85 protein-coding genes, 4 tRNA genes and 2 riboswitches are annotated in these 108,611 nt (G+C 48.6%); of the genes, 52 read left to right on the forward strand and 37 right to left on the reverse strand.

Annotated features, from left to right (window positions below; translation table 11 throughout):
• Positions 1-224: 224 nt before the first annotated feature.
• From HMPREF1640_RS04440 to HMPREF1640_RS04475, 8 genes are all read right to left on the reverse strand, one after another.
• The gene (locus HMPREF1640_RS04440) at positions 225-1,229 is read right to left on the reverse strand and encodes a hypothetical protein (RefSeq protein ID WP_156098714.1); all 1,005 of its coding nucleotides are present in this window, start codon (positions 1,227-1,229) and stop codon (positions 225-227) included.
• A 565-nt stretch (positions 1,230-1,794) separates the two neighbouring features.
• Positions 1,795-3,165: a histidine--tRNA ligase gene (gene hisS / locus HMPREF1640_RS04445; protein ID WP_036892785.1), complete on the reverse strand. Its 1,371-nt coding sequence runs from the start codon at positions 3,163-3,165 to the stop codon at positions 1,795-1,797.
• 8 nt (positions 3,166-3,173) lie between these two features.
• Entirely contained in the window at positions 3,174-4,451 is a 1,278-nt protein-coding gene (locus HMPREF1640_RS04450) for an adenylosuccinate synthase (RefSeq protein ID WP_036892786.1), read from the reverse strand.
• 15 nt (positions 4,452-4,466) lie between these two features.
• A complete protein-coding gene (locus HMPREF1640_RS04455) occupies positions 4,467-4,958 on the reverse strand; it encodes a Fur family transcriptional regulator (protein ID WP_036892787.1) in 492 nt (163 codons plus the stop codon).
• Positions 4,959-4,962: 4 nt separating this feature from the next.
• Positions 4,963-5,637, reverse strand: coding sequence for a YggS family pyridoxal phosphate-dependent enzyme (locus tag HMPREF1640_RS04460; RefSeq protein WP_036892788.1), 675 nt, complete (start codon positions 5,635-5,637; stop codon positions 4,963-4,965).
• Positions 5,637-6,155 (reverse strand): DUF4494 domain-containing protein, encoded by a 519-nt coding sequence (locus HMPREF1640_RS04465; protein WP_036892789.1) that lies wholly within the window; start codon positions 6,153-6,155, stop codon positions 5,637-5,639. Before HMPREF1640_RS04465 ends, HMPREF1640_RS04460 begins: the two co-directional genes overlap by 1 nt.
• Positions 6,156-6,198: 43 nt before the next feature.
• Positions 6,199-7,341 carry a replication initiation protein gene (locus tag HMPREF1640_RS04470; RefSeq protein ID WP_036892790.1) on the reverse strand — a complete coding sequence of 381 codons (1,143 nt, stop codon included), beginning with the start codon at positions 7,339-7,341 and terminating at the stop codon, positions 6,199-6,201.
• Between the two features lie 525 nt (positions 7,342-7,866).
• Entirely contained in the window at positions 7,867-8,457 is a 591-nt protein-coding gene (locus tag HMPREF1640_RS04475) for a 30S ribosomal protein S16 (protein WP_036892884.1), read from the reverse strand.
• A 272-nt stretch (positions 8,458-8,729) separates the two neighbouring features.
• Between HMPREF1640_RS04475 and HMPREF1640_RS04480 the strand changes: the two genes are divergently transcribed.
• Entirely contained in the window at positions 8,730-9,281 is a 552-nt protein-coding gene (locus tag HMPREF1640_RS04480) for a DUF3332 domain-containing protein (protein WP_036892791.1), read from the forward strand.
• A gap of 269 nt (positions 9,282-9,550) precedes the next feature.
• Positions 9,551-11,308: a calcineurin-like phosphoesterase family protein gene (locus HMPREF1640_RS04490; RefSeq protein ID WP_197051484.1), complete on the forward strand. Its 1,758-nt coding sequence runs from the start codon at positions 9,551-9,553 to the stop codon at positions 11,306-11,308.
• A gap of 967 nt (positions 11,309-12,275) precedes the next feature.
• Here HMPREF1640_RS04490 and HMPREF1640_RS04495 read toward each other — a convergent pair.
• Complete coding sequence (locus HMPREF1640_RS04495; RefSeq protein ID WP_036892795.1) at positions 12,276-13,325, reverse strand: DNA/RNA non-specific endonuclease; 1,050 nt, start codon at positions 13,323-13,325, stop codon at positions 12,276-12,278.
• A gap of 35 nt (positions 13,326-13,360) precedes the next feature.
• Positions 13,361-14,626, reverse strand: a complete 1,266-nt coding sequence (locus HMPREF1640_RS12540; RefSeq protein WP_156098715.1) for a hypothetical protein — start codon at positions 14,624-14,626, stop codon at positions 13,361-13,363.
• A 959-nt stretch (positions 14,627-15,585) separates the two neighbouring features.
• Here HMPREF1640_RS12540 and HMPREF1640_RS04505 point away from each other — a divergent pair.
• The 6 genes from HMPREF1640_RS04505 to HMPREF1640_RS04530 all read left to right on the forward strand — a co-directional run bounded on the left by HMPREF1640_RS04505 (position 15,586) and on the right by HMPREF1640_RS04530 (position 20,502).
• Entirely contained in the window at positions 15,586-16,089 is a 504-nt protein-coding gene (locus HMPREF1640_RS04505; RefSeq protein WP_036892797.1) for a helix-turn-helix domain-containing protein, read from the forward strand.
• A 127-nt stretch (positions 16,090-16,216) separates the two neighbouring features.
• Positions 16,217-16,303: transfer RNA gene (locus HMPREF1640_RS04510), tRNA-Ser, on the forward strand.
• A 20-nt stretch (positions 16,304-16,323) separates the two neighbouring features.
• A tRNA-Glu gene (locus HMPREF1640_RS04515) sits at positions 16,324-16,395 on the forward strand.
• 279 nt (positions 16,396-16,674) lie between these two features.
• A complete protein-coding gene (locus HMPREF1640_RS04520; protein ID WP_052051703.1) occupies positions 16,675-17,991 on the forward strand; it encodes a LysM peptidoglycan-binding domain-containing protein in 1,317 nt (438 codons plus the stop codon).
• Positions 17,992-17,994: 3 nt separating this feature from the next.
• Positions 17,995-18,762, forward strand: coding sequence for a porin family protein (locus HMPREF1640_RS04525; RefSeq protein ID WP_036892799.1), 768 nt, complete (start codon positions 17,995-17,997; stop codon positions 18,760-18,762).
• Positions 18,763-18,810: 48 nt separating this feature from the next.
• Positions 18,811-20,502 carry a peptide MFS transporter gene (locus HMPREF1640_RS04530; RefSeq protein ID WP_036892801.1) on the forward strand — a complete coding sequence of 564 codons (1,692 nt, stop codon included), beginning with the start codon at positions 18,811-18,813 and terminating at the stop codon, positions 20,500-20,502.
• Positions 20,503-21,039: 537 nt separating this feature from the next.
• Here HMPREF1640_RS04530 and HMPREF1640_RS04535 read toward each other — a convergent pair.
• Genes HMPREF1640_RS04535 through HMPREF1640_RS04545 form a run of 3 tightly spaced genes read right to left on the reverse strand, consistent with a single transcriptional unit; the run spans position 21,040 to position 24,299 of the window.
• Positions 21,040-22,077 (reverse strand): type I phosphomannose isomerase catalytic subunit, encoded by a 1,038-nt coding sequence (locus tag HMPREF1640_RS04535; protein WP_036892803.1) that lies wholly within the window; start codon positions 22,075-22,077, stop codon positions 21,040-21,042.
• Between the two features lie 7 nt (positions 22,078-22,084).
• Positions 22,085-23,137 carry a mannose-1-phosphate guanylyltransferase gene (locus HMPREF1640_RS04540; RefSeq protein ID WP_036892805.1) on the reverse strand — a complete coding sequence of 351 codons (1,053 nt, stop codon included), beginning with the start codon at positions 23,135-23,137 and terminating at the stop codon, positions 22,085-22,087.
• Positions 23,138-23,159: 22 nt separating this feature from the next.
• A complete protein-coding gene (locus HMPREF1640_RS04545) occupies positions 23,160-24,299 on the reverse strand; it encodes a dTDP-glucose 4,6-dehydratase (protein WP_036892807.1) in 1,140 nt (379 codons plus the stop codon).
• Positions 24,300-24,500: 201 nt separating this feature from the next.
• Between HMPREF1640_RS04545 and bcp the strand changes: the two genes are divergently transcribed.
• From bcp to HMPREF1640_RS04605, 12 genes are all read left to right on the forward strand, one after another.
• On the forward strand, positions 24,501-24,953 hold the full coding sequence (gene bcp, locus HMPREF1640_RS04550) for a thioredoxin-dependent thiol peroxidase (RefSeq protein ID WP_036892808.1): 453 nt from the start codon (positions 24,501-24,503) through the stop codon (positions 24,951-24,953).
• 506 nt (positions 24,954-25,459) lie between these two features.
• Entirely contained in the window at positions 25,460-27,895 is a 2,436-nt protein-coding gene (gene thrA / locus HMPREF1640_RS04555; RefSeq protein WP_036892809.1) for a bifunctional aspartate kinase/homoserine dehydrogenase I, read from the forward strand.
• A gap of 548 nt (positions 27,896-28,443) precedes the next feature.
• Complete coding sequence (gene gcvT / locus HMPREF1640_RS04560; protein WP_036892810.1) at positions 28,444-29,529, forward strand: glycine cleavage system aminomethyltransferase GcvT; 1,086 nt, start codon at positions 28,444-28,446, stop codon at positions 29,527-29,529.
• A gap of 22 nt (positions 29,530-29,551) precedes the next feature.
• Positions 29,552-29,911: a glycine cleavage system protein GcvH gene (gene gcvH / locus HMPREF1640_RS04565; RefSeq protein ID WP_036892811.1), complete on the forward strand. Its 360-nt coding sequence runs from the start codon at positions 29,552-29,554 to the stop codon at positions 29,909-29,911.
• Between the two features lie 18 nt (positions 29,912-29,929).
• Positions 29,930-31,246: an aminomethyl-transferring glycine dehydrogenase subunit GcvPA gene (gcvPA, locus tag HMPREF1640_RS04570; RefSeq protein ID WP_036892812.1), complete on the forward strand. Its 1,317-nt coding sequence runs from the start codon at positions 29,930-29,932 to the stop codon at positions 31,244-31,246.
• Between the two features lie 15 nt (positions 31,247-31,261).
• A complete protein-coding gene (gene gcvPB / locus HMPREF1640_RS04575; protein WP_036892814.1) occupies positions 31,262-32,653 on the forward strand; it encodes an aminomethyl-transferring glycine dehydrogenase subunit GcvPB in 1,392 nt (463 codons plus the stop codon).
• Positions 32,650-33,975: a dihydrolipoyl dehydrogenase gene (gene lpdA / locus HMPREF1640_RS04580; protein ID WP_036892816.1), complete on the forward strand. Its 1,326-nt coding sequence runs from the start codon at positions 32,650-32,652 to the stop codon at positions 33,973-33,975. The genes gcvPB and lpdA overlap by 4 nt, the downstream gene beginning before the upstream one ends.
• Before the next feature lie 722 nt (positions 33,976-34,697).
• A riboswitch (TPP riboswitch) is annotated at positions 34,698-34,796 on the forward strand.
• A gap of 74 nt (positions 34,797-34,870) precedes the next feature.
• Positions 34,871-35,686 (forward strand): bifunctional hydroxymethylpyrimidine kinase/phosphomethylpyrimidine kinase, encoded by an 816-nt coding sequence (gene thiD, locus HMPREF1640_RS04585; RefSeq protein ID WP_036892818.1) that lies wholly within the window; start codon positions 34,871-34,873, stop codon positions 35,684-35,686.
• Complete coding sequence (locus tag HMPREF1640_RS04590) at positions 35,683-36,342, forward strand: thiamine phosphate synthase (protein ID WP_036892820.1); 660 nt, start codon at positions 35,683-35,685, stop codon at positions 36,340-36,342. Before thiD ends, HMPREF1640_RS04590 begins: the two co-directional genes overlap by 4 nt.
• 12 nt (positions 36,343-36,354) lie before the next feature.
• Positions 36,355-37,929, forward strand: a complete 1,575-nt coding sequence (gene thiC, locus HMPREF1640_RS04595) for a phosphomethylpyrimidine synthase ThiC (protein ID WP_036892822.1) — start codon at positions 36,355-36,357, stop codon at positions 37,927-37,929.
• Positions 37,930-37,956: 27 nt separating this feature from the next.
• The gene (locus HMPREF1640_RS04600; protein ID WP_036892824.1) at positions 37,957-38,733 is read left to right on the forward strand and encodes a sulfide-dependent adenosine diphosphate thiazole synthase; all 777 of its coding nucleotides are present in this window, start codon (positions 37,957-37,959) and stop codon (positions 38,731-38,733) included.
• Between the two features lie 4 nt (positions 38,734-38,737).
• Positions 38,738-39,343: a thiamine phosphate synthase gene (locus HMPREF1640_RS04605; protein ID WP_036892825.1), complete on the forward strand. Its 606-nt coding sequence runs from the start codon at positions 38,738-38,740 to the stop codon at positions 39,341-39,343.
• Positions 39,344-39,456: 113 nt separating this feature from the next.
• On the opposite strand, the gene HMPREF1640_RS04610 is transcribed toward HMPREF1640_RS04605, so the two are convergent.
• Positions 39,457-40,971, reverse strand: a complete 1,515-nt coding sequence (locus tag HMPREF1640_RS04610; protein WP_036892826.1) for an oligosaccharide flippase family protein — start codon at positions 40,969-40,971, stop codon at positions 39,457-39,459.
• A 43-nt stretch (positions 40,972-41,014) separates the two neighbouring features.
• On the opposite strand from HMPREF1640_RS04610, the gene HMPREF1640_RS04615 reads away from it, so the two are divergent.
• From HMPREF1640_RS04615 to HMPREF1640_RS04635, 5 genes are all read left to right on the forward strand, one after another.
• Positions 41,015-41,941 carry a glycosyltransferase family 2 protein gene (locus HMPREF1640_RS04615; protein ID WP_036892890.1) on the forward strand — a complete coding sequence of 309 codons (927 nt, stop codon included), beginning with the start codon at positions 41,015-41,017 and terminating at the stop codon, positions 41,939-41,941.
• A complete protein-coding gene (locus HMPREF1640_RS04620) occupies positions 41,905-42,879 on the forward strand; it encodes a glycosyltransferase (protein WP_036892827.1) in 975 nt (324 codons plus the stop codon). Before HMPREF1640_RS04615 ends, HMPREF1640_RS04620 begins: the two co-directional genes overlap by 37 nt.
• 56 nt (positions 42,880-42,935) lie before the next feature.
• Positions 42,936-44,036, forward strand: coding sequence for a glycosyl transferase (locus HMPREF1640_RS04625; RefSeq protein ID WP_036892828.1), 1,101 nt, complete (start codon positions 42,936-42,938; stop codon positions 44,034-44,036).
• Between the two features lie 14 nt (positions 44,037-44,050).
• Positions 44,051-44,344 carry a hypothetical protein gene (locus HMPREF1640_RS04630; protein WP_036892829.1) on the forward strand — a complete coding sequence of 98 codons (294 nt, stop codon included), beginning with the start codon at positions 44,051-44,053 and terminating at the stop codon, positions 44,342-44,344.
• Positions 44,345-44,485: 141 nt separating this feature from the next.
• Positions 44,486-45,271 (forward strand): hypothetical protein, encoded by a 786-nt coding sequence (locus HMPREF1640_RS04635; RefSeq protein ID WP_036892830.1) that lies wholly within the window; start codon positions 44,486-44,488, stop codon positions 45,269-45,271.
• A gap of 711 nt (positions 45,272-45,982) precedes the next feature.
• Here the strand turns inward: HMPREF1640_RS04635 and HMPREF1640_RS04645 are convergent.
• The 5 genes from HMPREF1640_RS04645 to HMPREF1640_RS04665 all read right to left on the reverse strand — a co-directional run bounded on the left by HMPREF1640_RS04645 (position 45,983) and on the right by HMPREF1640_RS04665 (position 52,712).
• Positions 45,983-46,642, reverse strand: coding sequence for an AbgT family transporter (locus HMPREF1640_RS04645; protein ID WP_052051708.1), 660 nt, complete (start codon positions 46,640-46,642; stop codon positions 45,983-45,985).
• A gap of 59 nt (positions 46,643-46,701) precedes the next feature.
• Positions 46,702-47,427 carry a DUF5932 domain-containing protein gene (locus HMPREF1640_RS04650; protein ID WP_036892832.1) on the reverse strand — a complete coding sequence of 242 codons (726 nt, stop codon included), beginning with the start codon at positions 47,425-47,427 and terminating at the stop codon, positions 46,702-46,704.
• 16 nt (positions 47,428-47,443) lie between these two features.
• Positions 47,444-50,893 carry a DUF5112 domain-containing protein gene (locus HMPREF1640_RS04655; RefSeq protein ID WP_081935277.1) on the reverse strand — a complete coding sequence of 1,150 codons (3,450 nt, stop codon included), beginning with the start codon at positions 50,891-50,893 and terminating at the stop codon, positions 47,444-47,446.
• A gap of 90 nt (positions 50,894-50,983) precedes the next feature.
• Positions 50,984-51,655: a bifunctional 4-hydroxy-2-oxoglutarate aldolase/2-dehydro-3-deoxy-phosphogluconate aldolase gene (locus tag HMPREF1640_RS04660; RefSeq protein ID WP_036892833.1), complete on the reverse strand. Its 672-nt coding sequence runs from the start codon at positions 51,653-51,655 to the stop codon at positions 50,984-50,986.
• 34 nt (positions 51,656-51,689) lie between these two features.
• Positions 51,690-52,712, reverse strand: a complete 1,023-nt coding sequence (locus HMPREF1640_RS04665) for a sugar kinase (RefSeq protein ID WP_036892835.1) — start codon at positions 52,710-52,712, stop codon at positions 51,690-51,692.
• A 196-nt stretch (positions 52,713-52,908) separates the two neighbouring features.
• Here HMPREF1640_RS04665 and HMPREF1640_RS04670 point away from each other — a divergent pair, with 196 nt between their 5' ends.
• From HMPREF1640_RS04670 to HMPREF1640_RS04680, 3 genes are all read left to right on the forward strand, one after another.
• Complete coding sequence (locus HMPREF1640_RS04670; protein WP_036892837.1) at positions 52,909-53,973, forward strand: substrate-binding domain-containing protein; 1,065 nt, start codon at positions 52,909-52,911, stop codon at positions 53,971-53,973.
• A gap of 195 nt (positions 53,974-54,168) precedes the next feature.
• Positions 54,169-54,960: a hypothetical protein gene (locus HMPREF1640_RS04675; RefSeq protein WP_036892838.1), complete on the forward strand. Its 792-nt coding sequence runs from the start codon at positions 54,169-54,171 to the stop codon at positions 54,958-54,960.
• A 595-nt stretch (positions 54,961-55,555) separates the two neighbouring features.
• Positions 55,556-57,637 carry an OmpA family protein gene (locus HMPREF1640_RS04680; protein WP_369699821.1) on the forward strand — a complete coding sequence of 694 codons (2,082 nt, stop codon included), beginning with the start codon at positions 55,556-55,558 and terminating at the stop codon, positions 57,635-57,637.
• Here the strand turns inward: HMPREF1640_RS04680 and HMPREF1640_RS04685 are convergent.
• Genes HMPREF1640_RS04685 through HMPREF1640_RS04695 form a run of 3 tightly spaced genes read right to left on the reverse strand, consistent with a single transcriptional unit; the run spans position 57,624 to position 59,186 of the window.
• Positions 57,624-57,980, reverse strand: a complete 357-nt coding sequence (locus HMPREF1640_RS04685; protein ID WP_036892839.1) for a DUF5056 domain-containing protein — start codon at positions 57,978-57,980, stop codon at positions 57,624-57,626. The genes HMPREF1640_RS04680 and HMPREF1640_RS04685 overlap by 14 nt on opposite strands.
• 51 nt (positions 57,981-58,031) lie before the next feature.
• Complete coding sequence (locus HMPREF1640_RS04690; RefSeq protein WP_036892841.1) at positions 58,032-58,568, reverse strand: RNA polymerase sigma factor; 537 nt, start codon at positions 58,566-58,568, stop codon at positions 58,032-58,034.
• Positions 58,569-59,186, reverse strand: a complete 618-nt coding sequence (locus HMPREF1640_RS04695; protein WP_036892842.1) for a DUF6249 domain-containing protein — start codon at positions 59,184-59,186, stop codon at positions 58,569-58,571.
• 107 nt (positions 59,187-59,293) lie between these two features.
• On the opposite strand from HMPREF1640_RS04695, the gene HMPREF1640_RS04700 reads away from it, so the two are divergent.
• Together HMPREF1640_RS04700 and HMPREF1640_RS04705 are read left to right on the forward strand one after the other, a co-directional pair.
• A complete protein-coding gene (locus HMPREF1640_RS04700; RefSeq protein WP_036892843.1) occupies positions 59,294-60,769 on the forward strand; it encodes a hypothetical protein in 1,476 nt (491 codons plus the stop codon).
• A complete protein-coding gene (locus HMPREF1640_RS04705; RefSeq protein ID WP_036892844.1) occupies positions 60,759-61,226 on the forward strand; it encodes a dihydrofolate reductase in 468 nt (155 codons plus the stop codon). Before HMPREF1640_RS04700 ends, HMPREF1640_RS04705 begins: the two co-directional genes overlap by 11 nt.
• 11 nt (positions 61,227-61,237) lie before the next feature.
• On the opposite strand, the gene HMPREF1640_RS04710 is transcribed toward HMPREF1640_RS04705, so the two are convergent.
• The 9 genes from HMPREF1640_RS04710 to HMPREF1640_RS04750 form a co-directional block, all read right to left on the reverse strand.
• A complete protein-coding gene (locus tag HMPREF1640_RS04710) occupies positions 61,238-61,738 on the reverse strand; it encodes an Lrp/AsnC family transcriptional regulator (protein WP_036892845.1) in 501 nt (166 codons plus the stop codon).
• A gap of 149 nt (positions 61,739-61,887) precedes the next feature.
• Complete coding sequence (locus HMPREF1640_RS04715) at positions 61,888-62,352, reverse strand: biopolymer transporter ExbD (protein ID WP_036892847.1); 465 nt, start codon at positions 62,350-62,352, stop codon at positions 61,888-61,890.
• Positions 62,349-62,900: a biopolymer transporter ExbD gene (locus HMPREF1640_RS04720; protein WP_052051705.1), complete on the reverse strand. Its 552-nt coding sequence runs from the start codon at positions 62,898-62,900 to the stop codon at positions 62,349-62,351. Before HMPREF1640_RS04720 ends, HMPREF1640_RS04715 begins: the two co-directional genes overlap by 4 nt.
• Entirely contained in the window at positions 62,897-63,406 is a 510-nt protein-coding gene (locus tag HMPREF1640_RS04725; RefSeq protein WP_052051706.1) for a hypothetical protein, read from the reverse strand. The genes HMPREF1640_RS04720 and HMPREF1640_RS04725 overlap by 4 nt, the downstream gene beginning before the upstream one ends.
• Positions 63,403-64,182, reverse strand: coding sequence for a MotA/TolQ/ExbB proton channel family protein (locus HMPREF1640_RS04730; RefSeq protein WP_369699822.1), 780 nt, complete (start codon positions 64,180-64,182; stop codon positions 63,403-63,405). The genes HMPREF1640_RS04725 and HMPREF1640_RS04730 overlap by 4 nt, the downstream gene beginning before the upstream one ends.
• Positions 64,183-64,328: 146 nt before the next feature.
• Positions 64,329-64,416 (reverse strand) — tRNA-Ser (locus HMPREF1640_RS04735).
• A gap of 95 nt (positions 64,417-64,511) precedes the next feature.
• Positions 64,512-65,330 (reverse strand): TatD family hydrolase, encoded by an 819-nt coding sequence (locus tag HMPREF1640_RS04740; protein WP_036892849.1) that lies wholly within the window; start codon positions 65,328-65,330, stop codon positions 64,512-64,514.
• 1 nt (position 65,331) lies between these two features.
• Positions 65,332-66,309, reverse strand: coding sequence for a polyprenyl synthetase family protein (locus HMPREF1640_RS04745; protein ID WP_036892851.1), 978 nt, complete (start codon positions 66,307-66,309; stop codon positions 65,332-65,334).
• 38 nt (positions 66,310-66,347) lie between these two features.
• The gene (locus HMPREF1640_RS04750; protein ID WP_036892853.1) at positions 66,348-67,052 is read right to left on the reverse strand and encodes an energy transducer TonB; all 705 of its coding nucleotides are present in this window, start codon (positions 67,050-67,052) and stop codon (positions 66,348-66,350) included.
• A 106-nt stretch (positions 67,053-67,158) separates the two neighbouring features.
• Between HMPREF1640_RS04750 and porQ the strand changes: the two genes are divergently transcribed.
• Together porQ and cmk are read left to right on the forward strand one after the other, a co-directional pair.
• Positions 67,159-68,109, forward strand: coding sequence for a type IX secretion system protein PorQ (gene porQ, locus HMPREF1640_RS04755; RefSeq protein ID WP_036892855.1), 951 nt, complete (start codon positions 67,159-67,161; stop codon positions 68,107-68,109).
• A 66-nt stretch (positions 68,110-68,175) separates the two neighbouring features.
• Positions 68,176-68,898, forward strand: coding sequence for a (d)CMP kinase (gene cmk / locus HMPREF1640_RS04760; protein WP_036892856.1), 723 nt, complete (start codon positions 68,176-68,178; stop codon positions 68,896-68,898).
• Between the two features lie 153 nt (positions 68,899-69,051).
• Here cmk and HMPREF1640_RS04765 read toward each other — a convergent pair whose 3' ends face one another.
• Entirely contained in the window at positions 69,052-69,498 is a 447-nt protein-coding gene (locus HMPREF1640_RS04765) for a lytic transglycosylase domain-containing protein (protein ID WP_036892858.1), read from the reverse strand.
• Positions 69,499-70,568: 1,070 nt separating this feature from the next.
• Between HMPREF1640_RS04765 and HMPREF1640_RS04775 the strand changes: the two genes are divergently transcribed.
• The 7 genes from HMPREF1640_RS04775 to HMPREF1640_RS04805 all read left to right on the forward strand — a co-directional run bounded on the left by HMPREF1640_RS04775 (position 70,569) and on the right by HMPREF1640_RS04805 (position 84,916).
• Positions 70,569-76,133, forward strand: coding sequence for an alpha-2-macroglobulin (locus tag HMPREF1640_RS04775; RefSeq protein WP_036892862.1), 5,565 nt, complete (start codon positions 70,569-70,571; stop codon positions 76,131-76,133).
• 42 nt (positions 76,134-76,175) lie between these two features.
• The gene (locus tag HMPREF1640_RS04780) at positions 76,176-77,243 is read left to right on the forward strand and encodes a DUF1573 domain-containing protein (RefSeq protein WP_036892899.1); all 1,068 of its coding nucleotides are present in this window, start codon (positions 76,176-76,178) and stop codon (positions 77,241-77,243) included.
• 145 nt (positions 77,244-77,388) lie between these two features.
• The gene (locus tag HMPREF1640_RS04785) at positions 77,389-78,249 is read left to right on the forward strand and encodes a 4-hydroxy-3-methylbut-2-enyl diphosphate reductase (protein ID WP_036892864.1); all 861 of its coding nucleotides are present in this window, start codon (positions 77,389-77,391) and stop codon (positions 78,247-78,249) included.
• A gap of 218 nt (positions 78,250-78,467) precedes the next feature.
• Positions 78,468-81,056, forward strand: a complete 2,589-nt coding sequence (clpB, locus tag HMPREF1640_RS04790) for an ATP-dependent chaperone ClpB (protein WP_036892901.1) — start codon at positions 78,468-78,470, stop codon at positions 81,054-81,056.
• 104 nt (positions 81,057-81,160) lie between these two features.
• Positions 81,161-81,496, forward strand: coding sequence for a hypothetical protein (locus HMPREF1640_RS04795; RefSeq protein ID WP_052051707.1), 336 nt, complete (start codon positions 81,161-81,163; stop codon positions 81,494-81,496).
• A gap of 853 nt (positions 81,497-82,349) precedes the next feature.
• Complete coding sequence (locus HMPREF1640_RS04800) at positions 82,350-82,553, forward strand: hypothetical protein (protein ID WP_036892866.1); 204 nt, start codon at positions 82,350-82,352, stop codon at positions 82,551-82,553.
• Between the two features lie 116 nt (positions 82,554-82,669).
• Positions 82,670-84,916, forward strand: coding sequence for a hypothetical protein (locus HMPREF1640_RS04805; RefSeq protein WP_036892867.1), 2,247 nt, complete (start codon positions 82,670-82,672; stop codon positions 84,914-84,916).
• A 233-nt stretch (positions 84,917-85,149) separates the two neighbouring features.
• Here HMPREF1640_RS04805 and HMPREF1640_RS04810 read toward each other — a convergent pair whose 3' ends face one another.
• From HMPREF1640_RS04810 to HMPREF1640_RS04820, 3 genes are all read right to left on the reverse strand, one after another.
• The gene (locus HMPREF1640_RS04810; RefSeq protein WP_036892869.1) at positions 85,150-85,353 is read right to left on the reverse strand and encodes a hypothetical protein; all 204 of its coding nucleotides are present in this window, start codon (positions 85,351-85,353) and stop codon (positions 85,150-85,152) included.
• A gap of 133 nt (positions 85,354-85,486) precedes the next feature.
• Positions 85,487-85,957: a 23S rRNA (pseudouridine(1915)-N(3))-methyltransferase RlmH gene (gene rlmH, locus HMPREF1640_RS04815; protein WP_036892871.1), complete on the reverse strand. Its 471-nt coding sequence runs from the start codon at positions 85,955-85,957 to the stop codon at positions 85,487-85,489.
• A complete protein-coding gene (locus tag HMPREF1640_RS04820) occupies positions 85,917-86,309 on the reverse strand; it encodes a DUF4491 family protein (RefSeq protein WP_081935278.1) in 393 nt (130 codons plus the stop codon). The genes rlmH and HMPREF1640_RS04820 overlap by 41 nt, the downstream gene beginning before the upstream one ends.
• A gap of 149 nt (positions 86,310-86,458) precedes the next feature.
• Here HMPREF1640_RS04820 and HMPREF1640_RS04825 point away from each other — a divergent pair, with 149 nt between their 5' ends.
• The 5 genes from HMPREF1640_RS04825 to HMPREF1640_RS12755 all read left to right on the forward strand — a co-directional run bounded on the left by HMPREF1640_RS04825 (position 86,459) and on the right by HMPREF1640_RS12755 (position 90,137).
• A complete protein-coding gene (locus tag HMPREF1640_RS04825) occupies positions 86,459-88,204 on the forward strand; it encodes a phospho-sugar mutase (protein ID WP_036892873.1) in 1,746 nt (581 codons plus the stop codon).
• A gap of 592 nt (positions 88,205-88,796) precedes the next feature.
• Positions 88,797-88,871, forward strand: a tRNA-Arg gene (locus tag HMPREF1640_RS04830).
• A gap of 156 nt (positions 88,872-89,027) precedes the next feature.
• Positions 89,028-89,564 carry a phage integrase SAM-like domain-containing protein gene (locus HMPREF1640_RS04835; RefSeq protein WP_231565836.1) on the forward strand — a complete coding sequence of 179 codons (537 nt, stop codon included), beginning with the start codon at positions 89,028-89,030 and terminating at the stop codon, positions 89,562-89,564.
• A 145-nt stretch (positions 89,565-89,709) separates the two neighbouring features.
• Positions 89,710-89,841 (forward strand): hypothetical protein, encoded by a 132-nt coding sequence (locus HMPREF1640_RS13875; protein WP_255327710.1) that lies wholly within the window; start codon positions 89,710-89,712, stop codon positions 89,839-89,841.
• Positions 89,842-89,891: 50 nt separating this feature from the next.
• Positions 89,892-90,137: a DUF5053 domain-containing protein gene (locus HMPREF1640_RS12755; protein WP_081935279.1), complete on the forward strand. Its 246-nt coding sequence runs from the start codon at positions 89,892-89,894 to the stop codon at positions 90,135-90,137.
• 325 nt (positions 90,138-90,462) lie between these two features.
• On the opposite strand, the gene HMPREF1640_RS04845 is transcribed toward HMPREF1640_RS12755, so the two are convergent.
• On the reverse strand, positions 90,463-93,186 hold the full coding sequence (locus HMPREF1640_RS04845) for a 3'-5' exonuclease (RefSeq protein ID WP_036892875.1): 2,724 nt from the start codon (positions 93,184-93,186) through the stop codon (positions 90,463-90,465).
• Positions 93,187-93,276: 90 nt separating this feature from the next.
• Between HMPREF1640_RS04845 and HMPREF1640_RS04850 the strand changes: the two genes are divergently transcribed.
• The gene (locus tag HMPREF1640_RS04850) at positions 93,277-93,603 is read left to right on the forward strand and encodes a hypothetical protein (protein ID WP_036892876.1); all 327 of its coding nucleotides are present in this window, start codon (positions 93,277-93,279) and stop codon (positions 93,601-93,603) included.
• Between the two features lie 132 nt (positions 93,604-93,735).
• Here HMPREF1640_RS04850 and nagB read toward each other — a convergent pair whose 3' ends face one another.
• Complete coding sequence (nagB, locus tag HMPREF1640_RS04855; RefSeq protein WP_036892877.1) at positions 93,736-94,527, reverse strand: glucosamine-6-phosphate deaminase; 792 nt, start codon at positions 94,525-94,527, stop codon at positions 93,736-93,738.
• A 1,008-nt stretch (positions 94,528-95,535) separates the two neighbouring features.
• Here nagB and hflX point away from each other — a divergent pair.
• From hflX to HMPREF1640_RS04890, 7 genes are all read left to right on the forward strand, one after another.
• Entirely contained in the window at positions 95,536-96,783 is a 1,248-nt protein-coding gene (gene hflX, locus HMPREF1640_RS04860) for a GTPase HflX (RefSeq protein ID WP_036892878.1), read from the forward strand.
• 143 nt (positions 96,784-96,926) lie between these two features.
• Positions 96,927-98,780 (forward strand): DUF4954 family protein, encoded by a 1,854-nt coding sequence (locus HMPREF1640_RS04865; protein ID WP_036892879.1) that lies wholly within the window; start codon positions 96,927-96,929, stop codon positions 98,778-98,780.
• Positions 98,781-98,826: 46 nt separating this feature from the next.
• Complete coding sequence (locus HMPREF1640_RS04870; RefSeq protein ID WP_036892880.1) at positions 98,827-101,736, forward strand: pitrilysin family protein; 2,910 nt, start codon at positions 98,827-98,829, stop codon at positions 101,734-101,736.
• A gap of 123 nt (positions 101,737-101,859) precedes the next feature.
• The gene (locus HMPREF1640_RS04875) at positions 101,860-103,515 is read left to right on the forward strand and encodes a fumarate hydratase (RefSeq protein WP_036892881.1); all 1,656 of its coding nucleotides are present in this window, start codon (positions 101,860-101,862) and stop codon (positions 103,513-103,515) included.
• A 208-nt stretch (positions 103,516-103,723) separates the two neighbouring features.
• Positions 103,724-103,821, forward strand: a riboswitch (TPP riboswitch).
• A gap of 26 nt (positions 103,822-103,847) precedes the next feature.
• Positions 103,848-106,235 carry a TonB-dependent receptor gene (locus HMPREF1640_RS04880; RefSeq protein ID WP_036892882.1) on the forward strand — a complete coding sequence of 796 codons (2,388 nt, stop codon included), beginning with the start codon at positions 103,848-103,850 and terminating at the stop codon, positions 106,233-106,235.
• Between the two features lie 165 nt (positions 106,236-106,400).
• Positions 106,401-106,982 (forward strand): nicotinamide riboside transporter PnuC, encoded by a 582-nt coding sequence (gene pnuC, locus HMPREF1640_RS04885; RefSeq protein WP_036892904.1) that lies wholly within the window; start codon positions 106,401-106,403, stop codon positions 106,980-106,982.
• A gap of 191 nt (positions 106,983-107,173) precedes the next feature.
• Complete coding sequence (locus tag HMPREF1640_RS04890; protein ID WP_036892883.1) at positions 107,174-108,226, forward strand: hypothetical protein; 1,053 nt, start codon at positions 107,174-107,176, stop codon at positions 108,224-108,226.
• Positions 108,227-108,611 lie beyond the last annotated feature (385 nt).

Genomic DNA, 108,611 nt, shown 5'->3' on the forward strand with positions numbered 1-108,611 from the left:
AATAAGCGCAAAAAGGGCATGTCGCGTAACGCAAGACGGTGTCTGCCGTTCCAAAACGAGACTACCGCAAGCATCGTTTTTCGTGACTAATATCTTACAATACAAATGCTTGAGCACATTCCAAGGTGCTCAATATAACGAGACCAAAATATACCGAAAGCACGTCAAGCTGCGTCTCTCGCCATCGATGTGGGTAAAAATGGCCGCCCCAAGACAACCTGCGTCTACCGAGCGCCATATTGAGCGAGCTGCGCTTTAGCCTTGGAAACCAGAAGTTTGTTCTGCCCATCATCTTTCAGCCGGACAGCCTTTGAGAGAAAAAGTTGTAGGTATAGCTTGGCTTTCAAATCGTTTTTTGAGGCTATGTACATCTGTGCCGCATTGTAGTAGTTGACGGGTGTGTCTTCATCATCGTACAAAAGACTTAGTTCGAAAGCTCGCCCAGCGGCCTCGTATTGGCCGTGCTGAAAATGTAAATCAGCCATCTTCTTGTATATGTCGCACATCCTTGCCCTCGGCGTGGCGGTCTCGATGGCACGATTGAAATGCTCCAGCGCCAAGGAGTCCATGTAAAGCTCTTTCTCGACCAATGCCAAACGGTAGAAACACGTGGCGTTATTATCTTTGAACTTGGAGGCTCGGGTTAGATGGTAGTGTGCTTTGGGATAGTTGGCATACTGGGAAAAATGCTCATAACAAAGACCAAGTACGAAGTTGGAAATAAAATTGTCATAGCCTTGAGCTATCAACTTATTGTACACAGGAATAGCCTCATCGTACCTGAACTGCAAATATAACGAATAGGCGTAGGCTTTGTTCACGTACAGATTGGAGGAGTCGCATTGGGTGATATAGCTTTTTGCCACAGCCTCCGCCTTGCCGGGCATGTTGTTGTCATTGTAATAAGTGGCAAGCGAGCCAACAATCTCGCTGTCGTATGGGTATGTAGCCACGATGCGGTCGCCCCAATAAGCCGTTTTGTCCTTGTCGCCCATATCTAACATGCAGTAATAGTACATACGCATATCCTTGTGGTTCACACTATCCCGCGGTATGTTGTCGAGGCATGACACGCAAGCCATATTGTCGGCGGATTGGCGATAACACGAAGCCAACTGTCTGCGCACATCCATATTCGAAGGATTGAGCGCAATGCTTTGTTGGTAATATCGCGTGGCATGGAACACGTCATACGCGCGCATGCAACTATCGCCCTTATGTTTGAACATAGCCCAATCATTATCAGCATGCGCGAAAAAAGGAGCCATGAGGCTGAAAACTGTGATTAATAAAAAGTATTTCATTGGCGATTTGAATTAACAGTTTCTATTGCGAAGGAAATAAAAACTTGATACTGACAAAGACAAAGTTAACGAGAAAAAATGATAAAGAACAATTTTTAGAAAAAAAAACATGTTTACAAAACAACTTTATTGGTTAAAAATAGCAATGGACAGGATAGCTTGAGGACTGTCGCGAAACGTGCCCAAAAAGCGCAAATAGACGACCGACCATTCTCAACGTGATTGTCCATCAATATAGTTTCATCAAAAAAAACATGCAATACCAAGCTACACCCTCGTTCCGGATTGATGTCTGAACAAAATTTTTCGGCTGCCGCAAATTCGATTATTATAAATATTGTGGGGTTTATGGCACTGGAAGTCAAACATAAAAGGAGAGAAAAAACAAACGCATAAGTGTTGATTTGCCTTATAAAAATAACAGATTAAAAATAAGGTTGCCGTTAAATTTTATTTAACGGCAACCTTATCCATACACGATACCTAACGCTTATTGTTTGTTGACGGTCTCGATAAGCTCGTCCACAGTCAACAACAACTGTTCTCCCGTGGCCATATTCTTTAGCGTAACCTTGCCCTCCGCCATCTCGTTATCACCGGCCAAAGCCACATACGCTATATTTTTGGTATTGGCATAAGTCATCTGCTTTTTCATTTTGGCCTTGTCGGGATAAATTTCCGTGCGTATTCCGGCAGCTCTCGCCTTGGCCACCAAAGGCATGCAATAAGCCGTTTCCTTGTCGCCAAAATTGATAAAAAGCAATCGCGTGGTTGCCACGGCATCCTTGGGATAAAGGTCAAGCGCGTTGAGCACGTCATAAATGCGGTCGGCGCCAAACGATATGCCTACACCGGAAAGGCCCGGCATGCCAAATATACCGGTGAGATTGTCGTATCGGCCACCGCCAGTGATAGAGCCCATAGGCGTGTCAAGGGCCTTAACCTCAAAGATAGCGCCCGTGTAATAATTCAACCCGCGAGCCAAGGTGAGGTCCAACTGTATTTCGTTGTGAAGGCCAACTGCCTGTAATGTGCTCAGGATAAAACGCGATTCTTCCACCCCTTTCAGTCCTGTTTCCGATGTTTTAAGAACTTCCGCGATGGTATCCAATTTCTCATTGTTGCTTCCTTGGAACGCAATGATAGGCTGAAGGCGCACGATGGCATCCTCGGCTATGCCGGCATTACGCAATTCCTCGTTGACATTGTCAATACCAATCTTGTCCAATTTATCTATAGCAACAGTGATATCGATGATTTTCTCGGACTCGCCAATAACCTCTGCAATGCCGGTAAGTATCTTTCTGTTGTTGATTTTGATTTGTACGTTGACACCAAATTTTTGGAAAACAGTATCGACAATCTGCATCAACTCCACTTCGTTGAGCAGAGAGTCGGAGCCAACGATATCCGCGTCACATTGGTAAAATTCGCGATACCGTCCTTTTTGTGGTCGGTCAGCGCGCCAAACTGGTTGGATTTGATAACGCTTGAATGGCATTTGGAGTTCTTCACGATGCATCACCACGTATCTGGCGAAAGGAACCGTGAGGTCGTATCGCAAGCCCTTCTCGCACAATTTGGTCTGAAGATACAGCGTGTTGCGCCCTTGAAGCTCCTCGTCCGTGATACCTTTAAAATAGTCACCAGAGTTCAACACCTTGAAAAGTAGCCTGTCACCTTCCTCTCCATATTTGCCCATGAGGGTGCGAAGCGTCTCCAAAGCCGGTGTCTCTATTTGTTGAAAACCGTATAAAGCGTAGACTTCTTTGATGGTGTCGAAAATATAATTGCGTTTGGCCATCTCGTCAGGGCCAAAATCTCGGGTGCCCTTAGGGATGGATGGTTTGTTGTTTGCCATACTCTTTGTTATTTCCTTATGATGGTTTGACTTCTATCCGGACCTATAGAGACGATGGTTATAGGTGTCTCCAATTGTTCCTCGATAAACTTGATATAATTGCTGAACGCTTTGGGGAACTCTTCTTCGCTCGTGAACCTGGTCATGTCAGTCTTCCAACCCTCCAACTCTTCGTAGACAGGTTTAACGTTGTTAATGTCGTATGGGAAATCAGGGGTGGTGCTACCATCGGGCAATTCGTAAGCCACGCATGCCTTGATGGTGTCAAAATCATCAAGCACATCACTCTTCATCATAATCAACTGGGTTACGCCATTCACCATGACGCTATATCTTAGTTGCACGAGGTCTACCCATCCACAACGGCGTTCGCGCCCCGTCACCGCTCCATACTCATGGCCAAGGTCACGGATGCGCTTTCCGGTATCGTCGAAAAGCTCTGTCGGGAACGGTCCTGAACCTACGCGTGTACAGTAAGCTTTCATAATACCAAGAACGTTTCCGACCTTGTTCGGACCAATTCCCAAACCCGTACAGGCACCGGCGCAAATGGTGTTACTTGAGGTTACGAATGGATAGCTACCAAAATCAACATCGAGCATGGTGCCTTGCGCTCCCTCGCAAAGAATGGATTTGCCATCTTTGAGAGTCCTGTTCACCTCATGCTCACTATCGACTATCTTGAAACGGCGGAGAAACTCGACACCCTCCATCCATGTTTTCTCCGTCTCCTCAAATCCGTCAAAATCAGTCCAACCCATCGATGAGAGCATTTTCATGTGACGTTCTTTATGTGCCGCATACTTCTCTTCGAAACCTTCTAAAATGTCTCCTACGCGCAACCCGTTGCGACTGACCTTGTCTGTGTAGGTCGGACCTATGCCTTTGCCGGTCGTGCCCACCTTGGCCTTGCCTTTCGCGACTTCCAACGCACGATCCAATATGCGATGGGTAGGCATGATGAGATGCGCCTTGGACGAAATGTGCAGACGGGATTGCAACTCATGGCCACTCTTTTCCAAGTCTTTGGCCTCATTCATAAACAAGTCTGGAGCCAGCACCACGCCATTGCCAATGATATTGATCTTGCCTCCTTGAAACACGCCAGAGGGGATGCTGCGCAAAACATACTTCTGCCCTTCGAACTCCAAGGTGTGCCCAGCGTTGGGTCCTCCCTGAAAACGAGCTACCACATCATACTTCGGAGTAAGCACGTCCACAACCTTACCCTTACCCTCGTCACCCCACTGCAAACCCAGCAGGACATCCACTTTCCCGGTATTCATAAGCTATCTATATAATTATTTGTTGTCCGATTTAGTTTTGTTTCTGATGGTTCTACGTCGAGTCAACCGTGATTGACAACTGCTGCAAATACCATAAATATAGAGCGTGAAGCCCTCTTTTCTGAAACGCCGCAAGCGAGCGTTTCTAATGCTATCCTCCACGTCAGGCAATGTCACCTCGTTCACTTTGCCACATATGGTGCAAATCTGATGACTGTGCGAGTCGTTCCTTAACGCAGCTTCATATTTTGTTTTGTCTATGAGCTTGTGACGCACCACAAGGTGTATCATTTGAAACAGTTTTAAGGTGTTGTAAAGCGTGGCTCTACTCACCACGAACTTTTCATTAGAGAGTCGGTCGTTTAGCTCTTCAACCGTGAAATGCCCGTCAATATCATAGATGGCTTCCAAGATGGCATATCGCTCCGGCGTTTTTCTTCCAGCCGTGACATCTAAAAAATCGTCCAATATCTTTCGGGCGTTACTGAACATCTTGTTTTTTACCATCGTCTCAATAGACCCTTGGCCCAAATATATAGGTTCCAACTCTCACCATCGTAGACCTGCATCTCACGGCTATCCTATAATCGTGGCTCATGCCCCACGACCGTTCGCGAAAATAATCAGCGTCAGCGAAATAATCACGCTTTACCTCATCAAAAAAGTCCGCAGATTGGTTCATCTCCGCCGCGATTTGGTTTTCGTCGTCCACATTGCTGGCCATCATCATCAAGCCGCATATCCGAACGTTAACCAACTGTTTCCATTCGCCCGCTTTCAACATGTTTCGACAGTCGTCTATGGAGAAACCATATTTTGTCGCCTCCTCCGCGACATGCAACTCAAGCAGCACGTCTATGACGCGTCCGCACTTGGCAGCCTGTTTGTTGATCTCCTTCAGAAGTTTAAGGGTATCCACGGCCTCAATCATTGAAATGTAAGGAGCGACATATTTCACCTTGTTGGTTTGCAAATGTCCAATGAAATGCCACAATATATCCTTCGGGAGCTCTTCCGCTTTAACTCGCAACTCCTGCTCATGGCTCTCGCCAAACATGCGCTGTCCAGCTTGATAGGCAGCCTCTATATACTCTTTCGGATGAAATTTGCTCACGGCGACAAGGCTAACGCCTTCCGGAAGATGCCCAAGAACTTTACATAAGTTTTTAGCAACATCAACCTTCATCACTCCGTTCCTTTCCCTTTTTGTGACTGCGCTTCGTATTCCGGAACGTCGTTCGCTTTCTCTTTTGTCATATTGTCGGCATGCAAGAACACATCCATGAACGATGTCTCGGCAATCGAGGCTATCACATAGTCGATCATCGTTCCACCCATAACCTCTTCTATGCTTTTCACCGCTCCCGGCAAAGAAGCGGCCTGAACCAAATAGTTCACCGTGGAACGCTTTTCCTTTTCCGTTTTTTCATCAATGGTGATAAAAGACAACTTGGCTCTATACCACTTGTCCGCCGAGGCGCTGTCACTGAAAAATATCTCATGGTAAGGCGCGGGCTTTATTCCGGCAATCTTAAAATCGCCACTGATATAAGCCGACATTTCTTCAATGAGCGTGCTCTCCGCCTCCGTGAAACTAAGGGCGTCTACAACATACTGCTCCACTACGGATTTTTGTGACCCATCCTCCTGTGTCTTGTCATATTTTATTTTGGTCTCAAACCAATCTGATGTCCTGGATTTCATGTTGTATTCTATAAACAAAATAATATTATATAATAAAATTAACCTACACTCCTCTAAACAAGTTGTCCAACACACGATATGTGTAAGCAGCCCTATCGTGGATGGTCAAGTCGCTACGCAACCTGTTTCTCAAATCCACCAACTTCGAGACGGCGCCTTGATAGTTTTCCGGCGTAACACGCTCGCTCATCTTTTTAGCCACCGCCACCTCAAATCCAAAATATCGCATCAACATGTCCGCGAACTGATTGCGCTGCATTTCAGTGATGTCTTTAAGTTGGTGGTTAAGCTTGTTTTTAGCCCTGAAAATAGTAAACACCAACTCGTCAGGCTCTCCACCGCGTTGCCCATGATTGTAACGTTTCTCGTAATCGAAGTAACAATCACAAAAACCATTCTCCGCAAGAGACTGCAACTCTTCCTTGGCAGGATTCAACACGCGCCTCGTGAAGTCGCTGAATTTATTGTAATTGTTTTCCAATCGCAGCATTTTCCTGAAATCCAACGTTTTTATTCTTGTTCCACCTTTGTCAAGCCAACTTTCTATAAACATGTATATTCGCTGCGTGTACCGATTACGACACGCAAACACAATCTGCTTTCCCAGCCTATGGTACCCCAAATCGAGCGACACCAAACGCTGGGCCACGGTGCGATCTATTTTCAACAGCGCATACTTTTCATACAGCCCTGTGTCTTTAGGAATATACACGTCGCACAAGTTGGTCACTTTAAGGTAACTGCGCCCATCCGTGGTTTTATAAGGTATCTCCACCGGAATGGCTGCGAGCATTTTCAAACTTTGACGCAATTGAGGGTAATGGTTTGGGTCAACGCCCAATGTTTTAAACAGCGTCTTGATTTCAAGCCGGCCATCATTGTCAAGCTCCACATCCGAAAAAATGCCCGGTTCCATCTTCTCTTTATTAAGAATCTTATGAAGCTTGTTCTGCATGAACTCAACGATCGTGACGAGTATCCTGATCTGTATCAGCGAATAGTCGTGCCTCATCATGGTTACCGCTATGGGTTGAAGCAGCCATGTCTCTTCCTCCACGGGTATAAGCTCCGTGGGGATATTGCGTTTCACCTCGCGCTTTTTCCCCTTACCGACACCGGCCACAGCCTTTGTCGTCTTGGTTGCCCTCTTAGTTGCCGGTATTGCTGTCGATATTTCTTCTGCCATCAAATAGATATTTTTTAGCGGCTTTCCCTTTTGTGATGCTTACAAAGTTAAGATTATTTTTCGGTTCTGCCAAAAGTTGCGATAAATAAAAAAACGAAAACACGACCAAGCGTTTCCGACACTTTTCTCCATTAACTATCGCGCGCCAAGTCTCCCACCGCGCACCCGACCTCTCACCGATCGCACGCCGTCCTTATCACAGCCGACATCGCGCGCCAACCGAAAACGCAACATGGCAACAGGCCTCGTCGCGTTTGTTAATTTCAAGGATAGTTTTAACAATCAGCCATGCAAAATTGTGAGTTTGTTTCCAAGCTAAAGAGATTCCGTTGGACCGCAAGCGTAGCAAGCCACGTGACAAACCGAACTTGCGTTTTGAACTTAAGGAAACGCAAAGACAACAAGACTTAATTGAATTTTCTCACATTATTACATAAGTTTGTAATTTTCCGGGCCGTCCTTAAACGACATTCCCAAACACTTGGCTGTGTTTGGGAATGCAAGATAGTATCACGTCGTACGGCTTTATTCTGCCGCCGCGCCCTCAGCTTCAGTTTTGGCGCCCTCAGCTTCCGCCTTAGCGGCGGCCTCCTCGGCAGCCTTAGCCTCTGCTTCCGCTTTAGCGGCGGCCTCTGCCTCTGCCTTCGCGGCAGCCTCGGCAGCTTTCTTGTCCGCTATTTTCTTGGCGATGGCCTCGTTCACACTCTTCTCTTGTTCCAACGCCTTCGCAGCCAAGTCTCTACGGCTCTTGGCATTCGCGTCGCGCGCCTCTGTCAGTTTTTGTTCTTTGCTCGCTTTCCATGCGTCAAACTTTTTCTGACATGCGGCCTCGTCAAAAGCGCCTTTTTTTACACCGCCCTTAAGGTGTTTCATCATGTACACACCCTCTTGTCTAAGAATGTTACGTACGGTGTCGGTAGGCTGCGCGCCTGTTTCTACCCAATAAAGAGCGCGCTCGAAATTCAAATCTACGGTTGAAGGATTGGTGTTGGGATTGTAAGTGCCAATCTTCTCTGTAATTTTACCATCGCGTGGAGCTCTTACATCCGCGATAACGATTCTGTAGAACGCATAGTTCTTACGACCGCCTCGCTGCAATCTGATTTTTGTTGCCATTTTGTTTTTAAATCTTTTATATAAGGTTTGAATTATGCCTCCATCTCGTGGAAGCGACCGCAAAGTTACCACTTTTAGTTCATTGCCAACCTCACATCGCCTATTTTTCTCCGCCAAATTAAGGAATATTAAGAAAACGCTTTTGCCCTCATCACGCCACGCCGACCTACGCCTGTCGTAGAAAATTATGTTAAATCTATCCAAAAGACATATTTTACAAAATTATATATCTAAATTTACGCGATTTTTCAGTACAAACATCATTGTCAAATATGAAAACAAGACATTTAACATTGGCCACATGCCTCATGGCTGGCATCTTCTTTACGACCTCTTGCGTGGGCACATTTTCCATGTTCAACAAGTTGGCGTCATGGAACAAAAACGCCACAGACAACAAATTTCTTAACGAAATTATCTTTGTCGTCATTTCTCCAGCCTATGCAATAGCCGGAATGGCGGACATGTTCATTCTCAACGCCATCGAGTTTTGGACCGGGGACAACCCCATGGCCATGAAAGTGGGTACTGTCAAGCAGGTGATGGGCCAAGATGGAAAATACTATGCGGTAACCTACAAAGCCGACGGCTACGACATCAAGCTCCCCACCGGAGAAACGGTCTCTTTCGTTTACGACAAGAAAACAGACGCTTGGTCGCAAATTCAAAAAGGCAAGAAAACCGAGATATTTCGTTTCAACAGTGATGGCACCATCCAAGCCAACCTCCCTGACGGAACAAAGCTGAACGTCACACCCGACGAGGCCGGGCTGTACCAAGTGCGCATGGCCATGAACGACGGGAGGTTCTTCGCCGCAAGATAAATCCAAGAGGGCGGCATACACCATTCCGCGGCATAACCCGCAAGGCTACAAACGGCCCTCATGTCGCCCAAACAAAACCTTTACGTCAAAAAAAACATCCCAAAGCGCTTTGGTTCGCATGGGATGTTTTTTACCTTTGTCCCCACTTTTTACACGGCGCTCGCCACGCGCCAAGGCGTACTCGCGCCGCCACGCATCCGCGTTGAGAAGAAAAACACACCAACAAACATAACAAAGCACCCCCGAAACAGTTTATGAGCGAGAACAAGATGAGAAAAAAAATCAGCCTCGGGTTCGTGGCCGTATTGGTCTTTACAGGTATCATGGTTAGCTCCATGATCAGGCATTCCGCCCAAATCAGGGAGCGCGACCGTATCATCGCCATGCGCCATCAAGCCGAGCACGACTCAATTATGGCACAAGCGCTCAGAGAGGCCGAAGCCGAACGAGCTTCGAAAGACAGCCTTCGAGGCACCATTACCGACACCACCGGCAACGCGATGCCCGGCGTCGTGGTAAGCGACAGCTACAGTTGCACCGTGACCGACTCCGCAGGGCACTATGCCTTGCGCCGAAACCCCAAGGCCCGGTTCGTCTATTACACCGTGCCCGACTATTGCGAGGTGCCCACGCACGCCCCCAACGACCATACGGCATGTTTCTACAAGGCCATCAACGCCAACGACTCCATCTATGATTTCACGCTCACAAGGCTCAAGAACGGCAAGGAGGTTGACCATCGCATGATAATTATCGGCGACCCGCAAGCCACCAATGTCATCAATCCCTACTACACAGGACCTAACGACAACTTGGTGGAGAAATCGGACGTGGCGCGCTTCACCGACGAGACGATAGCCGACATCAGGCACACCATCGACTCGCTGCCGGCCGAGACGCCCATTTATGGCATATCCATGGGCGACGACGTGCAGTATTACGGCGGGTACAACGACTCGCTCGAGCTACAGATGCGCCAAGCCCTCGGCTCCACCAAGATGACCGTTTTTTCCGTTATCGGAAACCACGACCAAGATGGCAAGCGTATCTATGCCGAGAAATGGGAACAAAACTGGGGTCCCACCGATTATTCTTTCGACCGAGGAGACGTGCATTATGTGTGTTTCAATGATTGCAACTTCTATCATGGCGCGCTCTATTACTCACCGGGCGAGCCCACCGACGAGCAGATGGAATGGATAGCCCAAGACCTTGCCTTAGCCGACACCAACAAGAAAGTGGTGCTCTGCTACCACATTCCGCTAACGTTTGGAAACAGCCCCAGCGGCGCTGCCGTGCCTTTGCGAGCGCCCACCGAGCGAGGACATTTTTACTCCTCACGCCTCAAAACGCTGCTTGCGTTGCTTGAGCGGTTCAAGGGTGGGTACGAGTTATTCTGCGGTCATACGCATTTCGCGCTCAATCACGAGATCGACATCGATGGGCATCACGTGCTTGAGCACTGCCACGCCGCCGCTTGCGGAGCCATCTGGCAATCCAACATCAATATCTGTGGCACGCCAAATGGCTATTATATCTACCAATTCAAATCGAGCAACCTTACAAATTGCAGGTACAAAGCCACGCTATTGTCGCCGGCATTACAAATGACACTTTTCAGGGCAGACGCTAATTATAACAAGGAGAGCTATGCCAAAGACTGGAAACTGCCCACAGACAGCGGCGTGGTGGTGGCCAACGTGTTCAACGCCGACTCGCGATGGAAGATTGTAGCCATCGAGAATGGCGTAGAACATCCCATGACCCGTATCAACAGCAAGGGGCAAGACGCTTTCGCCACAGGCTACCATCACCAGTACAGCCAGTCTGTCAGTTATTGGTTTGTAAGCAAGCACAATGGCTATCTCATCATGAACCACCTCTACTATTACAAGCCCAAGTCACGACGCGACGGCATTGTCATCAAGGCCACCGACCCATATGGCAATGTGTACACCGCAAGAAGCGTCGACATCATACAAGAGCCGTTCTACAATTTTGCGCACTATTACAAGAAAAGAAAGTGAAACCCATCCGCCCATACACACTCACGCCGCAACCGCGCCAACAAATTTGGCGCGGCCCTCTCGCCCCAACCATGTATTCCCAACATATCCTTGCACTTGCCATAGGAAAGCTGTGACATGTTGGCATATCGCGATCTTGCAAAACATTATAGAGGTTAGCGCTAAAAATAAACTTTTTCAGCTTTTGAGTTGACATAACAAAAAACAGCCACGACGTAAAAAACAGGGTCGCAATTTGTCACGTTTCGCCATTACAACATATTATTAAACAATGTCATGAATGTCGTCGTTAAATTGTGAATCGCAACGAAGAGGAACACGCGCGGCCGAGGGAGCGTAACATGATGATCAAGCCCAAACCATGCGATGTACTGTGCACACGTACATATAGCGACGGTGAGACAACAAATTAAAAATATGATGAAATAACTCAACAACACCTATTGTCACACCTCATTAACGCCAAAAGCCAAAAAGTTCTTCTGAAAAACCCCAAAAAAGACATCTAATATAACGCCCTGCAATACAGAATATTACAACGAACTTAAAATACACAGGAAGCCATAGTCGCTTCTTTCGCTTGCCATTAACGCTTAATCGCCGCACAATTAAGCATTAGTGAGCGCATGATCAGCATGCATCGGCGGATTCATTGACGCCCAATTGTCACACGATTAATCACCAATTGTCATGCCACGCGCTCAGCAACACATGTTCAGCGAGCGCATGGCAACCAAAAATCAAATGTTCCCGAATATTTCCACTCGATTTGAAAAAATAATATTTGACAAATATTTTAACAAGTCATGGAGTTCTTGGCAATTCATTAACAGCGTTTCTCGTTTTTGCCATTGACACTCATGACTTGTTGTTGGAAATATATGCCTTGTCCACCTGACTTGACCACCAGGCATATATGAAAGGTGGGCATTCTCGTATTTTTTATAATTTGTTGGCCAAGGCGTTTTTAAATACCCCATTTATCGTTATCTATCTTGCCCTCCACCTCGTTTTCTATATTGTCTGGCAGGTTGCAGAAGAAGTCAATGCCCGTCCTTCGTTCCAACTCATCTATGGTGATGTATTCTGGCACGCTTTTCTCCTCGTGCGGAGACCATACGCCCAAGGCCGAATAACTGTTAGAAGACTTGCTGTAATAAAGCAGCGCCATATAGAAATATTTGGGTACGATAAGTTCCGACTTGGTATATCCTTTGATGTTTCCCGGGTCGATTGTGGCCGCTTTCACAACGTACAAAGTGTCTTTGGAATCTTTTCCCTGTGGCGCCCACGTGCCTCTTACCTTGCCTTCCAGTTTGCTCCATACGCCTGCGTTATGGTTCTGTATCTGTGGTTGCATGTTGGACATGTAGAACGTCTGTGAGTTTTGTTCTTTTGAGCAAAGTCGATCTCCTGATGGACACAGGTGCCCGCGGCTGTAGCCAGAGCCACTATATTTATTAGGAGAAACATTATAGGCAGATGGAATCTTGGGGTCTTCCATAAAAATGTTCTTCCTTTCCACGTTTTTTTGCAAGTTATTGGCATACATTTGATAGCACGACCATCTGTTAGCGCGCAGTTTGCCATCCCACTCTATCGAATAAGTGATACCATAATCGGGCGTGGAGTGAGTCACTTCAAAAGTAATGTCAGAACCTTGGTACAATTTTGGGAATTCCAATCGCCAAGCCTCCGGGTTTTTCCGCAAGTCTATTTCGTTATTTTTGTTGACATTAGCGGCGTCGGGAACAATTGAAGGTTGGTTGCTCCAAAAAACGACATGGTGTATCTGGGAGTAAAGAAAATCTACCGAGCCATCTCTCTTGGTGTATATTTTGATAGCCAAAGAGTCGCCACTTGGCGTGAAAATCACTCGCGCGCTGTCTTGCGCGTCCTTGTCATAGTTGAAAGCGACACCAGTTTTCAATGTCACGCTCTTAACCATTTTGCCAGATTGAGCAGTGGCGTTGAAAGCTATAAATATGGCGAATATAAAAAGCAATTGTCTTTTCATGTGTTCTATATAATAATAGGTGGTATAAACAAAAACTATTTTATGTATTTTTTCCCGTTAAAGATGTAAATGCCCTTCGACATTTTTTCGGGCGAAACGCGTCGTCCAGTAATGTCGTATATGATGGCATGGCTCTGCTTATTGTAAACAAGCGCGCCGATCCCTGTCGTGACTTTGCTTATGGGCAAGAACTTCGCGGCAACATCCGCCGATGGGTTTCCTTGTCTCGCCAAAGCCTCATTGTACACCAAACTTAGTTCGTCGACGCCATTCGTCGTGGCGTTTGCGATGCCCGAAAGGTTGTATGCGCAGCTGGCCTCCAAGGCGTCAATACGGGTTATATTAAAGGTATTTGCGACATTAACATTCCCTGTACCGTCGTTTCCCATGTTTGCGTCCTGCATTTTCACATCTTTGATAGTAACCCAATCGGCGTAATGCTTAGACCACTCCGCGGCCTTGATGACTGTTGGCTCGACGTTTAACTCGGTAACAGGTTTGGCGATGGCAAGTAGATTGGTGTTGGTTTTGTCTGTTGCTACCATGACCGGCATATTGCCCACCATCATTTTTTTACCAGTTATGTAGCCCGCCACATGATCGTTGTATGCCATTGTGGGCGTCTTGTCAAACTGATAGAAGCATATGGCACCCGTCTTGTCACGCAAATAGGCCGTGGAGCCATGTACGTATGTCACACGAGCGTTCATGTCATTGCTTAAATAGAGCGTTCCTTCCTTGCCATTAGGCAAAGCCACGAATTCCGCGACGCTATTAACCTTGGCCATTTCCTCTTCGCGAGGATTTATCGTGCCACCGCCTTCGCCATATACTATTTGAATAGACTTGATATAGATGGCTTTTGAGGATTGTTGCTGAAAGGAAAGCGTAATCTTTCCAGAAGCGTTGTCGGTGAACGATGCCGACGATGGAGAATCCGTGAGTTTGTATGCCGTGCCAAACGTCGAGTTTCCCACTGTCACGGAGAGTGTGGCGTCGATACCTTTCGCGCCGCTTGTGTTTACTATTATCTTCGATACTGGGCCTTTGATGTCTGATGTGGAAAGCGTAATGGTCTTCGCCGGCTTATTGGCGCTACCTATTTGTTGGCCTTTGGTTACATGGTATCCCCAATAGCCTGCGCCTGTAGCGGTGACTTCCCAGTTCACGTCGCTTAACTCAAACACGCCATCGCCTTTAAGTGTCGTGGCATCGAACACATGTCTGTATTCGTTTGCCGACGCAGCCGTCGAAATTAATGCCAGCAGCGATAAGATTGTTAGTCGTAAGTTTTTAATCATGTTTGTTTGTGTCGTTAAATTATTAGTGATATTACATCAAAACGAAAATCAAGTGTGCAAATATACGCATTAAATATGATTTATATGTAGAAAAACATGACATTTTCGTGTATATATCATGGTTACAATATTCTTTTGCCGTTTTCCTATCGTTAAGTGAGATAGGTTAATACGAAAGGAGGGTATGTTCCATAGCCCCCTGATGAGTTTCAAAGTTATGCAGATTTTACAACCAACATGTTTTCTGGGATTTTCACTTCGAATGTCATTTACAGGCATTTCATGCCGTTAAGTTTGTTCATCAAGATAATTTGTCCGCGTTTTTCAGGCGGATTTTCAATGCTTTCCAGAGAGGCTGGCCGCCTTGTGAATTTGTCATGGGCTTCGCAGTCTGAAATGGCGCCGCCAAAGCCTTGTGGCAGATTGCGGACAATATTTATATTTTTACACTGCAGGCAGCCAAAACGAACATTGTTATCCGTGACGCAAACACAACCCTTTGATGTCCGCGGAGTGGTTTGATATAAAAAGACAAAACTATCCTGAACGCCATTTCCTGCCCGCCCGACGCCGTTGCCAAGGTGGCGCGTGGTACAAAGGCACAGCGGATGATAATATTTTTTGATAAGAGAACTATATTTACGCTATTTGATCGCGTGTGCAAAATTTAAGAGTTTTTTGAAAAACATTCGATGAGGCGTGTGCAAAAACTCCACATGACCCATGTTTTCCAACCAAGGCCATCTTGTCATCTTGGGGAAATATACAACAGCATGGTGGCTTGGCGCATAGGATATGGAAAGATGAGCACAACGCAATAAAGGTATAACAAAATCATCGTGATATTCATAAAAACATTAAACAAATCTTAGAAAAAAAATATCGAAAATGTTGGAAAATAAATTTAACTTTATTATCTTTGCGATATGTTCTTACTAACGATTCAAGATCCTTAAGTCATGGCAAAGTATAACATTACGGAAATAAAAGAAAAAGAGGCCTCGTATAGGACTTTGGTAAGTCCACAGATGATGGATGAGCTCGAAGCGCGCATCAACGATGTTATCATTATCCAAAAAAAATATCGTGACAAGAACTATTCCGCCAAACGTCTTGCTGAGGATTTGGGCACCAACACTCGGTATATCTCGGCCGTCGTGAACGTAAGGTTCCACATGAATTACACTTCTTTGGTCAATTATTATCGTATCAGGGAGGCTATGACGCTGTTGGTAGATAAACGCTACAGGGATTTGACCATGGAGGAAATTTCCGACACGGTGGGCTTTTCCAATAGGCAATCATTTTATGCCTCATTCTTCAAGAACACCGGAATGACACCACGCGAATACAAAATGAAGCAAATGGAGTGCCACCCCGTGCTCCAAGACAAACCCAAAAAACGCGGCCGAAAGCCAGGTTCCAAGAATAAAACAAACAGAGTTTGGGATAACCGTAAATAGCGACGCAAGCATGTTTAATGTTTTTTGTTTGAAAAAACATCACGAAACGTTTGGCGATACAAAAAAAATCCGTTACCTTTGCAACCGCATTTCAAAAATGCAACGAAGTTGACAAACCCTTCGGAATGGAAGTTTGGGTGAGTGGCTGAAACCAGCAGTTTGCTAAACTGCCGTGCGCGTTAGCGTACCGGGGGTTCGAATCCCCCAGCTTCCGCGGATGTCACAACTTCAAATGGTCGATTCATCTAATGGTTAGGATACAAGATTCTCAATCTTGGCATAGGGGTTCGATTCCCCTATCGACTACAAAATAAAATCAAATAAACCTTGGATAGTCTGTTCCAAGGTTTTTTTTGTGCACCGCAGTCTCCTTTGTTTCGTTACCTTGTAAACTCCATCATTGGGCGAATGGACAATCTCAAAAATCTTAAACTTTTAATTTTCAAAATAGATTTTTTGCCGAAATTTTGTTCAAATTCGGCTTTTGCGCGCAATTTTGTCAGTGTATTTCTTATGTTTTTATTCGATTTTTACATCTAACTTTTGTATTTTTGCACAACTATATGAAATTTAGTATGTGAACAAATGAGAAGAATTTCCATATATTTGTTGATGGTTGTCACCATGTGTTTCGCTATGGAGGCAATGGCACAGTCTGGCCAATGGCGTGATATGTATAAAGCGAAAAAGAAGGATACCATCTTCGGCATTGCCAAAAAGTATGGAATATCCATGCCAGAGCTGATAAATGCCAATCCTGATATGAAAAGCGAGGGCTATGAGCTGAAAAAAGGTGACATGGTGTTCATTCCATATAGCAGGCCCGCGGTTCAATCCACCCCAAAAACGAATGCCTTGAAAGTGGGCGTAATGCTGCCCCTGCACAATGTTGATGGAGACGGAAGGCGCATGGTGGAATATTATCGTGGCTTTCTCATGGCATGCGACGACTTGCGCGCAGCTGGTTTGTCCGTTGATGTTCATGCGTGGAATGCAAACATTGACACGGACATTTCCCATTTAACCAAGGAGGCCGAGGCTGCCCAATGCGATATTATTTTCGGGCCGCTCTATAGTCATCAAGTGCATGGATTGGCCGAATTTTGCAAGGCGCGCAATATCAAGATGGTGATACCATTTTCCATCAATGGCGACGACGTGGCAAGGTATCCACAGATTTTCCAAGTTTGGGAGTCGGCGGACAAGCTCAATAATGGTGCGATCGATGCCTTTATGCGTCATTTTCCTAATGCCAACGTAGTTTTTATAGACTGCAACGATGTCGCTTCTCAAAAAGGAATTTTTACGTTTGCCCTACGCAACAGGTTGGAAAACGAAAACATACACTACAAAATAACAAACTTGAACAATAGCGAGACCATGTTTGCCAAAGCGTTTAGCGTGACTAAGCCCAATGTTGTCATTCTCAACACAGGGCGCTCGCCCGAGTTGAATGTGGCAATAGCCAAGTTAGAATCTCTAAAAAATGCCAATCCGAGGTTAAAGATTTCACTTTTCGGTTATACGGAATGGCTGATGTATACGGAAAACAACACAGAGCGTTTCCATCGTTTTGACACCTATATTCCCACACATTTTTACTACAATCCGTTGGATGGCAGAACACGTCGTTTAGAGCAAAACTATCGTCGATGGTTCAGGCAGGACATGCAGGCAGCTTTGCCACGGTTTGCTATCATGGGCTATGACCAAGCGCAGTTCTTCTTGCGTGGCATGAAAAAATATGGCAGGAGCTTCGTAGGGAGCAAGGAGCAAAATTCTTATACAGCCTTGCAAAATCCGTTAATTTTTAAGCAAGTAGGATCTGCCGGCATGCAAAATGATTTTTTCCAGCTCATACATTTTATCCCCGGAGGCGGTATAGAATCTATCGTTTATTAACCCATGACCAAGCATCTCATCATCACACTGCTATTTTTTACGCCACTCGCTGTTTTCGCACAGGTGGGCGAGCGCCGCAATACCTTTTCGGTGGGCGTGAATGGAGGCTATAACCTTTCCACCATTCGGTTCACGCCAAAGGTTGTACAGAAGATGAAAGGAGGTTTGTCCGGTGGCTTTTCAATGCGCTACACGGTCGAAAAGTATTTTGCCACCATCGCTTCCGTAGCAGTAGAGGTCAATTATGGGCAGATGGGTTGGAGCGAGGACATCCGCGACAAGAATGACCAGCCTGTTATCAACGGGGCGACAGGCCAGCCCGAGGAGTACAGTCGCGCCATTAATTACGTGCAAGTTCCTTTCTTGGCACATTTGGCATGGGGCAGAGAAGAGCGTGGCTTCAATTTCTTTTTAAACGCCGGACCACAATTCGGATGGTATCTAAACGAGAGCGCCAAGAGCAATTTTGAATTGGCGACCCGTAACATGGCCGATCGGGCCAATACCATCGTGGCGCAAGAAACCATGGCTGTGGAGAATAAATTTGACTATGGCATTACCGCTGGTTTGGGTTTGGAATACAGCCATCCGCACATGGGACACACCTTGCTTGAAGCGCGTTATTACTATGGATTGGCAAATATTTATGGTGATTCCAAGCGAGACTATTTCGGGTCGAGCAATTTTGGAACCATCACGCTCAAGCTATCCTATCTTTTCGACATTACTCGATACAGGGGAACTCACAGCAACCAGTCGCGCCGGCACTAACCATTGAATGACATATTAAAATTATAAACCTTTAAAATTAAATCAAGTATGTTTGAAAATCAACCCAAGGGCCTCTTTGCCTTGGCCCTCGCCAACACTGGCGAACGATTTGGTTATTACACCATGATCGCCATTTTTACGCTTTTCTTACAGGCGAAGTTTGGTTTCGACGAGGGGCAAGCCTCCGGCATCTATTCCGCATTCCTCGCCGGCATCTATTTTCTTCCACTTATCGGTGGTATCTTGGCAGACAAGTTTGGCTATGGCAAGATGGTCGTCACGGGCTTAGCCGTTATGTTTATAGGCTACTTGCTGTTGGCCATACCTGCCAATGACAATGTGGCTTATTGGAGCATGATAGGTGCATTGGCACTTATTTCGTTGGGCACTGGCTTGTTCAAAGGCAACTTGCAAGTGATGGTGGGTAACCTGTATGATGACAAGCGTTACGCGAGCAAGCGCGATACAGCTTTCTCATTATTCTATATGGCTATCAATATCGGCGCCATGTTTGCCCCGACCGCTGCCACGGCCATGACCAATTGGATGATGGGGCGCGACGGCTTTATCTACGATGGCCGCATTCCGTCCATCGCACACCAAATCATTGACGGCACAGTTTCGCAGGCCAACACGGATTTGGTACAAGGACTCATCAAAAGTGGGGCCATCGCCACCAACTATACAGGCGATTTGGTGACTTTCGCACACCAGTACATAGAAAGTTTGTCAAGGTCATACAACTATGGATTTGGCATCGCATGCTTGTCGCTCATACTTTCTGCCGTAATCTATTTCTCATGTCGCCGCCTTTTCAAGCACGTTGAGGGCAACTCCAAGCAGATGGTAGAAGATGCCAAGGTTGCTAACAATGCCAACGTGATAGAGGAAGAGTTGACTCCGCAAGAGACTCGTCAGCGCATAACGGCCCTTATATTGGTATTTGTTGTGGTTATCTTCTTCTGGATGGCATTCCACCAAAATGGCTTGACACTCACCTATTTTGCGCGCGATTATACCGCAAGCACCGTGACAGGCGCCACCCGAATGGGCTTCAATGTATGGATATTGGCATTGTTTGCCATTCTTATATACTCACTGTTCTCGTTCCTCCAGTCAAAGACACGCAAGGGCAAGACTATCGCTGGCGTTGTAGCTGCGTTGAGTTTGGTGGGGGCTGCCAGCATCTATTTCGAATTGCCTGACAGTTTCACCATCCTGCCTCAACAATTCCAGCAGTTCAATCCATTCTTTGTGGTAGCGCTTACACCTTTCTCCCTGCTGTTGTTCTCAGCCTTGGGTCGTAGTGGCAAAGAGCCAACAGCCCCTCGCAAGATCGCATACGGCATGCTGATAGCCGCTTTGGCTTACTGTTTGCTCTCCTTTGGCAGCATAGGCATGCCAACGCCCGCCGCCCTGAGCGCTGACGCCAACTCGCTCACCAACCCTGCATCACCCAACCTGCTCATAGGTACATACCTTGTGCTCACGTTTGCCGAACTCTTGCTCAGCCCCATGGGCATCTCGTTCGTCAGCAAGGTCGCTCCTCCAAAACTTAAGGGAGCTATGATGGGCGGATGGTTTGCGGCCACAGCCATTGGCAATTATGCGGTACAAATCACAGGCCGTCTCTGGGGTGACCTGCCGCTTACGGCCATTTGGGGCATTCTCATTGGCCTTTGCTTGCTTGCCGCAGTTTTCATGTTCTCCATGATGAGGAGACTCGAGAAAGTTTGCTAAGAACATGCCACGAGCTTTTTCATGGATGCAAACTGTTTTTTTCATCCCATGTCCAATCACCTGTTTGGGCATGGGAATGATGAGGTAAATATTAAAAACATTGCTCTCCGGTAAAACTCAAAAGGACATAATGATCTTGCTCGAAGTTCCACAAACTCGGACTTCGAGCTTTCTTTTTCAACAAGGAAACACCCCCTAATCAAACAAGGACAGGTGTCGCGCCGCTTTTGTTGCCCTTGGGCAAGGATGTCTTTAGATGTCTTGTCTGGATTTTTCCATAAATGTGACAAAATAAATGTAGTTCACCAATCTAAGACACACCATAGTCACAACATGGGAAAATGCACAGTTTCTTTTCCGACTCTACCCTGAAGGAGGGGCGTTCAGAAGAGGGCGGAGGTATATAAGTGCACAAAAAATGTTATACTGACAAACCATCAGCTATGGCTTTATAGGGTATCCATAGCTAACGCCGTTTTCATCACTGAACACAAAACGCCCATTGGTTAATCAATGGCAAGGCCACCGCCAATTCTTCTAACCCACATAGGCATCAAGTACTTTTGTGAAGCCATCCTTGTTGTCAGGAATGATTTTGTAATTTGCCACAGCGGCAGGTATAAATGCGCTATAGCCTTCTTTTAATTGTACCGCCTCCGTTGCACCATGAACCACAATGCGGCAATCGCCCTTGAGACACATCACGATGACAAAGCTGTCTTCTTCCAACAAGTTGAAATGACAGGGCGAAGTCGTTTCCGTTATTCTCACCGTAAAAGAAGCGTTATCCACCAGAACATTGGGACGCTCAGGCTCGTAGTTGTACTGTGTACGAAAGCCCTCTTCGACACTAAAATCCAGAGCTTCGGCAGCCAGCTCCGTATGCAACTCTCGAGGTTTGCCGTCCATGTCCAGTCGGTTGTAATCATAGATACGATAAGTAACGTCGCTACTTTGTTGTATCTCTGCCAGCAATATGCCACCACATATGGCATGCACTCGGCCCGCGGGCAGATAAAACACGTCGCCAGCTTTCACCTCGTGCTTGGCCAACATATCAACAATAGTACCATCGGCAACCCTCCTGCGATACGCGTTGATAACCGTTTCACGATTAGCGCCCACATCTCCATTGCCATTTGATATCAATGATTTGGCAAATCCAGCATAGAGAAAAGAGCCCGGGGCCGCATCCAAGACATACCACATCTCACTCTTGCCTCTTTTATGGTGTAATCTTTGCGCCATTTCGTCATTAGGATGCACTTGAATAGACAGGTCACGGCGAGCGTCGATAAATTTCACCAACAAAGGCAATTGGTTGTGATACTGCCGTGCCACATGAGAACCGAGAATTTCTTCAGGATTTGAGTCTATAAAAGCAACTAAATTCTTTCCCCGATATTCGCCATTTGAAATAATGTTAACACTTGATGGAACAGCGCTAACCTCCCATGACTCACCTATGAGTTTTTCGTTCGCTGGAAGGCCTTTCCACTTAGTAATCGTGTCACCACCCCATATCACAGTATGGAGATTTGGCTCAAAAAGCAATGGATAATATTTTGAAAACATTTTAAACCTATTCCTTTGAATATTCTTTTATCAATTGCTCGTTATGCAACGAGCAAACCAACAGCCTGCCATTACGCAGAGCCACGATGTAATCGGTCAAACCTTGCACCACAACTTGTTGAGCGTCTTGTGCATGAACCACACAGTTTTTGCTATCATACAACCGCACTTTGTCACCAACATGCGCATTGCCCTCGCCATCCTTATCAAGCAAAGTGCGCAAAGAGCCCCAACTGCCAAGGTCGCTCCATCCAAAATTGGCGGGCAGGGTATAGATGCTGTCCGATTTCTCCATCACGGCATAATCTATACTTATCTTTTCGCATGTAGGAAAAACGCGAGCCAATGTGGCTTGTTCTCGTTCTGTATAGAAATCTTTTGCCATATCCTTCATTTTCTCGGCCAAACTTGGGCAAAACTTATTGATAGCCGCTGTAATGGTTTTAACATTCCACACGAAGATGCCAGCGTTCCAAAAATAGTTTCCATCAGCCAAATATTTTTTTGCCGTTTCAAGATCAGGCTTCTCCTTAAACGCCTCTACCTTGTATATTTCGCTATCCTCCAATTGGTGGGCAGCGGCAATATATCCATACCCTGTTTCAGGGCGAGTAGGCTGTATGCCAACAGTCATAATGTTGTCACTGTCAGCCGTAAACCGCAAAGCCTGCTTGATAACACGAAGGTATTCCGCTATGTCTATAACCAATGCGTCCGATGGCGTAACCACAATATTGGCGTCAGGAAACTTGGTTTTTATTTTCCAACAAGCGTATGCGATACATGGCGCAGTGTTGCGAGCGACAGGTTCGGCCAATATATTTTGATCAGGAATGTCAGGAAGCTGGTCTTTGACAATATTGACATAATCGTGTCCAGTCACTATCCAAAAATTATTCATAGGCGCAAGAGGGGCTAATCGCTCAACAGTGAGTTGGATTAACGATTTGCCTACGCCCATCACATCAATAAATTGCTTGGGGTATTGTGGCGTACTCATAGGCCAAAAACGGCTTCCTATGCCTCCCGCCATGATTACCACATGATTGTTGTTTGTCATAATAGAATATTGTTACGCTATATTAGCGATTTTTATACATGTCGTCATAATACTTGAGATAGTCGCCAGATGTCACATTATCCAACCACGCTTGATTGTCAAGATACCATTTCACGGTACGCTCTATACCCTCCTCGAATTGCAAACTCGGCTCCCATCCTAATTCGCGCTGCAATTTACGACTATCTATGGCATAGCGAGCGTCGTGTCCCGGCCTATCAGTGACATATGTAATCAAATCGTCGTCCGCACCCTCAGGACGGCCTAACAACCGATCAGCAGTCTTGATGATCAGCTTGATAATATCTATATTTTTCCATTCATTAAAGCCGCCTATGTTGTAAGTCTCCGCATCAGCTCCTTTGTGGAATATCAAGTCGATAGCTCTCGCATGGTCCTCTACGTATAACCAATCCCTCACATTCTCGCCTTTGCCGTAAACAGGCAATGGTTTGCGATGACGGATATTGTTGATAAACAGGGGTAGCAACTTTTCCGGAAACTGGTATGGCCCATAATTATTGGAACAATTGGTCACGACAACAGGCATTCCATAGGTGTCATGAAAAGCTCGTACAAAATGATCGCTACTCGCCTTCGACGCGGAATAGGGGCTGTGTGGTTGGTATTTTTTGTCCTCCGTGAAGAAATCCGAGCCGTAAGCGTGATGATGTCCCGATGACGCCTTGGTAGTAAAAGGAGACTCTATGCCATCTGGATTGGTTAGCCTCAGTGCACCATAAACTTCATCTGTAGATATGTGATAGAAGCGTTTGCCCTCATAGCCATCGGGCAAACTTTCCCAATAAAGCCTCGCTGCTTGTAACAAAGTTAGCGTACCCATCACATTGGTCTGTGCGAATGAGAATGGGTCCTTAATGCTTCTGTCCACATGACTTTCAGCAGCCAAATGGATTACGCCGTCCACTTGGTAACGTGCCATCAGCTCGCACATCTTGTCAAAATCACAGATATCGGCTTTTACAAAAGTGTAATTCGGTTTGTCCTCTATGTCTTTTAGCGTCGCTAAATTGCCTGCATAAGTCAACTTATCCACGTTGATGATATGATAATCAGGATACTTGTTTGTCAAAAGCCTGACCACATGGCTGCCTATGAAGCCTGCGCCACCTGTTACGATAATATGTCTTGCTTTATTCATAATATGATGTTTTTTGCAAAGATAAAAAAATTAAATAATAACGTCGTATAATTCGTACCCTATTTTTAAATTATGGAATGGCAAAAACGGTTTGAGAACAATCCGTAGCGTACGACTCCGAGTTCATTTATTCTGACATTTGCTTGCTTGTCACCGTTTTTTTGTAACTTTGTACTATTAACATCAAAAAAAAATACAACCATGGAAATAGGAGACAAACTGCCTGAGGTATTAGGCAAAGACCAAGATGGGCAACTAATTAAACTGAGCGATTTCAAAGGCAAGAAGTTGGTGCTGTACACATACCCCAAGGATATGACATCCGGATGCACCAATGAGGCATGCAATTTACGTGATAACTACCAGCGTTTTCTTGACAAAGGCTATGCGGTGGTAGGCGTAAGCATCCAAAACGAGAAGTCGCACAAGAAATTCATCGACAAACATCAACTACCATTTCCACTCATAGCCGACACCGATAAAAAATTAGTGGAGGCGTTAGGTGTTTATGGCGAGAAGAAAATGTACGGCCGAACCTATATGGGAACATTCCGGACCACATTCGTCACGGACGAAAACGGTGTCATAGAAAAGATCTTCACACCCAAGCACATCAAGGTGAAGGAGCACGCGGAGCAAATATTAGGCGAATAGTGGACGACAAGATCGTCTGTTTCCGCCCTTTGAAACGAAAAACATTTATTGCTTATTTAAAATTTGTCGGTTGTCATGCCACCTTAAACAACAAGGCAACATTATCCTTCCTTAATAGGGCTGGGTCCAAGAAATACCCTTGCGTAAAGCATAAAAAAAGACATGATTAACACCCTGTCACATTCTGTTTCTTTCCAATTCAGAAATAAACCCTAATACCGACACGGCTATTTTTTAGAACCAGCCTATTATCATCGACAACAACTTCCCTATTGCTCACACAAGTTACGAAGCAAGAAACCAATCGTTTCTTGCTTCATGCCACGTACTTACCATTTTGTCAGGAATGCGACAAGAAATTTATAGGTTTTCGTTTTCGCGTGCTGTCAGTTTGTCAACATTTCCGTTGCTCATCACAATTATTATTATTATTTTTGCATTCAAGTTTTGCTTCGGCCCTGTTTGTCTCAGGGGTGGCATCACATTACTAAAGATTTGATAAACCAATGAAAGTATTGAAGTTTGGCGGAACATCAGTAGGTTCCGTGGAGAGTATTCACAGTTTAAAACGCATTGTAGAGAAAGAGGCGCGACACCAACCTGTTATCGTCGTTGTAAGCGCGCTCGGCGGAATAACCGACAAACTCATATCCACCTCCCAACTTGCTGTTGAGGGTGATGAAAACTGGAAAAAAGAGTACGAGCAAATGGTGGAGCGCCATCATAAAATCGTCGATACCATCATCACCAACACCAAAGATCGCGAGCTGTTATTTAATAAGGTAGACGCATTGCTTACCGAGCTCCATTCCATCTATTACGGAGTATATCTCATACACGACCTTAGCAAGAAAACCTTAGACACCATCGTGAGTTATGGAGAGCGCTTAAGCTCAAACATAGTGAGCACATTTGTTCGGGGCTCAAAACTCTATGACGCGCGCGAGTTTATCAAGACAGAGGTCGTAAATGGCAAGAACACACTTGACAGTGAGCTGACAACCAAATTGGTTATAGACTCTTTTAAAGATTTGCCACGCGTTTCTCTTGTGCCGGGTTTTATCGCCACGGATAAAAATTCGGGCGACACCACCAATCTTGGGCGTGGAGGCTCTGATTACACGGCGGCTATTATTGCCGCCACATTAGACGCGAAAACTTTAGAAATATGGACAGACGTGGACGGCTTTATGACTGCCGACCCCAAGGTTATACGGTCAGCTTATACTATTGACGAACTTAGTTATCTGGAAGCTATGGAGCTTTGCAACTTCGGCGCGAAGGTTATCTATCCTCCTACGATATATCCTGTATGCATTAAAAACATTCCGATACATGTCAAGAACACTTTTAATCCTGGAAATAGGGGTACGGTTATTAAGGGCAAAATAGAGAATAACAGCAAGGCTATCCGTGGAATTTCAAGTATCAAGGGCACTACACTGATCACCGTGTCCGGTCTCTCGATGGTGGGAGTGATAGGTGTGAACAGACGAATATTCACCGCGCTCGCCGACAAAGGCATCAGCGTGTTTCTCGTCGCGCAAGCATCGTCAGAAAACTCCACATCCATAGGCGTTCGGGACGAGGATGCGGCAGCGGCCGTAAAAGTGCTCAACAAAGAGTTCAAGGCCGAGATTGACGATGGCGCGATGGCGCCAATGCAAGCGGAAAGCGATTTAGCCACCATTGCCATAGTGGGCGAGAACATGAAACACACGCCCGGAATAGCTGGAAAACTATTTGAGACATTAGGCCGAAGCGGCATTTCCGTCATAGCTTTTGCGCAAGGTGCCTCAGAAACCAACATTTCATTTGTGGTTGACACGAAGTATCTACGCAAATCACTCAATGTCATTCACGACTCCTTTTTCCTGTCAGAGTATAACGTTCTCAACCTTTTCATCTGTGGCGTAGGCACTGTTGGCGGCAAACTTATTGAGCAAATCCGCACTCAATACGAGGAGTTGAAAGAACATTCCAAACTGAAACTCAACGTGGTGGGTATCGCAAGTTCCAAAAACGCGATATTCGACCGTGAGGGTTTAGACCTTGACAACTATCGTGAATTGCTGAAAGTGTCTGCGCCAAGCACCCCGGAGAACTTGCGCGACCATATTCTCGATATGAATATCTTTAACTCCGTGTTCGTGGATTGCACCGCATCCAAAGACGTCGCGACACTGTATCAATCTTTTTTAAGCCATAATATCAGCGTGGTGACAGCCAACAAGATAGCCGCCAGTTCCAAATACGAGAATTACAGACTTTTGAAAGACACGGCCTTGGCACGTGGAGTAAAATTCCTTTATGAGACCAACGTGGGCGCCGGGCTGCCCATTATCGGGACCATTAACGACTTGAGAAACTCCGGCGACCGCATCTTGAAGATAGAGGCGGTGCTTAGCGGCACGCTCAATTTTATATTCAACGAGTTGTCTGCAACCGTGCCGTTCTCCGAGACCGTGAAGAGAGCAAGGCAGCAAGGCTATGCCGAGCCAGACCCGAGAATAGACCTGAGCGGCGTAGACGTTATAAGAAAATTGGTGATTTTGACACGCGAGGCAGGCTATCGAGTGGAACAGGACGACGTAAAAAAATCGCTATTTGTACCCGACGAATATTTTAAGGGCTCGGTGGAAGATTTTTGGCAAAGGCTGCCACAGCTTGACGCAGATTTTGAAAAGAAACGCGGCAAACTCGAGGCGGAGCGCAAACGCTGGCGATTTGTGGCCACAATGGAGGGGGGCGAAACGCGAGTCGCTCTGCAAGCGGTGGACCGCAACCACCCTTTCTATCGTTTGGAAGGAAGCAATAATATCGTCATGCTCACCACTGAACGATATAAAGAATATCCCATGCAAATCCAAGGCTATGGCGCCGGGGCGAGCGTTACAGCGGCTGGCGTGTTCGCCAATATCATGAGCATTGCCAACGTGTAAGACCCGCCCGCCTTTTCAGGTGTCCCTGCCGAAAGAAAACGTAAACAGAACTGTTACAAAACGTTTCTTCTCTTTTGGAGAAAGTGGTATGATCACATAAACAACCCCAAGGTCGTCATGTGCGAACAACTAAAAAACGGGACGTTTTTTTGATGCAAATGACAAGCAAATCTTGATGATAGCATAATGGCGATATATCTTTCACTATGCAACTTCAGAACAAATAAGAAACGAATAGACTGGCGTAGAAAAGTACCCACAACTATCAATATGCCACATTATAATGCGTCCAATATATTGAACGCATTATTTTTTTTTCCAAAAAAGATTAGAATATTGACAATTTTTTATGATTAATATCTATTTATCTCAAAACTTTTTCTTAAGTTTGCAGACATAGAAAAAACACAGAGCATTGTGCACATCATCATCCTCTTGTCAGAGGTTTAGACGGGCAACAATCTTAAACCTGATACGAATATGCATTGGCACGACGTTGACACTGCATTTAAAATTGAGAAAACAAAAACCATAATACTACAAAAACCTTGAATAAAAAAACCTGTCTTTATGAGCGTCACGCCGATATGGGTGCGCTCATCCAATCTTTTGGGGGCTTCGACATGCCCATCCAGTATTCTTCCATCATAGAAGAGCACAACGCTGTACGCCAGCATTGTGGTGTCTTTGACGTTTCCCACATGGGCGAACTCTTTATAAAAGGTAAAGATGCCGAGCGTTTTGTCAACCACATCTATACCAACGACGTGTCCAACGCGCCCGTCTACCAAATTTTTTACGGCATGATGCTTTATCCCAATGGTGGCACCGTGGACGATGTTTTGGTATACAAACTGGGCAAAGAAGAGTTTCTCATCGTTATGAACGCGGCCAACATTGACAAGGATGTGGAGTGGGTCACCAAGAACGCGGATGGTTTCGACGTGCAGATTGACAACGCGTCTGACCGTTACGGGCAATTGGCCGTGCAAGGCCCCGAGGCCGAACAAGTGATGAAAGAGGTTCTTGGGATAGATTGCCAAGACCTGAAATTCTATACCGCGAAGACCATTGATGACAATGATGGCGAGGTTATTGTCAGCCGAACGGGTTACACCGGCGAGGATGGATTTGAAATTTACGGCTCGCACAAGTACATCGTCGACCTATGGGACAAGCTCATGGCAAGCAAACGCTGTGTTCCATGTGGATTGGGATGTCGTGACACCTTACGCTTCGAGGTTGGATTGCCACTTTATGGCAATGAGCTTTCAGACACCATCACGCCGGTGATGGCCGGATTGAGCATGTTCTGTAAGTTTGACAAACCGGAGTTTATCGGCAAGGAAGCGTTGCTTCAGCAGAAAGCGGAAGGCCCAGCCAAACGCCAACGCGGCATCCAACTGGAAGGGCACGCCATTCCACGGCATGGCTACAAAGTGTTCAAAGGCGACCGCGAAGTGGGCGAAGTAACCACTGGCTATCGGCTCATCTCCACGGACAAGAGTTGCGCGGTGGCCATGCTTGACCCTGAATTCAAACTTGGCGACACCTTGGAGATACAGATTAGAAAGAAAAAGGTGCCTGGAACGATTGTTAAAAAGAAATTCTACGAGAAGCATTACAAAAAATAAAACAACCTAAATATATTATTTTATGACTTATTTCTGTGAATCACATGAATATGTTCGCGTAGAGGGCGAATTTGGTTACATCGGCATTACAGACTATGCCCAGAAAGCATTAGGTAACATTGTCTACGTGGATATGCCCGACGTGGACGACGAACTCTCGGCCGGCGACGACTTTGGAGCCGTTGAGAGCGTAAAGGCCGCCAGCGACTTGACAGCTCCGGTAAGCGGTGTCGTCGTAGAGGTGAACGAGGCTTTGGAAGACGAGCCGGCGCTCATCAACAAAGATGCCAACGCCAACTGGATCATCAAAGTTAAGCTCACCGATCCCTCAGAACTTGAAAACCTGATGAGCGAAGAGGATTATCTCGCATCTGTTCAATAAGCCAGACTTAACAACTATATGTTCAAATATTTTCCACATACTCCCGATGACATCCAGCACATGCTTGATGTCATCGGGAAAAAGTCTTTGGACGATTTGTACGCAGACGTACCAAAAGACGTGCGCATTAAGGGAGACTACGACATCCCAAGCGCCAAGAGTGAGATTGAGATACGTAAATTTTTCCAAAAATTAGGCGAAAAGAACCAGCAAACCATTTGCTTTGCTGGTGCGGGAGCATACGACCATTATGTGCCAGCGGCAATACCGCAAATCACCTCGCGCTCAGAGTATCTCACAAGTTACACGCCATATCAGGCCGAAGTGTCACAAGGCACACTCCATTACATCTTCGAATACCAGACCATGATGGCCCGTCTCACGGGCATGGAGGTTTCAAACGCTTCCATGTACGATGGTTCCACCGCCACGGCGGAAGCCGCGATGATGGCGTGCGCCTCCGTGAGGAAATCCAACAGGGTGCTCATATCAGAGACCGTAGACCCCAAAGTGGTCGAGGTGGTGAAGACCTACGCCCATTTCCAAGGCATTGACATCGAGATGATACCACAGAAAAACGGCGTAACCGACTTCGGCGCACTTCCAGACGCTTTGGCAAAGGGTGGCGTGGCCGGTGTCATCGCACAGCAACCCAACTATTATGGTAACATCGAAGACTTCTCGGGCATAGCCGACACATGCCATGCCAAGAAAGCGTTGCTTATCATCAACAGCGTCGCCGCTGACCTCGCCTTGCTCAAATCGCCGGGCGAATGGGGAGCCGACATTGCCGTTGGAGAGGCTCAGAGCTTAGGCATACCTATGGCATGGGGCGGTCCATACCTTGGATATATGTGCACCACGCAAAAACACATGCGCAAAATGCCGGGACGTATCGTAGGCCAAACCGTCGACCAAGATGGGCGCAGGGTCTTCGTGCTAACCCTTCAGGCACGCGAACAACACATTCGTCGTGAGAAAGCCACGTCCAACATTTGCTCCAACCAAGGATTGATGACGCTTTGGGTTACACTCTATATGTCTCTGCTGGGCAAGAAGGGACTGCAAGAGGTGACGCAAAGAGGATGTGACGGAGCGCATTATCTGCACGACGCACTCGTGGCCACGGGGCATTTCAAAGACGCGTTTCCCGGGCAAGAGTTTCTCAACGAGTTCTGTGTCAAGTACGATGGAGATCTCGATGCCTTGCAACAATTATGGCTCGAAAACGGATTTTTCGGTGGCATCAAGGTTTCTGACGACACACTGATGCTCGCCGTGACGGAGCAACGAACCAAGGACGAGATAGACACATTGGTGAGTTTGATTAAATAAGGAGGAGCAACGACTATGAATAACAAATTATATGGGCATCTCATTTTTGAGCTTAGCCACCCCGGACGACAAGGGTACAGCCTGCCTAAGGGCGAATTTCCACAACACGATTTGCCCCAAGGCTCGTTAAGAGCAAAGCAAGCCGACCTGCCCGAATGTGACGAGCTCACCGTAGTGAGACATTATACCAACCATAGCGGCAACAACTTCGGTGTGGATAACGGTTGTTATCCCTTGGGCTCTTGTACCATGAAGTACAATCCTAAGATAAACGACGAGATAGCTGCAAGCGCCGCTTTCCAAAACCTTCACCCACTTCAGCCCAAATCCACCACCCAAGGAGCAGAAGAGGCAGTGCGCACCTTGCGTAAAGTTTTGGCTTCCATTACCGGCATGGCCGACTTCACGTTGAAACCATGCGCAGGCGCTCACGGCGAGCTTACAGGCCTGATGATTATCAGGGCCTACCATGAGAGCCGCGGCGACAGCAAGCGTGTCAAGGTTATCGTTCCAGACTCCGCGCACGGCACCAACCCCGCTTCCGCGGCAGTATGTGGACTTGAGGTTGTCGAAGTTAAAAGCAAACAGGACGGCACCGTGGATATCGACGACTTGCGGAGCAAGCTCGATGACAACGTGGCAGCCATGATGATGACCAATCCCAACACCTTGGGACTGTTCGAGCACGATATTGAGGATATTGTCAAGATGGTTCACGACCGTGGCGGATTGATGTATTACGACGGCGCCAACCTTAACCCCCTACTCGGCGTATGCCGGCCTGGCGACATGGGATTTGACGTGGTTCACCTAAACCTGCACAAGACATTCTCCACCCCCCATGGTGGCGGCGGTCCTGGCAGCGGTCCCGTGGGTGTTCGCGAGGGCTTGCAAGAGTTCTTCCCCATGGTAAACCCATATCATGGCAATTTTCTTGTGGAACTGCGCGCGCTTACCTACATCCTAACCCTCGGCAAAGAGAACATCAAGCAGGTTGGACCATTGGCCACACTAAACGCCACCTATATCAAATCTCGTCTCAAAGATGTATACGACTTGCCCATCGATGGATTGTCCAAACATGAGTTTGTCTTTGATGGCCTGCGTGACAAGTCAACCGGCGTCACAACCATGGACGTGGCCAAACGCCTACTCGACTTTGGCTTCCACGCGCCCACCATCTACTTCCCGCTCCTTTTCCACGAGGCCATGATGATAGAACCAACCGAGAATGAAAGCTTGGAAACGCTCGACAGCTTCGTTGACGTGATGCGACGCATCGCGAAAGAAGCCGCCGAACAGCCAGAAATTGTCAAGGGCGCACCACAACACACGCCCATTTCAAGAGTGGATGACGTGATGGCCGCACGCAATCCCATCTTAATTTTCCCGGAGAGCGCGCAATGAAAACAGATCTAATCATTATCGGCAGCGGTCCCGGTGGATACGAGACCGCCGCTTATGCCGCCTCGCAAGGGCTGCAAGTGATCATCGTCGAAGAGAAATACGCTGGTGGCACATGCCTCAACTGTGGTTGCATACCTACCAAATCTCTTGTGCATGACGCGGAGAAAGTGTTAGGGCGCGAAAACGGCGAGCAACTTTTCCGCGCGGCCATCGCTCGCAAAGACGCGGTCGTGGCTGGCCTTAGGCAGGGTGTGGAAGCCTTGATGAAGCAACCCGGCATAACCTTTATGCAGGGGCACGCTTCTTTCAAGACAGCCAAATCCATTGTCGTGAACGGCGAAGAGATAGAGGCTAACAACATCATTATCGCCACAGGCTCCACCGCCAAGTTGCCCCCCGTGCCAGGGTTGGGGGCCGACGGACAACCCGTGAGCCCATATTTCGTAACCTCTGAGGGACTGCTCAGCCGAGAGGAATTGCCATCATCACTTTGTATCGTTGGCGCAGGTGTAATCGGCATGGAGATGGCGTCCATATTCGCGGCTTTCGGAACACAAGTCACCGTGGTGGAATTCTTAAAAGAATGTTTACCCACGATGGATGCCGAGATAGCGCGCCGCCTACGCAAAATCATGGAAAAACGGGGCATCAAGTTCCATCTCGCCACCGCCATGCAGCGCATAGATGGCAACAAAGTAGTCATCAAAGACACCAAAAAGGGAACTGAGAGTTGTGTTGAGGCTGACGCCATACTCGTTGCCACGGGCAGGAAGCCACGCACGGAGGATCTTAATTTGGAAGGCATTGGCATTGAGACAAGTCGGATGGGTATCGTGACCAACGACAACATGCAAACCAATCTGCCACACATCTACGCCATTGGCGACGTGAACGGTCGGCAGATGCTGGCTCACGCGGCTACGTTCCAAGGTAGGCGCGCCGTGAACCACATACTTGGCGTAACTGACAACATACGTTTGGACATCATGCCAGCGGCCGTATTCACCTATCCAGAGGCAGCCTCCGTAGGGCCGACCGACGATTTTTGCAAAAACAACAGCATAGCTTTCACCACACGCAAGGTGCTTTGTCGCGCCAACGGCAGAGCGCAAGCTATGGAGCAAACAGACGGTTTTGTTAAGTTGCTCTTCGACGAGGCAAATCACGTTATCGCCTGCCACGCTTTCGGAGCTGGCGCTTCGAGCATCGTGCAAGAGGTAGCCTCACTCATGAATTTCGGCGTTACACGCGAGCAATTGGTAGATATCGTCCATATCCACCCAACGCTCAATGAGCTTCTTTTAGATGCCGCCAAGGCGTAACGTCATTTCATTGGCAAACCTGTGAAACAGAAGACGAGTGTCCATTTTGCGACGCTCGTCTCTTTTTTTATTACACGAAAAAAATATTTTCAAACGTGCGTCAACTATCATCGCGCCCCCAACGGATGACCATGCCCACGCTTCCCAAACCCACAAAGGGCACGTCGCTCTTCAACCTTATGACAGGGGCGACACGCTAACCCACCATGACTGGAGATGTATACGCAAGTGAAAATACATGACAAAACCCCTCTTGAAACTCGCGTGTTTACAAACAGCGCGGACGATCGCCACGAATAAGCCCAAAATAAGCCTGTTTCATAAATGCCTTAACATGAACGCCTTATGCCAAGAAACGAGCCATTGGCAAACAATATCCATATTTTTTCGTTGCCTTTAGTGCCTCTTCGTGGCACGATTAGATGCCAAACGCGTCGTCAATAAGCTCCCAACACAAAGCGTTTAGGCGCGAAAACGAACGTGATTGAGCCTTGATCACAAAAATAATATTATTTTTGCGCATCACACAGCGTGTGCCATGTTTAAAAAGATGGCCCTTTCTCACGCTAAAACACACGTGTGGCAAGACACTGTTTTATTGATTTTTTTTACACAAAAAACATCATTCCATCCGTGCGTCAGCGAATATTAATTACTGTTAAATAGGTGCTGTCGCTTGCATTTCATACAAATAGTACCTATCTTTGTAAAAAATAACAGAGTGTTCTGTCGAGGGGTGCAAACCCATTGGTTTGCTGAGATCATACCCGTTTAACCTGATGCAGATAATGCTGCCGTAGGGAATGTGAAACGACATCTGATTTTTCATGCGCTCATCCGGGCGCGCCTTCCTCACCACACTTCTTAGACTTGTGCACATTATATCAAGGCAAGTATGAGATATATCACCACATTGACCATCGCTGGATCAGACAGCAGTGGCGCAGCGGGCGTTCAGGCCGACCTGAAAACCATGTCCGCGCTGGGTTGTTACGCTGCCTCGGTCATTACGTCCATAACGGCGCAAAACACCCTTGGGGTCAAGGCCGTGCAGAATGTAAAGCCCAGTATTATAGCCCAACAAATCAGAGCCGTCATGGACGACCTGTCGCCCGAGGCCGTGAAGATAGGCATGGTAAACGACCTTGGCACGCTCAACGCCATATGCGACACGCTTTCCAGCCAATGGCCCGCTCTTTTGGTGGTAGACCCAGTAATGGTGGCAACCTCAGGCGACCGCTTGATGCAAGCCGACACGCTCAAAAAATATTGCGAGCGACTCGTGCCACGCGCCACGTTGCTCACACCTAACATACCGGAGGCGGAGATTTTGGCTGGCATGCCCATCAAGAACGAAGCCGACATGCGCCGCGCCGCCGAGACCATCACGCACATGGGATGCCACGCCACGCTCGTCAAGGGCGGGCATGCCAACGGCGAGGAGAAAACAGACTTGCTACTCACCGATGGCGGTCAATGCATAAGGCTCACGTCGCCAACCGTGCGGACAAACAACACACATGGCACGGGCTGCACGCTTTCGTCTGCCATCACGGCTTTCTTGGCCCAAGGAGAGAACCTGCCAACCGCTGTCAGAAAGGCGAAAGCATACGTTGGCGAGGCGTTGCGCCATGGCGCGGACGTGGCAATAGGACATGGACACGGCCCCGTGAACCATTTTTTTAATCCTCAAAAACTCATCAAGCGATGACACCATTGCAATTTATCACGCACACCAACGAGCGTGTAAGCTACACGGAGGGAGCCCAAGCCGCCCTGCGTGGCGGCTGCAAATGGATACAACTGCGCATGAAAGATGCGAGCGACACTGAGTTCGCGGAAACCGCCAGGCAATTGTTGCCACACTGCAGACAACTCGGTGGCACGCTCATTCTCGACGACCGAGCGCTTCTGGTGCGCGAGGTTGGGGCACAAGGCGTGCACTTGGGCAAAAACGACATGCCCGTGGCAGAGGCTCGAAAGTTGCTGCCCAAAGGCGAATACATCATCGGTGGCACCGCTAACACCATAGAGGACATTCGTAGATTGGTGGCCGAGGGGGTGGACTATATTGGCTGCGGACCTTTTCGCTTTACCCACACCAAAAGCCGGTTGGCTCCAATCATTGGCGTTGATGGCTATAAGAAAATCATCGACACCATGCGCCGGGAACGCATTGACATCCCATTGGTGGCCATAGGTGGCATCACCTTGGCGGACATCAAGGCATTACGACAAGTTGGCGTCCAAGCCGTAGCCATCAGTGGAGCCATTCTCCAAGCGGAAAACCCCACGGCGGAGACTCGGCGTTTCATGGCCGCACTTGACGGGAACGCCAACCAGCAAACAGCGATAAACAACGACTAACAAACCCTAAACATGGAAAATAACATCAAAATATCCTATCCAGACTCGGAGAAAGTGTATCTTCATGGTAAAATCTACCCTGACATACGTGTCGGCGTACGTCGTATCAACCTCACTCCCACTATAAAAATGGAGAAAGGCAAGCGCGTCGAGAAGCCCAATGAGCCACTGCTTGTCTATGACACCAGCGGCCCTTACAGCGACCCTGAAATAGACATCGACTTGCGCCGTGGCATCCCACGCATGCGCGATTCATGGATAGCGGGGCGCGAGGGCACCCAAATGTTTTACGCCAAACAGGGAATCGTTACGCCGGAAATGGAATATGTGGCCATCAGGGAAACCATGGATTGCAAGCAACGGGGCATCGACACCTACATCACGCCAGAGTTCGTGCGGCAGGAAGTGGCCGCGGGCCGCGCCGTCATACCGGCCAACCGCCGGCATCCCGAGTCGGAACCCATGATTATCGGACCACGCTTCCGGGTAAAAATTAACACCAACATTGGCAACTCAGCCAACAATTCCAACATCGAAGAAGAAGTGGAGAAAGCCGTATGGAGTTGTAAATGGGGCGGAGATACCATCATGGACCTGTCCACCGGAGCGGACATCCACGATACTCGCGAGTGGATATTGCGCAATTGCCCTGTGCCACTGGGCACCGTGCCAATGTATCAGGCATTTGAGAAAGTGGACGGAAAGGCGGAGAAACTCACTTGGGAGATCTTTCGCGACACGCTAATAGAGCAGTGCGAGCAGGGCGTAGACTATTTCACCATACATTGTGGCATCCGCCTGCAAAATATCCACTTGGCCAACAACCGTCTCACAGGCATGGTTAGCCGGGGTGGAAGTATCATCTCCAAATGGTGCCAAGTGCACCAAAAAGAAAGTTTTCTATACGAGCATTTTGATGACATATGCGAGATTTGCCGCCAATACGACGTGGCAATATCCTTGGGCGACGGATTGCGCCCGGGCTCCACGCACGATGCCAACGACGCGGCGCAGTTCGCCGAGCTTGACACTATGGGCGAATTGGTGGAACGGGCATGGGCACACGACGTACAAGCCTTTATAGAAGGACCGGGACATGTGCCCATGCACAAGATAAAAGAAAACATGGAGCGCCAAATAGAGAAGTGCCACGGAGCGCCTTTTTACACGCTTGGCCCATTGGTTATAGACATCGCTCCGGGCTACGACCACATCACATCGGCCATCGGGGCAGCCATGATAGGATGGATGGGGACGGCCATGCTGTGCTATGTCACACCCAAGGAGCACCTTGGACTGCCCGACAAGGATGACGTGCGCACTGGGGTGATAGCCTACAAGATAGCCGCGCACGCCGCCGACATAGCCAAAGGCTTTCCGGGAGCCACGCTGCGTGACGACGCGCTAAGCAAGGCGCGCTATGAGTTTAGGTGGAAAGACCAGTTCAATCTGTCGCTCGACCCTGACCGAGCATTGGAATATTACAAGCAATCCAACGACGTGGGTGGTCGTTATTGCACCATGTGCGGGCCTCATTTCTGTGCCATGCGTATCAGTCAGACAATAGAGAAATGTGACGAACAATGATAAGTTTAACATCATAAAACCTAAAAAATGATTGAGACAAAAGTATCCAAAGGTATCATCAGTACCTATTTTGACAAACTTGAAAAGTGCTTGGAACTTGACGTGGCCATTGTTGGCGGAGGCCCAAGTGGCATTGTGGCCGCCTATTACATGGCGCAAGCAGGCCTGAAAGTGGCTCTTTTTGACCGCAAGCTGTCTCCCGGCGGTGGCATGTGGGGCGGCGCCATGATGTTCAACCAAGTGGTTATACAACAGGAAGCGATGGATATCATCAAGGAGTTTGGCATCAACTACGAGCAATACGAGGATGGCCTCTACACAATCGACTCTATCGAGAGCACCTCAGCCATTCTCTACAAGGCCGTGCACGCAGGCGCCAAACTGTTCAACTGTTACTCGGTGGAAGACGTGGTATTCAAGGACAAGAAAGTGAGCGGCGTAGTGGTGAACTGGACTCCAGTGCTGCGCGAGGGCTTGCACGTGGACCCTTTGAACATCATGGCGCGCTGTGTCATTGATGGAACAGGGCACGACAGCGAGGTATGCAAGGTTGTGGCGCGTAAGAACGGAGCAGAGTTGCGCACACCCACAGGCCAAGTAGTTGGCGAGGGGTCGCTCAATGTTGATGAGGGCGAGCGCCTTGTGGTCGAGGGCACCAAGGAGATATACCCCGGGCTGTATGTGTGCGGCATGGCCGTGTCGGCCGTGTCGGGAACTCCGCGCATGGGCCCGATATTCGGTGGCATGTTGCTGTCTGGCAAAAAGGTGGCCAACCTCATCATCAAGGAGCTGGCAAAAAAATAGTCACATGCAAATCATTATTGTCACTTCCCCCGACTGCAAAGCGGGGGAAGCTCGTATTATCGAGGAAATGCTACGGCAAGGGGTTGACTACGCGCATTTGCGAAAACCTAAATACACCGCTGGGCAGACGCGAGAGTTGATAGCGAGCATTTCCGTTCGGTGGCACGACCGATTGGTGCTGCACGACCATTTTGAGCTAACCGAGGAATTTCAGATAGGGGGACTGCACCTCAATGGCCGTCACCCCACTCCATTCCCGGGCTTCAAAGGACGATTGTCGCGCTCATGTCATTCCTTGCAAGAGGTGGAAGAACACAAAGACGGCATGCGGTACGTGTTCTTAAGTCCTATTTTTGACAGTATCTCCAAGCAGGGATACCAATCCGTTTTCAGTATCGAGGAGCTGCGCGAGGCATGCCGTCGAGGTATCATAGACAGTCGTGTGGTGGCATTGGGCGGTGTAACGCCAATGGCATTTAAGCAACTACATGCCTTGGGATTTGGCGGAGCGGCACTGCTCGGCGACGTTTGGCATCGGCCGGCCGATGCAATCATGGCTCATATGAACGATATTTTGCAAGCCGCCAAGAACTTGTCATTACAGAATTAAAATTTATCATACGGAATATCAACCGCTTGATATCATCGCTTTCCCGCACTCAACCATTCCCAACCCATGCCAATCAGCCCATCGGTATGAAAGAAATGGCCGGCGGCCATTCGCTATTTTTTATGTCTAATCGTCTTGGCCCAATTCCACTTGTCCATGAACCGCTTTCTCAACGCATCCCAAAGGGCTGACTTGGAACGCAATACCCAAATGGATATAACTAAAGAAATCATGGCCAAAATTAGCCCAACAATCCAATAAAGGATACCATCCAAACAGAGGGTGAAAACACAAGCCGTCACGCCTATGGTTACTTGAGCCAACGCATACGCCTTGACAGAAGCCGAGGCGACATAGCGATACCGCCAATGCGCGTAGGCGTAGACAAAGGCCAAGAACACAAGGCCTGTCAGCGCAAGCCCCAATCCAGTGCCCGCCAATCCCAAATAGCTATAGCCCAAAACGACCAACAGTACAAAAAACACGGCGTAAATAGTCTCCAGCAACAAGTGGCTCCACGAATCGCCACGCGCCAACGCTATATACTCCACGGGCAAAGTGAGAGCCTTGAAATACATGGCGAGCACGGCTATCTTCATCATTGCGAGTATGGGAAGAAACTTGCCGCTATACAACAAAGGTAACAACACGGGCAAACTGACCATGAAAAACACAAGCAAAGGCGAGAGAAGCAACAATGAAACCTCGATTTGTCGGTTCACGGCGAGGTTGAGTTCATGCCCGAATTCCTTGATGCCCGAAAGCCGTGGATAATAGTCAGTCTCCATGGAAGAGAACACCATGCTGGCGTAAGTGATAGTCATGACATAGCCCGCATTGTAAAGTCCCACCACACCAAGGTCGCCCACATTGTTAAGATACGACCTAACCACGAACTCCGCGCCACTGCCCATCACGCCAGCTCCTACGTAAGCGATGCCCAACCTGACCATGCCCTGTCCGCCGCGAAACTCTTTTTTGCCGAACGCGAACGATGGACGGTAGAGCCTATAAGAATAGGCGATGGTAAAAAGACATTGGGACAGCGCCATCAAAACAAGCGAGGGAACAATGCCAGCCTGCCCGAAAAAATAATAAATGGGCACTGAAACAAAAAGGGCCAACAGCATACCATACACGCTCACCATAGCCAACGCGCGCAAACGGCGCGCCGCCTTAAGGATGGCCACTTCGCCGCCGGTGATAGCCATGAGAGCAATGACTGGGGATAGCAGCACGAAATGCAACGTGTGGTCGCCCCAAGAGAAGGTCCAGTCGTTGAGCAAAGGGCTCAAAATGACACATGCCAACAAACCTACCAAAGCCGCCAGAAGACTCCAAGAGCGCACCAGTTGCACGGTGTCTCGTATGTTCGCCTCACGCTCGGAAATGGATTGGGAAAGATTTTTCACCGCGCTCGTAGGAATACCCAAGCCCGTGGAGTCTGAGATAAAACGTATCGTGGAATTGAAAAGCGAGACAATTCCCATTCCATCTGGTCCCAAAATCATGGCCACGAGCTTGTTTCGCACCAAACCTACAAGGATATTCAATCCCTGTACGCCGCCAAACAAACTTGTGTATTTGAGTATATGAAAATAGGTGTCGTCGTTTTTTTCTTTTTCCATTACATTTAAAACGAAAATGCAAAACATTTATTATCTTTGCAATATGAAATTAAGCATAGTAATACCAGTATACCAAGTTGTGGATACACTACCCCGATGCCTTGACAGTATCATCGGACAATCGTTTCGAGACTGGCAGCTTATATTGGTCGACGATGGCTCGACTGACGGCAGCTCAGCCTTGTGCGACAAATATGTCAAGCAAGACCATCGCATACAAGTGACCCATTTGAAAAAAAACTCTGGCTTAAGCACGGCGAGAAACACCGGCGTGGAAAAGGCCAAGGGCGAGTATATCACGTTCGTTGACAGTGACGATTTCATCCAAGACAACACCTACAAGACGCTGTTCGAAATCCTGAACACACATCCCGATTATGATATTCTTGAGTATCCAGTAAACGAACACTACGGCTCCAAGAACAAAAGGTTGCTGCAATTCCAGCGCAAAGAATATACCGACATGCTCTTATATTGGCTCGAGGGGCAAGCATACAAACACGCTTACGCATGGAACAAGATATACAGGCGAGAGGTTTTCGATGGCGTTAGGTACCCCGACCGCAAGCGATTCGAGGACGTGTTCACGCTGCCAAGGCTTTTAAGGAACTGTAATATGGTAGCAACCACAGACGTAGGGCTATACTATTACTGCTACAATCCACACGGCATCACCGAGCAAGCCACCGGCAAAGACATGCAAAACCTGCTCGAGGCGCACACGCGGACATTGACTAACATACTCCGAAAAAGCAAGAGCAATCGTGCCAAGAACGCGTACCACGAATACATGAAAGACTATTACGCGCACATCTTGAATATCCAACTGGACGTGTACAGAATGAGTGGGCAAATATCCAAGTACTTCCCCACCCTGCCATTCAAGCATACTTTTAAGCTCAAATTATTACATTTACTCGGTATTAAACGCCTATGCCAACTGCACAAACTATTTCATCAACTCCATTAATCACCTTTATAATCACGGCATACAATCTGCCGCCAGACATGCTCAAAACGTGCGTAGAGAGCATAGAACGCCTCTCCCTTGCCATGAAAGAGCACGAGATTATCCTTGTGGACGATGGATCGGACATACCTGCAATCGATAATTTGCCCGACCACGCGGACCACATAACCTACATTCGGCAAGCTCACCAAGGGCTCTCGGCGGCTCGAAACATGGGGCTAAGATGTGCCACGGGGCAATACATACAATTTGTCGACGGTGATGATTATCTTATCCAAGCCCCTTATGGGCACTGTCTCGACATCGTAAGATACCAGAATGCAGACATCGTGATATTCCGCGAGACCAGCAATAACAAACCAAGCATACCTCTCGAATACGACGGACCCATATCGGGAGTGACTTATATGCATCGCAACAACCTTCGCGCCTCGACATGGGGCTACATCTTTCGCCGCTCTATCTTGGGCTCGTTGCGGTTCACCTCGGGACGATTGCACGAGGACGAGGAATTCACCCCGCAGCTCATGCTGCGCGCCGAGCGCGTGTTCACAACCTCGGCGGAGGCGTACTTTTACCGCAAGCGTCCCGAATCCATTATGAGAAAGACGAGCAAACGGCACGTGGCTAAACGGCTTAGCGACATGGTAGACATCATATTGAAGCTGCAAAGCGTGGCCAACTCCGGACCGGAGATAGACCGCGTAGCGCTCAACCGTCGCGTGGCACAACTGTCCATGGACTATCTTTACAACACCATCAAGTTGACGCATAGCCGCAAGCACCTCGAAGAAGCTGTCGACACGCTGCGTCGCCATGGCCTCTTCCCATTGCCCAAGAAAAATTATACTAAAAAATACACCACTTTCAGGGCGCTCGTTGGCAATCCTATCGGCCGACGCATATTGTTGGCCACCATCAGGAAGGACAACCCATGACCCATCGCAAGGGTCTCGGAGAGCGCAAACGCAAAGCGCGGTTATAACAACCATCCATGAAGATACTGCTAATTGGCGAGTACAGCAACGTTCACAACACGTTGGCCGATGGGCTCCGACAGCTTGGGCACAAGGTAACTGTGGCCAGCAACGGCGATTACTGGAAAAACTACCCACGCGACATAGACTTGGCCAGAGATACCGGAATACTGGGCGGAGCAAAGTTGCTGACGCGACTATACAGCAACCTATACCGACTGAAAGGCTACGACGTGGTGCAAATCGTAAACCCCATCTTTATAGACCTCAAGGCCGAGCGCATCTTTCCCATCTACAAATGGCTACGCGAACATAACGGCAAAATGTTCATGGGGGCGTTTGGGATGGACTATTATTGGGTGAACGAAAACATCCAAAGGAAACCCTTGCGATACAGTGATTTTAATATAGGAGATACCATTCGTCACACTTCCGACACCGAAAAAGAGCGCCAAGACTGGTTAGGCACACCTAAAGAGCGGCTCAACAAATATATCGCCAACGACTGTGACGGCATCATAGCCTGCCTATACGAATATTGGGCGTGCTACGCTCCTTTTTTCCCCACAAAGACATCGTTCGCCCCCCTGCCCATCAAGCCCCACGAAACCCTGCTTCCCAAGCATCGAGAGACTGGCGATCCTATCAATATTTTTGTCGGGATCAGCAAGTCGAGAAATGAGTACAAAGGCACGGATATAATGCTTGCGGCTGCCCAAGCCGTAAGCAGCAAATATCCCGGAAGAATTAATTTGAACGTCGCGGAGGGTGTCCCGTTCAGCCAATACGTAGAGATGATGAATGGCTCGGATGTCATCCTCGATCAGCTTTACAGCTACACCCCCGCCATGAACGCGCTCGAGGCCATGAACCGCGGCATCATTTGCGTTGGTGGCGGAGAGCCAGAAAGCTATGATATCATTGGCGAGCGCAAACTTAAGCCTATCATCAACGTAACACCAAGCTACGAGAGCGTGTTCCACGAGATAGAGCGTTTGGTATTAAATCCAAACCTGTTGAACCGTCTCAAAATAGAAAGCGTGGAATACGTAAGGCAGCATCACGATTACATCAAGGTGGCCAAGCAGTATGAATCCATCTACCGGAAATTCCTTTAAAACATTATGACGGCATGGCAACTGTCTTGAAATACAAATGCGCCAGTTGTGGTTACACCACTGATGTGTACAAAGGGCGCGGATTCATGGGGCAACACATTGTCATGGTGAGCTGCCCCGATTGCCACACCATACAGCCATTGGTTGTAGGAGGGGTCATCGGCGACTCGGCCCCATCGTTCAGCGGCTTGACGGGCAGGCTGTGCCTGCGATGTGGCAGCGACCGCATCGCGGAATGGGACATGCGCGCCTGCCCTCAATGCGGCGCACGAATGGCAGCCACTGGAGACAGCTCTTTTTGGACATAAAGCTGCGATCCTCAAGCCCTGCCTGACGCATTGTTTTTCGATGACAATATCAAGGAAAAAACAACATGGCCAAAAAAAAACAAGAATTGTTTGCAAATTACGATTTTATACTTACTTTTGCAGCAAATACACAGTAACAATATGAAAGACAAGAAAGCCGTAACACTGAAGACGTTGAATAAAAGCAACGTATGGTCCATACAAGAAAGCGACGTGTTTCGCATGTGGGAAGCCGCTGAGCGTGATGCCGACCTGAAAGACAACATGCGTCGTTACACAGACATCATTCGGAGTGCGTTTGAGCTTGAAGAGGTGAAGATAGATAAGCCAGAGGTCATCAAGAAATACGAGGAGCGCGGATTTAAAATCGGTACGACACGGGTGAACGACAACAACAAACAAAAAATAGCCATTAAAAAACGTCCCATCATGCGCGTGACCGATTTGACGTATGAAAACATACACCATATCTCCGCGTCAAAACTGATCGAAGTACTTGGCCGCAACTTTGGCGGCGGATGGGAATCGCTATCCCAAAGCGCCAAAGACATTATCATGGCAGGATTTGACATCTCAACCAACACGCTACCACAAGACAGGCTTCACAAAGCCGGTGGTCTCTATGAGAAAAAAATAAAAGACGGCTACGAAGTACTCGAAATTCCCAAGGGCACATGGGCGGAGGCCATCTTTGCCAAGGAAAAACCAGAAATAGAGGTCAGACAAGCCAAGCCTGCCATAAAAATAGACCTTGACGAGGAGGAAGAAGAAGAGCTACTGCCAGAAGAAGAAAACAACGAAGAGGAGGAAGAAGACGACTTTGACGAGGACAAGCTCACCGAGGAGAGCTATCGAACCACCTACGACACCGATCCCAACGACTTGGAATACGAAGCCGAAGAGATAAGCGACGACACTGATTTCTGACCTACGGGCCACAAAGAGAAACCAACAATATAGATTATACACACCACCATTCATCCCTCCCAAACATGTTTTGAGAGGGATTTTCTATTTTGCGAGCCCATGTTAACACACATCCCGGGCGCACAATCAAATGTCAACCAGCATGATATCGATCATCAAACAGGCCATGCGACGCAAGCATGGAAAAGGTAAATAATTCATTGAAAAAAAATGACATAAAGCCTCTTGTGCTTAACATGTTTGCAAACGACAAAACGTTTGCTTGCAAATACGCGAGCTTTGAGCGTTTTTCATAACATTCTGGAAATAAACTTTTTACGCCGAAAAAAGCTTGTTTTTGCGGCAAATAACTTTCCTTTCGTCTCGCCATTAGATATTAATCAGCGGGCGACAAAGCCGTAATGGCAATCCCACTAAAGCCTAAACGGCGCGCCATTGCACCCTAAACGGCGCGCCAATAGGTATCAATCGCCTCAAGACGCTAAAGCAAAGGGATAAAAAAAACAAGGAAATCGGTCTGTCGGCACATTTTTGCTCTGTAGATTGACAGTAACTACCGACCTAAAATCTTGACGGTTTATTTGACACTTGCCATGATTTAGCAATCTTTCTTGTACAACAAAGGCGAGACTGGCCATCAGGCCGGATAGCCCCCAAAACATCTGGTAAGTCTGGGCGTCGTTGTCATACCATACACGTGGGCATGGCTGCCTATAAAACAAAAACGTAGATCAAGGAATGGTACAACTGACATGCAAATATATATAGCAACAGCAAGGGCATGAGCTGTGAGCCTGCCGAGCAAAGACACTGTCCCACATCATACAATCCTCGAAGCCTGCCACTGAGCATACCATAAGACACAGATACCGTGACGAGCATAAAAGCGATAGTAGGTATCAACCCTGCCGAGAAGCTGCCAGGGAACAATTCGCCCGTGACACTCAGCAACACAGCATGCGGCAAGAGCGTGAGCAACATGACCACAACCACCTCCATCACAAACAACAAGCCACAACCACGAAGCGCAAAGCGTTGACGGGAGGTGATATGGGACGAACGCTCGTAGACAACAGACCTCAAAGCCTGCCATAACCCACTCGCCGACAAGCCACCCCACGCTATAAAAATGACGATAAGGCTGACCAATGACGGTCCGGAGAGATTGCCTACAAACTCTCCAAAAAGCCACCTGGCACCACCCGAACTAATGAGCGAACGCATGGAGGCGTCAGGCATGGCCGCCGTAAGCAACCACGACAAAAAGACAAGCGCCACCTGTAGCAAAGCAAGCGCCAGTGACAAGACATAGATGGCAGAACGTATCTTTCGCCCTCTGCCCGGAGATGTAACAGCGTTGTCATTTTCCATGCGTTTCAATGTGATTTTTTAATGTCAGCGGTTGTGAGGCAAAAGTAACAAATGCCACATCAATTTTCATCAGGACAAAGATTGTCCACATCAAGTATTCGGAGTTCCAACGCTCTCACCACAAGCCGAGTGGCGTTGACGCCAACGCTTCCTTTGCCCTCGGGAAAAAGTTTTTGGCTCAACTCGTTTTGTCGTTTTTCCAAACTCTTCACGCCAAAAGGCATGCCTCGCAGATTGGTAATTTGCTCCTTGGTGTAGCCCAAAGCCAAATGACGGAGAAAACGTTCGTCGTACTCGTCTATCTCATAATCCACAAGAGCCTCTTGTCTCATCAATTCCTTATTGACGCTACGTTTGAACCTCCCCACTATTTTTTCAAGTATGGGTTGGTTGAACACCAACCGCTTGCCCTCCATCACATTGGCCACATCGCCACGAGTGAGCATCTCTCCAGTCTTGAGGATGATGCCATCGCAACCCGCGTCGAGCGCGTCGCCCCAAAGCTTCTCGTTGAGTATCTCACCCGTGAAAATGAGAATTTTAACCTCCGGATGGGCTTCCTTGGTGTAGCGGCACAGCTCCACGCCCACTGTCGTGGAGCCGCTCAATCCCAAATCGAGCAACACCAAGTCGGGCAGTTGTTGCTTGAGCAGCTTGATATAGCTCTGCTCGTTGTCCGCCGTGCCAATGATATGGGCCTCGGGTATGTCATTTTCAATAATTCCAACGGTACCTTTAAGTTCCAAAGGCACATCTTCGACTATGATCACGTTAAAATCTTTCATAACTATAATCGTTCGTTTAATCTTGTTTGTTATCAGCGTTGGTCATGGCTGCTATTTTTGTTGGCGCAGGCGCAAATCGCTTGGGCATCACTATGGTGAGTTTGACATATCCCTGCGGTGTGAGCGATGGGTTGATGCCGCAACGCCTGAGATTGGTTTGCTCGCCCATCTCGCGCGTAATTTGTTGGCAAACCAAAAATTTCAGGTCTATGGTATAGGGCGTGAACAGCCCATGGCACTGGTTCGCGTCCAATCTCAAAAGACTCATTAGCGCATCCATGACAACATATTTTTCATCGGCCTCACACTGCGACACCATTGGCATTTCGCCATGATTGGCATCTCTCAACAGTTCAAAAAGGAAATCCACTACGTCCGCATCTATTCTCAATGGTGTAATTTGGTTCACCGCCTGCAACGAGAGGATATGGTAAAGCTCATGGTAATAGTTCACCAATTGTTCTATGCCATGAAGATTATCGTCTGTGCCATTGACAAGATGGCGTATGCGCGCGGGATAGTACATGGTTTCATGCTTCAATGTGGACAGGCAATTATCCAACACACTGTTAGACACATGCAAGCGGTCGTTGTCCATCTCCAATCGTCTCAAGTTGTCCTCGGCCCATTCCATAGAGGTCTCTCGCTTGGACGTCTCATCGATAGAGAGCCTCAACGCCTGCCGAATACGGTTGACAATGGCATCTATATTTTCTTGTTGTTCTATGGAAATGGAGTATTTTTTAAAATCGTTTAACCGTTCTATCCCATGCAGTTTTTCCGTGTCTGGCATGTCGGACAGCAACAATTGATTCATAGCGTTGACACGGTCTATGCAGAAACGGTAATTGAGCCTGAAGCGATAATAGAGAAAATAATAAGCTGGGAAAATGACAGCGAGGAGCGACAGCAACAGTATGACAGCCACATTTTTGTTGGTCTCGCTCTTTTGCATGTTTCGCACATAGGCTGGCAACAAACCGTCGGCGCTGGCCTCGCGAAAGAGTTGGGTGTAGATACGATTGTTTTTTTGATACACATCCCATTGGTGCAGGGCCAAAGCGGCCACTGCCGTCTCGTTACTAATGTCAAGGGTGAGCGCTGTATCCGTTGGCTCTAAATAGTGGTGGCAGCTGTCGGCGTAGCGCATGGTCTCGGCATAGGTGCCTTTGATGTTAGAGAAGTAAGCGCTATCGGCAAAGCGCGCGGCTTTCATGTTCGCGCCGCGAGCTGCCGCGATACGCTCGGCTGAGGTCATGGCAGAGGTGGCTCTATAGGGATTGCCCTTAGGCTGGGCCATGATTTGAGCCGCGCCCCAATGCGCGCCAGCCAACAACAACAATGTCAAGGCGCGTCTCACCACACCCTTGGGCAGCCGAAATGCCAGGCGCGTTCCCCTGCCAACCTCGCTCTCGGCATAGATGGAGCACACTTTGAATATTCTACTGATTTTCTTGTATTTCTCAATGATGCCATTGCAGTTTTTCAAACCAAAGCCATGACCGCCCGTATAGGTCCGGTCAAAAATATGTCCAAGTTGGTCTTCGGCCATGCCCCGACCGTTATCCTCAACGCTTATTTCCACATAATCGTCGGTTTCCACGCTGCTCACCCGCACCTTTCCGCCCTCCGGCGTGTATTTGCGGGCATTGTCGGCGATGGTATTGATCATGAAGAGCGTCAGCGTCTTGTCCGCCTTGACCACGCTATCCGTAGGCTCTACCTCAAGATCAATTCCTTTCATCTTGAAATTCATGTCGCCATGACTAACAATATCAAAAAGTGACTGCAGCTCGAAGCTCTCTATTTTGAGTCCTATTTCTCCTTGACGCATTTGTATCCATTGGGTCAGCACATCATTGTAATCATTGATACTGTCGGTCAACTCTGCAATGTACTGATAGCGTCGCTGTCTCACGTATGGAGATTCGTCGCGTGTTTTCAGCCGTTTCACCTCGTTTTTCATACGGTCTATCAGTGGCGTCACGGTGTTGGCCAATTGTATCTTGGCGCGCTGCTCAATGTTCAGGCGTTTGTTTTGACGCAAATGCTGTGACAAGACGTAGGTTTGCTCGCGAAGCCGGTCGTACCGTTCGTTCACGCGCTCCACACGCGTCTCGTTGCGTTTACGCCATTGGGTGAGGGGCTCAAGCAATGAGTCCAGCGAAAAACGAGCGTCGCCGCGACGTCGCATCACATCAAACGCCACGAGCAACACGCTCACCAAGATGATCATAAAGATTACCGCGGCGAGCATCATATTGAGTTGTGACGACGACTTGTCAAGTTGGGCGGCTCGCGCCTCCAACTGCCTGTCTTGCCGAGTTTGCTCCTGCGTGTCGAGGTATAGGTTGCGGTTGCGGTCACTGTTCACCTTGTCATCCATAGCAGAATAAACCAAACAGAGCTGCTCTCGTATGGAAGCCACAAGATCTGGAGCTTGATTGATGGCGGTGTCGCTCTCCAACGCCCTGCGCAAACATGCCAAAGCCGACTGATAATCCTTGATGCGCCAAAAGCACTCGGCAAGCGTTCTGTTGACGCCGGCTATCTGGTACACGTCTCCATAAGCCTGCAACATGTCGTGGGCGCGCTGCGCCAAATTGCCGGCCAAAAGGCTATCGGGCATCCTGTCGATGTTGATATACTTCATGGCAGGCAGGTTGTCGCGGATGAGCATGGCTCTCGTGCGTGGATTTTGCAGACGCTCGCTCATGCCTTGCATGGCTTGGGCTTCCCAGTATGGATAATCATACTCGCGCGACAAGAGATAACAGCGCATGAGATAATCAAACTCTTTTTGCGCCACATCTTTCTTGTTATCGGCTTTCACAATGCCACCGGCGCCGACGTTATACCAATAAGACAACTGTTGTGCCATGTCTTGCTGTATGCTACCGTTAGGATCGATTTCGGCAAGCGCGTTGACAGATTCTTGTATTAAACCTACATAATAGAAATAAGTAGACGCCACAATGCTAAATTCTGACCTCGCATAAATAAGCCTTCTTGCGTAATGGGGCGAGAGCTGGTCCGACTCGTCGTCTATTCTGCGAAGCCTGCGCATGGCGCTTTCCCTATAAATGTAGAAGTCCTTGTTGCGCGACTGGCGCTGGCAGAGCCTCATCATCTGTATGTCGGCCACAAGAAGCTCCACTTGATTGTTAGTTTGGGCAAGCACTTTCCGCAACAAAGTGGCAGCCTTGGCATATTGCATGCGCGCCAAGCACACAAAAGCCAGATTGTTAAGAGCCTCCGCTCCGTCCACGCCCAAACTGTCAGAGAGGCGCAAACTCTTGCGAGCGTAAAACTCCGTGGAATCTAAATTTCGGTAATGAAAGGCGTAGGAAAGCTCGTTAAGCCGGTCTATCCGAACATCAGCCCTGTGGCCACAGCCCGAAACCAAGATAACCAAGAAGAAGGTTATCAATAACAATATTGGCTTATATCTACGCAATGTACCCACGGTAATAAAACAAAAGCAAGGTCACACATTAAAAAAGAGCGCTCAAAACGCATGCCTTCTTTAATCCGTGACCAAGTCATAAGTTTTCTATCAGGCGCGAGCCGCCTTGATATATCCAAGCGCTTCCTTGCACTTTTCTGTGATAGCGTTCCAGTTGCCAGCCGCCACGACATCCTTGGGGAACAACTTGGAGCCCATGCCCACGCATAGCACGCCGGCCTTGAACCACTCCGTGAGATTTTCCTTGTCGGGCGACACCGCGCCGGTTACCATGATATTAGACCAGCGCAACGGCCCGAGCACGTTCTTTACGAATGATGGTCCGCCTACGTTGCCAGCCGGAAACACTTTCGTTACATCGCAGCCCAAAGCCTGCGCGTCGCTTATTTCGGTCACGCTGCCGCATCCGGGGGAATATGGAACGAGCCTGCGATTGCACACAGGGGCTATCTCCGGAACAAAGTTTGGGCCTACGATAAAATTAGATCCCAACTGTATATAGAGCGCGGCGGTAGGCGCGTCAACCACCGTGCCAGCGCCAAGTATGAGCTCGGGGCACTCTTTGTCGGCCCATTTCACGAGCTCTCCAAAGATCTCATGCGCGAAATCGCCTCGATTGGTGAACTCAAACACGCGCACGCCGCCATCGTAACACGCCTTGATAACATGCTTACAGATATTTATATCCTTGTTGAAAAACACGGGGATCATACCGGTTTCTCCCATGGCTTCTATCACTTGTACCTTGTTAAACTTTGCCATTGTCTTTTTTTTTAAATAGATTCATGTAGTGTTCTTATCGCTGCACGCGACCATTGGCGTTGCCGCCAGCCAAGCTTTCCACCTCCTCGACGCTCACTTGGTTGAAATCTCCGGGTATGGTATGCTTCAAGGCGGATGCCGCCACGGCAAACTCAAGGGCCTCGCCCTGTGTCTTTTTGGTCAACAATCCATGGATAAGGCCCCCCGAGAAAGAGTCGCCGCCACCCACGCGGTCTATGATTGGCTCGATATCATAACGCTTGCTCTCATAAAAATCGTTGCCATCGTAGATTAGAGCCTTCCATCCATTGCGCGAGGCGGAAAACGATTCGCGTAGTGTAGACACCACGTATTTGAAACCAAACTCTTTCATCATTCCCTTGAAAATATTGTAATAGCCAGCGGCATCAGTTTTTCCGCCCTCCACGTCAGCGTCAGGTTTGAAACCCAAGCACATCTGCGCGTCCTCCTCATTGCCTATGCACACGTCGACATATTGCATCAGCGAGCGCATCACGGAGATGGCCTTTTCCGAAGTCCAGAGTTTTTTGCGGTAGTTCAAGTCTACCGACACCGTCGCGCCATGACGTTTGGCAGCCTCGCAAGCGAGCTTGGTTATTCCCGCCGCTTTGTCCGAAATGGCTGGCGTGATGCCGCTCCAGTGAAACCAATCAGCTCCCTCCATGATAGCGTCAAAGTCGAAATCAGACGCGTCGGCATCGGCCATGGCGCTGTGAGCGCGGTCATATATCACCTTGGAAGGGCGCATGGCGGCGCCAGTCTCCGCGTAATAAAGCCCCACGCGATCCCCACCGCGAGCTATATACCGCGTATTCACGCCATATCTACGCAGCGCGTTCACCGCGACCTGCCCAATCTCATGCTTCGGCAACTTGCTCACGAAATAAGCGTCATGCCCATAATTGGCCACGCTCACGGCCACATTGGCCTCGCCTCCACCCGGAATGACACGAAAATGCCCTGCTTGAACAAAACGATCGTTACCCTCTGGTGACAGACGAAGCATAATTTCACCTAATGTTACAATTTTAGCCATGTTTTTTTACTTTAATTCTTTAATAATTGTTGTTTAGAGATTAATTCCCAAGTACTGTTTACAAAAATAAAAAATAAAATCCAATTAAGCCCCACAAAAAAACAAAAACATTTTTTTTTCATTAAATAATGGGGCTGTATTTATAATCATTTCAACATTTATTACTATTTTTGCACGTATATATTGCATATATATTATGGAAGACAAGATTAGAATAAAGGACATCGCCAAGTGCGCCGGCGTATCTGTAGGAACCGTGGATCGAGTGTTGCATAATCGCCCCAATGTATCTCCCAAAGCAAGGATAAAAGTAGAAAAGGCACTGAAAGACATGGACTATCAACCCAACATGTACGCCTCCGCCTTAGCTTACAACCGTTCTTACAATTTTCAAATTATTATTCCCCAACATGAGCAGGTGGCTTATTGGGAGGAAATAGAGGAAGGGGTCAAAATGGCACAAGAGACTTACCGGGACTTTCATGTCATGGCTCACATCATTTATTATGAGCGTTTTGACAACGCTTCTTTCTTGAAAGCCACACAAGAATGCCTTGCCTCCAAACCTGATGGCGTGGTCGTCGTGCCCACCGGATTGAATGTCACACGGGAATTTACCGATCAATTGCACCAATTGGGCATTCCGTTTATCATGCTCGACTCTTATTTACCCGACCTCAAGCCGCTGTCTTTCTATGGCCAAGACTCTTTCTCGAGCGGATACTTCGCAGCCCGGATGCTCATGCTCATAGCTCAAGACGAAAACGAAATCATGATCCTCAAGTTCACCAAGAACGGCCATGTGGTAAGCAAGCAACAAGAAAACCGCGAAGTTGGGTTTAGACATTTCATGCACGAGCACTTCCCAAACGTAACAATCCACGATTTAGAACTGCCCATCGATCAATCCAGACTGTTCTACGACAACATGTTGGAGAAATTTTTCACTAACTATCCCAATGTTCACCAATGTATCACCATGGGGTCAAAAGCGCATGTCATGGGCACTTTTTTGCTGCGTACCAATCGCAGAGACGTGCAAATCATGGGGTATGACATGGTAGGGCGCAACGCCGATTGCCTTCGACAAGGCAGCATCTCGTTTCTCATCGCACAGCACGCATACCAGCAAGGCTATTGCTGCGTCACCACTCTATTCAAGGCTATCGTACTGAAAAAGAAAGTTCAACCCGTGAACTACATGCCCATCGAGTTGCTCTCACAAGAGAATGTGGATTTCTACCAGCGCACACAGCTCTAAACATGCCCTGAAAAGGCCACGGCAAAGATAACCATAGAAAATAACACAGACACACGAAATGTAAACACGACACGCCGAGGGCTTGGCCCATACTTGCCAAGCGCGGGTCACCGCTCAGCTTTGTCATCCCACCGCTATAGCCATCTCCGCCTCTCTCGCGACATGGACGGGCAACCCTAAAAAACATTTGGGATCATGGATATCATCACTCGCAACTTTTTCAGACTGCTTCGTTCTGGCGCCCTCAACGAGTACGAGCAATTGGAGCCAATGTCCAATTTTAAATGGGACCGCCTCGACCGCATGGTACGCGCGCAGCATGTGGAGGCTCCCGCGCAAAAAGGGGTGCGAAACCACCAATTCGACGCCATGATGAATATTCCCAAACGTCTTGTCCGGGACGACATGGACACATCTGACGAAGAAAACAACGCCAGCCTCAGCAATCGCATACTGAACCATCGCCTGCGTAAAATCATAGAGGCGGAGCGCCACGCCATCGACACCAACATGGCTTCGATAGAGGTGCTCAATATCATCGTGGCCAACATTTCGGGCATGCTCAACAAGGGAATGATGCTCAGTGGCATCATCCGTTTGGGCAGCTACCTGCGCAACAAGGGCGACAAGGTGGATTTCGTCAAGCTGGAAACATGGCTCGGCAAGCTGCACATTCGGCGCATGGCACAACTGCAAGGCAGCATGCTCATGGCCGTATTCAATTTTGACCAAGACGAGATACCATTTGTCACACGGGAGGAACCCGCCGCTTACAAATTAGTGTTGCGCTCCGTGTCGCACACCGCCATTGACACCGCGGAGGAGTGGCACTTCAGGCAAAGCCGCTCGGGATTTGTGCAAAACAATTCCACCTTGTTGCGCCGAAACCTGCGCCGAAGTCTACGCTACATAGCATACGCCCCTCTCGAGACAGTGAGCAACTACCTGCACAACTTTGCACGCTCATTGCAAGAAATAGAAGAATAGTGTCTAAAAGTATGGCAAAGACTATGGCCGACAATCGTTTTTGTCAATAATTCATCACGAAAAAAGACGCTTGGAAAACCATCCTCACAGAGCGCGGCTTGTTTTTTCTCCAACTGTCCGCACACTTTTTAGAGCCATAAACCCAGAGCCAGCAAGTCCATTTTAACCTTCGCCCTGACGATTAAGGCCTTTTGGCAACATGTTTAAGCCCTGAACGTACCGCGTTCACGGCTCAATCGCGTCGCCTTGAGGCATTAATCGCGTCGCGATAAAGGCCCAATCGGGGCGCGGAGAAATTCCGACGAAAACGTCACAACTCCAAAAACGCCGTAAAATTCCATTTATCAGCAATTTGCGAAACATGCCCATTTTTGGCGTATTTCAAACAAAAGGTGTCGCATTCTCAAATTCGTCAAGCATAAGAAGGGTTTTGTAAAGTTTTTTATCCATAGCGATACTGCGTCATCACACAACGCTTTTTTGTCATGCCAACAACCATGTTTCGCGATTGGCACACATCATACACCATAGGTTTTTGGAGCCAACGCAAACAAAAAATATAATAATAACCGATCGTGTCACGTTATCTATGAAGATGAAAAGAAGCCCCCTTTATATATTAACGCTTTTTTTGGCAACGACGTTGCTCATGGCATGCGGCGCCGAGAGAAACATCAAGCGCGCCGAGAGACACTTGGCTCTTGGAGAATACTATGGCGCAGCCAACGAGCTCAAGCAAGCGTACCGAAAAACCGAAGCCAAAAACAGAGACCAGCGAGGGCGTATCGCCAAGGAAATGGCCTACTGCTATGACAAGGGATTGCAAACAGCCAAGGGCATCGCGGCATACCGAAACGCCATACGCTACAACCAAGCCGACGCCAACGACCACTTGCGATTGGGACGGCTGCTATTAAAAAACGGCAGCTACAAGGAGGCGAAAGACGAATTCAAATTGGTTTTGGACTCTCTTCCGGCAAACGCCTTGGCCAAGGCCGGAATGGCATCGTGCGCAAACGCTCCCCTTGCCAAGCAATCGGGCAGCAGGTACACGGTGAAAAAAGCGGACGTCTTCAACTCACGAAAAGCCGACTATTCGCCCATGTTGGCAGGCGACAACTTTGACCAGCTCTATTTCACCTCCACGCGCAACGAGGCGACAGGCAGTGAGCTTAGTGACATAACGGGCGCCAAGCCGGCGGACATTTTTGTCTCCGAGAAAGACGAAAACGGCAAATGGGGTAAGCCAAGGCCAGTGGACGGCGGCCTGAACACTGTTTTTGACGAGGGGGCCACCTGCCTCTCCACGGACGGGAGGGAGATGTTTCTCACCCAATGCGCCACAGACCCCAAATATCCACGATACGCCCAAATCGTGAAATCAAATCGCTCTGACGCCGCATGGAGCAAAGCCACCGAGGTGAGGCTCACCAACGACACGCTCTCAAGCTACGCCCACCCAGCCATCTCGCCCGATGGGCAATGGCTCTATTTTGTATCGGACATGCCGGGAGGCAAGGGCGGTTTGGATATTTGGCGAGTGCGCATAACGCCCACCGGCTATGGGGGCGTGGAAAATTTAGGGACGCCAGTCAACACCGAGGGCAACGAGATGTTTCCCACTTTCAGGCCAAACGGCGACCTGTACTTCTCCAGCGACGGACATCCGGGCATGGGAGGCTTGGACGTTTTCATAGCCAAGGTGGGCAAAGACCATCGCTATCACTTGTCACACCCAGGGTATCCGCTCAACTCGCAGGGCGACGATTTCGGCCTAACCTTCGAGGGCGTGTATAACCGGGGCTACTTCTGCTCAAACCGAAATGACGGCCGCGGCTGGGACCACATCTACTCTTTTGAGAACCCGGAGATTGTGCAAACTGTCAAAGGGTGGGTATACGAGATGGACGGCTACGAGCTGCCAGCCGCCCAAGTGTACGTGGTGGGAAACGATGGCACCAACGAGCGACTGAGCGTGCGCGGCGATGGGTCGTTCACAAAGATACTGGACGAGGGTGTCACATACTTGTTTTTGGCCACCTGCAAAGGTTTTCTAAATCACGAAGAGGAAGTGACGGCATTGGCCAATCCCAAAGAATCGCGAGAAACCACGTTGCAGTTTGCCTTGGCCAACATCTCCGCGCCGACGTTGATAGACAATATTTTCTATGATTTCGACAAGGCTACATTGCGCGACTCCTCAAAGATGGCATTGGACAAGCTGGTGCGATTGCTCAACGAAAACCCCAACATTACGATCGAATTGAGCGCACACGCCGACTACAAAGGGGCGGCCGCATACAACAAAAGATTGTCGCAAAAACGAGCCGAGGCGGTGGTGGCGTATCTCATAGGCCATGGCATCGCGGCCGACAGGCTCACCCCCAAGGGCTACGGAAAAGAGAGACCGAAAACCATCAAGAAAAAATTGACGGAGAAATTGACATGGCTAAAAGAGGGCGACGTGCTTACGGAGGCGTTTATCAAAGCCATTAAAGATAAGAAAAAACAAGAAATTTGCAATCAGCTGAACAGACGCACGGAGTTCAGCGTGCTACGCACTACATACGGCATGTTCGACAAGAATGGAAAATTGAAAAATCCACCCAAGCCGAAAGAAAACGCGAAAGAAAAAGAGGGACTTTACGAAAACGACGCGAACGTCATCGTTGAGTGACGCTAACATTATAAAATCCCACCAACGCCAACAAGGCCATCGTAGCCCATAGCCACACGAGCGAGAACAAGCTCAGATGGATAGAAGCGACATACCCAATGACGTCGCCCACAAAATTAGACGCGATGGCACGCAGGTCACCCAACCCATTAAACACAATGAACAACGCCACGCCTACCATAAGGCAGAAGATAGACCATGCCGCGTTTACACGTTTAGCGCGCAAGGGCAACCTGCGCATGACTTTGTGAGAAAAGCCATCGTCTGGAATGTCTCGCTTGAACGAGCTGAAAAACTGCTCCAAGAGTTGGTCGTCGGTTTTTATTTCATTATCATTTCTCATTGAGGTAATATATAATCTTTTTTGCCATAAATATTTAAACGATCTCGCACATCACCCATACCCATTGGCACGGAGAAAATTCGCCATTTTCTTCTTGCCTCTCGCCAAATGGCTTTTAACCGTGTTTTCCGGTATCTCGGTTATCGCTGAGATTTTGTCGATAGGTTGTCCCTCCATGAGCTGGAGAGTGATGCAGACACGCTCGGAATGGTTGAGCAAACGCAACGCCTCGTAGATGTCCATCCGAAGGTTGCTGTCTATCCGTTCTGAGCATTTGCCCCTGACGGCGGTCGTCTCAAGATCGAGCGTGGACTTGCGACCGCGCACATGGTCATAGAACACATTGTAGGCTATGCGGAAAAGCCACGTAAGGAAAGAGGACTTGCCTTGGAACTGGTCTATATGCGTATAAGCTTTGACAAACGTGTCTTGGGCAAGGTCGTCGCTCAACTGACTGTCGCCGAGAGTCTGCGACAAAAGGAACCGCCGCACGGGCGACTGGTATTCACGCATCAACTTGCCGAAAGCGCGTTGATCATGAAAGACAGTCACCTGTTGGACCAAACTGATTTCCTCCGCGCGGTTCACTTACTTGGATGTTTTACTGATAACCACTTGTCCTACACCCCAACACACGATCAGCGCGCCCACTCCCATGAGAACTCCCGCTCCCCAGATGGCGAACATGAGAAACAGCCCCGCGCCAATGGCAATATTCTTGATGCCTCGTTTGCGATAATCTTCAGGTGTCTCGTTCACCATCGGTTTCACCTCCTCGGGTATGGGGCGTCCAGTTTCCATCGCTTTCTCAACCAAGGCAACACGGGAATTGTGGCGATTGATGAAGTATCTGATTACCAAAAACAAGATTATTAATGGCGCAAGCACGAAGATCAATCCAATCAGCATGGCGAAAATAATGATAACAACGGTACCGAAACCCAACGTTCCTGTCAACAGTTCCTTGACAAATTTGTCTGGACCGGAGACGTCATCAATGTCATGGCCCATGGCCGAAGCGGTGTAAGTGCTGTCCTCGTCACCTGCCAACGTGGCGGAGGTGGTGTCCGAATAGGCCTCCATACGATCGTGCCTGGCAGAGTCCGCGAGTTCCACTTGTGGATGATGGCGATGCCGTGGTTTCACCCCGGAGGCGTTGACGCTAAGGGAGAAGACCATTATTAAAGTTAAAACAATCTGTTTCATTTGCGCTTGTTTATTTATATTATTCTGACCGTAAGACGAAACGGCCGCGTGAATAGTTGCAAAGTAACAGAAAAAAAACTATTTTTGCAAAACGAAATACGTTTACCATGACTTTACCCAAGGATTTCGAGACCTATACACGCGCGCTGATGGGCGACGAGCTTTATGACACGCTATGTCGCGGTTTGGCATCCGAGCCTCCCGTCAGCATACGTCTAAACCCATTCAAGACCATGACACACAAGGGTATGGCAACCGCCATGGTGGAGAATTGTGAGGCCACGCGTGTGGGGTGGAACGCTGATGGGATGTACCTGCCGCGCCGCCCCAACTTCACGTTCGATCCCTTGTTCCACGCAGGGCTGTACTATGTGCAGGAGGCTTCGTCCATGTTCGTGGGGCATGTGTTGCGACAATTGGTGGACAAGCCTGTGGCAATGCTCGACCTATGCGCCGCCCCGGGGGGAAAGACCACGGCTGCGAGGGCGGCCCTGCCGGAGGGAAGCGTGCTCGTGGCCAATGAGCCGGTAAAGGCGCGGGCGTCCATCTTGTTGGAGAACATGCTGAAATTTGGGCACCAAGACGTGATGGTGACCAACAATTACCCAAGGGATTACAAACAAAGCGGATTAAAATTTGACGTTGTTCTCACAGATGTGCCTTGCTCTGGCGAGGGTATGTTCAGAAAGGATGAGGGCGCGATAGCCGAATGGAGCGTTGAAAACGTGGATAAATGCCGCAACCTTCAACGTTCCATCGTGCAGGATATTTGGCCCTGCCTGAACGAGGGTGGCTTGCTCATCTACTCTACCTGCACGTTCAACACGCGCGAAAACGAGGAAAACGCGGAATGGATAGCCAAGACGCTCGGCGCCGACTGGATCGAGATAGAAACCGCCCCGGAGTGGAACATCGCCGGGGCGATAGGATGCCCCGAGCCGATGTACAGGTTCATCCCCGGCAAAACAAAAGGCGAGGGACTGTTTGTGGCAGCGCTGAGAAAACATGGCGAGCGTTCTGCCACTTTGGAAATCCCAGAAAAAGGCAACGGGAAAAACTCGCACAAAAACAAACGTGACAAAAGAACAGGGCCTCCAAGACGAGCGGCTGAAAGTTTGGCCGGCAAATGGATAGTGGGCGACTTTGCCACCATGGAGAGCAACGAGGGGCTCGTGGCCATCCCCAATCGATGGTTGGCACTATACGACCATGCCATGAAAACGCTTCGTGTGCTTCACGCCGGCGTGACATTGGGAAAGCGAAAAGGCCATGATATTATTCCAGACATATCCCTTGCGCTTTCCACAAAACTCAATAACGAAGCCTTCGCAAGTGTTGAGACCGACTGGGCCACAACCGTCAGGTTCTTGAGAAAAGAGAGCATAACACTTCCCCCAAGCGCGCCACGAGGTTTTGTCCTCATTAAATTTAAAGGACATCCCATCGGATTTGTCAAAAACATAGGCACGCGAGCCAACAATCTTTACCCTCAGGAATGGAAGATTAAGACCTCGCACATACCCGAGACACCCATACAAGTATTGCCCATAGAAATCTCCCGAAGTCGCCAATATGAAGATTAGCGTTATCGTGGCAATGGCCATCAACCGTGCTATTGGTTATGAGAACCACTTACCCTGGCACATACCGGAAGACCTTCGGCGCTTCAAGGCACTCACGTTGGGTCACGCTGTCATAATGGGAAGAAAGACGTTTGAATCGCTTCCCTGCGGAGCGCTTCCGCAAAGAAGGAATATCGTGATCAGCTCCACCAAGCGACATTTAGATGGATGCGAGGTGTATCCCTCTGTAGAAAAGGCCATTGAGGCTTGCGAAGATGAGCCGAAGGTGTTTGTCATAGGCGGCGAGAGCGTTTACAGACAATTCCTTCCGATGGCCGACCACATTTATCTCACCTTAGTCGAATGTCGTCCCAACAAGGCAGACTCTTTCTTTCCGGAGATAGATATGGCTAAATGGCAAGAAATAAAAAAGGAAAAACACGACGGTTTTTCCTTTATTGAGTATGAGGCTATATAACAGTCTGCGCACTAATCCTCACCATCAACTTCATTGTCGTCTTCCTCATCGTTTCCCGGCATGGGCAACTGCCGGTCTATGACGGCATTAAAACTCACGATAGTCTCACTTCGCGACAAACCCAACGGCTGCAATTTGTCGTGAATAATATTCAACATGTCATGATTGTTCTTGGCGTATATCTTGATGAACATATCGTAACCGCCCGTTGTATAATGACATTCGGTAACCTCTGGTATCTGCCGAAGCTTCTCGACCACATCGTCAAAACTCGATGGATCCTTAAGGAACAAGCCCACGTAAGCGCAAGTCTCATACCCTATTTTCTCAGGATTGATGATAAACTCAGAGCCTTTCAACACTCCCAACGCCGTGAGTTTCTGAATACGTTGGTGTATCGCCGCACCACTAACATTACACGAGCGCGCTACCTCCAAGAACGGAACGCGAGCATCTGCAGCTATAAGTCTTAAAATTTTTCTATCTAACGAATCTAAATTGTGACGTGCCATATTGTATCTTCATTTTTCCCCAAAGTTACAAAAAAAATGGAAAAATCATGTCTGTTTAGTACTTTTTAATTATAAAATGTTATAGAAATTAACTATTTTCGCAATCAAAAACGTTCCGCTTATAGCTTCCACAGCGATAAACAACGCAATTATTCTTTTCTTTTGTCAGCCGAATAGGTTACGTGCGTGGCCTTGGCCTTTCTCAAAGCTTGCTTTACATCGGTTATAATTCCCATGCGCGTGTCGCGATCCGCCTTAATGGCGACGGTCATTATCTCGCGGTCTTCCGGAAGCATTCGAGCCTGGTCAGCTGACACATAGTCCGCGACATCGTCAGCATTGACAAACCTGTCATTTATCTGAATATAGGTTTTACCGTCTTTCGCCAACTTTGTCCCCACTGCCGGTCGGCCTATATATATATAGGTGACAGCCGTCTTCTTGGTCAAACGCGTAAGCTCCGTACCCTGCGGCAACCTGTATTGAACCTTGACTGCCACCTTTTGCATGTGCGTGACAATCATAAAAAAGAAAAGAACCGTAAATATCAGATCTGGCAAGGAGGCCGTGTTGAGCCCCGGCACCTGTCGGTCACGGTGGCGAAACATGCTCATGGCTCGCCTCCTTCCTGCTTGTCCGCGACATGATTGGGCATCGTTCCATTGTACTGCTCGGCTATACGTTGCGGACATTGGGCCATTATCACATCTCGTTGCTTGGGCAAAAGCGCGTCAAAGTCTTTTTTGAAAATCCTTTTGGCCACACTGTTTCGCCAGTTCTTATAGGCTGTCACCAACTCGTTTTGCAATTGAAAATAGGCATCATAACTTGCCTCCGGGGCCACGTCTATTTTGATAAGATGCCTTTTCCCCATCCTTTTGACAAAACCCTCCACGCACATTCGCAACTTGTTGACAGGCAAAACGCGCCCATCAACAAACAGTTTGCCGTTTTCGTCAATACGCAAAACCATCATCGTACCTTTAGCGACAAACGACTCTTGCCGCTCTTGTTTGTCCGCCGGCGGCAACTGTCGAGACAGCCCCTTGTCCATACCCATATTAGTGGTGACAAGAAAGAAGATCAACAACATAAAGGAAATGTCAGCCGTTGAGGTCGTGTTGAGCTCTGGAACGCTATGTCGACGACGGTAAAATCTCATTTCTTTCGAATGTATTTTGTAGAGCCGTAGACCACCATCGCGACAGCTATCACCATTAAAACCAATGATGTGTAGATGAACATGTCAGAGACTTTCAACCAAAAAAAAGTGGTATAACGAGTGCCGTTAATCAGCATTTCCGTGGAGGATCCAACAAGGAAACTTAACGCGAGCAATACCATCACGCCAAAAAACACGCCGTAACCTATTCTCTTGATTGGTATGTTGTTGTCGTAGGAGTCACTCTTTCCCCTAACTTTCAAAGTACGAAAAACCGTCCATGCAACCATGCCGACAGTTCCAATGACCAGCAAATATATCCATCCGATGAGCGCGTTGGTAAATAAAGGAGCGTTGAAGTTTGGGTTTTCATCGAATGGACGACTATAGCCTACAAACCAAAGCAACGCATAAATCAAGACGCTCAAAGCCACAAGCGTATAAAAGACGCTCATGGACAGCCTCTCGACAGGCCATCTTTTCCAATTTTTAATATTGCCCATCATTCGTTTTTCAACTTGTATTTCATCACAGAGTCAAGCAGACTAATGGCAGACTCTTCCATCTGCGATGTTAAATGCTCTATCTTTGACAGGATATAGTTATAAAAAATCATCAACACGAGCGCCACGATAATTCCAAAAATAGTCGTGATCAATGCCACTTTCATGCCAGAAGCCACGATTGTCGGACTGATGTCACCAGCCATTTGAATTTGGTCGAAAGCCATCACCATACCAATAACCGTACCCAAAAAACCCAACGATGGAGCCATGGCGATGAACAAAGTGATCCACGAGCAACCCTTTTCAAGGTTCGCGCTCTGCACCGATCCATAGCTTGTGACAGACCGCTCTATGTTGTCAATACTCTCATCCAATCGTTCCAATCCTTGGTAACATATCGAAGCGACTGGCCCCCGGGTTTCGCGGCACTGCTTTTTTGCCCCCTCTATGTCGCCAAGCATTATCTTGTCATCCAAGTCCGCCATAAACTTCTTGGCGTTAATCTCCGACAAACTCAGATAAATGATACGCTCTATGCAAAACGCCAAACCTAACACCAACGCCAAAGCGACCAAGGACATAAAGCCCGCGTTACCCTCTATAAATTTTGTTTTCAAAGCCTTGTGAAAGCCGACTTGTTCCACAGAACCTTCCAAGGCACTGTCATCGCCATGCGATTCGCCACCAAGCATCTGAGTAACAGTCGCACTATCAAGCTCGTCAGACGCATCTGACGTAGCCTTCGCGGTCGAATCCACATCCGTTGGGGTGGTCATAGGCCGGCCATGCTTGCCGAAAGCCGCATTTTGGCCATACGAATTGCCAAGACAAAAAAACAGAATAAAGGAAAATACGAGACGCACAAACAAAACTTTCATCTCTTAACGCGATTAAATCTACAACAAGTATAAAACCTATCCAGCGGAGAGACGGGGATTCGAACCCCGGAAACGGTTTCGCCGTTTACACGCTTTCCAGGCGTGCCTCTTCAGCCACTCGAGCATCTCTCCTTCTGAATAATAGAAAGCGCAATCGTTAATTGCGAGTGCAAAAGTATTACATTTTGCCCGATTTACGAAGTCGCACCATGTAATTTTAAGCTTCTTTAAAGATTAATTCCAAACACACGGCGCACATTGTCATTAGTGATCTTGGCCAAATTGCTTGTTGAAACTCCATAACTTTGGGCCAACACCTCCAACACCTCTTTCAAGAACGCGCTTTCGTTGCGTTTTCCACGATGTGGCACCGGAGCCATATAGGGGCTGTCTGTCTCTAAAACGATACGCTCCAAAGGCACCGCGGTGGGCAGGTCCTCACGCAAATGGCTGCTCTTGAACGTAGACACGCCGCCTATCCCAAGGCAAAAATTGTCAATGCGCAAGAAGTCTTCCGCCTCCTTGGCATTACCCGTGAAACAATGGAACACGCCACCACGCAACACCTTGGCGTATGGTTTCAACACATGCAACATCTCATTTTGTGCCTTGCGGCAATGTATCATCAAAGGCAATTGGTATTCCACAGCCCATCTCACCTGCTCCTCGAAGGCCGCGAGTTGTTCTTTCTCAAACTCCCTTGACCAATAAAAGTCCAACCCACACTCGCCCACCGCGATATATCTCAGAGGTGTCGACGCCTCCTCGCGAAGGTTGTCCTCAAGCGCGTTGCGCATATCGGCAAGCACATCCGCCCAATCGGAGCCCACCTCCTCAGGCTGCAAGCCTATCATCGGAAAGCAATAACCGGGATAATGGCTACACACCGTCCGCACGGACATAATAGATTGACGATTGATAGCTGGCAAAAATATCGCGCCCACACGAGCCGCTTTGGCCCGCTCAATGACTTCGGGCAAGTCATCTTTAAACTCCTCGCCATCAAGATGGGCGTGCGTGTCCACGTATTTTGGTATCTCTTGCATCCTAATATTTCCTTTCAACCATTGCCTCCGCGTATGCGCGCAACTCGCGCTTGCGGTCATCCGCCACTGTCACAGCGTCGAGGTAACGCTTGCTTCGCTCAAAATAATAGTGTATTTTCTGGCGAGCCAGCTCGTCTATCCCTATCTCGTTATATAAGGTTGTCATCGCCTTGACCTTCTCGTCGCGGTCAAAACGCTCCATGCCAACCCATTTGGCCAGCTCCTTGCGCTGCGTGTCATTGGCGCGATTAAAGGCATTTATAAGCATGTATGTCTTCTTGTTTGACACGATATCCCCCCCGATGGCCTTGCCAAAAACCTTGCTGTCGCCATACACGTCAAGGTAGTCGTCTTGCAATTGGAACGCCAGGCCTATCTGCTCGCCAAATTTATAGAGATTGTCGGCATCACGTTCGGGCGCCTCCGCGAGCGCGGCCCCCATCTTGAGAGCGCATGCCAAGAGCACGCTTGTCTTGAGACGGATCATCTCTATGTACTCTTCCTCGCTCACGTCATTGCGTGTCTCAAAATCAATGTCATACTGCTGCCCCTCGCCTATCTCCAAGGCGGTCTCCGTAAAAATGTCCAAAACCAGTTTGAGCTTGTCCTCGGCGCAATTGGCGATGCGCTGAAAAGCCAACACGAGCATAGAGTCTCCCGACAGGATGGCTTGGTTGTCGTTCCATTTTTTATGCACAGTCTCATGCCCTCTGCGCAGGTCGGCGTTGTCCATGAGATCATCGTGCAAGAGCGTGTAATTGTGATAGGTTTCCAAGCCTACGGCCTGCGACAGTATCTTTTCGGGATCGTCCCTGAAGAGATTGTATCCCAACAGCATCAAAGTGGGCCTGATGCGCTTGCCACCCATCGAGAGCACATAGTTCACGGGAGCGTAGAGCGTGCCGGGCTTCCTGTCTACAGACAGTTGCTCAATATACTCGTTCACCCATCGCAGTATTTTTTCAGCGGATTGAATCATGGCTATTTTCTTTGTTGTTTATATTCGAAAATTTGTGTTTACAATTTGAAATTGATGGGTATGGCCACCATCGTGCGGCACAGCTTGTTGCCATTGCGGCCAGGTTTCCACGCTGGCATCATCTTGATGACACGCAGAGCCTCGCCGTCTATCAACGGATTGACAGGCTTGTCTATCTTGGGATTGGCGATGGTTCCGTCTTTGTTCACGATGAACGTGACCACAACCCTACCCTCTATTTTCTGCTGTTGCGCGGCGGAAGGGTAACGTAAGTTACGCGTGAGCCATTTCATAAACTCCACCATGCCCCCCGGAAACTCGGGCAACTGCTCCACCACGCGCGACACGTCGTCGCCATTGTCCACGTCCGTCTGTGGCAACGCCTGTGTCACTTCTGCCTCGTCAATCGCCCCGGACCCATCGCCATCCACCGCAAGAGGCGTAGAGGCGGCCACGTTTGGCGCGGTCTCTACAGGCGTCGAAGTCTCTTTCACGTTCTCCGTGATGGCTTTCCGCGGCGGCGGCGGCGCGGCGGATATCATGTCATGGGTATTCATGGCAGGTAACAGTTCCATGTCTTCCGCCAAATTATCAAGCATATTGTCCGCGTCATCATAATTGGCCGGACGAGTGGAAAACTCCAAACCAGCAAGCGTCAAGGCCAAAGCCACCGTCAGGCCGAGCAGAAATCCTCCCACGCGGTATCGTTCCAAATCGGCCGATTCTACTTTCTTGGTTTCCATGTTACAATAATCTTTGCCCGATAACGTTTAATTATCAAAATGCTTTGCAAATTTAATGCAAATCCTGATAAAAGGAGTACCTTTGTCGAATAATTAGAAAAAATAAATGAAAAAAGCCCTTTTTGCTTTTCTCTTAACGATTTTTGCCATTCATGCCGAGGCGCAAAACGAAAGTCAAACCGCGTACAACTTTCTGCGACTTCCCGTGAGTGCCCGCGCCGCCGCGCTGGGGGGCGACAACGTGAGCCTTGCCGAGGACGACGAGGCACTTATCTTTCACAATCCGGCCCTACTGTCATCGGTGAGCGACAAGACCGTCAACCTCAACTACATGAACTATATGTCGGGCGTCAACACGGCCAGCGCCGCCTTCAACCGGGTGGTCAAAGAGCGAGCGTCGTGGGCGGTCTCCGCGCAATATATGGATTATGGCAAAATGAAAGAGGTGGACGAGAACAATGTACAAACCGGAGATTTCTCTGCCCGCGAAATCGCCGTGGCTGGATATTTCTCCTACATGTTGGGGCGACACATCGCCGGAGGTGTCGCCGCCAAGCTCATCACGTCATATATCGGGCCATACAACTCTTTGGCTTTTGGCGTTGACCTCGGCCTGAACTATTACCACCCGGACACCGAGTGGTCTGTATCCCTTGTGCTGAAAAACATTGGCGGTCAACTGGAGGCATACCATGACAACTACGACAATATGCCCATAGACATGCAATTAGGCGCCACCAAGCGTTTGCGCGGCATACCTCTTCGCGTCTCGGCCACGATCGTGGACCTCAACCATTTGGACTACAGCATGGCCGACCACCTCGTGCTTGGGGCAGACTTCCTGCTCACAGAGACATTCTGGATAGGCGGAGGATACAACTTCAGACGCGCGAGAGAGATGAGAATTATATCTGCCGATGGCAGCCACGCCAACGGCAGGGCGGGCTTGTCCATTGGCACAGGACTGAACTTGGAGCGTTTCAAACTCAACGTGGCTTACGCCAAATACCACGTTTCAAGCTCAAGCGTTACGGTCAACGCGGCTTACGCATTGTAGTCTTATGCCACACGACGTTCACATATCTATATTTATTATTAACACACTACCATCACCATCACAATCATGAAAAAGATTACAATAGCCATCGACGGCTTTTCTTCATGCGGAAAAAGCACGATGGCCAAAGACCTTGCGCAAAAAATAGGATACGTATATGTTGACACGGGGGCCATGTATCGTGCCGTTACGCTTTTCGCCATGCGCCACTCACTTTTCAACGCGGACGGCACCGTGAAGACAGACCGCCTGCAAAGCCTCATGCCAAACATTCATATCTCGTTCAAACTCAACAGAGAGACTGGTCGCCCAGACACTTTTCTAAACGACGAACTGGTTGAAACCGAGATACGAAACATGGAAGTGAGCGGCCATGTCAGCCCCATCGCCGCCATACCGTTTGTCCGGGCGGCCATGGTGGAGCGCCAACAGCAGATGGGAAAAGACAAAGGCGTGGTGATGGACGGACGAGACATTGGCACCGTGGTATTTCCAGACGCCGAGCTTAAGATATTTGTCACGGCCACCGCCGACGTGCGCGCGCGCCGACGCTACGACGAACTAAAGGGCAAAGGCCTGCCCGCCAATTATAACGAGATATTGAAAAACGTGCAAGAACGCGACTATATAGACACGCACCGCGAGGTGTCGCCACTGAGAAAAGCCGCCGACGCGATTGAGCTTGACAACAGCCATATCACCATCGACGAGCAGAACGAGTGGCTCATGCGCCAATTTCGCCGCGCTTGTGACGAAGACACAAATATAGAGAAACAGCCCACGCGCTGACAAGCAGGCTTTCTATTGCCATTTCCCAAACGACACGAGCCCAGCTTTTAGCTGGGCTCACTGTTATGTAACAAACCATCGAAGGCTATGCGCGCGCCTGACCATTAGCATTGAACGGACAGAACGAGGCATCCTCAACCAGACATTCGAAAGCTACTTGCCACGACTCATCGCGGCTTTCACCTTTTCCAAATAACGCTGTGTCCTGCGTATGCTGTAATTATGGCCACCATTCCACGACCTAATGGCTCGCTCAACGCTGTTAGCCGGATTGTATTTAGACTGGTATATGAGAAACATCTCTTTGGATTTCTGAACGCTATACCTGTCGCGCATGGTATAACGCTTCTTACAATTCCTTCCTTTCAAGATCTTGTTGCATTCGGCAACTAAAACGGGCGTGATTTGCATCGCCCCAACCGAATTTCCACTTTTAGCTCGCGGATTGCCTCCGCTCTCCACCATTATAATGGCTTCTATAACCTTTGTCCAGTCAAATTTTGAATAATTGCCCGTTTTGTCAAAAACATTCCCTGCTTGTACAGGCAAAATAGTGAAAAACATTACAAATAAGATGAATGTCTTTAGTAATTTCTCCATAATTTGAAATTTATGGAACCTGAAATCAAACCGACTTCACGACTATGCTTATGAGAAAAAGTTTAGCCACAGTCTCAGTTCCGTGATACCTCGGCGAATAGCCCCACTAAAACAAAAAGCAGTTGTTATCCTTATAATTATCGGGTGCAAAAGTACGAAAAAAGTTTCACCGGACAAAACTATTTGTGATTTTTAATATTACAAATCACAAAATAAAGAATTGAAAATCAACATTATAAAATATAACATAAGGTTTTCGACGCATGCGAGAACACGCCGCCTCAAACCACGGACGCGCGGTTTGACGCCCATTCGAGCGCCAACACTTCGATAATGGAGAAAGCGCGACGCAAATCCAAAATTGTCAAACTTGCTTACCAATTTTTGAGCGTGAAAAATCTTCAAAATAGAAAGAACGCAATTGTCCACGCCTCCTATTTTCCAGAAATTCACACTCGAAGAAAACCACTCAAACCGCGTTAAAGGCCCATTCAAGTTGCCATTAGAACGCGATCGCGACGCGTTTACGGCTTAATCGAAGTGTCATTACGCCTTTATCGGCGCGCGAATGGGCATTAAAGGCAGGTTCATCAAGCCCTAATGACATGGACGAATGAAAACTTTCCGCCACGAAAACACGTTCCATATCCATAAATCGCTGGCGCGATGACAGTTGCGAAAAACTCAAAATAAGAGCGTATATTCAAAAAACATATTAGGATTTACAAATAAACAGAATACAGGGAGGTGTTTGTCAGAAGTTTTCAGCATTGTTTTTCGCGCAAGTTTGAGATTAGATTAATGTCACAAAACGATGAGAGCAATATACGAAGAACAATCAGCGCGCCACCCTTTGCGCATGCGAGACCGAGCGCCGCCTACCAGAACTATTTGAAGAGGAAATGCCAACAACGAGCGGCAAAATTACGCCACAGGAGCTTCAAAAACATGATTATCAACACATAGATATGGAAATGCCGCGTTGTAAAAAATAATAAATCATTGGCGTATTTTTCCAAACTGTCGATTTAAATACTTATCTTTGCAATGTTCGTTTAAAGAAAAAACTTATGAAAAAGATATTCTATCTTATCATTTTATTAGCAATACCCATGAATATCCTTGCGGACAGTTACTCATCATTATGGAAGAAAGCGGACGACGCCTCCAAAAAGGACTTGCCTAAAAGCCAAATCCAATGGCTGGACAAAATCATCGCCAAAGCGGAGGGCGAGAAAGCGTACGGCCAGCTGATGAAAGCTCAACTGCTTCGTTCCTCGCTTCGCGCGCAGATAGCTCCCGACTCATTGGACGTGGAAATAGCCCGACTTGAGCGAAAAGCCCTCACGACCAAAAACAAAACGCTGCAAGCGGTGTACGCGTCGGCGTTGGGCAAAATATACCAAGAACAACTTGAAGATGACGCGGTGGCCAAAAGCAAGCGTTGGTTTAAGCTATCCATGCAAAACCCGGCCCTTTTGGCCCAGCATAAGAGCGAGGAATACGAGCCGGCCATCGTAAAAGGCGTGGACAGCCGCATCTTTAACGAAGACTTGCTGCACGTCATCGGCTTGGAAGCCGAAGACTATACCACCCTGCACGATTATTATAGCAAAACAGGAAACCGGCCAGCCGCATGTATCACGGCATGCTACAAACTGAGACAGGAACGTGGCAACTATACCGCCGTGGCCAACAAATCTGTATACCTTCAGCGTGTGGACTCGCTCATCAAGGTTTACGCCGACCTGCCCATGGCTGGCGAATTGGCCATCGAGCATGACGATTACCTTGCCCAATGCCCTGACGCCTCGGCCGAAGAACGCGTCAAATACATCAACTACGCGCTCAACCGGTGGGGCGCATGGCCACGAATGAACATTCTGCGCAACGCTCTTGCCGAGTTGGAGCGGCCATCTTTCAATATCAACATAGGCGACTGCATGCTGCTGCCAAACGTCAAGCGGAAGGTGCTGGTCAATTCCATACGCAACATCAACGAGCTACACGTCAAAATATATCGAGTGGACGTGAGCGGAAAAACCACGCTCAATCCTGACAAACCCCAAGACTACAAGGCACTGCAAAAACATATCGACCCAGCCTTTGAGCGGTCTGTCACGCGACGATACATTGGCCAGCCGGCGTGGAAAGAGAACTGCGACTCCATCTTGTTGGAGGGCATGCCCGTAGGCGTGTATCTCATGGAGGCCTCCACCGACAACAAGGGCATCAAGCCTCAACGCGCCTTGTTGCGCGTGAGCGACCTCTACGTGATGAGCGAGGCCCGCCCGGACAAGCGCATTCGGTTTGTCGTGGTGAGCGCGACAACGGGCAAGCCCATAGAAGGAGCGCATATAGAACTGACCACGAACGCCTCGTTCGGCAATGGGAAAGACAGCAAAGTAAGCATATTGAGCGGTCAAAATGGCGAGGTGAACTATGCCTACAAAGGACGAATGCCCAACAAAATATATGTCTTCACGGACAAAGACCGCGCCTGCGGCAACTTCGACATAGACGCATACTATTCTTATTGGGACGAGAAATCGACAAGAAAAGACCTTTACGCTTATACAGACCGTAGTGTATACCGCCCTGGCCAGCAGGTTCACGCGGTAGCTATCGCCACGGAGATAGACAGCAAAAACGTGTCAAGCAAAGCCCTTGACAATGAGCCGCTGACCATAACCTTGCGCGATGCCAATGGAAAAGAAGTGGGCAGAAAAAAGGTTACGACCGACGCTTTTGGCACAGCTTCCACGATGTTCACGCTGCCGGCAAATGGGCTTACCGGCACTTTTTATATCAGGATGGAGGGCCGCGACCTGTACGCCGGGACCTCGTTGCAAGTGGAACAATACAAACGCCCAACATATCAAATAGAATTTGAGCCTTATAAAAAAGCATACCAAATAGGCGACGTGGTAAAAGTGCGCGGCGTGGCAAAGAGCTTTGCCGGCGTGCCAGTGCAAGGAGCCAAGGTGGAATACACCGTGAAACGCAACAAGAGCATGTGGTCTCGCTGGAGCGACGGCAACTGGTCGGACAACCTGCTGACCGAATCCACCGTGACAGCCGATGACGGCTCTTTCTACTTGAAAATGCCAATGACATTGCCCCCAAATGTCAATATGGAGCTTCCACTATATTATAATGTGGTGGCGAACGCCAAAGTGACCGACCTCTCGGGCGAGACACACGAAGGCACGACATCGCTGCCACTGAGCAATCGCACGCGAATTTTAAATTGCGACATACCTTCCAAGACGCTAAGAGACAGCCTGCGCAACTTCTCTTTCACGCTCAGGAACGTAGCCGGCGAAGTTATCGAGGGCAAAGTGCGCTATAAAATTGACAACGAGCCATGGCAGACGACAGACGCCAACAAGCCCGTCGCCATCGCTCGCAAATTGACATCAGGACAGCATACGATCACGGGGATATGTGACAATGACACCGTGAAAAAACAATTTATCATATTTTCTTATGAGGACAAGAAGCCCGCGATAGAGACCCCACACTGGTTCTACGTCTCTGACAATCGATTCCACGCCGACGGCAAACCCGTGTACATACAGGTGGGCAGCTCTGACAGCGATGTGCACCTATACTATACCGCGCTGAGCGGAGAACGCATCATCGACGAAGGGCGCGCGACGCTCAACAACGAAGTGCTCACCAAGAAGCTGGTTTACAAAGAAGCGTACGGCGATGGCGTCACGATAAATATGGCATGGGTGAAACGAGGCCATCTCTTCAGGCATACCGTGCAGCTGCTTAGACCCGAGCCCGACAACAAACTCAAACTCTCGTGGAAGACTTTCCGCGACCGACTGGCTCCCGGACAAAAAGAGGAGTGGACACTGCGAATACTCACGCCCGATGGCAAGCCAGCGCAAGCGCAGCTGCTCGCCACCATGTACGACAAGAGTTTGGACGGCATAGTCAAGCACCAATGGCATTTCTCGCCACACTATCAATTCTCTTTGCCACAAACAGAATGGCACGGCGGCAGCGACGACGCCATAGGATTGTACGGCTTCGCCAATTACAAGAGACTGCCAGAGCGCATGCTTGCGTTCAGCCATTACTATAAGAGCATGTTCTACATCGCGCCTCCTTACGTGCTCTACGAGTCGATGACTACGCAGGCTCCCAACGGTTTGCGGACACGCGCCATGGGAGCGGGGATTTCGATCGCAAAAAACGAATTGGCCAAATCAGCGGCCGTCGCGGAAACTGGCGGTGGCTATGCGGCTGACAGCGTGTACCAAGAAGTGACCGAATTGTCAGCCCTCGACAACGCCCCAAACAATCAAGCCACCGGGATGGATGGCGGAAACAAGCAGGGCAACGCCACCCAGCAACCGCGCGAGAACCTCAACGAGACAGCGTTCTTCTTCCCAACGCTCATGGCCGACAGTCAAGGCAATGTCAACATCAAGTTTACACTGCCAGAGAGCGTCACCACTTGGCGTTTCATGACCATCGCCCACGACAAGCAGATGAACCATGGGCAGTTGTCAGCCGAAGCCGTGGCAAAGAAAGACGTGATGGTGCAGCCCAACTTACCACGTTTTATCCGCATGGGCGACAAAGCTCAAATCAGTGGCCGCATCTATAACACCGCAGAGAAAAACATCAACGGCATGGCACGCTTTCAGCTTCTCGACCCCGAGACAGAGGCAGTGGTGGCAGAATGGGAAAAAGCGTTCGACGTGGCCCGAGGCATGACCACGACCGTCTATTTTGACGTTGACGCGGACCGCTTGGCCGCGAACGCCAAAGGCCGCGACCTGTTCATTGCTCGTGTCATGGTGGAGGGCAACGGCTTCAGCGATGGCGAACAGCACTATTTGCCGCTGTTGCCCAATCGCGAATATGTCACCACCACGGTTCCATTCACGCAGAATGGCGCAGGCACGAAAACCATAGATTTGAGCAAACTGTTTCCCAACGCCGACGCCCAAAACAAGCTTACCATCGAATACACCAACCATCCGGCATGGCTCATGGCGCAAGCGTTGCCATCAATAGCCAGTCCCTGCGACAAGGACGCTATATCGTTGGCCACCGCCATCTATGCCAACAGCATAGGACAGAGCCTTCTTAATTCATCGCCAAAAATTAAGCGGACCGTCGAAATGTGGAAAAAGGAAACGCGAGAAGAAACTTCGCTGATGAGCAGTTTGCGGAAAAATCAAGAGCTAAAGACAATGGTACTCTCCGAAACGCCGTGGGTTGCCAACGCCGAGAGGGAAGCAGACCAGAAACAACAGCTTGCCAACTTCTTGGACGAGACGGCCATTGGTTATCGCGTCGACGATTTCACCACCAAGCTGCAAGCCCTCCAGAACGGCGATGGCTCGTTCAGTTGGTGGCCGGGCATGGCCGGAAGCTCTTATATAACAATGAGCGTGGCACAAATATTGACACGTTTGGATGCCATGATTGGCACAAAATACGTGCGCACGAACATGCTCAACCAAGCGTTTGGATACCTTGACAGGCGTATCGCCGAGGAAGCGAGAGAGCTGAAAAAGGCAGAGAAGAAAGGGCAGAAACATCTTTCTCCAAGTGAGTTGGCATGCAATTATCTGTACACATGCGCATTGGCCAAACGCCCGGAAAGCCAAGACATGAACTATTTGGTGGCCTTGTTGGAGAAGATGCCCACCGAACTCACCATCTATGGAAAGGCTGGTTGCGCCGTCATCCTGTCTCAATATGGCAAGGAGCGGCGAGCCAAGGAATATCTGCGAAGCATCAACGAGCACTCCGTTTACAAAGCGGAGATGGGCAGATATTTTGACACTCACAAAGCCTTTTACAGTTGGTTTGATTACAAAATACCCACACAGACGTTCGCCATCGAAGCCATGAAGCGCCTCAATCCGGCCGACACCAAGACCATTGAGGAGATGCAACGATGGCTATTGCAAGAGAAACGAGCCACCGGATGGGACACTCCCATCAACGCGGTGAACGCCGTTTACGCTTTTATGGGCAACAATGAGGGTGGAATCGACATGAGCAAGCTTGCCTCTGGCATGCCAACAACACTGAAAATAAATGGGCAAGAGCTCAAAACACCCCAGGCAACGGCAGGGCTTGGATATGTAAAAACAACGGTAAAAGGCAACAAGGCAACCACGTTTACGGCCGAAAAAACAAGCCAAGGCACGTCTTGGGGGGCGCTCTACGCACAGTATTGGCAGAAGGCCGCGGATGTAAAGGCCGCGTCATCAGGACTTGTGGTGAAACGTGAGATATGCTCGACAGACGGCAAGAAAATAGCCAACCGACTGAAAGTGGGCGACAAAGTGAGGGTGCGCATCACCATCGCGGCCGACCGAGACTATGACTTCGTTCAGGTACAAGACAAGCGCGCGGCTTGCTTGGAACCCGCGGAGCAGCTCAGTGGCTATCACTGGGGCTACTACCTCGCGCCGCAAGATAACGCGACAAACTATTATTTTGACCGCCTGGCCAAAGGGAAACATATTGTCGAGACCGATTATTACGTGGACCACGAGGGTGACTACACCACCGGAACATGCACTGCGCAATGCGCCTACAGCCCTGAATATTCTGGCAGGGAGGGAGCAAAAGAATTGCATGTGACCCGATAAAGCATCAATAATTGGGTCGCTACAAACGATTATTAACAAATGATGAATAAAAAAATAATAGGAATATCTCTCATTGCGTTAATTTGCCGAGAAGCTAAAGCGCAAGAGATTACAATAGCAAACAAGACCATAGACTGTGGGCAGGTAGTTTTCAAATCGCCTGTGAGAGCCGAGTTTGAAATGAGAAACAGTGGCGAACGGCCATTGGTCATAACCAATGTAAAGACCAGTTGTGGCTGCACGCAAGCCCAATATCCGAAAGCCCCCATCGCCCCCGGCGCGAAATTCATGGTCGCGGCCACCTACGACGCCAAACAAATGGGCCGGTTCGACAAACAAATTGGCATATACAGCAACGCCACCCAAAATCCTTTGACACTGTCTGTACGTGGCGTTGTCGTCTCAAAGATTAACAAATTTGAGGGGGCATACACGTTTCAAATGGGCAAATTGAAAGTCGACGTGAACAACATAGAATTTGATAATGTAAATCGCGGTGACCAACCTACCCAAGTGATACACATCAAAAACATTGGCTCCACTGTGGCCAAGCCAGTCGTGATGCACCTTCCGGACTATCTAAAAGTTAACATCTCACCCTCGCAAATAGCCCCCGGGCACAGTGCCACGGCCGTCTTGACACTCGACTCACACCGTATTCGAAACTTGGGCTTGACCCAAACTTCCGTATATTTAGGCTCATTTCTCGGCGACACCGTGTCTCCCGAAAAAGAAATATCAATCTCGACCGTGCTTCTTCCGAGCTTCAAAGGGATGACAGACTCCACTCGCGTCTACGCGCCCAAATTGAGATTGTCCGCAGGAAGCCTCGAGTTGGGCGGCTTTAAAGGCAAGGCGAAGAAGAAAGGCGAAATCGAAATCACCAACCAAGGACGAACCACGCTCAAGATAAACTGCCTTCAAATGTTCACCATGGGATTGGAAGTATCGCTCAACAAAACAGAAATCGAACCCGGGGAAAAAGCCAAACTCAAAATAACCGCTATTGCAAACGGGCTGAAAATGGCACGTTCCAAACCGCGTATACTAATGATTACCAACGACCCGGAGAACACCAAGATAATCATCAACATCAATGTTGAAATGTAAAAAACAAGAAGCCGGACGGGTTAAAGACTACCAAAAAGGCGGAGACCCTACTTCGCCAAACACCGACTCATAATTCAACCATGCGACAGCAGCATGCCATATACACACCTTTAACATCATAAATCGGCAACATCCATACCTTAACATGAATGTAAAAATAGAAATTGACAGTGGCAGCGGTTTTTGTTTTGGCGTAACAACGGCCATCAAGAAGGCTGAAGAAGAGCTTGCGAGCGGAAAGACCCTATATTGCTTGGGCGACATTGTGCACAACAGCATGGAAGTGAACAGGTTGCATCGACAAGGCCTTGTCACCATCAACCATGAGCAATTAAGGCAGTTGCGCAATGCGAAAGTGCTGCTCAGGGCGCACGGTGAGCCACCCGAGACCTACGAGCTGGCACGCAAAAACAACATAGAGATCATCGACGCGACATGCCCCGTGGTGTTAGCCTTACAGCGAAGAATAAAGAGAAAGTTTGTTGAAAACCCAGATTCACAGATTGTTATCTTCGGAAAAAACGGGCACGCGGAGGTACTTGGCCTTGTCGGGCAAACTCATTCCAACGCCATCGTGGTGGAAAACATTGAGGACGTAAAGCGACTCGACTTCAGTCGAAGCGTCTATCTATATTCCCAAACCACCAAAAGCCTTGACGAATTCCACCATATCATTACCTACATTGAACAACATATATCACCCCATGCCACCTTTGAGCGCTTCGACACGATATGCCGTCAAGTGGCCAACCGCATGCCCAACATAGCCGAGTTTGCGTCCAAACACGATCTCATCGTGTTCGTAAGCGGCCGCAAAAGCTCCAATGGCAAGGTGCTTTTCCACGAATGCCGGAGCGTCAACCCCAACAGTTACCAGATAGAAAGCGCCGAGGAGATAGACTTTGACTGGTTTAAAGGGGTAAGCACCATTGGCATTTGTGGCGCCACCAGTACGCCAAAATGGCTGATGGAAGAGTGCAAGGAGGCTATCCTGAGGCATAATTAAATCAAAACGAGAAACTTTTTACGTTCTTCATAACACCGCATTGCCCTATGTTTGAGTGGTGAGACACACATTTCTCGCATCTAAACATAGGGCAAATAATATTCTGTCATTTTGTCATTTCTTGTTGAATGGGCATGCCATTTGACTTTGTTCTATTGAAACAAAAATATATCACACCATCAGAAAACAAAAAGAACAAATACAGAAAGGAGACAAACATGACATTTGACAAATTCACTATCAAGGCGCAAGAGGCTGTACAAGAGGCTGTCAACATAGCGCAAGGGGCTCAACAACAGGTGATCGAGCCAACCCACCTATTGCAAGGCATCATACAAAAAAGCAGGGATGTCACAAATTTCGTATTCCAAAAATTAGGCGTTAACACATCACAAATTGAAAAATTGGTTCAACAAGAATTAAGCCGACTGCCCCGCGTGGAAGGTGGTCAGCCCTATTTCTCCAACGACACCAATTCGGTGTTGCAGCGCGCCATAGGCATTTCGCAGAAAATGGGAGACGAATTTGTGTCTGTGGAACCTATACTCTTGGCTCTGCTTCAAGTCAACTCTACCGTAGCCCATATTCTGAAGGATGCCGGATGCACAGAAGACAACATGAGAAAGGCTATCGAAGAGCTGCGCCAAGGCCAAAACGTGCAAGGCCAAAGTGGCGACGAGAACTTCCAAGCCTTGTCCAAATACGCCAAGGACTTGGTGGACGAGGCCCGCAAAGGCAAGCTTGACCCCGTGATAGGACGTGACGAAGAGATACGCCGCGTGCTACAAATATTGTCGAGACGAACCAAGAACAACCCTATATTAATAGGTGAGCCGGGCACAGGCAAAACCGCCATCGTGGAAGGATTGGCGCAACGCATCGTGCGGGGAGACGTGCCCGAGAACCTGAAAAACAAGCAACTATACTCGTTGGACATGGGAGCCTTGGTGGCGGGGGCTAAATACAAGGGAGAGTTTGAGGAACGACTGAAAAGCGTTATCAAGGAGGTCACGAACGCCAACGGCAATATCATATTGTTCATAGACGAGATACACACGCTCGTTGGGGCAGGTGGCGGCGAGGGAGCCATGGACGCTGCCAACATCTTGAAACCGGCGTTGGCTCGCGGCGAGCTGCGCGCCATCGGAGCGACCACGCTCAACGAGTACCAGAAATACTTTGAGAAAGACGCGGCGCTTGAGCGTCGTTTCCAAACCGTGATGGTCGAAGAACCAGACGAGCTGGACGCCATTTCCATCCTGCGAGGGCTCAAGGAGCGATACGAGAACCACCACAAGGTGCGTATCCAGGACGATGCCTGCATCGCTGCCGTACAGCTTTCGGAACGCTATATCTCCGACAGGTTCCTCCCCGACAAGGCCATCGACCTCATGGACGAGGCCGCCGCCAAGCTGCGCATGGAACGAGACTCCGTGCCCGAGGAACTTGACGAGATTTCGCGCCGACTGAAACAATTGGAGATTGAGCGCGAGGCCATCAAACGAGAGAACGACGAGGACAAGATTAAGCAGTTGGACAAGGACATAGCCGAGCTGAAAGAGCAGGAGCACCAATACCGCGCCAAATGGGAAGCCGAGCGCGGTCTTGTAAACAAGATACAGCAAGACAAGCAAGAGATGGAACAGCTCAAGTTTGAGGCCGAACGCGCCGAACGCGAAGGCAACTATGAACGGGTGGCCGAGATACGCTATGGCAAGCTGCAACAGCTACAATATGACATCAACAATATACAACAACAGCTCAAGAACACGCAAGGCGGCGAGGGCATGGTGCGAGAGGAAGTGACCACCGATGACATAGCCGAGGTGGTGAGCCGATGGACCGGAATACCGGTGACGAGGATGTTGCAAAGCGAGCGAGATAAATTGTTGCATTTGGAAGAGGAATTGCACAAGCGTGTCATAGGCCAAGACGAGGCTATCAAGGCTGTGTCGGACGCCGTGCGTCGAAGTCGCGCCGGCCTGCAAGACCCCAAGAAACCCATCGCCTCTTTCATCTTTCTCGGAACAACGGGTACCGGCAAGACCGAATTGGCCAAGGCCTTGGCGGAATACCTCTTCAACGACGAGAACATGATGACGCGTATTGACATGAGCGAGTACCAAGAGAAATTCAGCGTGTCCCGACTCATCGGCGCGCCTCCGGGGTATGTCGGTTACGACGAGGGCGGCCAGCTCACGGAGGCCGTGAGACGCAAGCCATACAGCGTAGTGCTGTTTGACGAGATCGAGAAGGCGCACCCCGACGTGTTCAACACATTGCTGCAGGTGCTTGACGACGGTCGTCTTACCGACAACAAGGGGCGCACGGTCAACTTCAAGAACACCATCATCATCATGACCTCCAACCTCGGAAGCCAGTACATACAAGAGCGCTTCTCCGCCCTCAACGACCACAACCGCCACGAGGTAATCAGCGACACGCGCGCCAAGGTGATGGAAATGCTCCGGAAGACCATCCGGCCGGAATTCCTGAACCGTATTGACGACATCATCATGTTCTTGCCTCTCACCAAACAAGAGATAGCCAAGGTGGTGACCTTGCAACTGCAACGCGTTCGCAAGATGCTCGAGCCGCAGGGCTTTAACATAGAATGGACAGACCAAGCGGTAGACTGGTTGGCCAACGTGGGCTATGACCCCGAGTTTGGCGCGCGCCCAGTGAAGCGTGCCATTCAAGAGCACATGCTCAACGAACTGTCCAAGAAAATCCTCGCGGAGGAGGTGAATCGCGAGAAGCCCATAGTGATAGACGCCAACGGCAACGGCCTGGTGTTTCGAAACTAAAGCCTTGAGACAAGGCTGACAAACAGGCAGGCTATATTTGAGGAGGTGCGTCCCAATGACGCACCTCCTCTTATTTTGCGCAAAAGTCAGTTATTTTTTGTGGTTTGCGAATCTTTCAGCCCAAGCCAACAGAAATTGTGGCGGATGAGTGGAGACGCGACGTGATGGAATGTCACACCACGCGTTTCCAAGGGGTGTTTTGTTTTCGCGAGGCGAGGCGGTCTCTCGCCCTTGCCGATTGCAAGGCACGCGACAATAGAAAAATGGGCTGTACTTTCAACGATTTGTTCACGGCACTCAATGTCAAGAAAATCATGCGCAAGGAACTTGGCACGCCCATCGGTTGCCTTAAAGCGTGGATGCTCAATGCCTACCATTCGCGACGAATTATTGACGTGTTTGAGAAGAACCCAAACATGCCATTAAATAAAAAAATGTAAACGTTATATTTATATTCGTTGCTGACGCAAAATAAAAATAATAACAGAGTATTGTAAATATAAAATTACAATAATTGCAATATCGCGTTTACCCAAAATGCGTACGTTATCTATTTGTATCTTTGCTCCATCGCATCATTGTGTCATAATATTGTAAAAATAAATCAAACAAAACCGTAATAAACCAAAACGGCACAATTATTTTTTATATGAAAGAACCAAGTAATTTCTCTTGAAATTGCTTGGAGATTTGAGGAAAAAAGTTTAATTTTACCTTATATTTATAAAATTAAACAACATCGCTCCCATATTAAACACACAAGGAGCAAAAATGAAGGTAATAACAATTCTTGACGATGTATGTATAAATATGTGACACACTGTTTCGGCTGCCTGACCAATGCCTCTTTCGCCTTTACAAAAAAGCGTGAAAGAATGTCGTGTGCCGCATATTCGTTAACATACTTTATTACCCCCCCCCGAACATTTAACATTTTTTATTGGCGACATATGCGCGGCGATTCTCCTGCCACTCCTCATTGCAAGGCAGGAGATGGGAGGGCTATTGCCATATCCGTAAGTGTCGCACGCACTGCCGCACATGCCTGCCTTGACGCCTCGCGCTCGGGTTTAACCACAGTGAGACCCATAACGCAAATGAACAATCAAGGCAAGAAATGACTCTACAACCATATGTCACAGCATGGCCGCAGGACAGCGGAGGAAGAAACAACTCTGGGAGACAAGGTCCATACCAAGCGATCAACCTAATTGACAACAACATGAAGGAAAGGATAACAAACACACAAAGAGAGTCATTAATCATTTAATAAAGTATAAAATTGAAAGTGAAATGAAAGAAACCGCAAAACATAAAAAGCCATACACTACACCTCTATGCGAGGCAATAAAGATTGGCGGAGATGACAACCTATTGGACAAATGGGGCGTATATGCCAGCGTGGAGGAACCCACAGATGGTGGAGAAGTCGAGGATGCCAAGAGGTTTGATTTTTCGGAGGAAGACTTCGACATGGAATATGGTTGGGAAAACTGACAACTCGCCCACAAACCCACTGCCAAGCCAGACAGGGCAAAGGGAGCAAGAATGGCTTTTCGGCACAATGAACACAATGAAAAGAGAAAAGAGAAAAAACAAAAGACAGGAAATATATGAAAACAACTATCCATAACCTGCGCAGGGCTGGCATGCTTTGCGTATCGCTCGCGCTCATGGGGCTCGCGCTCGGATCGTGCGCCAGCGACATAGAGAACATCCAGCCCTCTTCTCCTGACAAGGAGCAAGGGCAGACGAAATATCCAACCACCACCATACGAATGTACATCGGCGACATGCAGATGGACGGCGAGACACAGAAAATAGTCCGCGAACTGGCAAGCAACGCCAAGACACGCGGCGGTATCACCCGTGCCATCTCGCTCGACGAAAACGGTAAGGTGGAAGCCAAGCAAGACTTCGTTGCCACATGCTACATCATGAACGAGCGCACACAGCAACTCGGCAAATTCACATACAAGTGGCGGACCAAGCGCAGCGATAACAACTACCTGCTGCTCAACGACCCCAACGGTGAGGGAAAATTGCAAAACATCACTGTGACATGGATACTCGGCAGTCCCTCCGACAACATCTCTGGCGACGGCTGGCAAGTGTGCGCCGTAGCTGGTGGAACGGAGAAAGAAGTGGGAGGAGGCGCCAACGGAACGACGCGCCACAGCGTGAGTTTTCAACCACAGATGGTGCCCGACAACAGTCCTTATACCGAACAAGGTGGTAACGTAAGAATGGCAAACAACAACGAGCCAATCGCCTTCATATCCAACAGCAAGCCAGTAACCATGAGAAATGGCGCGCCATTCGTCCGTTTCAGATTTAAGATGCCTGGCACGCTCGTCAAAATAAAGGTGAAACGTGACGACAATGTGTCCAAGTCGCACGACTACTTCCTTAAAACCAACGCCCTGCACCCAATGGGCGTGTTCTGCCCCATAACAGACAAAGGCAAACTCAAAGCTGGAGACATCAGCACATGGTGGGAAAGCACCTGTCCTCTCGTCGTCCGCAATTTCGACAACAACGACAACTACATACTCCACCTCAACGGTAAAGCCGACGAGGCCATACACCTCACCGAGGGCGGAGCTGAATACGACGTATGGTACATGTGGGGCATGCCCACCGACAAGACAGGCGTTGAGACCATGATGGGGTCGTGGACAGGCGGCTACATTCTCAAACAAGCCAAGAAAGCCAACGCGCAAGGTCCGTTTGTCAGCAAGCACATCTTCAAGAACGATGGCGGCAAGATACGCACCCTCACCGCCAACGTGCACGACTCGGAACCGTACCCGTCATTCAACTTCCTCAACTTCCTCTCTCGCGCAGCCAAGCACAACATCGCCGCCCCCAAGACATGGTGGGACAACGACCTTGTTATCCCAGGTGACAAGTGGCCCGATGACTCGCACGACTGGCGCAAGAAAAATGGCAGCGTGTGGTACAAATGGGAGGAAGCCATGCAGCACAAACGCGTTATGCCCGAGGATAACGTGTGGCACACCCCCTCGCTCACCGAGCTGACCACGCTCTTCCCATTCCCTGCCGTATATGGTAAATGGACAGACCAAGGAAAAGACATTGTTTTGAAACCAGACAACAGAACGTTCCAGAACGAGAACGACCTGTACCTGGAATGGATGACGCTCTATGCCGAAATCGAGGACTCAGAAGGATTTCTATATGTAAGAGACCTTATTCCGGATAACGGCGGCGATCTTGCAGGAGTACAGATGCAAAACCTCAATACACAAGGCTTTTTCAGCAATTTCTACACCACGAATGATGGCAAGACTACTTATGCCATACGCTTCTTCCGAAGTTCGAAATACGGAGACAGGCTCTGTTGCGCCTACAAATGGGAGACGCGCAACTGGCCCAACCGCCAAGACACCAACGAGAACCAACTCGTCGTGACCAGCCGTTGGATAGGCAACGCGCCTCTAAAGGTGTCTGACATTATGAGTGACGCATGGTGGAATGGTGAGGACAGCAAGTTCAACGTGCAAGTGAAACTGCCATTACAAGGCGAATCTACCAAAGGATTACGACTGTTGCCAACCAATTGGCACAACGGAATGATGCTGGTCGCAGCCAACACTTACCAAGGAAAAGGAAGTGCTAATACTGGTCATTTCTGCCGCTCTTTCTCCAACTGGGAAGGTGGAACTTTCCAGCGCAAGAACTATTGGGGTACTGCCTTCATACACCCATTCACCAATCTCATGATGTGCAATGAGAAAGGAAAGCTGGGAGACCAATACAACGAGGAGGGAAGCGGTCACGGCACTGGCACGAACTGGGCTCGCCCAAAAACAGGATGGCACGCTAATCCGAGATAACTCCCCTTGCGGAACACTTTTTTCTTTTCGCACGATAAAGAAACAGACAGGAATGCGCCTCACGGCGCATTCCCATTGATGCGTTCCCAAATATATCATATAAAATATCCAAGTCAGGATTTATCACATATAATTCATAAGGTATAAAAAAAGAAGCAAGCATCCAACATTGGCCGCCTTTGAGCGGCATCCCATCTTCACCACCTTTGTACAAAAAACTTTACGCCTACACTCTACGACACAAATGTTTCCCGAGGTTGCCGCACTCCGTGAACATGCGTCAAGGTATTCTTCGCTCGTCCCAATTGGTACGCGGCAACAATCTCAACCATTCCGATGGCATAGTCCACGTTTGCCACGATCGCCGCAGCGACCGAGTCAAGCCGCTTGACATGGAACGCCGTGGCTTTGTCGCCTGTCACAAGCAGGTGGCACATGGTTGTCTGTTATGAATTGCAGGCACTTTACCACGTCCTCTCATGCCGTACAACCACCATTGGTTGTACAATACAGTAAAAAAGAGTGGAGCATTGGCAGAGTTTGGAACTTAAGATGAACAGGATTGGCGTGTCATTCGTGGTGATAGGGCTCACCATTAATGATAGTACAAGCGCGATACAATTGCTCTGTAAAGACCAATCGAACCATCTGGTGACTGAAAGTCATGCGTGACAAAGATATTTTTTCATTGGCTCTCTGATACACATCTTGACTAAATCCATAGGGACCTCCAATGGCAAAAACCAGTCGTCGCGCAGTGTTCTTTTTGTTTTGAAGCCATGAGGCGAAATTCAAACTGCGAAATTCCATGCCTCGCTCGTCCAGAAGCACTAACGTGTCTGAAGGTTGCAAACGCTTTAACAACAAAGAACCCTCCTTTTGTTTTTGTTGGTTCTCACTGGTATTCTTGGTGTTTTTAAGTTCAGGTATAACCTCGACCTCTAATGGCATATAATGATTTATCCGTTTAACATAATCCGTTATGCCATTATCAAAATCTCTATTTTGAGTTTTTCCGATTAATATCAGCAGCGTTTTCATGGATGACTGTTGAGTTGTGATGATTTGATTGGTCCTTGGCCTTATCCTGACATACGGTCGAATACTCTTCCTTTCGTTTGGGATTCATAGGGAACCAACCTCTCTCCACACGTTTTTTTTGGGAGAACAATTCGCCTATTGACCACAGCATGCTGGCTCCAACCACTCCAACGATGGACGAAAATATGGCATTTTCAATGAGTAGAGAGCATACAATACAAACAAAGCCACCAACAAGGAAAAACCACCAAGGCCGAATGCCAAAATAATACTCGGTTTTAATTACTATCGGATGAAAAAAACCGATAATTAAAAAAGTGGAGATTGCTATAATTAAGCCAGTAAAAAACATCGCTATATCATTAAAATATAAATATCAATCACAATGCCGTGAAATCCGTGCAAAATTAATAAAAAAATACCTATATTATGTAACTTTTTCAGGAAATAGTTGCTATCTTTGCGTAAAACAATCATTAAATAATTAAACAAACATCTATTATGGGAAATAATTCTGAACTGATAGCACAATGTGAGAAAAAGGCCAAGGAATGGTTGTCACCGTCGTTTGACGAGAAGACTCGCGCGCAAGTGCAAGCCATGCTGGATAACGAGGATAAAACAGACCTCATCGAGAGTTTCTACAAAGATTTGGAATTTGGCACAGGAGGTTTACGTGGCATCATGGGCGCTGGCACCAATCGGATGAATATCTACGTTGTGGGTATGGCTACACAGGGGTTTGCCAACTATTTGAATAAAAAATTTAAAGATAAAAAACAAATTTCCGTTGTGGTTTGCCACGACTGTCGCAACAACAGCAGGCTCTTTGCAGAAACCGTGGCCAACATTTTCTCGGCCAATGGCATCAAGGCATTTCTTTTTGACGAGATGCGACCCACGCCCGAGTGCTCATATGCCATTCGCCATTTGGGCGCACAAGGAGGCGTCAACATCACAGCAAGCCACAACCCACGCGAATACAACGGCTACAAAGCGTATTGGGACGATGGCGCGCAAGTGCTCAAGCCGCACGACATAGGCATCATAGACGAGGTTAACAAAGTTGCCATTGAAGACGTAAAATTTGAAGGCGACAAAGCGCTTATCCAAATCATCGGCGAGGAAATAGACGAAGCATATCTTCGCGACGTTCGCTCCATCTCGATAGACCCGGAGGTGATTAAACGCCAGCATAACTTGAAAATCGTATACACTCCCCTCCACGGCGCAGGGCGAGTGATGATACCTCGCTCATTAGCTTATTGGGGATTTGACAACGTGCACTGCGTGCCAGAGCAAATGATCAAAGACGGAAACTTCTCCACCGTAGACCGTCCCAACCCGGAGATAGCAGAGGCGTTAACATTGGGATTAAGAGATGCCAAAGCTCTCGACGCAGACATCTTGATGGCCAGCGACCCTGACGCGGACCGCGTGGGTATGGCATGCAAAAACCACAAAGGCGAATGGGTGCTCATCAATGGCAACCAAACATGCTTGCTATTCCTTTGGTATATCATAACCAATCGCAAAGCGAAAGGTTTGCTTAAGCCCACCGACTACATAGTCAAGACCATCGTCACGACAGAGGTTATAAAAAAGATAGCCGACGCTAACAATATAGAGATGCGAGATTGCTACACCGGTTTTAAATGGATAGCCAATGAAATTCGTCTTTCCGAGGGGAAACAGCAATATATCGGCGGCGGAGAGGAGAGTTATGGATTTATGGCAGAAGATTTCGTGCGTGACAAAGATGCCGTGTCAGCCTGTTCTTTATTAGCCGAGATTTGCGCTTTTGCCAAAAATCAGGGAAAAACCTTATATGACATCTTGATGGATATATACGTGGAATATGGCTTTTCCAAGGAACATACCATCAACGTGGAACGCCCGGGCAAGAGTGGGGCTGAAGAAATTCAGCAGATGATGGCCAACTTCCGCGACAATCCGCCTCAAAAATTGGGAGACTCCAAAGTGACGCTGTGGAAGGATTATAAACCGCTGACCGCTATAGACGCTAACGGAAACGTATCTAAGCTTGATATGCCAGAGCCAAGTAACGTGTTGCAATGGTTCTGCGAAGATGGCACAAAGGTGAGCGTTCGCCCATCAGGCACCGAGCCAAAAATCAAATTCTACATAGAAGTTAAGGCGGACATGAGCAACGCTGATCAATATGAAGAGCTTGACAGGAAGGGCGCGGAACAAATAGAGCGAATCAAAAAAAGTTTAGGAGTGTAATTCTCTTGCATCTAGCTCTCATATGTTCTGATAAGAAACGCAACTTTGGGGGATAATCCCAAGAAGCGAAAAGATATATTCTTCAGAGGAGGGGGAGGTATCTCCCCCTCTCTCCGATGGAACGTTTTAACATCATTGCAGCTCTTCCAAAAATACAAAAGAGCGCACAACCTCGCAAATTGCCAAAAAAAACGCAATTGCCGTAATCCACGAACAAGGCTACAAGCAAAAGAAATAGTTGATACCATAAACAAAGACTAATCCGTCATCATTTGTGGACTTAAGCGTAATGGCGACGAATATGGCCCATACAGTTAATCTCATGCGCAGATGTTGGCCCGACGCTCGCAAAAAGCATTTGTGCAAGAGCAGTGCCCTTACGGGAGAAGTCGATAACCGTACCAACCGTTAGTATTTTGAAGTTGAATCTACGCAGCAAAATAAATGTTACAAATATTTGGATAATATTTCTAAATATAGTACCTTTGCACCGCAGTAACTTGTAGTCACGCAAGTGGCAAACGTTCTGTTATAAGTCAGAAATGGAACCGTAATCGCACTTTGAGTAAAGGTTCTAAATGATGGCTATCAAGGTTCCGTAGCTCAGTTGGATTAGAGCAACAGCCTTCTAAGCTGTGGGTCTTGGGTTCGAACCCCAACGGAATCACTCGTCGAAAACTTCCTATATCACTGGGATTTAGGTACTTTTCATTTTTCCGCTTTACAGCCGTTAAGCTATTCGGTAATAAAAAAAAACGCTTATTTTGTCCAAATTTGGACCGTGGAGCAAGTTTTTTCTATTCGTTTTTAATCAAGAAGCATAATGGCAACAATAAAACTCGCAGTGCTAAAGCACACAAAGACAAAAAATGGCGCGTATAAAATTCGTATTTCCATTGGTCACAGGTCTGAAACGCATTACATTGTCACACCTTATTCTGTTAACGCATTATCAGAGTTCGATAACGGTATCGTGGTAAGAATTCCGAACGCACACGAAATAAATATCAAGCTCCGCAACCTCCTCAACGACTACGAGGAACGGCTGGAGCGCATACCCTCGCCCGACGACTACACTTGCAAGGAGCTGCGCGACCTCCTGAAATCAATGCGCCCGCACTCTTCCAAGGTGACGTTCAAACAAGTATCTGAGCATTATCAGAAAGAACTAACGGAGGATGGCCGCGGCTCTTACGCCGGAATGCTCAAGAACTCGTTAAGGCTCTTCATGGATTTTACGCACGGTGACGTATACCTTTCGAAAATCAGCACCGTCACCATATCCAATTTCGAACGCTGGCTAAAACGCAGGGACGCGCCTCACCGTCCGGCAGACGCACAGGCAGAGCATTCCCAATAATACTAACGAAATTGACAAAGTCCTCGTTTTCATGCCATAAAGGTACAAAGAAAACGCGCCCTCCATGAAAAATAATCACTAAAATATTTGCGCAATCATCAAAAGGTTATTATATTTGCATTGTCAAATTAAAAAACAATAAATCATGGAATTAACAGAAGACGAAAAAGAACTGATTAGGCTTATACGGAATTTTAGGAAAGCCTTTCCCAATGGAGCGAAGATGCTCGAACAAGAAATTTTAGAATTGGTTTACCAACTAATGGAAAACGAGTAAGCAACAAGCCGCCCCTCCGAATATGGAGGGGATGCCTAAAACAAATAATTATGGAAATAACTATCAAGCAACAGCAGACAGACATCCGCCAAGTATTAGATGATGTTTACGAAGAGATTAACTGGGCGTACCTTGCCAAAAACTATTTCGGTAAGAGCAGGGCATGGTTGTACCACAAATTCAGCGGTCGCAATAACGGTGTGGCAGATGATTTCAACGATATTGACAGGGAAAAGCTGCGTTCTGCCCTCAAGGACATCTCGGAAAGGGTAAGCAATGCAGCCGACAGGCTTTAACACAGCCGTTTTTTTTAATTTGACACCGCCCCGATACTTAACCGTGTCGGGGCATTTCATTCCGCCCACCTCTGCGCCTCCCATTCCCTGCGCCTGGCGAGCCATGGCAGCGGCTTGCCGCCTGACGAGCCAACGCCATGGCCGCCGCGACAGACCATTGGCGAACGGCATGGAAAGTAAAAGAACAAGCGTAACGCACATGCAGGATTTCCAACAATAAAAAGCGAAGGTCTCAATGTTCTTTATGGACATTGAAACCTTTCATTATAAAAAATGGTAGGATTTGCGTTCAATTGTCAGACATCAATCGACCGGGCATGCCATGTCAATCCTTTTCAAACAAATGCGAAACCGGCTCAAGAAAACGTGTTATGCGTTGGGGTATCACGTTTCCGCTTACCTTTCTCGTTTTGCAGCAAGTGATTACAAGGCGTTTTCGCGCCCGTGACATTGCGACATAAAGTTTTCGGGCATCTTCGGCCAAACCCTTAAAGTCGTTCCTGTTAAAATAGCTTGGCATGCGACTGTCCACCATGTCAAAAACGACGACATTGTCAAATTCCAACCCCTTGGCCTTATGGATCGTGGAGACAAACATGCGCTCATCTATGGCTGAGGACCCACATAGGTCGGATTCTTTGAGAGTGGACAACTCCGTGATATGATTGTCCAGCTGCTCTTTTAACGAAAGGTTGCGCTGGGTGGTTAAAATATCATTATCTATAAAGCTAAAAACATATTTCATCTTTGCCGTCTCGGACATCCAACCATTTGCTCTCGCCATCCGGTAAAAATGTTTCATCTCCGAGACAATGGCCGACTCGGCAGACTTCGCGGGCCTGTCATAAAGACGCTCGCGAGCCTCAACGAACATGTCGCCATAGTTTTGACGTATCATTCTGATATGCTCTTGTGTACTTTTACGACCGAGAAACTCTCTCTGCGACTCCGCAACCTTAGCTCCCTGACGTCTGCAATACACCAAAAGTTGCACCGTCGCATGGACGTCGTCGTCCGCAAGGTGTGAGTTCTGGCCCTCCAATTTCAAATCTCCCAATAGCGATTTCAATTTAAAAGCGCGCAAATCAGGTCGTAACAAACGGATAATTTTAAGAGAGTCGAAACACTTTGGACATCGTGTTTGCCACTTCACGCCACGCAGGTAACGACGCACGTTCCAATCCATTATATGGTAATCATAATCAGCATTGTGCGCCACGAGAACATCATCGCCCACAAAATCAAGAAACATTCGCAATCCCTGTTCGTGTGTCACAATGACATTGCGCTTGCGTTCCTCGATGATTGGATTGACCACATCGCCCAACATCCTCGGAATCTCACGTTCGGTGGCAATGTGCACACAGAATTTTCCAACAACCATTCCATCACGAATACGCTGGGCGGCAATCTGTATCACGTCGTCCTCAAACACGTTTAGGCCCGTGGTCTCGGTGTCAAAGACAACCAACGCCCGCTCATCATAAGTTTGCACAAATGCCTGAATATAGGTGGTATCTTTATAATCAAAGAAGTCGGCGGGTGTTATGGCCCTCGCTTTAAGACGATGGACAAACTGTCTTGCGCCCGAATTTGTGCCGAAGACCTTTGTCCCTCTCAGTAGTCTGGACCACGCAATGAAGTTGTTGTCATTGGAAAGCACGCTTAAATGCGCCATTAGCAATTTAACCTCAGGCGTGGAGAATAGGTCCGTTCCAGAGACCTTGAAATGCGATTGCCGTTTTTCCAAAAGCAATTTACTGATGGTATCAGCGTCTTTGTTGGCGTTGACAATAATGGCTATTGTCTCGTCGGGATGATCATGAAACAGCCTTGTCGCCATATTCGCCACATCAACGTACTCAGACTCGATATTGTCACTTGAGACTATCTGTAGCTCTCCGCCCCGCATAGGACTTCCATCCGTGGGGGCCGGCAGCAAATCGGCATCCGCTTTAAGAACTTTTACGGCGTATAGATTGAGCAAATCTACCAAGTATTTGGGTGAGCGATGGTTTATTCCAAGGTGATAAATATGCCCCTCGCAGCGTTTTTTCAACTCTCCTAAAATGTGAAGTTTGGCGCCCATGAATGAAAAAATGGCTTGCATTTCGTCTCCGAGATACATTAAAGTGCCAGTCCCACTGACTATCTTGCCACCTGACGGCGCGAATTCCAATGTTGAGAGCTCGTCTATTATGGCCAATTGCAAAGCGTTAAGGTCCTGCACTTCATCCACCTGAATCCAAGGATAGCGTTTGTGCGAACGCCCATCCCTCATGGCTACATAGGTGAGCTGAAGCAGGTCCTCAAAGTCCAAAAGATTGTTTTGTCGCCTATAAGCGTCGTATCCATGCGCGTATCGCATCCGCTCGAGCAAACGCACGGCCTGCTGGCGAAGCGCGATGTCGAAACCTTCAGACCTGACAAAATCAAGAAAGAAATCCGTATGGTCGTATATATCGAGCACAGACTCGCTCGTAAACGGTTGCTCCCTGACCCCGCAAATCGTTTCGAGAACGGCAATGTCGTCTTTAGACAAGCACTCTGGATGCAGTCTTAGTGGTTTCGGTATGCCATTACGCAACTCGAACATGAGGTGAGCCATGAACATTATCTCACTGTATTCCCGCCTGCGACCGCTGTCGTCGAGCACTCTCTCTTCGTCCTCCTGAAGGTACATGGACAGTATTCCCACCACCGTGTCGTCATCAATGACAGAACTTTCGGCTGGCACGAGCGAGTTTTCAAACAGGAAACGCGAGCAGTATCGGTGCACGTTGCCCACAAAAACATCTGTCGCGGACTCGTCGTCAACGTTTTCCGCGACGCGCTCACGCATACCGCGAGCGGCCCTGTTGGTAAACGTCAGGCAAAGCATGTCATCATAAGCCACACCCATGACATGGGCATGGCAAATGCGCTCGGCCAAAATTTGGGTCTTGCCACAACCGGGAGGGGCCAAAACTAAATGGCAACCTTCCTCAATGGATATAATTTTTCGTTGCGTAGAATCAGGCGTCCATGACTCCCGTTGTTTTTGTTTCATGGTTGAAAGTTTCTGCAAACTTACTATATTTTTTCATAATTAAGAAACCGGGGAAAGCGTTATTCATCAAAAATATTTATCTTTGCGCGAATGAAAATTATCAGGAACAGGCTTCTTCCGCCCAAAAATTTTGACGCCATCAATATTATGGGGTTACTGTTTTGCCACAAATCGACCATCATAACGCCCGAGATTGTCCGGCATGAACAAATCCACACACGGCAAATGGCGGAACTGTTGTTCGTCTTTTTCTACCTATGGTATTTTATGGAATGGCTTGTCAGGCTGTTCATGAGGGGCAACGCTTACCACCATATCAGTTTTGAGCGAGAGGCTTACGATCACATGGACGAGCCGGACTACCTGAAAAAGCGCAAACACTTCGCGTGGATAAAATATTACAAACTGGGTCGTTGAGCTTCGGCCTTATCGTAAAAGCGAGCCACGACATCGCCCTTGGCCCAATCACGACAAAGGCATGCCACGATTGGCATGCCTTCTTCATATTGATATCGAGATAAAATCACGTCATGGTTGGCGCCATACCCATCACAAATTGTTTTGCTCTATATCTTTAAAATATTTGTATGTGCCCACTTTCAGCTCATCGCATGCCGCCTCGTCGGCCACGATGATACCGTGCCGGTGCATTTGCAGGGCAGAGATAGTCCACCATTGCGACACGGCACCCTCCACCGCCGCTTGCAGCGCGCGAGCCTTGTGATGCCCATTGCATAATATCATCACCTCGCGTGCGGCCATCACCGTACCCACGCCAACGGTCAAGGCATACTTGGGAACCTTGTTCACGTCATTGTCAAAAAAGCGGCTGTTGGCCAAGATGGTATCCGATGTGAGCGTCTTTTCACGTGTTCGGCTGACAAGACTCGAGCCCGGCTCATTGAAGGCGATATGCCCATCAGGGCCTATGCCACCAATAAAGAGGTCTATGCCACCAGCCTCCTCGATCATCCGCTCATAGCGCTCACACTCGGCTTTCAAGTCTTTGGCGTTGCCATTGAGTATGTGTATATTCTCGCGGGGAATGTCTATGTGGTCGAAAAGGTTGCGGGCCATAAAGCTGTGATAGCTCTGCGGATGATCCTCTGCCAAGCCAACATACTCGTCCATGTTAAAAGTCAACACGTGTTTAAAACTCACTCGTCCCTCCTTGTTGGCCTTGACAAGCGCGGCATACATGCCCTCGGGCGAACTACCTGTGGGCAAACCCAGCACAAACGGGTGGCTGGCAGACGCGTTAAAACTGTTTATACGCTCAATTACATGCTCGGCAGCCCACTGCGAGATGCCGTCATAATGCGGTTGAATGATTACTCTCATAAGATTTTAATGATTTAAGTGTTTGCTAAATGTACGTAATTTTTAGGCTATAGAGCCACGCTTATATTGCCAAAAAGTATTTTATTATTTGCAAAAATACTATTTTTTTTTGACAAGACATCAATTTCCATTGTACATTTTGGCTTCTACCCTCCTTGTTGTCTTGACAGGTTGAGAATATGGCTTCAAGCAATGGCGCGTATGACATCAAAATGATGATGTAAAGAAAACATGCCTATTTTTGTGTCTCCAAAAAACATCCATTTAGAGAAAAATCTGTCTCCCTTTTCCCATCAAGTCATCATTTTTAGACTAAAATAAAAGAACCAAAGCCCGATTAACACTTATTCAGCCTGTGTTTAAGACCTATTCACGACACGATGAGCATTTATTGGTCACGTGATTGATAGCCTATCACCTTGCCAGTAAGCGCCAATCGCAAAGCCTAATAACAGCGCTCACACCTCCGCGAAGTCAAAATGACGCGTATGTCACTGTGAAATAGCCAGTTACGAAAATATCAATTTTTTGCCATATTTTGGACAAAAGGATTTGTTTTTTTATATACGCAAAATACAAGAGGGGTGTTGTCAAGTTTTTTGGTCAATTTGTTCAGCCTGAGACGACGTTTCAGGCGCGCGCGCTCACATAGCCCACCAACATGCGGCGACACATGCGTTCATCGCGCCACGCTTAATGGCGCAAGAATGAGAAGATAGACGCTACGTCACGTCCAAGCTATTTTTTTGCCTCTCAAAAAAGGTCGGGCAATTTGTTTTAACGCGTTTTTTGTTCAGCAATCGCTCTGCACGATTCTTACGTTCTTATATTCGCAAAGCGAGGGAGAACATTAAATATCATCAAACAACATGCTGACAATTGGTTGGAAATCAACGCGATGGCATACGACATGCAGGCCATGGAATTATAGCGGCATCAAAAAAAGGCACATAATCCTATCATTTTCCAATCTTTTCATTATCTTTGCAATAACATAAAAAACAGAGAATGAAAGAATTTGTGATTTCAGAGGCCAAAGCCGAAACCGCAATATTAGTGGGCCTTATCACACCCCAGCAAGACGAGGCCAAGACAAACGAATATCTTGACGAGCTTGATTTCTTGGCCGACACGGCGGGCGCCGTCACCGTGAAGCGATACACGCAACGCGTGAATGGACCCAACCAAGTGACCTATGTAGGCAAGGGAAAATTAGAGGAAATAAAAACATATATCGAAAACGAAGCCGACGAGGACAGGGAAGTGGGCATGGTGATCTTTGATGACGAATTGTCGGCCAAGCAGTTGCGCAACATTGAGAACGCGCTCAAAGTGAAGATTCTGGACCGCACATCGCTCATTCTCGATATTTTTGCCATGCGAGCGCAGACCGCCAACGCCAAAACCCAGGTGGAACTGGCGCAATACCGATACATGTTGCCTCGACTGCAACGCCTGTGGACACACCTTGAGCGGCAGCGCGGTGGCGCGGGCGCGGGCGGAGGAAAAGGCTCCGTGGGCCTGAGAGGGCCGGGAGAGACACAGCTTGAGATGGACCGCCGCATCATATTGCAACGCATCACGCTGCTGAAACAACGCTTGGCAGACATAGAAAAGCAAAAAAACACGCAGCGCAAAAACCGTGGACGACTCATCCGCGTGGCCTTGGTGGGATACACCAACGTAGGCAAATCGACCATCATGAACATCTTGGCCAAGAGCGACGTGTTCGCGGAGAACAAGCTTTTTGCCACGCTCGATACCACGGTGCGCAAGGTGGTCATCGAGAACCTACCTTTCTTGTTGGCCGATACCGTGGGATTTATACGCAAACTACCCACCGACTTGGTGGACTCTTTCAAGTCGACGTTGGACGAGGTACGCGAGGCCGACTTGTTGGTGCACGTGATAGACATCTCACATCCAGACTTTGAGGAACAGGTCAAGGTGGTGAAAAACACGCTGAAAGACCTTGACTGCGCTGAAAAACCCACGATAATGGTCTTCAACAAGATAGACAATTATCACTGGGTGGACAAAGAGCCGGACGACCTCACGCCCGAAACCAAAGAAAACGTGACGCTCGACGAGCTGAAAAAAACGTGGATGGCAAGGCACGACGAGGATTGCATCTTCGTGTCAGCGAAGCTCAAAGAGAACCTCGATGAGCTGCGAGGCACTCTGTATCGCAAAGTGCGCGAGCTGCATGTACAGAAATATCCCTACAACGATTTTCTGTATCCCGTGGACGACTGACACCTCACGAAACGCGACAAGACATGACAAACGAAAGCCGGAATTAAGCCATTTAACCCAACCCGAGACCGTCTCTCCCAACCTGGCAGATAGCCACACCCCATCCCAAGAGGCCGGTTGGAAGGGTTGCACATCATATCATTATGGAATACAGAAAACTTACCGACGAGGAAATCATCACGCTCGAGGACCGCAGCTGCTGGGCCGAAGATTGGAACAACATCAACGTGTCTGACGACTTCAAGCCGAAATACATGCACCGGGTGATGCTCTACGGCGAAGTGAACATTGGCGCGTTCGAAAAAAACGTGGAGGTGTCCAAGGGATTTTGGAAACATTCGGGCATTAACAACGCCACCTTGCGCAATGTGACTATCGGAGATGACTGCCTGATAGAAAACATCGGCAACTACATCAACAACTACGACATCGGAGACGACTGCCATATCTCAAACATTTCCACCATCGAAACCACCGAGGGAGCGACCTACGGAGAGGGCAACTTGGTGTCGGTGCTCAACGAAGTGGGCGATGGAAACGTGATACTCTTCAGAGAATTGAACAGCCAGTTTGCCGCCTTCATGGTGAAACATTTCGGCGACCGCGAGCTCAAAGACGCCATTCGGCGCATCATACGCGAGGAAATAGAGATGACAACGCCCGACAGGGGAACCATCGGCAACCGTGTAAAGATAGTGAACACCAAGGAGATAACCAATACCGTGGTGGGCGATGACTGCGAGATAAACGGTGCCGCCCGCCTAAGCGACACAACCATTATGAGCTCGCCAAACGCCACCGTGTACATCGGCACGGGCGTGATATGCGAAAACTCTATCATAAGCGATGGTTCTTCCATTATCAACTCGGTCAAGATGCAAGACTGTTTTGTGGGAGAGGCTTGCCATATCAGCAACGGTTTCACGGCGTCCGCCAGCGTGTTTTTTGCCAATAGCTACATGAGCAACGGCGAAACGTGCGCCGCGTTTTGCGGCCCATTCACAGCCAGCCACCACAAAAGTTCACTGCTTATCGGTAGCATGTTCAGCTTCTACAACGCTGGGTCGGCCACCAATTTCTCCAACCACGCCTACAAAATGGGACCGATGCACTGGGGCATTTTAGAGCGAGGAACCAAGACCGCAAGCGGAGCCTACGTGCTGATGCCAGCCACTATCGGCACGTTCAGCGTGTGCTTCGGCAAGCTGATGCACCACCCCGACACGCGCAACCTGCCATTCTCTTACCTCACGGCATACGGAGACACGATGTGCTTGTCGCCCGGCAGAAACATCACGACCGTCGGTTTATACCGCGACATACAAAAATGGCCCAAGCGTGACCTGCGACCCAAAGGCTCGCAAAAGAGCATTGTCAACTTCGACTGGCTGTCGCCATTCTCCGTGGGCGAAATCGAGAAAGGCAAAAAAATACTTGAGGCCCTCCGCGACGCGTCGGGAGAGGATGTCTCTAAATATAATTTCCACGAGTATGTCATCAACGGCTCGTCGCTCAAAAAAGGCATCAAATACTACGATATAGCCCTACGCATCTATATGGGAGCCGTGCTTAAGCGCGTGCGCAAGCGAGACCCGGACCTCAACCCGCCCGCCACGCCAACAGGAACAGGAGACTGGAATGATTTGTCCGGACTGCTATTGCCCGACTCCGAAGAGCGGCGCATCATTAAAGACATCAAAAACGGCACGCTCGACACGGTGGAAAAAATCATCAACAGGTTTATTGAGATCAACGAACACTACCGCGAATACCAGTGGACATGGACCTATCGACTCATTCTCGACTACTATGGCCTGACAGAACTAACCGAGGAAGCTGCCGAAAAGATTAAACAAGACTACGTGGACGCGCGCAGAGCGTGGGTGGCCGAGATACGCAAGGACGCCGAGAAAGAATTTAAAATGGGCGACGTGGAACAAGAAGTGCTCGACAATTTTATCAATAGCCTTGACCACGAAAAAGACTATGAAAACTAAAAACAGCGCCGGCATTATAACGATTTAATACCTAAATATTAATAAAATGAAATTTAAACTCATCACGGCCTCACTGGCCACGTTCTTAGCTTTGACGATAAGCGCCAAGGACTATCATTACAAAAGCGTGGCAGGAGACCCCATGCAAACACGCATCTACACGCTCGACAACGGCCTGAAAGTGTACCTGTCCGTCAACAAGGAGAAACCACGCTTGCAAACTTACATCGCCGTGCGCACAGGCTCGCGCAACGATCCCGCCGAGACCACAGGCTTGGCCCACTATCTGGAGCATCTCATGTTCAAGGGCACAAAGCTATACGGCACAAGCGACGCGCTGGCCGAGGCGCCGCTGCTTGATGAGATTGAGCAAAGATACGAGGATTATCGCCGACTCAAAGACCCCGTCTCGCGCAAGAATGCCTATCATGAGATAGACTCCGTATCGCAGATAGCCGCCAAATACAACATCCCGAACGAGTATGACAAAATCATGAGGTCGATAGGAGCCGAGGGAACCAACGCCTATACTTCCAATGATGTGACATGCTATGTGAACGACATTCCGGCCAATGAGATAGAATCATGGGCCAAAGTAGAGAGCGACCGATTCAGAAACATGGTCATCAGGGGCTTCCACACAGAGTTGGAGGCCGTCTATGAAGAGTTTAACATTGGTTTGGCCAACGACTCAAGAAAGATGTGGGAGGCCATGTTCAAAAAACTATTCCCCACACATCCATACGGCACGCAGAGCACCATCGGCACCCAAGAGCACTTGAAAAACCCATCTATCACGAACATCAAAAACTATTTTAACCGCTACTACGTACCCAACAACATAGCCATCTGCATGGCTGGAGACATTGATCCTGACAAGGTCATGGCCATTATTGACAAATATTTCGGCGATTGGCAAAGAAGCTCCACACTCTCTCGCCCTGAGTATGCGCCCGTAGCCGACTTGGTGGCGCCCACGGACACGACGGTCATAGGCCAAGAAGCGGAGCATTTGATGATCGGATGGAAGACTCCAAACGCGGCTTCTTACGACACAGACACACTTAGAGTGATAGCCGATATACTGAGCAACGGAAAAGCTGGACTGTTTGACGTAGACCTCAACCAGCCCATGCGAGTGCAGTCGGCAAGCGCGTTCAGCGAGGGACTACACGATTATGGCATGTTCGTTTTGTACGCGGTGCCCACCCAAGGACAAAGCCTGGAAGAGGCGAAAGGACTTGTACTCGCCGAGATGGAAAAACTGAGAAAAGGGCAATTTGACGAAAAACTGCTGCGCGCGGTAGTGAACAATCTGAAATTGGACTATTACAAATCGCTGCAAAGCAACAGCGACAGGGCTGACAAGTTTGTCAAAGCGTTTATCAATGAGTGCAAATGGGAAGACGAGGTACGCGCGCTCGACCGAATATCAAACATGACCAAGCGGCAAATCGTGGACTATGCCAACCGTCATTTACGCGACAACTATGTCGTGGCGTACAAGAAAAAGGGTGTGGACAACAGCGTGAAGAAGATTGACAAGCCTGCCATCACGCCCATCCCGACCAATAACGACATGCAAAGCGACTTTCTCAAAGACATTGTCAACGCCAAAGTGGCGCCAATAGAGCCTCGCTTTGTGGATTTCAGCAAAGACCTGAGCAAACGCGACGTGGACGCAAAAACCGTGTTGTTATATAAGAAAAATGACAGCGACGGCCTGTTCAACTTGGAATTTGACATACCTGTTGGACGTGAGAACGACAGTCGCCTACATATGGCCTCAGCCCTTCTCGACTATGCGGGAACAGCCAAAATGTCGGCAAACGACATTAAAAAAGCGTTCTACGACTTGGCCTGCAACTTCAACGTGAGCGTGAGGCCCAACCACACACGGCTCTCTTTGAGTGGCCTAAACGAGAACATGCCTGCCGCGCTCAAGCTCTTCACCAACCTTTTGGAGCATGCCACCATCAGCAAGGCAGACTATGACAAGGTGGTGGGGTTGGTCTTGAAATCGAGACAAGACAGCAAGCAGAGCCAAGGAGGCACCTACATGGCCCTGATAAGCTATGGCGTTTATGGCAAAACAAGCCCCTATCTGAACAGCATGACAGAAGAACAACTGAAGGCTTCTGACGGCAACGAGTTGCTTTTGGCATTGCGAAACGCACGCCATCTCAACCCTATGACCATCATGTACTATGGCCCGACAGACGAAAAAACATTGCTGTCGCTCGTGAAAAAAGACTATCCGCGCCGCCATGTAAAGGCTACACAACCACTGAACACGGTGAGATACACAGCTCAACCCACGCCGAAAAACGAGGTGTTGTTAGCCCATTATGATGCCAAGAACATCTACATGGTGCAATACAACAACGCCAACCGTGTGTGGAACATGGACAACGCTCCGTTGGTCTCCATGTTTAACGAATACTTCAGCGGCGGCATGAATGCCATAGTGTTCCAAGAACTGCGCGAGGCAAGGGGCCTGGCCTATTCCGCCTCGGCCAGATACAACGCGCCTTACAGACTGGGAGACAAGGAGTATTTCAACACATTCATCATCACCCAAAGTGACAAGATGATGGATTGCATCGGTGAATTTAACAACTTGCTCAACCAAATCCCACAAAACCAAGCCGGTTTCGAGCTCGCAAAGCAAAGCCTTCTCAAAAGCCTTGCCACAAATCGCCATACGCGTTTCAACACGCTTAACTACTACATGACAATGAGAGAGCTTGGCTTGAACTATGATATCGACCAGAAAATATACGACAAGATTCCAAGTATCACTCTCGACGATATCGTCAATTTTGCCAAAGAACGCATCGCCAACAAACCATACAAATACCTGATCGTAGGCGATGAGAAAAACTTGGATACCAAATCTTTGGAAAAAATAGCTCCTATCCGTCGCGTAAGCGAGAAGGAAATATTCGGATTTTAAGATAAGTTACCGGGACACGCGAAGTATGTCCCGGTACATTCACCTCCTCCTTTTCGAGCCACGACTTTAACAAGGGCATCATAAAGCGTACACACTTAAACTATATACAAAAACTTTATACTTATGGCAAAACCATTAGAATTCAACTATGCGCCCATGTTTCAATTGGGCGAGGACAAAACAGAGTATCGGCTCCTGACCAAAGAGGGGGTCAGCACGGCCGAATTTGATGGCAAACAAATTTTGAAAGTAACCCCCGAGGCGCTCACATTGTTGGCCCAACAAGCTTTTCACGACGTGGAATTCATGCTTCGTCGGGAACACAATAAGCAGGTGGCCAAGATCCTCGAAGACCCCGAGGCGTCTGAAAACGACAAATATGTGGCCCTTCAGTTCTTGCGAAACGCGGAGACAGCGTGCAAGGGAGTGCTGCCCTTTTGCCAAGACACGGGCACCGCTATCATACACGGAGAAAAAGGACAACGCGTCTGGACCGACTTCGAGGACGAGGAAGCGTTGAGCCGAGGCGTCTTCAACACGTTCACGCAAGACAACTTACGCTATTCGCAAAACGCCCCGTTGAACATGTACGATGAGGTGAACACCCGTTGCAACCTGCCCGCCCAGATAGACATCGAGGCCACAGGGGGAGACGAGTATCGCTTCGTGATGGTGGCAAAGGGCGGTGGTTCCGCGAACAAGACCTATTTCTACCCCATGACAAAGGCCACCATCCAAAACGAGGGAACGCTCATGCCATTCCTCGTTGAGAAGATGAGAAGCCTCGGCACGGCGGCCTGCCCACCCTATCATATATGTTTTGTCATCGGCGGCACGTCCGCGGAGAAAAACCTTCTCACCGTGAAGCTCGGCTCTATCAAGTATTATGACGAGCTGCCCACCACCGGAGACGAGACCGGACGGGCGTTTCGAGACATAGATCTGGAAAAGAAACTGCTGGTCGAAGCGCAAAAAATAGGTCTTGGCGCACAATTTGGCGGCAAATACTTGGCGCACGACATCCGTGTCATCAGGTTGCCGCGCCACGGAGCCAGCTGCCCCATCGGCATGGGCGTGAGCTGCTCGGCCGACCGCAATATCAAGGCCAAGATTAACAAGGACGGCATTTGGATAGAGAAAATGGACTGCAACCCATCAGAGCTCATACCCGAGGCATATCGCAAACCGGGAGAAGGCGCCGAGGGCATAGATATTGACCTCGACAAAGGTATTGACGCCGTGCGAGCCGAACTTACCAAATACCCCGTGTCCACACGCGTCAGCCTCAATGGCACCATCATCGTAGCGCGCGACATCGCGCACGCAAAGCTCAAGGCTCGCCTTGACGCCGGCGAGGAAATGCCACAATATTTCAAAGACCATCCCATTCTCTACGCCGGACCGGCAAAGACTCCGGAGGGATTGCCTTGTGGCTCCATGGGACCAACGACGGCCAACCGTATGGACCCTTACGTAGACGAATTTCAAGACCATGGGGCCTCTCTCGTGATGATAGCCAAAGGAAACCGCACGCAGGTGGTTACCGACGCATGCCAAAAGCATGGCGGTTTCTATCTGGGAACCATTGGCGGAGTGGCCGCGGTGCTATCGCAGAGCAGCATCAAGAGCATTGAGTGCGTGGAATATCCAGAGCTTGGAATGGAGGCCATTTGGAAAATAAGGGTAGAGCACTTCCCGGCTTTCATCCTCGTGGACGACAAGGGTAACGACTTCTTCAAACAATTACCCACCTGCAACAACTGCGGAGTGAAAAAATAAGATCTCATTAATTAGATCTTTACGATAGTCCATCCCAACAGCATAACAACTGTCGGGATGGGCTCTTTTTTTTGAATGCAGTTAGTCTTGCGAGACACATGGCCAGAGACAGGCTAAATAGGCAGACGAGCGACGCGATTTTGTTCTTTTTGTACAAATTATTGCACAATTACATATTAATTAGGTAACTTTGCGCATGGATAACAAAATGCTATTCAAGGGGTGCTTGTCTGATTAGACGGCTGAGAACATACCCTGTAACCTGATCCGGACAATGCCGGCGTAGGAAGGATAAATCCCCTGTTTTATTAATATTTAATGTCATTACATCAATGAAAAAATTGATTTGGACTTCATCATTGGCCATGGCAGCATGCATCGCCTTGCCTCTTAACAGTCGGGCACAAAGCAAAGACTCTATGAAGCTGGCCGTTCTGCAAGAAGTGACTGTCAAAGCCGTTCGCGCATCAAAAAACGCGCCGTTTGCCGTTGCAAACATCAACAAAAAAACATTGAGAAACTTTGCCAAGACCGGCCAAGAGCTTCCGCTACTCTTTGCTCGCACGCCCGGAATACTCGCTTGGAGCGAGAACGGCGTGGGCACTGGATCCACCTATATGCGCATTCGTGGAGCGGCAGGCAGCCGTATCAACGTCACGCTCGATGGCGTAGCGCTCAACTCTCCCGAAGACCAGACCGTGTTTTGGGCTAACATGAACTCATACGCCGCGCTCTTGGGGTCCGCCCAAATCCAACGCGGCATCGGCACGTCAACCAATGGCGACGGCGCCTTTGGTGGCACCATATCGCTCAACATGGCCGCCCCCAGCGAGAAACCAAGCCTTGAGGTGAATGGCTCTTACGGCAGCTACAACACCGCCAACATGGGTCTGAACTTCTCCTCCGGCTTGCTTTTAGGACATCTCATCGCCGATGGAGCCTACCATCACACCACAACAGACGGTTTTGTTCATGGCACATCCGGCAATTCCGGCTCTTTTTATGGCGGACTTACATGGTTGGGCAACAACCTGACCGTGCGCTATAAAAACGTGGGAAACTACGAACGCACCGGCCAGGCATGGAGCGGCGTAACCGCGGGAAATGGCGATTACAGCATGAACAGCTACGATGGCGTGAAAACTTACAAAGACATGTACGACCGAGGGCTGGGACGTTACAACAGCCTGTACGAGGCCTTCAAACCCGATTGGAAAGGAGGATGGAGCATTTCGCGCTATAAAATGAGCGACGGTAAATTGTGGGAGAAAACCACCGACAACTTCACGCAAGACCACAACATACTCTCTGCCACGTGGCAGCCCTCCGCGCGATGGACCCACAACGCAGCCCTGCACTACACATATGGGCATGGTTACTACGAGGAGTTTCGCCCAAGTAAGAAGTTCGAATACTTTGGCATAGTCGCCAACTACAATGACAACGGTACAAGCAAACAGATAAAGAAAGCCGACTTCGTACGTAGGAAAGGATTGACACAGCACGCTTACGGCTTGGTTTACAACAGCAACTACACCGACGAGCACAACGACGTTATCTTCGGGGCCAATATCCAGCAGTTCCGTTGCAACCACTATGGCTTTATAGATTACATTCACGCCAAGGAGAGCCAAAATATACAGCTCACGGCCCCCTACGATACAAAACTAAAAAAATATTACGATTCTGACGCAAAAAAGAACGATTACGCTGTTTACATCAAAGAGACTTACAAGATTACACCCGTCTTCGACATCTTTGCCGACGTGCAATACCGCCATGTGGACTACACCACAGACGGTATCAACGACAGGTTCTACAAGCAAAAGGACGGCACTTTCAAGAACCAGCAACTCAATATCAACAAACACTACAACTTCGTCAACCCCAAAGCAGGCGTTAGTTTTCACCAAAACGGTCACCACGCTTACTTCTCCGCGGCCTATGCCAACCGAGAACCCGAGCGCAACAACTTCACCAACAACGGTTCTTACCCAGCGCCCAAAGCCGAGCGCCTACTCGATTTCGAGGCAGGCTACAATTACAGCGGCACGAGCTGCCATGCCGGGGTCAACTTCTACTACATGGGCTACAAAGACCAATTCGTGCAAACCGGCGCACAGAGCGACATTGGCGAAAACCTCACCACAAACATAGCCAAGAGCTATCGCACCGGCGTTGAACTGACAGCCGACTGCGCCCCACTCGCATGGCTCTCCATCGCAGGCAACGCAGCCCTGTCCATGAACAAAATAAAAGACTTCGACGAGGTCATCGAGACGCGTGACAAAAATTGGAAAAAAATAGCTCCTACTGTCAAACACTATGACAACTCCACGTTGGCCTTCTCGCCATCAGCCATCCTCAACGGATTCGTCGATTTCCACTACGCCAACATGCAAGCCGTTTGGCATACCAACTTCGTGAGCCGGCAGTATGTGGACAACACCGAGAACAGCGACCGGTCGTTGCCAGCCTACAGCCAAACAGACATCAGGCTCAGCTACACATGGCAGCTGCCCCAAAACCGATCAGCGCTCAAAGAAGTGGTATTTGGCATGAACCTTAACAACATCTTCAACGCTCACTATGCCTCATCAGCGTGGGTCTACTCCGCTATCGTAGGCCAAGATCACCCGGAGAGCAACCGTTACTACCAAATGGGCTATACACCCATGGCAGGCTTCACGGCGCTGGGCAGCGTGGCGCTGCGTTTCTAACGAAGTGTCAAAAACCGGATTTCACAATTCTCAATTCACGATTTATCGCTTTCAAAACATAATTCGTGAATTGTGAAATTGTGATTTCCCAATAACCCTAACATGCAATTTGTCTTATACACGCTCGACATTTACACTCACTCCGACCCATGGATCACCTTTTTCATGGCACATTGGCTCGACATCACCACCACCATTCTCGGCTTAGCCTACATCCTGCTGGAATGCAAGGCATCCATTTGGCTTTGGATCGTTGGTTTCGCGATGCAAGCATTAGACGTCGCGCTCTATTACGAGAAAGGGCTTTACGCCGACTGCGCCATGGAGTTTTATTACATCGCGATGACCATCTACGGTTTTTGGACTTGGAAATTCGGCAAAAAGAAACATCAGCGGCAAGGCGAGCAGTTGCCCGTCACCCACTTCAAGCGCAACCTTATCTTGCCGTGGACACTCGGCACCCTCGCCATTTGGCTCATATTGTGGTATTGGCTCACGCGGATAGGGTCCACCGTGCCAGTGGCCGACGCATTCACCACGGCCCTAAGTTTCGTCGGAATATGGGCGTTGGCGCGCAAATATCTTGAGCAATGGCTCATCTGGATAGTGGTGGACGTGGTGACTTGCGCACTCTATTTCCACAAGGGCATACCATTCAAAGCCTCGCTCTACGGCCTGTACGTAGCAATAGCCATCTTCGGTTATCTTAAATGGCGGCGCGACATGCAAGCTCACCGCGAAGCATGACGCGCACGCACCCAACCGTTAGAGAGGAGTGGCGCAAAATGAAATAAAAAAAAAATAAACGAAAGTTTGTTGCCCAATACGCATTGTTTTCACCAAACAATGCGTATTTTTGCATATGGGCATGTCCGCGCGCGCGGTTCTCCACAAGTCAAAACGCGCCATGCCAACGTCATAAAAAAAATAAAACAAAAATGGAAAAAAACATCCTCACGGACGACATGCTTCAAGCCGCGTTTGCGCTCAGGAAGCAAGAACCTTGGAATGTACTGGGCGATTACAACATCTTTGCCGTGAAACTATCATGTGGGGAGACAGGCTATTGCTCTGTCATGGGTGAGGCCGGCATCATGCATGGACTTGGCCTGTACGTCGGACGAAAGCAATTCTCAAGCTACCTTCGAAGCCTGACGATTCAAAAAGAGCCACACTACGAATTTCTCGAGAACATCACGTCGTTGGACTATATAGTATGTTCGTTCGACGCGGCCAAAGACATAGAGGCTAACGACAAGAAACGCATCAGGGAATTCTCGCAACAAACCAACCAAACCATACCGCGAAAAAACGGCTGGCCCAATTTCATAAAGTATAAACCAAACCACGCGCCTTGGCGCATGACCGACAAGCAAGACGCCCAAAACATGACCGAGGCCATGCGAGCCACCGCGTTCCTGGCATCGTACATGACGGAACATCCGTCCGAAAACGTAGGTTTTGGCCCCGAAGGCGACTATCCCGGCTACCATGGCGGCAAGACAGCGCCACTGCTTGTTCCCACAGGCGAGGAGCGATATGAATGGAGCGCCATCCAACTTCCGGCTTTCGAGGACGAGGAATATCCCATGGCTCGATTTGACAATGACATCATGGCGCACCGCGTCAAGAAACTGCCCATGGGCCAACCATTGTGCTGCCGCATGTTGCATATGCGCCAACCGGCATTAACAGACCAGCATTCTACACCAATATATCCCCAGTTGCTACTGGTTGTAGGCAAAGAAGATGGCTATGCCACCCCCATCATGGGCAAAGACATCAATATCGACGCAGAAGACACGCTCAACAAGCTGGGTGAGACTATATGCGACATCGGCATGAGGCCCGAGGGAATCGAAACGGCCGGAGACAAGACATACAACCTGTTGAAACACTTTTGTGAGAGATGCGGCATACCACTCCACAAGAAAAAAAAGATGGACGAGACTTGGGAAGACGTGGCGACATATATGTATACCATGTTATAGCATTGGCAAGCATCATTCCAAGCGGATGTCCAAGGCATGCGTTGGTGCCATGCCCCAAAGTTTGGCATGACACCAACGCGAAATGAAAAAATTCGACTGCCAAACCCATCTACCTTTTTGAAAAAATCGAACAAATATCATTCCGGGCAACTCCAGACAGCAAAGCAAAGGCTTTTTATTTGAAATCCTTAAAATTTTAGCCCTTTTTGCAAATGCCAGCAAATCAACCTCTTACGACAAAAACTCCTTGCCCATGTCGTTGGAGCGGCTTTTCGAGACCGCGATTAGCCCTTATTCGTCTTGCGATTAAGCTCCAAACGGCGCGCGTTTAGCCACCATTCACCATCCGTACAGTGTCTAAACAAGACGCGATCAAGCGTCAATT

The sequence above is a fragment of the Prevotella sp. S7-1-8 genome (assembly GCF_000758925.1).
GTDB lineage: Bacteria > Bacteroidota > Bacteroidia > Bacteroidales > Bacteroidaceae > Prevotella.

Coding starts and splice junctions, on each gene's coding strand:
- HMPREF1640_RS04545 (WP_036892807.1), bottom strand. CDS start 24,299: ATGAATAAAGCAAGACATATTATCGTAACAGGTGGCGCAGGCTTCATA.
- HMPREF1640_RS04475 (WP_036892884.1), bottom strand. CDS start 8,457: ATGGCAACAAAAATCAGATTGCAGCGAGGCGGTCGTAAGAACTATGCG.
- thiD (WP_036892818.1), top strand. CDS start 34,871: ATGAGATATATCACCACATTGACCATCGCTGGATCAGACAGCAGTGGC.
- hisS (WP_036892785.1), bottom strand. CDS start 3,165: ATGGCAAACAACAAACCATCCATCCCTAAGGGCACCCGAGATTTTGGC.
- HMPREF1640_RS04720 (WP_052051705.1), bottom strand. CDS start 62,900: ATGAGATTTTACCGTCGTCGACATAGCGTTCCAGAGCTCAACACGACC.
- hflX (WP_036892878.1), top strand. CDS start 95,536: ATGAAAGAATTTGTGATTTCAGAGGCCAAAGCCGAAACCGCAATATTA.
- gcvH (WP_036892811.1), top strand. CDS start 29,552: ATGACTTATTTCTGTGAATCACATGAATATGTTCGCGTAGAGGGCGAA.
- HMPREF1640_RS04695 (WP_036892842.1), bottom strand. CDS start 59,186: ATGAAACAGATTGTTTTAACTTTAATAATGGTCTTCTCCCTTAGCGTC.
- HMPREF1640_RS04780 (WP_036892899.1), top strand. CDS start 76,176: ATGAATAAAAAAATAATAGGAATATCTCTCATTGCGTTAATTTGCCGA.
- HMPREF1640_RS04490 (WP_197051484.1), top strand. CDS start 9,551: ATGAGAAAAAAAATCAGCCTCGGGTTCGTGGCCGTATTGGTCTTTACA.
- HMPREF1640_RS12755 (WP_081935279.1), top strand. CDS start 89,892: ATGGAAATAACTATCAAGCAACAGCAGACAGACATCCGCCAAGTATTA.
- HMPREF1640_RS04880 (WP_036892882.1), top strand. CDS start 103,848: ATGAAAAAATTGATTTGGACTTCATCATTGGCCATGGCAGCATGCATC.
- rlmH (WP_036892871.1), bottom strand. CDS start 85,957: ATGAAAACGCTGCTGATATTAATCGGAAAAACTCAAAATAGAGATTTT.
- HMPREF1640_RS04670 (WP_036892837.1), top strand. CDS start 52,909: ATGGAAGACAAGATTAGAATAAAGGACATCGCCAAGTGCGCCGGCGTA.
- HMPREF1640_RS04805 (WP_036892867.1), top strand. CDS start 82,670: ATGAAAACAACTATCCATAACCTGCGCAGGGCTGGCATGCTTTGCGTA.
- clpB (WP_036892901.1), top strand. CDS start 78,468: ATGACATTTGACAAATTCACTATCAAGGCGCAAGAGGCTGTACAAGAG.
- HMPREF1640_RS04645 (WP_052051708.1), bottom strand. CDS start 46,642: ATGGAAAATGACAACGCTGTTACATCTCCGGGCAGAGGGCGAAAGATA.
- HMPREF1640_RS13875 (WP_255327710.1), top strand. CDS start 89,710: ATGGAATTAACAGAAGACGAAAAAGAACTGATTAGGCTTATACGGAAT.
- HMPREF1640_RS04530 (WP_036892801.1), top strand. CDS start 18,811: ATGTTTGAAAATCAACCCAAGGGCCTCTTTGCCTTGGCCCTCGCCAAC.
- HMPREF1640_RS04750 (WP_036892853.1), bottom strand. CDS start 67,052: ATGGAAACCAAGAAAGTAGAATCGGCCGATTTGGAACGATACCGCGTG.
- HMPREF1640_RS04495 (WP_036892795.1), bottom strand. CDS start 13,325: ATGAAAAGACAATTGCTTTTTATATTCGCCATATTTATAGCTTTCAAC.
- HMPREF1640_RS04685 (WP_036892839.1), bottom strand. CDS start 57,980: ATGAGAAATGATAATGAAATAAAAACCGACGACCAACTCTTGGAGCAG.
- lpdA (WP_036892816.1), top strand. CDS start 32,650: ATGAAAACAGATCTAATCATTATCGGCAGCGGTCCCGGTGGATACGAG.
- HMPREF1640_RS12540 (WP_156098715.1), bottom strand. CDS start 14,626: ATGATTAAAAACTTACGACTAACAATCTTATCGCTGCTGGCATTAATT.
- HMPREF1640_RS04845 (WP_036892875.1), bottom strand. CDS start 93,186: ATGAAACAAAAACAACGGGAGTCATGGACGCCTGATTCTACGCAACGA.
- HMPREF1640_RS04440 (WP_156098714.1), bottom strand. CDS start 1,229: ATGTTCAAACATAAGGGCGATAGTTGCATGCGCGCGTATGACGTGTTC.
- HMPREF1640_RS04450 (WP_036892786.1), bottom strand. CDS start 4,451: ATGAATACCGGGAAAGTGGATGTCCTGCTGGGTTTGCAGTGGGGTGAC.
- porQ (WP_036892855.1), top strand. CDS start 67,159: ATGAAAAAAGCCCTTTTTGCTTTTCTCTTAACGATTTTTGCCATTCAT.
- HMPREF1640_RS04850 (WP_036892876.1), top strand. CDS start 93,277: ATGAAAATTATCAGGAACAGGCTTCTTCCGCCCAAAAATTTTGACGCC.
- HMPREF1640_RS04675 (WP_036892838.1), top strand. CDS start 54,169: ATGGATATCATCACTCGCAACTTTTTCAGACTGCTTCGTTCTGGCGCC.
- bcp (WP_036892808.1), top strand. CDS start 24,501: ATGGAAATAGGAGACAAACTGCCTGAGGTATTAGGCAAAGACCAAGAT.
- HMPREF1640_RS04710 (WP_036892845.1), bottom strand. CDS start 61,738: ATGGCACGTCACAATTTAGATTCGTTAGATAGAAAAATTTTAAGACTT.
- HMPREF1640_RS04650 (WP_036892832.1), bottom strand. CDS start 47,427: ATGAAAGATTTTAACGTGATCATAGTCGAAGATGTGCCTTTGGAACTT.
- HMPREF1640_RS04610 (WP_036892826.1), bottom strand. CDS start 40,971: ATGGAAAAAGAAAAAAACGACGACACCTATTTTCATATACTCAAATAC.
- HMPREF1640_RS04775 (WP_036892862.1), top strand. CDS start 70,569: ATGAAAAAGATATTCTATCTTATCATTTTATTAGCAATACCCATGAAT.
- HMPREF1640_RS04465 (WP_036892789.1), bottom strand. CDS start 6,155: ATGAAATCCAGGACATCAGATTGGTTTGAGACCAAAATAAAATATGAC.
- thrA (WP_036892809.1), top strand. CDS start 25,460: ATGAAAGTATTGAAGTTTGGCGGAACATCAGTAGGTTCCGTGGAGAGT.
- HMPREF1640_RS04505 (WP_036892797.1), top strand. CDS start 15,586: ATGGCAAAGTATAACATTACGGAAATAAAAGAAAAAGAGGCCTCGTAT.
- HMPREF1640_RS04875 (WP_036892881.1), top strand. CDS start 101,860: ATGGCAAAACCATTAGAATTCAACTATGCGCCCATGTTTCAATTGGGC.
- HMPREF1640_RS04705 (WP_036892844.1), top strand. CDS start 60,759: ATGAAGATTAGCGTTATCGTGGCAATGGCCATCAACCGTGCTATTGGT.
- HMPREF1640_RS04525 (WP_036892799.1), top strand. CDS start 17,995: ATGACCAAGCATCTCATCATCACACTGCTATTTTTTACGCCACTCGCT.
- gcvPB (WP_036892814.1), top strand. CDS start 31,262: ATGAATAACAAATTATATGGGCATCTCATTTTTGAGCTTAGCCACCCC.
- HMPREF1640_RS04590 (WP_036892820.1), top strand. CDS start 35,683: ATGACACCATTGCAATTTATCACGCACACCAACGAGCGTGTAAGCTAC.
- HMPREF1640_RS04870 (WP_036892880.1), top strand. CDS start 98,827: ATGAAATTTAAACTCATCACGGCCTCACTGGCCACGTTCTTAGCTTTG.
- HMPREF1640_RS04665 (WP_036892835.1), bottom strand. CDS start 52,712: ATGGCTAAAATTGTAACATTAGGTGAAATTATGCTTCGTCTGTCACCA.
- HMPREF1640_RS04630 (WP_036892829.1), top strand. CDS start 44,051: ATGGCAACTGTCTTGAAATACAAATGCGCCAGTTGTGGTTACACCACT.
- HMPREF1640_RS04600 (WP_036892824.1), top strand. CDS start 37,957: ATGATTGAGACAAAAGTATCCAAAGGTATCATCAGTACCTATTTTGAC.
- HMPREF1640_RS04635 (WP_036892830.1), top strand. CDS start 44,486: ATGAAAGACAAGAAAGCCGTAACACTGAAGACGTTGAATAAAAGCAAC.
- HMPREF1640_RS04800 (WP_036892866.1), top strand. CDS start 82,350: ATGAAAGAAACCGCAAAACATAAAAAGCCATACACTACACCTCTATGC.
- HMPREF1640_RS04625 (WP_036892828.1), top strand. CDS start 42,936: ATGAAGATACTGCTAATTGGCGAGTACAGCAACGTTCACAACACGTTG.
- HMPREF1640_RS04785 (WP_036892864.1), top strand. CDS start 77,389: ATGAATGTAAAAATAGAAATTGACAGTGGCAGCGGTTTTTGTTTTGGC.
- HMPREF1640_RS04820 (WP_081935278.1), bottom strand. CDS start 86,309: ATGTTTTTTACTGGCTTAATTATAGCAATCTCCACTTTTTTAATTATC.
- HMPREF1640_RS04700 (WP_036892843.1), top strand. CDS start 59,294: ATGACTTTACCCAAGGATTTCGAGACCTATACACGCGCGCTGATGGGC.
- gcvPA (WP_036892812.1), top strand. CDS start 29,930: ATGTTCAAATATTTTCCACATACTCCCGATGACATCCAGCACATGCTT.
- pnuC (WP_036892904.1), top strand. CDS start 106,401: ATGGCACATTGGCTCGACATCACCACCACCATTCTCGGCTTAGCCTAC.
- cmk (WP_036892856.1), top strand. CDS start 68,176: ATGAAAAAGATTACAATAGCCATCGACGGCTTTTCTTCATGCGGAAAA.
- HMPREF1640_RS04455 (WP_036892787.1), bottom strand. CDS start 4,958: ATGGTAAAAAACAAGATGTTCAGTAACGCCCGAAAGATATTGGACGAT.
- HMPREF1640_RS04620 (WP_036892827.1), top strand. CDS start 41,905: ATGCCAACTGCACAAACTATTTCATCAACTCCATTAATCACCTTTATA.
- HMPREF1640_RS04535 (WP_036892803.1), bottom strand. CDS start 22,077: ATGTTTTCAAAATATTATCCATTGCTTTTTGAGCCAAATCTCCATACT.
- HMPREF1640_RS04540 (WP_036892805.1), bottom strand. CDS start 23,137: ATGACAAACAACAATCATGTGGTAATCATGGCGGGAGGCATAGGAAGC.
- nagB (WP_036892877.1), bottom strand. CDS start 94,527: ATGAGAGTAATCATTCAACCGCATTATGACGGCATCTCGCAGTGGGCT.
- HMPREF1640_RS04605 (WP_036892825.1), top strand. CDS start 38,738: ATGCAAATCATTATTGTCACTTCCCCCGACTGCAAAGCGGGGGAAGCT.
- HMPREF1640_RS04520 (WP_052051703.1), top strand. CDS start 16,675: ATGAGAAGAATTTCCATATATTTGTTGATGGTTGTCACCATGTGTTTC.
- HMPREF1640_RS04715 (WP_036892847.1), bottom strand. CDS start 62,352: ATGAGCATGTTTCGCCACCGTGACCGACAGGTGCCGGGGCTCAACACG.
- HMPREF1640_RS04810 (WP_036892869.1), bottom strand. CDS start 85,353: ATGTGCCACCTGCTTGTGACAGGCGACAAAGCCACGGCGTTCCATGTC.
- HMPREF1640_RS04745 (WP_036892851.1), bottom strand. CDS start 66,309: ATGATTCAATCCGCTGAAAAAATACTGCGATGGGTGAACGAGTATATT.
- HMPREF1640_RS04725 (WP_052051706.1), bottom strand. CDS start 63,406: ATGATGGGCAATATTAAAAATTGGAAAAGATGGCCTGTCGAGAGGCTG.
- HMPREF1640_RS04740 (WP_036892849.1), bottom strand. CDS start 65,330: ATGCAAGAGATACCAAAATACGTGGACACGCACGCCCATCTTGATGGC.
- HMPREF1640_RS04460 (WP_036892788.1), bottom strand. CDS start 5,637: ATGAAGGTTGATGTTGCTAAAAACTTATGTAAAGTTCTTGGGCATCTT.
- HMPREF1640_RS04890 (WP_036892883.1), top strand. CDS start 107,174: ATGGAAAAAAACATCCTCACGGACGACATGCTTCAAGCCGCGTTTGCG.
- HMPREF1640_RS04825 (WP_036892873.1), top strand. CDS start 86,459: ATGGGAAATAATTCTGAACTGATAGCACAATGTGAGAAAAAGGCCAAG.
- HMPREF1640_RS04660 (WP_036892833.1), bottom strand. CDS start 51,655: ATGGCAAAGTTTAACAAGGTACAAGTGATAGAAGCCATGGGAGAAACC.
- thiC (WP_036892822.1), top strand. CDS start 36,355: ATGGAAAATAACATCAAAATATCCTATCCAGACTCGGAGAAAGTGTAT.
- HMPREF1640_RS04615 (WP_036892890.1), top strand. CDS start 41,015: ATGAAATTAAGCATAGTAATACCAGTATACCAAGTTGTGGATACACTA.
- HMPREF1640_RS04765 (WP_036892858.1), bottom strand. CDS start 69,498: ATGGAGAAATTACTAAAGACATTCATCTTATTTGTAATGTTTTTCACT.
- HMPREF1640_RS04835 (WP_231565836.1), top strand. CDS start 89,028: ATGGCAACAATAAAACTCGCAGTGCTAAAGCACACAAAGACAAAAAAT.
- HMPREF1640_RS04470 (WP_036892790.1), bottom strand. CDS start 7,341: ATGGCAGAAGAAATATCGACAGCAATACCGGCAACTAAGAGGGCAACC.
- HMPREF1640_RS04730 (WP_369699822.1), bottom strand. CDS start 64,182: ATGACCACCCCAACGGATGTGGATTCGACCGCGAAGGCTACGTCAGAT.
- HMPREF1640_RS04680 (WP_369699821.1), top strand. CDS start 55,556: ATGAAAAGAAGCCCCCTTTATATATTAACGCTTTTTTTGGCAACGACG.
- HMPREF1640_RS04865 (WP_036892879.1), top strand. CDS start 96,927: ATGGAATACAGAAAACTTACCGACGAGGAAATCATCACGCTCGAGGAC.
- HMPREF1640_RS04480 (WP_036892791.1), top strand. CDS start 8,730: ATGAAAACAAGACATTTAACATTGGCCACATGCCTCATGGCTGGCATC.